The sequence below is a fragment of the Hydrogenophaga sp. YM1 genome (assembly GCF_016903055.1).
GTDB classification, from domain to species: domain Bacteria; phylum Pseudomonadota; class Gammaproteobacteria; order Burkholderiales; family Burkholderiaceae_C; genus Hydrogenophaga; species Hydrogenophaga borbori.
The window spans coordinates 4,624,223-4,728,845 of sequence record NZ_CP070223.1; the positions used below are offsets into that span (position 1 = coordinate 4,624,223).

The window sequence follows — 104,623 nt, forward strand, 5'->3', positions numbered from 1 at the left end:
GCGCTGGACCGGGCCACCGACACCTACCACCAGTGCGGCGGCGCCCGCATGGGCCACCACCCGCGCGACGGCGTGGTCGACCGCGAACTGCGCGTGTTCGGCACCCACAACCTGTACGTGGCGGGCGCCGCGGTGTTCCGCACCTCCAGCTACGCCAACCCCACGTTCACCGCCATGGCGCTCACGGCCCGCCTGGCCGACCAGCTGGGCCGCGAGGCGGCCACGGCATGAGCATGGACAGCCACGCCGCCCTCATCGCCCAGCGCCTGGGCTTTGGCTGCGGCCGCCTCAAGGGCGGCCATGAAAAGGCCAACGCCCTGCGGCTGGTGCACGCCGCGCTGGACATGGGGCTGCGCCACTTCGACACCGCGCCACCCTATGGGCTGGGCATGTCGGAAGCGGTGCTGGGCGAGGCCCTCAAGGGCCGGCAGGAGCCCGTCACCGTGTTCACCAAGGCCGGGCTGGCGCGCCCCGCCTCGCCCGGCCTGCTGCACACGGCGCGCGCCATCGTCCGGCCCCTGGCCCAGCGCGTGCCGGGGCTGCGCAGCGCGGTGCTCAAAGGCATGGCCCAGCGCGCCGCGCCCGCGCAGTTCCACCCCGACTTCATCGCCCGCTCCTTCGACACCAGCCTGCGCCTGCTGCAAACCGAGCGGGTGGAGGGCCTGCTGCTGCACGAGGCGCAGGCGCACGACGCGCTGGCGCCCTTGGAGCCGCTGCTCGAGCGCCGCGTGGCCCAGGGCCAGCTGGGCGCCTATGGCAGTTCCACCGGCGAATCCGCCGCCCGGCTGGTGCGCTTTGGGGCGGTGCGGCAGTACCGCTGCCCCCTGCCCGGCACCGAAGGGCCGCCGGCGGGGCCCACGGACATCCAGCACGGCGCGTTCCGGTGCATCGCCCCGGCCATCGCGCAGCGGATGGAACAGGACCCGCGGCTCAAGGACCAGCTGGCCAGCCTCCTGCCCCCCGGCACGGACCCGATGACCGCGACCGGGGCGCTGGCGCTGGCCTATGCGCTGGCGCGCGGCCAGCACCGCCTGCTGTTCTCGACCGACCAGCCACGCCGCCTGGTCGGCACGCTGTCGCTCCTGTGGCACATCACGGGCTCGGCCCACTTGCGGCCCGCGATGCAGGCGCTGCACGCGGCCTTCGTCCCGAGAGGTACCCCATGCGCGGGCTGAGCACGCAGCTGTCGCGCTGGCTGCTGGGCGGCGCCATCTACCTCACGGGCTGGTACTACGAAGGGCCGGCGCTTCAGGCCGCCCAGATGGGCGCCATCAGCCTGCTGCTGATGGCCGGCTTCTTTTCCCTGCTGTCGGGCGACACGCTGCGCATCCGGCCCAGCCTCGTCGAATGGCTGTTCAGCGCCGCCTTCCTGTTCGCCATGCTGGTGGCCTGGGCCAGGGGCAACGCGCTGTCGACGATGTACGGCGCCATGCTGCTGCTGGTGCTGGCGGCCATCGCCCTGATGGTCCGGCACGGCCGGGCGGACGGCTTGGTCGCCGTGTTCCGGTGGGCCTATGTCGCGCTGCTCGGCACGCTGCTGCTGGTGGAGCCCCAGGCCCTGTTCGCCTCGCTCGCCGGCCACGTGGAGTACGGCCAGGGGCTGGTGCGCTACCAACCGCTGGGCATGCACCCCAACCTGAGCGGGCTGGTCTACGGCGGGGGGGCGCTGCTGTTCTTCCAGCACAGCCTGGCCGTGCGGCAACGGCCCCGACAGCTGTTCGCGCTGGCCATGGCGGGGCTGTGCCTGTGCGTGCTGCTGGCCGCGTCCGCGCGCGCCGGGATGCTGGCGCTGGCCATCACCGGCGCGACGGGCGTCACCCTGATCGCCTGGCGCGGCTCGCGCCGAGCGCGCATGGGCCTGGCGCTGGCGGTGCTCGCCGGCCTGGCGCTCGTGCTTCTGAAGTGGGCCGACATCAAGGACTACCTCTCCCTCATCCTCGATGTCGACTCGCCCACGCGGGGCGTGGAGTCCGGCGCCACCGGGCGCACCGATCTCTGGCGTGCCGGCGTCGAACTGGTGTTCTCCGACGGCGCGCTGCTGTTCACGGGGCGGGGCATCCGCTCGGCCCTGCCCGAGATCATCGGCTTCCCGGTCGAGAGCTCGTACATCAACCTGGCGCTGGAGCACGGGCTGTTCTTCGGCTCGCTCATCGTGCTGGCCTTCGCGGTCACCGGCTGCCGTGCGCTCAAGCACGGGCTGCAGGCCCAGCCGCCGCACTACCCGCTGTTCATGGCCGGGCTGATGGTGGTCTTCATCCTGGCCCAGTCGGTCTTCAACCGGTACCTGATCGGCGTGGGCAACCCCTATTCGCTCTGGATCCTCGTGCTGATCCTGCAACTGAACCTGCGGGCCATGCCCTCGGACCTGCGGGCCCGGCGCGCGCGAGCGGCGGCGCGCGCATGGCCCATGGACCGCGAAGCCTTCACCCCCCCTGGGAGCCTGACATGACACACAGAGACACGGACACCACGCTGATGCTGTGCCTGGCGACGGTGCTGATCACCCTGTCGCACCTGGACGCCTTCGTGCCGGACCCGCGCATCGCCACGGGCGGCGCCATCGGCAACTCGCTCTTCTTCTTCCTCTCGGGCTTTGGCCTGGCCAAGAGCCTGAACGCCGAGGCGGCGGGGGGCGCGCCGCCTTCGCTGTCGACCTACCTGCGCAAACGGGTGGTTCGCCTCTACCCCGCCGTCCTCATCGTGGCCTGCGCCATGCTCGCGGCCGGCATGGTCCACGTCGGCGGCATCGCCGAACTGGCGGCGGTCTTCGTCTGGCCCACGCCGTTCTGGTTCATCTCCGCGGTCATGGTGTTCTACGTGCCGGTGTTCTACCTGGCGCGCCTGCGCCCCGCCGGCATCGCCACGGCCATGGCGCTGTTGCTGGTGCCCTACGCCTTGTTCTACAGCCAGCTGGACCTGTCCACCTTCGTCGTGGAAGGGCGGGGCAACGATTTCACCTGGGCCAACCACTTCAAGTGGATCAACTACTTCGGCCTCACGCTGATGGGCTGCCTGGTCGCGCGCCTGGGCCTGACGCCCCGGCTCGGCCCCGCCGCCATCGCCTGGCTGCTGAGCGGCCTGCTGCTGTTCCTCGTCGCCAAGCTCACGCTGTTGCGCCTCGGCCTGGGCCATCTGCAGTTCGTGTTCCAGGCCCTGCTGTACCCGATCGTCTATGGCTGCTTCCACGTCTTCGCCTCGGAGGCGCTGCTCAAGCCCCTGCGGTCCACGCCGCTGTTTCCCGTGGTCGCGCTGCTGGGCGGCCTGACCCTGGAGATCTACCTGACGCAGACCGCCTGGATCCGTTGGCTGGAAGCCCAGAGCTACCCCTACGGCCCGCTCGCGCTGCTGCTCCTGGCCCTGGTGCCGCTGCTGGTGTTCTCGGTGCTGACGCGCTGGGTGTCGCAGCGCATGGGCTCGGGCGTCTCGCGCCTGTTCCAGCCCGCCACCGCTTGACCCCATTTGACAGGCCGATCCGACATGCACTTCGTCTTCTGGCATTCCTACCTGATGTTCCACCAGGCCGCGTACATCCGCGAGCTGGCGAACACGCCCGGCAACACCGTGCACTGGTGCGTGACGCAGGCCCTGCCCGCGCACTACCGCGACCGCGGCTACCCGCAGCCCGACACCGGCCGCATCCAGGTCCACGTCGCGCCCACGCCGGCGCAGGTCGCCGAGCTGGCCACGCTGCCCGGCTCGGTGCAGGTGTTCTTCGGCCTGCGCGGCTTCGCGCTGCCGCTGGCGGCCTTCCAGGCCAGCCGGGGCGCGCCGGTGCACCGCTTCCTGATGACGGAGAACCGCTACGAGCCGGGCGCGCGTCTGCTGCCGCGCTGGCTGGTCTACACCTGGGACGCGCTGCGCCACCGCCGGCACTTGAGCGGCGTGTTCTGCATCGGCCACGCGGGCCGCTATGGCGGCGCCCGGTTCTTCGCGGCCTGCGGCTACCCCCGCTCGCGCACCGTGCCCTTCGTGCACGTGGTGGACCCCACGCCGGTGCCGCGCACGCCGGTGTCGCACGGCCATCTGCAGGTGCTGTACGTGGGCCAGCTGATTCCGCGCAAGCGCGTCGACCTGCTGCTGCGGGCCTTCAGCCAGCTCGACGTGCCCACGGCGCGCCTGCGCCTCCTCGGCCAGGGCCCGGAAGAACCGGCGCTGCGGCGGCTGGCCGCGCGGCTGGGCATCGCCGAACGGGTGAGCTTTTCGCCCGGCCTGCCCAACGCCGAGACCGTGGCCGCCATGGCGGGCGCCGACGTGCTGGTGCTGCCCAGCCGGTTCGACGGCTGGGGCGCGGTGGTCAACGAAGCCCTGATGGTCGGCACGCCGGTGATCTGCAGCAACCGCTGCGGGGCCAGCGACCTGATCGAAAACGGGCGCAACGGCTACGTGTTCGAGGCCGGCAGCGCCAGCGCGCTGCGGGAGCGCCTGCGCCAGTACTGCGAGGACTTCCACTGGAACCGCACCGAACTGGCGAACACGGAAACCGCCCGCCTCGGCGGGCCGGCCGTGGCCGCGCGCTTCCAGCACAGGCTCGCGCAACTGCTGGCCCCGCAGCAGACGCCCCCGCAGCCCGCGGTGCCCGGCACCGCCACCCCGATGGTGAAGCGATGAACGTCGGCATCCTGACCTTCCACTTCAGCGACAACTACGGCGCCGCGCTGCAGGCCTACGCCCTGCGCCGCTGGCTGACGGAGCAAGGCCACCGCGCCAGCTTCATCGACTACCGGCCCGTGCACATCGAGCGCGGGGGCCGGCTCAGCCTGCCGACCTCGCCCGCCCGGCTCAAGGCCAATGTGAAGGTGGCCTACCTGGCGCTGTCGTCCTTCGTCCACCAGCACTTCGGCCACCCCGGCCAGCGCGACAAGTTCCTGCGGTTTCGGGAGCAGCACCTCGGCGTCGGGCGCGCCGCCGCGCCCAGCGACAACCGCGCCTCGCTGGCCGCCGCCCGAGCCTTCGACCTGATCGTGGCGGGCAGCGACCAGATCTGGAGCCCGTCCCAGCATTTCGGTTTCGACCCGAACTACTTCCTGGCCTTCGCCGAGTCCTTCGGCGCCCGCAAGATCGCCTACGCCGCCAGCTTCGGCCGGGACCAGGTGTCGCCCACCGAGGCCGCGCAGCTGCCCTACCTGCTGCAGCACTTCGACGCCATCTCCGTGCGCGAGGCCTCCGGCGTCGCCCTGGTCGAACGGGCCACGGGCCAGCCGCCGGCCAACGTGCCGGACCCGACCCTGCTGCACAGCGACTACTCGGCGCTGACCGAGCGCGCGCCGGCCCCGCACCACGGGCCCTACGTCTTCTGCTACGGACTGCGCTCGCCCGACAACATCCGCTCCAGCGCCGAGTGCGTGTCGCGCGAGCTCGGCTGCCCGGTGCTGTCGCCACACAACCCGCACCGGCGCTGGCCGGAGATCGGGCACACGGTGTACCCCGATCCCGGCGAGTGGGTCTCGCTGGTCCAGCACGCGCAGTTCGTCGTCACCAACTCCTTCCACGGCACAGTGTTCGCCCTGCTGTTCCGCAAGCCCTTCATCGTGGCCGGGCTCACCGGCGAGAAGGCCAGCGCCAACGCCCGCGCGCTGAACCTGCTGCGCGCCGTCGGCCTGGAGCGGCGCTTCGCCGCCGGGTTCTCGGCGCCGAACGTGCGCTCGCTGGTGGCCAGCGACATCGACTGGGCCGACGTGGAGCAGCGCCTGGCGGCGATGCGGCACACCGGCCGGGCGTTCCTGCGCGCGCAGCTGGAGGCGGTGGTGCCGGGCGAGGCCCGGCCGCTCCCGCCGCGCCCAGCGCCGCCACGCGTTGCACGGGAGGTCCTGCAGTGAGCGATTCCCTCAGCGATTTCCGCTCGCTGCGCTACCGCAGCGGTTTCGGCGGCGCCGCGCTGCTGCGCCGGCTCGCGTGGGAGCTGGTCTGGCTGCTGGCCTTTCGGCCGACCCCGCGCTGGGCCCTGCACGGCTGGCGGCGCTGCCTGCTGCGCGCCTTCGGCGCGCGCATCGGCGCGGGCTGTCGCATCGCGCCCTCGTGCCGCGTCTGGGCGCCCTGGAACCTGACCATGGGCGAGTTCTCCGCGCTGGGCGACGGCGTGGACTGCTACAGCATGGGCCGCATCACCATCGGCTCCAAGGTCGCCGTCAGCCAGCGCAGCTTCCTGTGCGCCGGCTCGCACGACATCCGCAGCCTGTCGCGGCCCCTGGTGACCGGACCCATCGCGATCGAGGACCACGTGTGGATCGCGGCGGAGTGCTTCGTGCACCCGAATGTGTCGATCCGCGAGGGCACCGTGGTCGGCGCGCGCTCGGTGGTGACGCAGGACCTGCCGGCCTGGTCGGTCTGCGTCGGGCACCCGTGCCGAAAGATCAAGGACCGCGTGCTGGGAGAGGCCCATGTTTGACAAGGTGGCCAAGTTGGCGGGCATCTTCAGCGAGGCCTTGCGCGACGCGGCGCTGTTCCTGCGCTTCAACTCGTACTCGCCGTTCGTGGACAAGTCCCGGCGCGCCTTCTACAAGATCATCATCGAGGCCCACACGATCGAGAAGGGCCTGTCGCTGCCGAGCCCGAAGCCGCTGTTCGGCAAGGACAAGGTCCGCTTCGTGATGAGCGCGCTCTCGCGCTACGACATCGGGCACTCGCCGGTGCCGGCCCACATGTCGCTGGGCGCGCTGGAGGCCTACCTGGCCTTCCACGCCCAGGCCGGCGCCAGCGACCCCCTGCTCGACGAGATCAGCGGCTACCTGAAGCAGTGGGAAACCCGGCTGCCCAGGCCGTGGCGGGGCGGCACGCGGGACTACCGTTTCGACGGCCAGCCCGCCGGCGACCTGCAGCACCTGATCGCCGGCCGCTCGAGCGTGCGCACGCTGTCGCCCGCGCCGCTCGACCCCGCGCGCATCCTCGAGGCGATCGCGCTCGCGCAGCAGGCGCCCTCGCAATGCAACCGCCAGGCCACCCGGGTGCACACCTACCAGGACCCGGCCCGCATCCAGGCACTGCTGGCGCTGCAGGGCGGCTCGCGCGGCTTCGCCGACACGGTCGGCAACCTGTTCGTGGTGAGTTCCGACATCTGCGCCTGGGGCGGCCCCGGCCAGCGCAACCAGGCCTATGTGGATGGCGCGCTGTTTGCCATGTGCCTGCTGCTGGCCTGCCGGGCCCTGGGTTGGGGCGCCTGCCCGCTCAACCTGGCGATCGACCACAAGACCGAATCGGCGATCCGCCGCGCGGGCGGCATTCCCGCCGGCGAGCGGCTGATCCTGATGATCGCCTTCGGTGAACCGGCCGCCCCGCAGACCCGCGTGGCCTTCTCGCCGAGAAGGCCTGCCGCGGAAATCGCCACCCTTCACGCCTGAGGAGAGCTTGATGCGCATCACGGCGATCATCCTGACCCACAACGAATCCCTCCACATCGAGCGCGCGATCCGCTCCATCCAGGCCTTCGCGGACCAGATCTTCGTGGTGGACTCCGGCTCCACGGACGGCACCACCGACATCGCCCGGCGCCTGGGCGCGCAGGTCTGCACCCACGCCTTCGTCAACCAGGCCCGGCAGTTCCAATGGGCGCTGGACACGCTCGACATCCGCGGCGACTGGGTGTTGCGCCTGGACGCCGACGAAATCATCGAGCCCGACCTCGCCCGCGAGATCGCCGAGAAGCTGCCCCGGCTGCCGACCGACGTGGTCGGCGTCAACCTCAAGCGCAAGCACATCTTCATGGACCGCTGGGTGCGCCACGGCGGCCGCTACCCGCTGCGGATGCTGCGCCTGTGGCGCCAGGGGCACGGCCGCATCGAGAACCGCTGGATGGACGAGCACATGGTGGTCTGGGGCGGGCGCACGGTCACCTTCGATGGCGGCTTCGCCGACCACAACCTCAAGGACCTGGCCTACTTCATCGACAAACACAACCGGTACGCCACGCGCGAAGCCATCGAGGTGCTCAACCAGCGCCTGGGCCTGTTCGCCCAGGACGGCGCGCTCAACGCCCGCGGCGCCTCGCACCAGGCGGCCTTCAAGCGCTGGGCCAAGGAGCGGATCTACAACCGCATCCCCTTCACCCTCAGCGCCACGCTGTACTTCGTGTGGCGCTATGTCTTCCAGCGCGGCTTCCTGGACGGCCGCAGCGGGCTGGTCTACCACTTCCTGCAGGGCTACTGGTACCGCTTCCTGGTGGGGGCCCGGGTCATGGAGCTGCAACAGGCCGTGGCCCACCTGCACGACAAGGCCGCCATCTGCGCCGAGCTGAGCCGGCTGACCGGGCACAAGCTGGTGGCGCAGAGCGACACCACCCCGGACGTGGACGTCGGCGACCAGCGGCTGGCGCCGCGGCATTGACCGGAGGGCATGGCATGCACCTGTTCTCCCTCTCCCCCTGGCGCCTAGGCCTGCTGGCCACCCTGGGCCTGGCGGGGCCCGTCCTGGCCCAGGCCCAGACTCAGGCCGGCGGCGCCCTCATCTGCGAGGACGCCACGCCGCCGCCGGGCGCCCTGCAGGTGGGCGCGGTGCAGGCGCTGTTCCGCGATTGCCCGCGCCTCGGCGACGTGGACTTCACCGGCAAGGCCGACGGGCACAAGTACTACAGCGGCGTCTCCTTCGCGCCGCTCAAGGGCCCCAGCCTCTACGGGCCCGCCGACGACGGCGTGGTCCTCAAGCGCGGCGGCCTGCTGGCCACCGCGAAGGCCACCGCGCACCCCGGCCAGTTCCCCCTGCTTCGGGGCGACCGGCCGTTCTACATCGAGGCCCAGGTGGCGATCTCGTCGAACGACCGCGACAACTTTCCCGCCGTCTGGCTCATGCCCATCGAACACAACCCGCGCATGGAAGACGTCTACGAAGGCGATCCCAAGGGCTTCGAGCGCTGGTTCGAGCTGGACATCGACGAAGGCGGCTTCGGCCCCGGCGGGCACCACACGGCCATTTCGTGGTCCGGCATCTACCCCCACTACAAAAAAATCCAGAACCCCAACCCGACCTCCAAAGAACCGCTGGACCGCACCCAGCCGAACGTCTTCGGCGTGTCCTACTCGCCCGACACCCTCAGCGTGCGCTGGTGGCTCAATGGCCGGCCGGTGCTCGAGGCCTCGCACCCCTATGTGCCCGAGATCGCGCGGCGACAGAATTTCTACCTGATCGTCTCGGCGCAAAGCCACAAGAACATCAGCGACTACACCCTGACGTTCATGGGCGTGCGCGCGTTCGCGGGCGAGGCGGCCCGGCCCGCCAGGCCCCCCCAGCCAAGGGGCGCGCCATGAAGCTGCTCGTCTACGGCATCAACTTCGCGCCCGAGCTCACCGGCATCGGCAAGTACACCGGCGAGATGGCGCAGTGGCTGGCCCAGGCCGGGCACGAGGTGCGCGCCATCACCGCCCCGCCGTACTACCCGGCCTGGCGGGTGCAGGAGGGCCACAGCGCCCGCCGCTACCGCCGCGAGCACTGGCAGGGCGTCCGGGTCATCCGCGCCCCGCTGTGGGTGCCGCGCCAGCCAGGCGGCCTGCAGCGCCTGCTGCACCTGGCCAGCTTCGCGCTGAGCAGCCTGCCCGCGCTGTGCGCCCAGTGGCGCTGGAAGCCCGATGTGGTGTGGGTGGTGGAGCCGCCGCTGATGTGCGCGCCCGCCGCGGCGCTGTTCGCCACCCTGCGCGGGGCCAGCGCCTGGCTGCACATCCAGGACCACGAAGTCGACGCCGCTTTCGACCTGGGGCTGGTCAAAGGCCGCGCGCTGCGCGGCGCGGTCCAGCGCGCCGAGCGCTGGCTGATGCGGCGCTTCGACCGTGTCTCCACCCTCTCCGGCCGCATGGTGGAGCGCACCCTCGACAAGGGCGTGGCGCCCGAGCGCGTGGTGCACTTCCCCAACTGGGTGGACATCGACGGTATCGCGCCGCTGGCCGCGCCCAGCCCCTACCGGGCCGAGCTGGGCCTGGCGCCGGACGCCGTCGTCGCCCTGTACTCCGGCAACATGGGCAACAAGCAGGGGCTGGAGGTCATCGCCGACGTGGCGCGCCTGCTGCGGGACGAACCCCGCATCCGCTTCGTGCTGGGCGGCAGCGGCTCGGGGCGGGCCGCCCTGCAGGCGCGCTGCGCGGGACTGCCCAACGTGCGCTTCCTGGACCTGCAGCCGCTGGAGCGGCTGAACGACTGGCTCGGCCTGGCCGACGTGCATCTGCTGCCGCAGCGGGCCGACGCGGCCGACCTGGTGATGCCATCCAAGCTCACCGGCATGCTGGCCAGCGGCCGCGCCGTGCTGGCCACCGCGATGGCCGGCACCGAGCTGTGCCGCGTGGTGACCCACGACGCCGCCTGCGGCCAGGTGGTCCCACCCGAGAACCCGGCCGCCATGGCCGAGGCGCTGCGCGCGCTGGCGGCCGACCCGACCGGCCGCGCCGCGATGGGCGCCAGCGGCCGCCGCTACGCCGAGGCCGAACTGAGCCGGGACGCCGTCCTGCGCCGGTTCGAGGCGCAGCTGCTGGCCCTGGCGCAGGCGAGCCCGAGCGACACCCGCCGGGCCGCCGTCTGAAGCAGGCCCCACCCGGGCCGGAAAGGAGTTGATCATGCACAACCACCCCTTCGCGAACGCCCGGCCCTGGGCCCTGGCGGGCGCGGCGCTGCTGGCCGTGGCGGCCGCCGTGCCGCTGTGGGCCCAGACGCCGCCCGAGGCCGGCCCTGGGGCCGCGCACGCCGTGCCGGCCAGCGCGCCGCTCGAGGCGCCGGGCACCGCCGCTGGCGCCACCGCCGCGCTCAGCGCGGCCCCGGCCGACGGCGTGGACCCGAACTACCGAATCTCGCCCAACGACCTGATGGAGTTCGACGTGTTCGGCGTGCCCGACATGAAACGCGACCTGCGCGTGAACGCCACGGGCGAGGTCTCGCTGCCGCTCATCGGCCAGGTGCCGGTGGCCGGGCTGACCACGCAGGCGGCGGCGCGGCTGATCGCCGACCGCTACCAGGAGAAGTACCTGCAGGACCCCCAGGTGTCGCTCTTCATCAAGGAGTTCACCACGCGCCGCGTGGCCATCGAAGGCGCGGTGCTGCGTCCCGGCGTCTACCCGATCGCGGGCCAGCTCACGCTGCTGCGCGCCCTGGCCTTGTCGGGCGGCTTCGCGCCCTATGCCGACATCAACAAGATCGTCGTCTACCGCAACCAGGCGGGCGGCGCGCGCGAACAGTTCACCTACGACCTCGACAAGGTGCGCGCGGGCCAGGAAAAGGACCCCGACATCCGCTCGGACGACGTCATCGTGGTCCAGCGCAACGCCCGGCGAACGGCCCTGCGGGACTCGCTCTTCAGCGACATCCTGAACACGCTCAACCCATTCAACTGACGGGGAGGGATCCATGGCCATTGAACGACACCCGCTGCCCGCGATGCCCGATCCGAGGGACGCGCTGGCGGTGCAGCGCGAAGCCGCCCTGTCCGAGCTGTTGCTCGCGCGCAGCGAATCCAGCGCCCCGGCGGAAGACCGCATCGACCTCAAGACCCTCTGGCGCGCCCTGGCGCGGCACCGGCGGCTCATCCTGGGCGTGACCGCCCTGTTCACCCTGGCGGCCGGCCTGTACACGCTGCGCATCACGCCACAGTACGAGAGCACGGTCATGCTGCAGATCGACCGCGCGGCGCAGAAGGTGGTGGGCTTCAACACCGAGTTCGAGGTCGAGGAGGGCCCGCTGTCCGAGCAGCTGCAGCTGCGCACGCAGGTCGAGCTGCTCAAGAGCCGCAGCCTGGCCGAGCGCGTCATCGACGAGATGGGCCTGTACAAGCCCGGCGCGTCGGCGCCCCCGGCCGCCGCGCCGGGCGAAGGCGATGCCGTGGCCGCGGCGCCCGCCGGGCCGCTCGAACAGGCCACGGCCCTGCTGGGCGGCTGGCTGGCCCGGCTGCATGGCCTGGTGGCCGCCGCGCCACCCGAGCAGAACACGCTCAACCGCGCCAGCGCGCTGGCGCAGTTCCAGCAGTCGCTCGCCGTGGAGCCCATCCGCAACTCGCGCCTGGTGCAGATCAGCGTGCGCAACGCCGACCCGCAACTGGCCGCCGGCATCGCCAACACCACCGCCCGGGCCTTCCTCGCCACGCACATCGAGCGCAAGCTGGAGTCCTCGCTCTACGCGCGCCAGTTCCTGGAGGAGCAGATCCGCCAGACCAAGGCCAAGCTGGAAGAGAGCGAGCGGGTCATCAACACCTACGCCAAGAAGAACCAGATCCTGAACCTGGGCGACAAGGGCAGCGCCGCCACCCAGACCTTCGTGGATTTTTCCGCCGCGCTGGCCAAGGCGGAGCAGGACCGCATCAAGGCCGAGACGCTCTACAACCAGGTCAGGCTCGACCCCGAGAGCGCGCCCCAGGCGGTGGTCAACGAAGCCATCCGCGCCTACAAGGAGCAGCGCGCGCGCCTGGAAGCCGACTACGCCAAGAACCGCTCCGTCTTCAAGCCCGACTACCCGAGCATGGTGCAGGCGCGCGCCCAGATCGCCGAGCTGGACGGGCGCATCAAGACGGAGGTGAACAACATCCTGTCGAGCATCCAGGGGCAGTACCTGGCGGCCAAGAAGGCCGAGGACCAGCTGCGCGCCAAGGTGGCCAGCACCCGCGCGGAGGTGCTGAGCGTGCAGGACCGCAGCGTGGACATGAACCTGCTGAGCCGCGAGCTGGACACGAACCGGCAGGTGTACGACAGCCTGCTGCAGCGCCTGCGGGAGGTGAGCGTGACAGCGGGGCTCACGACCAACAACGTGAGCATCGTCGACCGGGCGGCGGTGCCGCTGTTTCCGGCCTCGCCCAACGTCAAGCTCAACGTCGGCCTGGGCCTGATGGCCGGCCTGTTCCTGGGCCTGCTGCTGGCCCTGCTGCGCGAGCAGATGGACGACTCCGTGAAGAACGCCAACGACATCGAAACGCGCTACCGCCTGCCGCTGCTGGGCCTGATCCCCTTCACGCGCCCGCCGAAAGGCCGCAAGGAGGCGGTGGCGCTGCTGGCCCACCACGAGCCGCGCGGCACCTTCGCCGAGTCCTACCGATCCATGCGCACCGCGCTGCAGTTCAGCACGGCCGATGGCGCCCCCGAGCGCTTCATGGTGACGAGCTGCGGCAAGAACGAGGGCAAGAGCACGACGGCGCTCGCGCTGGCCATCAACTTCGCGCAGATGGGCCAGAAGGTGCTGCTGATCGACGCCGACATGCGCAAGGGCGGCATGCACACCCTGCTCAAGCTGCCGAACGACAGCGGCCTGTCGAGCTTCCTGAGCGAAGACCTCGACAGCGCGATGCTGATCCGCGAGACGCCGGTGCCCCACATGGGCCTGATCACGGCCGGGCCGGTGCCCCCCGATCCGGTGGAGCTGCTGATGGGCCCGCGCCTGGGCCTGCTGCTGGACCAGGCGCGGGCGTTGGGCTACGAACAGATCGTGATCGACGGGCCGCCGCTGCTGGGCATTTCGGACGCGATCGCGCTGGGCAACCAGGTGCACAACATCGTGCTGGCCGTGCGGGCCGGTGTGACGCGCAAGGAGAGCCTGAAGGACGCGCTGCGCCGCCTGCGCACCGCCGGGCTGCGCCCGATGGGCGTGGTGCTCACGCACGCGCGCAGCGAGCACATCATCGACCGCGCCTACGCGGACTACTACGGCCACGGCCACGCCCCGGGTGAGCGGCGCGCGCCGCGCACCGCCCGGCCGGCCCCCAGCCCGGTGCCGCTGACGGCCCAGCCCCGCATCGAACCCACCATGGGCCCGCATTCGGCATGAGGGCCGTGCAGTGACCGCGCCCGGCCGCCCCGCGCCCGACTGGAACCGCCTGCTGCCCACCTTGCTCGATTTCGAGCGCTCGCCCGGGCGCTACCCGGTGCGGCTGCGTGAGCCGCGCCCCCTGTTCGACGGCGTCGGCAGCGTGATGCTGCTGGCCAGCGGGCGGGCGGTCCAGGGCCTGCCCGCGACCCCCTGGAACGAGGCCGAGCTGCGCCGCGCAGCGCGCTACTTCGTGCGCACCGTGATGCTGCGCCCGGGCGCAGACCCCTTCACCCTGCTGGGCCTGACACCGGACTTCGAGCCGGCGCAGCTGCGTGAGCACTACCGCCTGATGATCCGCCTGACGCACCCGGACTTCATCGCCGCGGGCGGCCACTGGCCCGCCGACGCCGCGACACGGGTCAACCGGGCCAAGGAGTTGCTCTCATCGCCGCAGCAGCGGGCCCACTTTGCCGCCACGCTGCGCCTGCCGGCCAGCCGGGGGGCGGCGGTGCGCACCAGCGCCTTCCTGCTGGAGGTGCTGGGGGGGCGCTAGCGGGGCCACAGGACCCACAGGCGCAGCGGCTGCTTGAGCGTGGCCGCCTGCCGGTAGGCCTCGTCGTTCCAGCCGCCCCAGCCGGTGAACAGGTCCGCGCGCACCGCGCCCAGGATGGCGCCGCCCGTGTCCTGCGCCAGCACCAGGCGGTTGGCCACCAGGGCGGGGCCCTGCGTGGCCAACCACACCGGCGTGCCGTAGGGAATGCTCTGCGGGTCCACCGCGATCGAGCGCCCCGGCGTCAGCGGCACGCCCTGAGCGCCGCGCGGGCCGAAGCGCGCGTCCAGCGGGCTCAGCGGGTCTTCCTTGAAGAACACCGTGCGCGGGTTGCTCCACAGCATCTCGTTCAGCCGCTCGGGGTTCTGCCGTGCCCAGGCCTTGATGGACTCCCACGAAGCCTCGCGGATCGCGCCCTGGTCGAGCAGCCAGCGCCCCACGCTCTGGTAGGTGTGGCCGTTGTGCGCCGCGAAGGCCAGGCGCACCTGGCGCACGCGGCCATCGGGCTCGGTCAGGTTGACGCGGCCCGTGCCCTGGATCTGCAGGATCAGCGCGTCGATCGGGTCGGCCAGCCAGGCGATGGCGCGCCCGCGCAGCGCCGCCTGCGCCTCGGGCAGGGTGTCGATCTGCTGGCGCGTGTACCAGCGCTGGCCGCTGGCGGTGGCGGGCAGACCGGCGGGCACGCCATACAGCGGCACACGGTGGGTCGCCGTGGGCTCGCGCGTGGCGTCCATGATGGGCTCGTAGTAGCCGGTGAGCAGGCCGTCCGGCTCGCGGCCGTCGGCCTCGAGCACGCGGTAGGGCTGCAGGCGCTCCTGCATCCAGGCCTGCTGGCGCGCGGCGTCGGCGAAGGCCAGCGGCCGCGCCTCGGCGCACACCGCCTCGAAGCCCGGCGCCGGCCGGTCGCAGCCCTGGAGCAGGGCGTTCCAGGCCTCGTGCAGGCCGTCCTGGCCCCAGCCGGGCAGGGCAGTCCAGTCCACCGGCACCCAGCGGCTCTTGCTGTGCTGCTTGGCCGCCGGGCCCATCGCCGCTTGCGGCGCGGGAACTTCCGGCCGCGGTTCGGGCACCACCCGTGGGCCCACGGCGCAGGCCGCGAGGCTGCCTACAATGCCCGCCGCCACGGCCCACCGCGCCAGCCTGTTCATTCCTTCGATTCCGTCCGCCATGACCTTGTTGTTGCTCGAAGCGCTGGGCGCGCTGCTCCTGTTGGTGTTCATCGTGTGGTGGACCATGTTCTCCGGTCGCCGCAAGGGCGAACTGCCCGAGGACGCCGAACGCGACAAGCCGGCCGCCCGGGAACAGGACCCGCCCGGGCGCTGATCGTTCCCGCGTTCGGGCGCCTGTTCATGCATCGCGCAGGCGGTTGGCCAGTTCCACCGCCGACTTCACGCCCATCTTGTCGAACACGCGCGAGCGGTGCACCTCCACCGTTCGCACGCTGATCTGCAGCTGATCGGCCACCAGCTTGTTCGGCAGGCCGGCCACCACCAGGTTCATGACGTCGCGCTCGCGCTCAGTCAGGCTGTCCAGGCGCTGCTGCAGCTCGTGCCGCACGGCGCGCTCGGCCAGCTGCGCGGCCGACTGGCGCAGCGCCTGCTCGACCCGGTCGACCAGGGCGTTGTCGGAGAACGGCTTCTCGCAGAAATCGAAGGCGCCCCGCTTGACCGCCGCCACCGCGGTGGCGACGTCGGCGTGGCCCGACAGGAAGATGATGGGCATGGCCGCCTGCCAGGGCAGCAGGCGCAGCTTCTCGAACAGGGCCAGGCCGCTCATGCCGGGCATGCGCACGTCCAGCAGCACGCAGCAGGGCACGTCGGGCGCCTGGCGCGCGACGGCGGCGCCGGCCAGGAAGTCCTCGGCGCTGTCGAAGCCGTCGCTGATCAGGCGGCGCGTGCGCAGCAGCCAGGCCAGCGCCTCGCGCACGCCGGCGTCGTCGTCCACCAGGTAGATCTTCGCGTCGGGGAATTCGGTCATGGGCGGATGATAGGAGCGCGGCCCGCCCGGCCCTTCAGGCGGCGTGGGCCTCCAGCGGCTGCGCCGCGTGCGCCTCGGCCACGGGCAGCGTGAAGGAAAAGCGCGTGCCGCGCGGCAAGGCCGGCTCGAAGTGCAGGGCGCCGCCGTGCTGCTCCACCACGGTGCGGCACAGGCTCAGGCCCAGGCCCATGCCCTCGGCCTTGGTGGTGAAGAAGGGCGTGAACAGGCGCTGGGCCACCTCGGGCGGCAGGCCCTGGCCGTGGTCGATCACGTCCACGCGCACCCAGCGCGCGCAGCGCCCCGTGCCCGGCTCGTGGGCCTCGCCCATCACCGGCGCGATGGCGATGCGCAGCACGCGCAGGCCGCTGGCCGTGCCCGGGTCGCCCAGCGGCATGGCCTGCATGCCGTTGCGCGCAAGGTTGAGCAGCACCTGTTCGACCATGGTGCGGTCGCACCACACGCGCGGCGTGCCGGGCGCGATCTCCACCTGCAGCCGGATGCCGCGCTTCTTGGCCTGCAGCGTCAGCAGCGTGGAGATGCCCTCGATCAGCAGATGCGGCTCCACCGCCTCGCGCACCTGGTCGCGGCGGCGCACGAAGTCGGCCACGCCGCGGATCACGCGGCCCGCGCGCTCGGCCTGCTCGGCGATGCGCCGGATGGCGCGCTCGATGTCGTCGCCCACCGGGTCCTCGCCCCGGTCCGGCTCCTGCTGCAGCAGGTTGAGCGTGCCGCTGGCGTAGCTGGCGATGGCGGCCAGCGGCTGGTTGAGTTCGTGGCTGATGAGCGAGGCCATCTCGCCCACCGTGGCCAGGCGCGCCGTGGCTTGCAGCTTGTCCTGCGAAGCGCGGTTGAGCTCCTCGATGCGGCGCTGCTCGGTGAGGTCGATGATGGCGCTCATGTAGCCGGTCTGCACGCCCTGCGCGTCGATCAGCGGGGCCTCGATGATGAGCACCGGAAAACGCGTGCCGTCGCTGCGCCGGAACACCGATTCGTAGCCTTCGCGCGGCAGCGTCTGCCCGGCCAGGCGCACGGCCTGGCGCTGCTGGTACTCGTCCACCAGCTCGGGCGGCCACCAGGGCGCGGGCAGGCCGCTGCCCACGAGCTGCTCGGCGCTCAGGCCCACCATCTGGCAGAAGGCCGGGTTCACGTAGGTGATGCGCCCGCTCATGTCGCGCGCCCGCAGGCCGGTGACCAGTGAGTCCTCCATGGCCTTGCGAAAGGCCAGGGCGTCGGCCGCGCGCTGCTCGGCGCGCTGGCGCCGGCGCATGTCGCGCGCCAGCAGGGCCAACACGGCCAGCAGCGCCAGCGACAGCGCGCCCACCACGCCGGTGAGTACGTTGGGGAACAGGCCGAGCGCGCGGCGCGGGCTCTCCAGCTGCAGCAGCAGGGTGTGGCCGGGCAAGTCGAGCAGGGCGTGCGCGCTGAGGGTGCGCCGCTGCAACGGCACCACGCTGTGCACGGCCAGCCGCGCGCCGTCGCTCTCCACGAAGCTCAGGCCGCGCCCGCGCAGCGTGGCCGCGTCGGTCAGCTCGGCCAGCATGGCGGGCAGCGAATAGGTGGCGATGAGAAAGCCGCGCGACTCGCCGGCCTCGCTCAGGGGCAGGCACAGCTCCATCACCTCCAGGCCGCGGCCGTCGCGCTTGGGCCAGAAGTAGCTGGCGGAATAGGCAGGCCCCGACAGGCGCAGGGCGGCGTCGCAGGCCTGGCGCACCTCGGGCAGGGCCTGGCTGCGCGGCAGCAGGTCGAACACGTCGGGCCGGTAGGGCGACAGGCGCTGCGCCAGCACCTGCATGGCCGGATCGCGCCACTCCAGCCGCACGAGCTCGCGCCGCTGCGCCAGCAGCTCGGCGGCGGGCGGGTCCCAGCCCGTGGGCGTGGGCGAGAAGGCGTTGAGCGACTGCAGGGTCTGCACGTTGCGCAGCAGCGCGCTGCGGATCTCGCCGACCACGGTGGTGGCGTCCTGGTCGAGCGCGGCCTGGTCGCGGCCCACCTCGTACTCCGCCGCCAGGAACACCAGCACCGCGAGCAGCGCGGCCACCAGCAGCAGCAAGGCGCCCCACAGCGGCCAGCGATGGGATTTCACGAAGCCACCCCCCTGGTGTTTGCGCGATACCACCGACAGTCCGTCGCGGTGGCTGGCGGTGTCGGGGCTGTGTCCCAGGCCCTGGGCACGCCCACCCAGCCACGAGCGCAATGTCTCAACACCACACGAGCCCCACGGCCAACGAGAACACTCAGCAGAGCACGCGGTGTTCCAGGCAGGGCAGCTGCTCGCGCACCTGGCGGATGCGCGCCATGTCGATGTCGGCCAGCGCCAGCCCCGGGCCCTCGGCGTGCAGGGCCATCACCTGGCCCCAGGGGTCGATCACCATGCTGTGGCCCCAGGTGCGGCGGCCGTTCTCGTGCACGCCGCCTTGCGCGCTGGCGATCACGAAGGCCTGGTTCTCGATCGCGCGGGCGCGCAGCAGCACCTCCCAGTGGGCCGAGCCGGTGGTGTAGGTGAAGGCGGCCGGCACCAGCAGCACCTCGGCCGCCAGCAGGCGGTACAGCTCGGCGAAGCGCAGGTCGTAGCACACGCTCTGGCCGATGCGCCAGTTCTCGCCGTCGCGCGCGCGCAGCTCGAAGTGGGTGGGCGTGTCGCCGGCCTGCAGCACCGCCGCCTCGTCGTAGCGCTCGCGGCCGTTGTCGTAGCGGAAGAGATGGATCTTGTCGTAGCGGCTCAGGCGGTGGCCCTTGGCGTCGAAGCTGAGCGAGGCGTTGGCGGCGTGCGACGGGTCGCTGGTGGCCATGGGCAGGGTGCCGCCGACGATGCACATCCCGAGGTCGCGCGCGGCGTCGGCCAGGAAGTCCTGCACGCGGCCCAGGCCCTCGTTCTCGGCGATGAGCAGCTTGTCCTCGTCCTTGGCGCCCATGAAGCAGAAGTACTCGGGCAGCACCGCGAGCTCGGCCCCGCAGGCGGCGGCCTGGCGCAGCAGGCGCAGGGCTTCGCTGAGGTTGGCGTCCAGGCTGATGCCCGAGACCATCTGGATGGCGGCGACTTTCATGCGGTCAATCCTCCGGCGGAAGGGGGCGTGCCAGCGCCCTGGTGGGGGGGAGCCGGCGAGCTTACTGCAGCGGGGGACTGGGCGTGGGCGCTGGGGTCGGGCGCGCCAGCTTCTCCACTTGCGGGTCGGCCCAGCCACCGCTGACGCGAAATTCCTGCGTGGCCGCGCTCTGCAGCGGCTGGCGCAGCAGGAACTGCGCGAGGAAGCTGCCCAGGCCCACCGCCGGGTTGATGGCGGTGGCGATGAGCGAGGCCGTGCCGGCATTGAGCTCGGGCACCACCACCACCTTCAGGTCCTGCGTCTCGCGCGCGAGGTCGGCCGAGCCTTCCATCAGCACCGCCGCGTTCACGCCCTTCATCTGCAGGTTGTTGGTGTGGATGACGCCCTGGTCGATGCGCGCATCGCCGCGCACGAAGTCGAAGGCAAAGCCCTCGGAGAAGACGTCGCGGAAGTCCAGCACCAGGCGGCGCGGCAAGGCCTGCAGGCTGAGCACGCCGAGCAGGCGGCCCGCGCCCGGGTCGGCCTTGAGGAACTGGCCGCGCTCCACGTCCAGGCGCAGCGTGCCCGCCAGCGTGCCGAGGTCGAGGTCGAAGGGCGTGCCGATCCAGCCGACGCGCCCCTCCAGCCGGCCCTTGCCGCCGCGCACCAGGCCGTCCTTGCCGAAACGGCGCAGCAGCGCGCCGCTGTCGTCCACGTCGAGGCGGAACTGCAGCGCGGTGCGGCGCGCGCCGCCCTCGCCGCCGCCCAGCGGCGCCCAGTTGCCGGAGGCGCTCAGGCGCGCTTCGGGCAGGGTGGCGCGCAGCGCGTTGAGCCGCCATTCGCCCACGCGCGTGGGCCCGCCGCGGTTGACGGCCTCGATCTCCACCCGGCCGAGCGAGCGCCCGCCCCACTGCAGGTCGTCCACCGCCACGTCCAGCGCGGGCACGCTGCTGGGCTGCTGCAGCAGGGCGTCGGCCTCGCTCGGTGCGGCGGGCGAGAGCGTGAGGCGCGCCAGGCGCGCGTAGAGGCTGCCGGCGCCGGCCGGGCCCGCGGGGCGGAATTCCACGTAGCCGTTGAGCTCGTTCGCGTCGACGTTGGCGCGCCAGACCGCGCCCTCGCGCGAGGCGCCGACCACCACGCGGTGGAAGCGCCGCCCGCCGGTGAGCACCGCGTCGGCGCGCAGCGAGACGGCCTGCGGCACGGCCTCGCCCGCGCTGGCCAGGGCGTCGGTGCCGCTGCTGCGCAGCAGGGCCTGCCAGGCGTCCAGGTCGAGTTCGCCCACGCGCACCTGCGCGTGCAGGCCCTGCGGCGGCAGGGCCAGGCGCTCGCCGGCCGGCAGGCCCACGGCCAGGGTGCCGCGCAACAGCCGCGCGCCGTCGCCGCGCAGCTCGCGCTCGGCGAGCAGGTCCACCAGCGGCTGCGCGGCCGGGCCGAGCTGCAGGCTGAGGCGGTCGCTGCTGGCCTGGTCGTTGTGCTGGGCCAGCACGCTGGTCTCCACGCGCAGCGGCCAGACCGCCTCGGCGGGTTTGGCCAGCGGCGCCGGCAGGTTCAGCGCCAGGCCCTGCAGGTTGCTGTCGAGGCGCAGTTCGGGCGCGCCGCCGCGAAAGGCCAGCGTGGCGGTGTAGCGCGCGCTGCCGCTGGCGTGCGCGGCCAGGGCCGACAGCGGGCCCAGCCCGCTCTCGCGCAGGCCGGCCGCGCTGGCGCTGCCGCTGCCGCGGAACTGCGCCACGGCGCGGCCCTGGGCGTCGGGGCGCAGGCTGCCGTCGAAGCTGAGTTCGCCGCCCAGGACCTGGCTGCGCGCGCCGCTGAAGGCGAACCCCTGGTGCGTGAAGCTGAGCGTGCCGCGCGTGCGAGCCAGCAGCGGTGCGCCGGGCGCCAGGCGCAGGTCGGTGCCGTCGAGCTTGACGCTGCCGCTGACCGTGCTGTCCTTCAGGTGCCTGAGCGGCAGCTCGATCTGCACCGTGGCCTCGCCCGGTCCGCTGGCGCTGGCGGTGGCCAGCGCCCCCTGGGTGAGCGCGTTCACCGGCGAGCGCTGCGCGAAGCCCAGCAGCTCGGCGGCCGGGCCCTGGCCATGGGCGCGCACGCGCACCCGCGTGTCGTGCGCCATGTCCTCGATGTCCACGCCGCCCTGGTCCAGCGCGACGCCCGGCGCGCCGTCCAGGCGGCCGCGGATGTCGCTGATGTGGATGTTGCCGCGGTCCAGCACGAAGCGCGCACTGGCCTGGCGCACGCCGGGCCAGCGCGCCTCGCCCGGTGGCTGCAGGGCGGCCGGCAGGTAGTCGAAGTCCACGCCCTCCAGCGCCGCCTCGATGCGGAAGGTGCCAGGGCTGTGCCGCGCCTCGTCGAAGGGGATGTCGTCCACCAGGCCCTGGATGCGGAAGCCCACCTGGCGCGCGCCGCCGGCCCGCGCGGCCTCGCGCACATAGTGGCGCGCGTCCTCGGGCACGGACAGCGGCAGATAGCGGTGCACGGCGGTGCCATCGGCGCGCGTGAGCTGGGCGCTCAGGTCGAGCACGCCGGGCAGGCGCGGCTGCGCGGGCTGGGCCGCCGGGTCGCCGGTGTGCCAGCGCGCGCGCACCGTGCCCTCGGCGTGCGCATTGGCCAGCGAGGCCTGGTCGAGCTCGACGTTGAGGCTGTCGCCCTTGATCTGCCAGCGCACGCGGCCGTCGAAGCGGTCGAGCGCGACCCGCGGGTCCTCGAACACGTCGGGCAGCAGGAAGGCCCCCTGGCGCACGGCCACCGTGGCCTGGCCGCCGTTCTGGTCGAGGTCGAAGTCGATGTCGGCGCCCTCCACGCCGGGCCGCCCGGGCAGGGGGAAACGGCCGCTGCGCGAGCGGCGGCCGCTGGGCTCGCCGGCCAGGGCCAGCGCGCTCACGCGGCCCTTGGCGCGCGCCACCACGTGGTCGGCCATGGGGCCGCTGCCGCGCGCCTGCCAGACCAGGTCCAGGGTGTCCACCCGCCCGCGCGGCTGCAGGCGCGCAAGCCAGCCGCGCGCGTGCGCCGGCAGTGGCAGCCGCTCGGCGATGGCCGCCACGGTCTGCAGGTCCACGGCCTGCGCTTGCACGGCGGTGCGCGCCCCCTGGCGTTCGCGCGCCAGGGTGTGCTCCAGGCGCACGCGGGCGCCGCTCCAGACCAGGCCTTCGCGCGTGATGAAAGCCAGGTCGTCGAAACCCAGGGCCATGCCGCGCTCGGACCACTGCGCCTCCAGGCGGCCGCGCGCCTGCGACAGCGCCAGGTCGGGCAGATCGGGCGCGAGCTGCAGGTCCAGGCCGTCGAGCGCCAGGTCCAGCGTCAGGCCCTGCACCTGGCCCTGTTGCACCCGCGCCCAGGCGCGCAGCGCGCCCTCGCCGCTGCGCACGCTCACGCCCCAATCGCTCAGGTCGGCGTGGGCGCGCAGGCGCGAGATGTCGGCGCGCGCGAACTCGGCGTAGAGCTCGCCGCTCCAGTCGTCCCAGGGCGCCTGGCCGGCCGGCCGCTCCAGCGGCAGGCGCAGCAGGGGTTCGCGCAGGCGCGCGCGCAGGCTGAAGCGCTCGCCCCATTCGGGCTCGGGCGTGGCGTCCAGGCGCAGCTCGTGGGCGCGCGTGCCGTTGCGCGCCACGAAGTCGAGGTCGCGCAACAACACCGGCGGCTGCTGGCGTTGCTCATCGATCCAGCGCACGGTGCCGCCACGCACCACGAATTCGGTCTGCTCGAAGAACCAGTCGGCGGCGGCGTGGTCGCCGTCGCCCTGGCCCGAGACGTCGATGCCCGCGATCTCGAAGCGGCCATCGGCGCGCCGGCGCACGTCCAGGCTGGGCTGGGCGATCAACAGTTGTTCAAAGCCGCCGTTCCAGAGCGAGCGCACCGACACCGCCCCGCGCACCAGCGGCAGCTCCAGGGCGCTGCGGCCGCTGGCGTCGTGCAGGCGCACGTCGAGCAGTTCGAAGGAGGGCACCAGCGGCGGCAGCACCCCGGCCAGCTTCGGGGCCTCGACGGCGCGGATGGCGCCGATGCTCACGGGTATCCCGACCGCCTGTGTGGCCCAGCGTTCCAGGTCGGGGCGCCAGGTTTCGATCCTTGGCACAATCCACGCCTGCAAAACGAGCCAGGACAGGATGAACACGCCCCACAGGCCCGCCAGCAGCCACAGCAGCACGCGCATCGCGCGCGCCCACAGCCGCAGCCCCCGGCCGGCCGGGGCGTCGCCTTTGGCGCGCGAAGCGCTGGCGTCAAGAGATCGGTTCATGTCCACCGCAAATTATGAGGGTGCGCCTCTGGGCAGGTTCCAGTTGCGTTGAACACCGCTTGTCAACGATTGTGAACACCGTCGACGCCCAGACCCCGGCCACCCGCCAGGCCGACCACTCCCGATTCGTCCAGCGCGTGCGCCGCCGCTACGCCGCCGAGCTGGCCTGCCTGCCGCCCGGCGCGCCCGACAAGGCCGCCATGCGCGCCTGCCTGGACGCCCTCATGGCCCGCGGCCTGGCCCTGCCCGCCGCCCTGCGCGTGCTGCGCCAGCTGGTGCTGGAGCGCCTGGTGGTGATGGACTGCGAGGCCGGCGCTTCGCTGGAGGCGGTCACCGGCCCGGTCACCTGGCTGGCCGAGTTCGCGCTCGACCAGGCCTGCGCCCTGGCCTTCCAGGAACTCGACGCCCTGCACGGCGCGCCACTGTGCGCCAACGGCGCGCGCGCCCAGCTCTGGGTCATCGGCATGGGCAAGCTCGGCGCGCGCGAGCTCAACGTGTCCAGCGACATCGACCTGATCTACGTCTACGACCAGGACGGCGAGACCGCGGGCAACGCCGACGGGCGCAACCGCATCAGCCACCACGAGTACTTCGCCAAGGCGGTGAAGCACCTCTACAGCACCGTGGGCGAGACCACCGAGCACGGCAACGTGTTCCGCGTCGATCTGGCGCTGCGGCCGAACGGCAACTCCGGCCCCAGCGCCGTTTCGCTGGGCGCGCTGGAGGAGTACTTCCTGGTGCAAGGCCGCGAATGGGAGCGCTTCGCCTGGCTCAAGAGCCGGGTGATCGCGCCGGCCACGGCCCTGGCCGATGCCGCCGGCATGGCCGCGCTGCGCGGCACCGTGCTGCCCTTCGTGTTCCGCCGCTACCTCGACTACGGCGTGTTCGAGTCGCTGCGCGTGCTGCACCGCCAGATCCGCGAGCACGCGGCGCGCCGCGCCGCCGGCAACCCCGGCCGCGCCAACGACGTCAAGCTCTCGCGCGGCGGCATCCGTGAGATCGAGTTCACCGTGCAGCTGCTGCAGGTGGTGCGCGGCGGCCAGTTCCCCGAGCTGCGCACGCGCCCCACGCTGGGCGCGCTGCAGCGCGTGGCCAAGGCCGGCCTGATGCCGCCCGAGAAGGCCCAGGCGCTGGCCGAGGCCTACGTCTTCCTGCGCCGGGTGGAGCACCGCATCCAGTACCTGGACGACCAGCAGACCCATGTGCTGCCCGAGCGCGACGACGACCTGGCCTGGATCGCCGCCACCCTGGGCTTTGCCAACACCTGCGCCTTCCTGCACGCGCTGGACGCGCACCGCGAGCTGGTGGCCGAGGAATTCGACACCCTGCTCGGCGGCAGCGGCCAGGGCACCTGCAAAGGCAAGGGCTGCAACGGCGGCGCTCCGCGCCCCGCCGACGACGACCTGTCCGCCACCCTGCCGCAGCTGCCCGCCGCGCTGGCCGAGCGCGTGCAGCGCTGGGCCGAGCACCCGCGCGTGCTGGCCCTGCGCGAGGACACCCGCGCGCGGCTGGTGCGCCTGGTGCAGCGCACCGGCTCCTGGATCGAGGAAGGCCGTGTGGGCGAAACCGCCGCGCTGCGCATGATCGATTGGATCGAATCGCTGCTGCGCCGCGAAAGCTACCTCGCGCTGCTGCAGGAGCGGCCCTCGGTGCACGAGCGCCTGCTGCGCCTGCTGGGCGCGGCCAAGTGGCCGGCGCGCTACCTCATCCAGCACCCGGGCGTGATCGACGAACTGGCGAGCCGGCAGTTGCTGGCCGAGCGCTTCGACGCCGAGGCCTTCGAGGCCGAATGCGAGGCGCGCCTGGCCTCGCTGCGCGTGACCGGCGAAGACGACGAGGAAACCCTGCTCAACCTGCTGCGCCGCGCCCACCACGCCGAGACCTTCCGCACCCTGGCGCGCGACGTGGAAGGCGTGCTGACCGTGGAGCAGGTGGCCGACGACCTCTCGGCCCTGGCCGACGCCGTGCTGCGCCTGACGGCGCGCTGGTGCTGGGCGCGGCTGAAGACCCGCCACCGCGAGGTGCCGGCCTTCGCCATCATTGGCTATGGCAAGCTGGGCGGCAAGGAGCTGGGCTACGGCAGCGACCTCGACATCGTCTTCGTCTACGAGGACGAGCACGAGAACGCGGCCGAGATCTACGCCGCCTTCGTGCGCAAGATGATCAACTGGCTGCAGGTGAAGACCGGCGAGGGCGACCTGTTCGAGATCGACACCGCGCTGCGGCCCAACGGCAACTCGGGCCTGCTGGTCACCCGCTTCGAAGCCTACGAGAACTACCAGACCCGGCGCGGCAGCAACACCGCCTGGACCTGGGAGCACCAGGCCATGACGCGCGCGCGCTTCGTGCTCGGCAGCGCCGGCCTGGCGGGCCGTTTCGACGCCGTGCGCGAGGCCGTCATCACCGCGCCGCGCGACGAGGCCGCGCTGCGCACCGAGATCGTGGCCATGCGCGACAAGCTGCGCGCCGCGCACGCGGTGCGCGCGGGCCGCTTCGACGTCAAGCACAGCGCCGGCGGCATGGTCGACGTGGAGTTCGTGGTGCAGTACCTGGTGCTGCTGCACTCGAACGCGCACCCCGAGCTGCGCGCCAACACCGGCAACATCAACCTGCTGCAACGCGCCGAGGCGGCGGGCCTGCTGCCCGCGGGCATGGGCCAGGCCGCCGCGCTGGCCTACCGCCGGCTGCGCCAGGTGCAACACCGCGCGCGGCTGGACGAAACCTCCACCCAGGTCGACCCGGCCGAGCTGGCGACCGAGGCCGAGGCCGTGCGCGCGCTGTGGCGGCAGGTGCTGGGCCCCGCCGCCTGAACCGCCCATGAGGGGCTCGCGCAGCTGGCTCGCGCTGTGCATCCTGCACGGCGTGGCCAGCCTGGTGCTATGGGCCTCGCCAGCGGCGCTGGCGCAGGCCCTGGTGTGGCGCTCGGCCGACTGGGCGCAGCGGCCCTGGACGCCGTGGACCAGCGCCTGGGTGCACCTGAACGCGCCCCACCTGGTGGGCAACCTGCTCGCGCTGGGCGTGCTGGCCGCCATCGGCTGGCGGCTGCGGCCCTCGCGCGCGGCCACGCTGGCCTGGGCGCTGAGCTGGCCGCTGCTGCAGCTGAGCCTGCTGCTGTGGCCGCTGATCGGCTATGCGGTGGGGCTGTCGGGCGTGCTGCACGCCGGCGTGGCGGTGCTGGCCGTGTGCCTGCTGCTGGACGGCCCGAAGGCCTTGCGCCCCTGGGGCCTGCTGCTGGCCAGCGGCCTGCTGCTCAAGCTCTGGCTGGAGCGGGGCTGGTCCGGTCCGGTGGTGTGGGACCCGGGTGGCCAGATGTCGGTGGTGCGCGCCGCCCACCTGGGCGGCGCCGCCTGGGGCGCGCTGCTCGGCGCGCTGGGCGTGGGCTGGGACCGCTGGCGCGCGCGCCGCGCCAGCGGCTGAACCGCGCTCAGGCCGCGGCCGGCGCGGTGCCCAGCGACTTGCGGAAGCGGTTGAGTTCCTGCACGGACTTGAAGCTGCCGTCCATGAGCAGGCTCAGGTTGTGCAGGATGCGGTCGACCACCTTGCTTTCCCACACGGCGTCGAAGTTGATCTGCTGGTCCAGCCAGTGTTCCAGCCACTCAGGGTTGGGCAGGCGGCTCTGGATGGTGTCGTTCGGGAACAGCGCCTTGTTCACGTGCAGGTTGGTGGGGTGCAGGGCCTGCGCGGTGCGCCGCGCGCTGGCCATCAGCACGCCCACCTTGGCGAAGGCGGCCCGGGCCTCGTTGCCGAACTTGCCGATGGCGCGCTTCATGTAGCGCAGGTAGGCGCCGCCGTGGCGCGCCTCGTCCTGGCTCAGCGTGGTGTAGATGTGCTTGATGACCGGCTCGCTGTGCCACTCGGCCGCGCGGCGGTACCAGTGGTTCAGCCGGATCTCGCCGCAGAAGTGCAGCATGAGCGTCTCCAGCGCGGGCGCGGGATCGAACTCGAAGCGGATGTCGTGCAGTTCCTGCTCGGTGGGCACCAGGTCGGGGCGGAAGCGGCGCAGGTACTCCATCAGCACCAGCGAGTGCTTCTGTTCCTCGAAGAACCAGATCGACATGAAGGCCGAGAAGTCGGAGTCGTCGCGGTTGTCGCGCAGGAACATCTCGGTGGCCGGCAGCGCCGCCCACTCGGTGATGGCGTTCATCTTGATCGTCTGGGCCTGCTCGTCGCTGAGCCGGCTGGCGTCGAACTGCGCCCAGGGAATGTCCTTGTCCATGTCCCAGCGGACGGATTCCAGTTGTTTGAACAGTTCGGGATACAGCATGGTCATCTCTCTGGGTCTGGGCAAAAAACGCGCGACATTGTAGGCGGGGGGTATAACGGGCACCCGGATTGCCCTATGCCTCGCACAGAAACGGTTTCCTTTTCCCCGCGGAACTTCCCCCGCCGCCGCCCGCTCCAACCCGCCGTGTCGGGGAGGGAGACATCCACCGACCACCGTTTTCCGCTGCGAAGCCTTCCAGCCCCACCGGGGCCGGATGCAATCCCGGGGCGCTTCTCCTCCTCCTCCCTCCCTCCCTCGTTCGCGCCGGGGCGCTTCGCAGCTTCTTGTCCACCCCATCGCCGGCCGCGGCCGGCGGTGCCGGCCCGGGCCCCTCGCCTGACTGGAGCCCGCGCGCCATGAGCCCTCACCACCGACCCCAGATCCGCGTGGCCGTCGTCGGCGGCGGCGTGGCCGGGCTGGCCGCCGCCCACACGCTGCAAGGGCTGGCCGAGGTCAGCCTATTCGAAGCCGCCGGGCGCTTCGGCGGCGACGCCCACACCCTGGACGTCGCGCTGCCCGGGGCCAGCGGCGCGCCCGTGGCCTTCACCGTGGACACCGGCGTGCTGGTGTTCAACGAACGCACCAGCCCCAACCTGCTGGCGCTGCTGGCCCGGCAGGACCTGGCACCGACCGAGGCGGACGCCTCCTTCTTCGTGCGGGGTGGCGCGCTGGCCTGGGGCGGCCCCGACCTGGGCCGCGCGCTCTCGCCACGCCGCCAGCTCATGAGCCCGCGTTTCTGGCGCCTGCTGGCCGACCTCCCGCGCTGGCAGCGCCTGTGCGCGGCCCTGGCCCCCGCCCTGGACAGCCCCGACGACGCCCTGCTGGTCCCGCTGGACGGCTTCCTGCGCGCGCGGCACTTCTCGACCGAATTCCGCGACGCCTACCTGCTGCCGCTGTGCAGCGGCTTCAGCGGCCGCCCCGCGCACGCGCTGCTGCAGGCGCCCGCCGCCGCCGCGCTGCGGCTCTGGCACCACCACGGCCTGCCCACGCTGGGCGGGGCCTCGCCCTGGCGCGGCGTGGCGGGCGGCACGCGCCGGGTCGTGCAGGCCCTGCTGGCCGAACTGGCCGATGCGCGCCTGTCCACGCCGGTGCGCCAGCTCGCGCGCGACGGGCAAGGCCTGCGCCTGGTCACCGACACCCAGGTCGAGCGTTTCGACGCCGTGGTGCTGGCCTGCCACGCCGATCAGGCGCTGCGCTTGCTGGGCGCCGCGGCCAGCGAACAGGAGCGCGCCGTGCTGGGGGCCTTCCGTTTCGAGCCTGAGCGCGTGGTGCTGCACACCGACCCCAGCGCGCTGCCCGCGGCGCGCGGCGACTGGGCGGCGTGGAACGTCGCACCCGCCGCCGGCCCGGCGCCGGCCAGCCTGCACGTCTGGCTCAACCGCGTGCAGCCGCTGCCGGTGGAGCAGCCGGTGCTGCTCTCGCGCAACCCCGGCGAGCCGATCGCCGGCGACCGCGTGCTGGGCCAATGGGCGCTCGAACGGCCGGTGTTCGACCTCGCGGCGCTGCGCGCCCAGGCCCGGCTGCCGGCCCTGCAGGGCCAGGGGCACACCTGGTACGCGGGCGCCTGGTGCGGCAACGGCCTGTTCGAGGACGGCCTGAAAGCGGGTCTGCACGCGGCGCGCGCGCTGATCGACCGCTTCGCGCTGGTGCCGCGCCTGAGCGAACGCGGCGCGCTGCGCCAGGCCCTGCCGGGCGTGCTGGCCTGAGGGCCGCCGCCGCTCAGACGGGCTGGGAGTCGATGAAGCTCTGGCGCTGCACGAGCTTGTCGTTCAGCTTGGCCAGATTGGGAAAGTCGCCGCGCCAGTCGATGGCGGGGAAGCGGAAATCGAGGTAGCCCAGGGCGCAGCCCACGGCCACGTCGGACAGGCTGAAATGGATGCCCGAGCAGAACGGCTTGTCGCCCAGGCCCTGGCTCATGGACTTGAGCGCGGCGTGGATCTTCACCATCTGGCGCTCGATCCAGGCCGGGCTGCGCTGCTCGGCCGTGCGGTGCGGCCAGGTGGATTCAAGCCGCGCGAGCACGGCCGCGTCGAGCACGCCATCGGCCAGCGCCTCCCAGGTCTTGACCTCGGCGCGCTCGCGGCCCGAGGGCGGGATGAGCTTGCCGACCGGCGACAGGCCGTCGAGGTACTCGACGATCACGCGCGAATCGAACACCGCCTCGCCGCCTTCCATGACCAGGCAGGGCACTTTGTGGAGGGGGTTGGACGCGCCGATGGTGGTGGCGTCCGACCACACATCTTCCAGCACGAACTGGTAGTCCAGTTTCTTCTCGGCCATGACGATGCGCACTTTGCGCACGTAGGGGCTGGTGATGGCTCCGATGAGTTTCATGGTCTGTGGGGTTCTGGAACGGTCGGCGATTTTAGCCAGCACCCTGGGCCTTTCGCCTGACACGCCCGGCGCCGGGGCGGCCCGCGGCGGGCGCACTCCTACAATTCCGGGATGCGCCAGACACCTGCCTCCGCCGCGCCCACGGGCGCCGAACTCTCCCCCATCACCGCCCTGTCGCCGCTGGACGGCCGCTACGCGGGACGCCTCGCGCCGCTGCGCCCCTTCATGAGCGAACTGGGCTACATGCACCGGCGCGTGCAGGTCGAGATCGCCTGGTTCATTGCCCTGTCCGACGCCGGCTTTGCCGAATTCAAGCCCCTGTCGCCGGGTGCGCGCACTTACTTGCTGGGCCTGGTGAAGAACTTCGGCGAGGCCGATGGCGAAGCCATCAAGGCGATCGAGAAGACCACCAACCACGACGTCAAGGCCGTCGAGTACTGGATCAAGTCCAAGTTCGAGGCCCGGCCCGAACTGGAGCGCGCGGCCGAGTTCGTGCACTTCGCCTGCACCAGCGAGGACATCAACAACACCAGCCACGCGCTGCAGCTCAAGGGGGCGCGCGAACTGGTGCTGCTGCCCGCGCTGGACGCGGTCATCGACAAGCTGCGCGAGATGGCGCATGCCTTCGCCGCCGTGCCCATGCTCAGCCGCACCCATGGCCAGACCGCCAGCCCCACCACCGTGGGCAAGGAACTCGCCAACGTGGTGGTGCGCCTGGCGGGCGCGCGCGAGCGCATCGCCTCGGTCAAGCTGCTGGGCAAGATGAACGGCGCGGTGGGCAACTACAACGCCCACCTCTCGGCCTGGCCCGATTTCGACTGGGAGGCCTTCAGCCGCAAGGTGGTGGAGACGCCAGAGCCCCTGGGCCTGGGCCTCACCTTCCAGCCCTACAGCATCCAGATCGAGCCGCACGACTACATGGCCGAGCTGTTCGACGCGGTGGCGCGCGCCAACACCATCCTGATCGACCTCGCGCGCGACATCTGGGGCTACGTCAGCGTGGGCTACTTCAAGCAGAAGCTCAAGGCCGGCGAGATCGGGTCCTCGACCATGCCGCACAAGGTCAACCCGATCGACTTCGAGAACGCCGAGGGCAACCTGGGCCTGGCCAACGCGCTGCTGCGCCACCTGAGCGAGAAACTGCCCATCAGCCGCTGGCAGCGCGACCTGACCGACTCCACCGTGCTGCGCAACATGGGGGTGGCCCTGGGCTACGCCGTGCTGGCCTACCACGCGCTGGGCGTGGGCCTGAACAAGCTCGAGCTGAACGAGGAGGCGCTGGCCGCCGACCTCGACGCCTCCTGGGAGGTGCTGGCCGAGCCCATCCAGACGGTGATGCGCCGCTTCGGCGTACCCGGCGCCTACGAGAAGCTCAAGGAAGTGACACGCGGCAAAACCGTCACCGCCGAGGCCCTGCACGCGCTGATCCGCAGCCTGGAGATTCCCGACGCCGAGAAGGAACGGCTGCTGGCCATGACGCCGGCCAGCTACACCGGCAAGGCGGCCGAACTGGCCCGCCGGTCCTGACCGCCTTGCGGACACCCGCCGCCGGGCGGGCCGGCCTCAGGTGGCCGCGTCCAGCGCCCGCTCGCGGTAGCGGTTGAAGCGCCAGGCATCGCCCTCGATGGTGATGCGCCGCCAGGTGGCGCGCTTCTGGCCGGGCGTCATTTCGGTCCAGCGCTGCACTTCCTCGAACAGGCGGCCGCAGCCCTTGCAGACCTCGTCGCCCTGACTGGTGGAGCAAATGGCGATGCAGGGCGTGTCCGGCGTGGTGGCGTACCAGGCCAGCCAGGCCTCGCGTGCCTCGGGCGGCAGGGTGTGCTCGTCGGCCTCGGTCTCGCGGAAGAAGACCATCAGGGCGTAGACCTCGGCCAGCGCGCGCGTGGGCGCGGGCAGCGAGACGTTGTCGGGCGAGGGCGAGCGTTCGCGCCACCAGTTGATGGCCGCCTCGATGTCGGTGATGTGGATGCCGGCCATGGGGAGGGCGATCATACGGCGCCCCCGCCGGGCGGCGCCCCCACGCACCGCCGGGGCGATCAGGTCGCCTTGTTGTTGCGGTTCTGCAGGTACTTGCCCGTGACCACCACCAGCAGCGCGCCCAGGGCGGCCGCGGCGTAGAAGCCCAGGGAGTTGTGCGGCACCCAGGGCTCGATCACCTTGTCGGAGACCAGGGTCTCGGCGCCCACCCAGCCGATCAGCGCCGCGCCCAGGGTCACGATGACGGGGAAGCGCCCCATGATCTTGAGCATCAGCGTGCTGCCGAAAATCACGATGGGGATGGCGATGGCCAGGCCGGCGATCAGCAGCGGCACGTTGCCATTGGCCGCAGCGGCGACGCCGATCACGTTGTCCAGGCTCATCACCAGGTCGGCCACCAGGATGGTGCGGATGGCGGCGAGCAGGCCGCCATCGGTCTTGCCCTCGGATTGTTCGTCGTCGCCGCCGTTGAGCAGCTGCACGCCGATCCACAGCAGCAGCAGGCCGCCCACCACCTGCAGCCAGGGCAGCTGCATGAGCTTGACCGCCACGACGGTCAGCACCACGCGCAGCACCACGGCGGCGGCGGTGCCCCAGAAAATGGCCTGCTTCTGCTGGCGCGGCCCGAGCCCGCGCGCCGCCAGCGCGATCACCACCGCGTTGTCGCCCGAAAGAATGATGTTGATCCAGATGATCTGGCCCAGGCCCAGCCAGAACTGGGGGCTCGACAGCAATTCCATGGTGTGGCTTTCGACGGCCGGCAGCGGCCAAAAAGACGGCGCCCGGGGCGCCACCCCCCCAGTGTAGGCATGCTCACCGCCACGCCCCGTGAGGGTTACCGCGTACGCATTTCCACCGGGGGGATGGCTGGCGGACCCGCGGCCGTGCCGCATACAATCCGGGGTTTCGCGGAAGGGGAGTAGCTCCCGGGCGCGTGGCGGCTCCTTCTGGCGCCAAGCCGCGCCGGTCAACGCGTCGTCAGTACGGTGTCCGCTGCGCGGCACCCGGCGCGTTGGGCCCACGGACACGTGGCGCCGGGCAAGACCTTCAGAACCCGTCCCCTCTGGAGCCCCTTTTCACCATGGAATTCATGTCCGCTGCCTGGTGGTCCGCCCTGCTGGCCATCATCCTCATCGACCTCGTGCTCGCCGGCGACAACGCGATCGTGATCGCGCTGGCCGCCCGCAACCTGCCCAAGCAGCACCAGCGCAAGGCCATCATCTGGGGCACGGTGGGGGCCATCGTCGTGCGCTCAGCCATGACGCTGGTGGTGGTGTGGCTGCTGCGCATCCCGGGCCTGATGGCCATCGGTGGCATCGCGCTGATGTGGATCGCCTACAAGCTGATCGCCGAGGACGAGGGCGACGGCGACGAACACGGCCCGGGCGCCACCACCTTCTGGGGCGCCATGAAGACCATCATCATCGCGGACGCGGTGATGGGCATCGACAACGTGCTGGGTGTGGCCGGCGCGGCGCAGGGCGCCTTCGACCTGGTGGTCCTCGGCCTGCTCATCAGCATCCCCATCGTGGTGTTCGGCAGCACGCTGATCCTCAAGCTGGTTGAGAAGTACCCGGCCATCATGTACATCGGCGCGGGCGTGCTGGCCTTCACCGCCGGCAAGATGGTGGTCAACGAGAAGCTGCTGGCGCCCTGGTTCAAGGGCGGCGAGCCCACGCACCTGGCGGCCTACTGGGGCTTCGTGGCGCTCACCATCGTGGTGGTGCTCACGCTGGGCTACCTGCACAACCGCCGCGTCGCGCAGCGCGCCGCGGCCGCCGACCAGGCCTGAGGCGGGCATGCGGCTGATCCTGCGCTGGATGCTGGCGGCCTGCGCGCTGCTGCTGGTGGCCTGGCTGTACGACGGCGTGGAGGTGCGCAGCTTCCCGTCGGCGCTCATCGCCGCCGCGGTGATCGGCCTGTTCTACCTGCTGCTGCGCCCGGTGCTGGTCATCCTGACGCTGCCGGTGACGCTGGTGACCTTCGGGCTGTTCCTGTTCGTCATCAACGCCCTGCTCTTCTGGGCGGCGGCCAGCGTGCTCGACGGCTTCTATGTCGCCGGCTTCTGGGCGGCCCTGCTGGGCTCGCTCATCTACTCGGTGATCATGCTGGTGGTGGACGCCGCCCTGCGCAGCCTGCGCCTGGGTTGAACCACACCGTGGCCTGAGCGCGGCGCGCGCTCAGCGCTTGTCTTCCTCGCGCATCGCTTCGCGCAAACGCTCTTCCACGTCGCGGCGGCGGCTGTCCACGATGGCCAGCTCGATCGGATCCGCGTTGCGCTGCGCGGGCGGCAGGGCCTGGGCGGCCCGCAGACGCTCCAGCGCGCCGTCCCAGTCGAACTGCGCGGCCCGCGCCTCGGCCTCGGCGCGCACCGCCCGCAGGGTGTGGCCCTGGGCCTGGTGCGCGCGCGCGAGGATCTGCCAGGCCTGCGCATCGCGCGGGTGGTCCACCACCCACACCTGCAGGCGCGACGCGGCGCGCCCGGCCTCGCCGCTGGCGATGGCCGCCTGCGCGCCCAGCAGCAAGGGCCCGCGCGAGCCGGACGCCAGCGCGCCGTCGCGCAGTTCGGCCAGCAGCGTCGGGTTGGCGGGCATGCCCGGCGACATCAGCAGCTCCAACATCAGGGCGTCGGCCATGCCGCGCGCGTCGCTGCCGGCCACGGCGGTGCGCAGGCGCTGGGCCAGTTCGGTTGCACGCTCGCGCTGGCCCAGCCGCTGCGCGGCCAGGGCGCCGGCGTACAGCTCGCCGGGCCGGGCCGTGGGCGCGAGCGCCGTCTGCACCCAGGCCGACCAGCGCGCGCTGTTGCGCTCGGCCAGCACGCGCGCGCGCGCCGAGGCCAGCGCATGCATCGCGGCCGACGGCAGCCCCATGGAACGCACGGGCGCGTCCGCGCGCGGCCCGACGCCAGCGGCGGCCGACGGCAGGCGCGACTGCATGTCGGCGATGCGCTCGCCCGTGAGCGGGTGGCTGCGCAGGTAGGGAAAGGCGCCGTCGTCGTTCAGGCGCGAGGCCTGCGCCAGCTTGTCGAACATGCTCACGAAGCCCTGGCCGTCGAAGCCCGCGCCGGTGAGCACGCCGAAGCCCACGCGGTCGGCCTCGCGCTCCATGTCGCGCGAGAACTTGAGCGACTGCTGCGCGGCCACGGCCGTGCCGCCGGCGACGGCGGCGCCCGCGGCCTGGGGGTTGGAGCCGGCCGCCAGCGCGCCCAGGACCATGGCGGCGATCATCCAGGGCGCCATGCGCTGCTCGTTGGACATCATCCGCGCGATGTGGCGCTGCGAGACGTGGCTGAGTTCGTGCGCCAGCACCGAGGCCAATTCCTCCGGCCGTTCCGTCACCGCGAGCAGGCCCAGGTTGACACCCAGGTAGCCGCCCGGCAGCGCGAAGGCGTTGACGCTGCGGTCGCGCGAGATCATGAGCTCCCAGGCCAGGCGCTCGGCCAGCTCGGGCGCCACCTCGCCGCGCTGCTTGGCGGCGGCCAGCAGGGGCTGCCACAACAGCTGCAGGTAGTCGACCAGCATGGGGTCGTCGAGGTAATCCGGGTCCCGGTAGATGCTGCGCGCGATGCGGTCGCCCAATCGGCGCTCGGCGGACACGGTGAGGCCTTCACCATCACCCAGGCTGGGCAGGGCGAGATGGGCGTTCGGGCTGGGGTTCTGGGCCGGGGCGCGCGCGGCGCCGCTGGTCTGCGCCTGAACGCCCGTCGCAGGCCAGGCCAGGGCCAGCGCGAGGAGGGACAGCGCCAGTCGCGGAGGCCGCCGGGGGCCCGCAGGGGTCGAAAACATGGCCGTATGATGCCGCCAACCCCCTCCGGTTCACCGCGCCCCCGCGCAAAGCCGCCATGAAGCGGCGTTACCAAGCGTCACGAACGTGCCCCAGCCTCCCACCCCATCCGCCCCCACCGACAGCCCGCTGACCCATTTCGACGCCCAGGGCCAGGCCCACATGGTGGATGTCGGCGCGAAAGCGAGCACCCACCGCGTGGCGGTCGCCGAAGGGCGGATCACCATGCAGCCAGAGACGCTGGCCCTGATCGAATCGGGCACGGCGAAGAAAGGCGACGTACTGGGGGTGGCGCGCCTGGCCGGCATCATGGCCGCCAAGAAGACCAGCGACCTCATCCCCCTGTGCCACCCGATCGCGCTGACGCGGGTGGCGGTGGACTTTTCGGTGGACTCGGCCAGTCACAGCGTGCTGTGCACCGCCACCGCCGAATGCACGGGGCAGACGGGGGTGGAAATGGAGGCCCTCACCGCCGCGTCGGTGGCCTTGCTCACGATCTACGACATGTGCAAGGCGGCGGATCGGGGGATGGCGATGGGGGGGATCCGGTTGAGGGAGAAGAGGGGGGGGAAGAGCGGAGGATTTGTGGCGGAAGGCCCGATGACCCGCTGATCACACATTGGTCAATGAACCGCAAACCCGTCACCCGGAACAAAACCAAGCAATTGGCCTTGGCCATCGAGGATGGCAATCCAATCCTGCCGGTGAACAACCGGCAGATACATGGCGTCCACTACGGGCACTTTGGCACGAACAAGCACGGCCTCCACCTCGCCAGCGGCATCAGGGAATCGATCTACAAACACTTTCAGCGGACGCGCCCGCCGGGTCACGGCAAGGGCGTAAGCGTCATCATAGGGAACGTAGTACTCAGGCCGCTGGGCAAAGTCACGGCCGCCACGCAGTGCCTCCACAAGGATCGCTTGACGCGCCGCCGGATCCTGAGGCGGATGCGCCCCGACTAGCACCGGCCCTGAAAAGAGGCGGGGGTGCAGAGCTTCGGGTAACCCATTGATCTGGGACGTGACATCGACCCCAAGATAGTCCGGTTTCGCCACGACACGAAAACGCTCCACGTCATGGACGAGAAACAGCGGTCGCGCCTCGTACACGGTACTCAGGCCATACAGCAACGCCGCGCACTGCAGCAAGCCGATGATGCTCAAGTCCTTTATCAGCTCCGCTCTGGGTTTGGAGCGATCGAACACAATCAGGGTAAGCGCCGGCCCACAGATGACATCGACGACGACGACCAGTATGAACAACTGCCGCCCCCCTGACAGTTGGTCGAACGGATGCGGATACCAGATACCCCATACAAGCAAGGCGGCTCCAGCAGCCAGCAGCATCGACAAACCGAAATGAATGGCGGCGGCCTTGACCGCCGCTCGCAGACGCGGAACTAGCATCGAGGTCATTGCTGCAACTGCTGCTTTTCGAGCGGAACGCCTAGAGCCGGCAGACCACGCTTCGCCAGTTCCTGCTCGAGCTGAGCCGCAAGGGGACGATAGACTTTGAACCCCTGCTGCGCCAAGAGCACCCGCAACTGACGCCGCGCCTCGTCGGAGTCCCCATTGAGGGCGAGCGCCGTCGCATACCGATACTGACTACCCGACCAAGGATAGTGCAATGCGGCCTCGCGCAAAAGAGTCATCTGCTCAACGCCCAGCGCACGTTGCAGAGGCACGCGAGTGGAGGCAACCAAGTCGCTTAGTTGATTCAGCGCCAGAACCCTTGGCGGTGGCTCACTCGGAGGTGGGCCAATACGCAGCATCTGAAATCGCGCCATTCGGAAGTCTTCCTCAACACGCACGTAATCAACGACGGACCAGGCGCCCAACACGCCGAGAGCGAGAATCGCTACCGCGGCCACCCAGCGGTGGACACGAACCGCCGCAGCGCCAGGGTTGGTGACCGCAGCCAAGTAGCCCACACCCAACATCGCGGGCATCAGAAGATACGCGTAGGCGAATGGGAACTCGAACAGGCTATGCACCCCAAACGGGATCAGCAATGCCATACCGAACCATGTCAGTGGTGCACTGTCCACTACGCGAAGACGCCCCCACCACCACATGATGATCGCGAGGACCATCGCGATCGCCAACGGCCAACCGATCCAGACGGCTAAGTCGAGAACGATGTTATGGCTGTAGGTTACGGCAAGCGCGCTGCTGGCCTCATGGACAACGGCGTTGTGCGCTTCCGCCGTATCTCGAATGCCCCAACCGAACCAAGGTTGAAGCAATGACGCCTCAAACATCTGGCGCCACAGCAGCCAACGTGGATCCTCGCCGCTGGCCACCAAACGCTCCATTCCAGCCTCGCCATCGTAGCCGCCGGCCCACCACCGATAGAACGTGGGCCAGAGAGCGAACATGGTCGTCGTTGCTACCACATGCCATAACGACCATGTTCGCGCTATCGCGGCGCCCTCTGACGGCCGCTTCCACGCCCACAGACCGCACAGCATCCAGGTAGCCAGCAAGCCGCTCCTTGACTCCGTCACGGCGACGCCCATGGAAAAAAGAAACGCCAGCATCGCCAGCACACCCGCGCCGATCCGGCGCTGCATGTTCAAAAACAGAGCAGCACCCATACCCATAACGAGCAAAGTGGCAAGGTGGTTTGGCTGGGCAAGGTTGGCACCCGGACGGCGAATGCCTGGCTGTCGAACGATAAAGGAGGCATCGCCCCACACCTGAAGAACCTGCGCCAGCGAAATTCCAATGGACAATATGCACCCGACTATCACGCTCCACGCCAACCACTCCCCGGCACGGTGCGCCTTAGGCAACACTGGGTCATTCGGGCTGGACTTGGCCTCGCGCCAACCCCATGTCATGGCGACCGCCATCAGTCCCAGGTACAACGACACCGTCAACACCTGCCCTCGCCAAGCGACAGCCCCGACAACCCCCTGGATACACAACACCGCGACCAAAAGCGCGATAGGCCAAATGGGCGCGGGCATCTCGATCCAGCTTTCCCCTTTGTGTAGCGCGAATGCGGCTGCCAGCCACATGAGGAGGAAGAACGGAAGTTCTGAATGCCAGCTCACCCAAGGAAGAAAGTGATTGGAATTGAGCCAACCAGTCAACATGAGCAGTGCGGCAAAGACATGGTTCATGTGTGATAGGTGACCTAAAAAAAGAAGCGCCCACGGGGGGCGCTGTATTCTTTCTTGCGTGTCGACCTCAACCGGCCGACATCATCTCAAGCTTAATTACTGCGATGCCCAGCCAGCGCCAAGGTTGGCAACCGTGGTGTCGCGGCAGGAGCCCGGCAGAAACTTGGGCAGCATGGCGCCACCAGGGCCACAGAGCCACCCGCCCACCTCCGAACCGTTCAGCTGCGGCCAGAGAATCACAAACCCACCATCAACACCGGCGCCGATGTTGCGAGCGGTCACACGAATGCCGCCTTCGTTGCTGGTTTCGACAAGTGCCACGTACTGCGTGGAAGGCGTGGATTGCTCGCAACCCCAGTTGCCACCCGCCGGGATTGAAGCGGGGTTACTGATCGTCTGGCGAACTTCAGTCACGCTGGTGCGGCACTGGGATGCGGCCAACACGATTTCCGACACCTTCGCGCGCTTTGTGTAGTCCTGATACGCCGGCAGCGCCACGGCCGCCAGAATGCCGATGATGGCCACCACGATCATCAGTTCGATCAGGGTGAAACCTTTTTGAATCGTACGCTTCATTGAGAACTCCTCCAGAAGGGGGGTTGGGTTGAGACCCCTGCTCTTCTGCAGATGGCGTGCCAGCTTCGTGGACCGGATGAGCGTACCGGCTGCGAGGATGACCGGCCAATGGGCGGTCAGACTCATCCTTTTGGCCTAATTTTCGTCGGACAAATTTCGTCACCTCGCCGGGTGATCGACAGAATTTGTCAAACCTCGAAAACCTGCCCCGCGCTGAGCCAACGGATGTCTTGCGGCACGCCGGCGCCCAAGCGACGGATGTCGTCCGCGATCAATTCGGTTTCCGCCGGCTTGGTGTGGGTGATGTGGATCGGGTAGCGCCGGCCGGGCGCGATCTGGCCCAGCTCTTCGGCCAGCAACACGGGCGCCAGGTGCTGGCTGCGGCGCGCCAGTTCCGCTTCGCGGTCGCTGAAAGCCGTTTCGATGACCAGTTGCGCCACGTCGAGCTGATTGACCCGGCGCCAGAACGCCGGGTTGCGTCCGGTATCGCCGCTGAACACCCAGTGCGGGCCGCCACTGTCCCGCGCCACGGCGAAGCCCACCGCCGGCACCGTGTGCACCGCCGGCAGGGCTTCGAAGCACTTGCCATTGACCTTCACCACATCGCCCACGTCGAAGGAGGTGAAACGCATCAGCGGCGCCCCCTCCGATGGAATGCGCGAGAAATCCGGCCAGATGAGGTCATTGAAGATGTGCGCCCTCAGCGCCGCGATGGTGCCGGGCAGCGCGTGCACCTGCAGCGCCGGCCGGCCGCTGGCCAGACGGCGCGACGCCACTGCGTCCAGCATGAGCGGCAGCGAGGCCACGTGATCGAGGTGCGCGTGCGTGAGCAGCACATGGTCGATGCGCAGCATCTCGTCGATGCGCAGGTCGCCGACGCCCGTGCCCGCGTCGATGAGCGTGTCGTCGTCGATCAGAAAGGCGGTGGTCCGGCATCCCTGGGCGATGGCACCGGAACACCCGAGTACGCGAACCCTCATCGGCATCGGGTGGAGAACATGGAGGGCCCCGAGGGTACCCCCCACCGCCCGCACGGGATGTGACTTATTCCTCGGCACGCGCCCGCGCGTGGCGTTTCGGCGGTCGCGCCGGGATGGGCGCGAAGCGCCCCCTTGGGCTCAAGGCTGGACGAACTGCATCTGCGTGCCGGCCAGCTCCAGCAGGTCGCCGTTGTGCAGGTCGATCCCGTCGGTGCCCAGCGGTTTGCCATTGACCGTGGGCTTGACTGTGCCTTCCACCATGGCCACCACGTAGCCATGCGGGCGGCGGGTGATGGCGGCCACCGCCACGCCGGGCTTGCCGATGGTGGTGACGACCTTGGTCAGCGCCACCTCGCGACCAGCGGCCGAGCCGCTGACCACCTTGATGGCCGCCGGGCCCAGGGCCGCGCCGGCAGGTTCCGCGCCAGACACCACCGTGCCGGCATTGATCACCGTGGTCTTCTCCTGGGACTCGGCGCCGTCGTTGACGAACTTGATCTTGTACTTGCCGATCTCGACCGTGTCGCCGCCCTGCAACTGCTGCTTCTTGATCGCCTTGCCGTTGACGTAGGTGCCGTTGGTGCTGTTGAGGTCCTCCAGGAAGACGTCGGCGCCCGACATTTGCAGCACGGCGTGCTCGCCGCTGACGGCCAGGTTGTCGATGACGATGTCGTTGTAAGGACGGCGACCCAGGGTGGTCCGGTCCTTGGTGAGCTGGACCTCCTTGATGACGACGCCGTCAATGGAAACGATCATTTTCGGCATGGCCGACTCCTCTGGGATTCCTGTAGGACTTGGTGTGGGATCAGAGCGGATTATTGACCCAGCATGCGCGACAGCAGGCCGCGGCGGGTGGGTCGGGCGCGAGCAAACGCCAGTATCACAGAAATATTGTCGCGCCCGCCCGCGCCATTGGCGGCCTCCACCAGGGCCGTTGCCTTTTCCTCCAATGTGCCGGCGGTGACCAGCAGCGCGGCAATGCGTTCGTCGCTGAGCATGTCGTTCAGGCCGTCGGAGCAGAAGAGGTAGAGGTCGCCGTCCTCAACGCGGTATTCGTTGACTTCGAGCAGCACGGTGTCTTCCACACCAAGCGCACGCGTGACCAGGTTGCGGTGCGTGGCGAACTGCGCCTGCTCCATCGAGATCAGGCCGGCGTCGATCTGCTCCTGCAGCAGGGAATGGTCGCGCGTCATCTGCACGAACTCGCCGCGGCGCAGGCGGTAGCAGCGGGAGTCGCCGACGTGGCCGATCATCACGCGGCCGTCGAGGAACACGCCCATCACCAGGGTGGTGCCCATGCCGGCGTACTGCGCGTTGGCGTTGGCGGCGTTGAAGATGGAGCGGTTGGCGTTGTCGATGCAGATTTCCATCGCCCGCTTGAGCTCGCGCGCGCTGGACTCGAAGCCGCCGTCGGCGATCCACCGGCCGAGTTCAGTCTTGATGAAGGTGGTGGCCATCGCGCTGGCCACCTCGCCCGCGTTGTAGCCGCCCATGCCATCGGCGAGGATGGCCAGGCGGTTGTCGGGGTCGAGCGCCACCGAGTCCTCGTTGTTGTCCCTGACGAGTCCTGGATCGGTCAGGGCGTGAAACTCGAAATTCATGAAGGTGGCGTTATACCGATAGGGGAATCGAGGCGCGCTCGTCGGCGGACGACCGCTGGGGCTGGGGGCGCCGAAGGCAGGGCCGGCCGACGCGGCCCGAAAGGTGTTGCATTTTGTTGCAGCCACCCTCGCGGCGACAAGCTGTATCGGTGACAAGCGTCACGTTGCGCGCAACAGGCAAAAAAAAAGGCAACGCGCGCGTTGCCTTTTGCACACCCATACCCGGCGATCAGATCAGGGCCTTGAGCAGCTTGGCCATCTCGGACGGGTTGCGCGTGACCTTGAAGCCGCACTCTTCCATGATGGCCAGCTTGGCATCGGCCGTGTCGGCGCCGCCGCTGATCAGCGCGCCCGCGTGGCCCATGCGCTTGCCGGGGGGCGCGGTGACACCGGCGATGAAGCCGACCACGGGCTTCTTCATGTTCGCCTTGCACCACAGCGCGGCTTCGGCCTCATCGGGACCACCGATCTCGCCGATCATGATCACGGCGTCGGTGTCCGGGTCGTCGTTGAAGGCCTTCATCACGTCGATGTGCTTCAGGCCGTTGATGGGGTCGCCACCGATGCCCACGGCACTGGACTGGCCCAGGCCGATTTCGGTGAGCTGCGCCACGGCTTCATAGGTCAGCGTGCCCGAGCGGGACACGACGCCGATGCGGCCCTTGCGGTGGATGTGGCCGGGCATGATGCCGATCTTGATCTCGTCGGGCGTGATCAGGCCCGGGCAGTTGGGGCCCAGCAGCAGGGTCTTCTTGCCGCCGGCAGCCTCCTTGGCCTTCATCTTGTTGCGCACTTCCAGCATGTCGCGCACGGGGATGCCTTCGGTGATGCAGATCGCCAGGTCCAGGTCGGCCTCGACGGCTTCCCAGATGGCGGCCGCCGCGCCCGCGGGTGGCACGTAGATCACCGAGACGGTGGCGCCGGTCTGCTTCGCGGCTTCCTTCACCGAGGCGTAGATCGGGATGTTGAAGATCGACTCGCCGGCCTTCTTGGGGTTCACGCCCGCGACGAAGCAGTTCTTGCCGTTCGCGTATTCCTGGCACTTCTCGGTGTGGAACTGACCCGTCTTGCCCGTGATGCCTTGGGTGATGACCTTGGTGTCTTTGTTGATGTAGATCGACATGGTTGTTCCTCGGCTCAGGCTTTGACGGCGGCGACGACCTTCTGGGCCGCTTCGGCCATGGAGTCGGCGCTGATGATGGGCAGGCCCGATTCGGCCAGCATCTTCTTGCCCAGTTCTTCGTTGGTGCCCTTCATGCGCACCACCAGCGGCACCTTCAGGTCCACCGCCTTGCTCGCGGTGATGACACCGGTGGCGATGGTGTCGCACTTCATGATGCCGCCGAAGATGTTGACCAGGATGGCCTTGACCTTGGGGTTCTTGAGCATGATCTTGAAGGCCTCGGTCACCTTCTCGGGTGTGGCGCCGCCGCCCACGTCGAGGAAGTTGGCCGGCTCGGCGCCGAACAGCTTGATGGTGTCCATGGTGGCCATGGCCAGGCCGGCGCCGTTGACCAGGCAGCCGATGTTGCCGTCCAGGCTGATGTAGGCCAGGTCGAACTTGGAGGCCTCGATCTCGGCCGGGTCTTCCTCGTCCAGGTCGCGCAGCGCCACGATTTCGGGGTGGCGGAACAGGGCGTTCGAGTCAAAGTTGAACTTGGCGTCCAGGGCGATGATGTTGCCCTTGCCGTCGCGGTTGAGCGGGTTGATCTCGACCAGCGAGGCGTCCGTCTCCATGTAGCACTTGTAGAGCTTCTTGCAGACGTCGGTGAACTGCGCCTCGGAGTCGGCCGGCAGGTTGATGCCCTTGGCGAGCTCCTTGGCCTGCGCGTCGGTCAGGCCGATCAGCGGGTCGACGAAGACCTTGATGATCTTCTCGGGCGTGGCGTGCGCCACTTCCTCGATGTCCATGCCGCCCTCGCTGGAGGCGATGAAGGCCACCTTCTGCGTGCCACGGTCGGTGACGACGGAGAGGTAGTACTCCTTCTGGATGTCGGCACCGTCTTCGATGTACAGGCGGCGCACCTTCTGGCCCTCGGGGCCGGTCTGGTGGGTCTTGAGCTGCATGCCCAGGATCTGGCCGGCCAGCTCTTTCACCTGGTCGATGGTCTTGGCGACCTTCACGCCACCGCCCTTGCCGCGTCCCCCCGCGTGGATCTGCGCCTTGACGACCCACACGGGCCCGCCGAGCTTCTGCGCGGCTTCCACCGCCTCTTGCACCGTGAACGCGGGAATGCCGCGCGGCACGGGCACACCAAATTGGCGCAGGATTTCCTTGCCTTGGTATTCGTGAATCTTCATGAGGTCTCTCTCAGGGATGGATCGTGTGTCCGGCGCGGCAGCAGCGGCCGGTAGACGGGCTCTCGGACGGAGCAACCAGGGAATGTATCATGGTGCATCGCACCAATCCGGGTCGCGGCGGTGCCCGCCCAGGGCATTCGTCGGCCCGTCCCGCCACAGGAACCGCGCATGGCCCACCAGATTTTCATCGACGGCGAAGCCGGCACCACCGGCCTGCAGATCCGCGAGCGGCTCGTGCAGGAGCCGGGCGTGCAGCTGCTCAGCATCGCGCCCGAACGCCGCAAGGACCCCGAAGCCAAGCGCGAACTCATGGCGCAAGCCGACCTGGTGGTGCTGTGCCTGCACGACGACGCGGCGCGCGAATCGGTCGCGATGGTCGACGCCTTGCCCGGCCACAAACCGCGCATCATCGACGCCTCCACTGCGCACCGCACCGCGGCGGGCTGGGTCTACGGCTTTCCCGAACTCACCGCCACGCAGGCGCAGGCCGTGCAGCGGGCCGACCGCGTGGCCAACCCCGGCTGCTATGCCACCGGCGCCATCGCGCTGATCCGCCCCCTGGTCGATGCCGGCCTGATTCCCCCGGATTTCCCGCTGTCGCTGCCCTCGGTCAGCGGCTATTCGGGCGGCGGCCGCTCCATGATCGAGGCCTACGAGGCCGGCACCGCGCCGCTGTTCGAGGCCTATGCGCTGGGCCTGTCGCACAAGCACCTGCCCGAGATCATGGCGCTCACGGGCCTGCGCCGCCGCCCCATCTTCATCCCGGCCGTGGGCAACTTCCGCCAGGGCATGCTGGTGCAACTGCCGCTGCACCTGGACGCGCTGCCGGGCCAGCCCAAGGCCGCCGACCTGCACGAGGCACTGCGCAAGCACTACGCCGCGAGCGCGGCCGCCGGCGGCTTCGTGAAGGTGTTGCCGCCCACGGACGACGGCAAACTCGACGCCACCGCGCTCAACGACACCAACCTGATCGAGCTGCGCGTGTTCGCCAACGAAGCGCACCGCCACGCGGTACTGATCGCGCGCCTGGACAACCTGGGCAAGGGCGCCAGCGGCGCGGCGGTGCAGAACCTCAAGCTGATGCTCGGGCTGTGAGCGAAAGCCGGCTCAGAACCGGCTGAAGGCCGCCTCCGGGCTCAGCGCCAGCACGCCCGCGAAGCAGCGCTGCCAGGCCTGGTCGCGCTCCTGCGTGCCGCGCACGATGTTCTCCGCATAGGCCGCCAGCTTGCTTCGCTCGAGCGCGGCGACGAGCGGCACCGGGGTGTCCTCGCAGGCCCACCGCGGCTCCCCTTCCTTGGTTTGGCACACGCGGCGATTGCCCTGCGTTTCGCACACCTCCGTGGTGGCCGTCGCCACCCGGCGGCACTGCCGGTGTACGAGGTAACCGCGATCGAGCGCGGCCTGCGTCTGCGCGTGCAGCCGGTGCCATTCGGCCAGGCGCATGTCCTGCGCGCGGATGGCCGTGTCGCGTTCGCAGACGAGCTGCGCGCGCTGCTCGGGCGAATAGCGCCGGAAGTCGTCAATGGTGGTGCAGGCCAGCAGGCCGCACAGTCCCGGCAGGACAAGGCCGCGGCGCAGGGCGCGAAGGGGAGGCGGTTTCATGGGACAGGGCGGTGAACAAACCGCCTGTGTGGCAGGACGCCCGGCCATCTATCCCAGCCGAATGACCACTACCCTCAGGGCATGTCGTCGCACCCCGCGTCGCCGATGATGCGCCGCGCCACCCCGGCGTCGAAGCCGCGCGCCACCAGAAAGCGCGCCTGGCGCGCCCAGTCGGCCGCGTCGGCCGGGGCGCGGCCGAATTTCTTGCGCCAGACCTCGCGCGCGCGCTCCAGCTCGCTGCCGCGCAGGCCGTCCACGGCCTGGGCCACCGCCTCGGCCGGCAGGCCCTTAGCCTGCAGTTCCTGCCGCACGCGCGAGGCCCCCAAGCGGGCGGCGCGGCGGTGGATCACCGACTCGATGACCCGCTGCTCGTCGATGAATCCCCTGGCCTGCAGCTCGTCGAGCGCCTGCGCCAGTTCACCGGGCGTTTCCTCGTGCGAGGCCAGCTTGCGCTGCAGCTCCGCGCGCGAGTGCTCGCGCTGCGCCAGCAGGCGCAGCGCGCGGCCCTTGAGGGAGGGCTTGTCGAAGCCCACGGCGCTCAGGCGTCGGCCGCCTCGGCGTCGGCGGCGTCGGCCTTGGCCTTGGATTTGCGGGCCTTGGCGGGCGCGACCTCTTCCTCGCCCGAAGCGCCATCCAGCGGCAGCAGCGGCACACCCAGGGCTTCGCGCACCTTGTTCTCGATCTCGACGCGCAACTCGACGTTTTCCTTGAGGAACTCGCGCGCGTTGTCGCGGCCCTGGCCGATCTTCTCGCCGTTGTAGGCGTACCAGGCACCGGACTTCTCGACCACGCGGTGCACCACGCCCAGGTCGAGGATCTCGCCCTCGCGGCTGATGCCCTCGCCGAACAGGATGTCGAACTCGGCGGTCTTGAATGGCGGCGAGACCTTGTTCTTCACCACTTTGACCTTGGTCTCGTTGCCGATGGCCTCGTCGCCCTTTTTGATGGTGCCGGTGCGGCGGATGTCCAGGCGCACCGAGGCGTAGAACTTGAGCGCGTTGCCGCCGGTGGTGGTCTCGGGGCTGCCGAACATCACGCCGATCTTCATGCGGATCTGGTTGATGAAGATGACCGTGCAGTTGGTCTTCTTGATGGTCGCCGTGAGCTTGCGCAGGGCCTGGCTCATGAGCCGCGCCTGCAGGCCGGGCAGCTGGTCGCCCATCTCGCCCTCGATCTCGGCCTTGGGCGTGAGCGCGGCCACCGAGTCGATGACGACCAGGTCCACCGCACCGGAACGCACCAGCGAGTCGACGATCTCCAGCGCCTGTTCGCCGGTGTCGGGCTGGCTGATCAGCAGCTCGGGCAGGTTCACGCCGAGTTTTTGCGCGTACTGCACGTCCAGGGCGTGCTCGGCGTCGACGAAGGCGCAGGTGCCGTTCAGGCGCTGCATCTCGGCGATGACCTGCAGCGTGAGCGTGGTCTTGCCGGACGATTCCGGGCCGTAGATTTCGATCACGCGGCCGCGCGGCAGGCCGCCGACGCCCAGGGCGATGTCCAGGCCCAGCGAGCCGGTGGAGACCACCTGGATGTCCTCGATCTGCTCACCCTCGCCAAGCTTCATGATCGTGCCCTTGCCGAACTGCTTTTCGATCTGGGCCAGCGCGGCCTGCAGGGCCTTGGCCTTTTCGCTGTTGAGGGCGGCGTTTTTCACGGGTGCATCCATCGGTGGCTCCTGAGCGGTGAGTGGGTGTTGACTTAGGCTGACTGTGATCGCATCCAGTACTGGATGCATGGCCAGCAGTTTAGCCGCGTATTTCTCGCCGACAAGCCAATCTTTGGTCAGTTTGCCTGACAATCAGCGCCATGGTTTCCTTGCCCGACGACCGCTGGCGCGGCGGCCACCTGGGCCGCCTGCTGGGCGAGGCCCTGCGCCGCTTCGACGCCCGCGTGCTGCACCTGATGGCGCACGACGCCGAGGTGCCGCTGGCCCTGTCCAACCTGGCGGCGCGCCAGCAGGTCGGCGCGGCGCACGTGCACATCACGCGGCACCTGTCGCTGCGCGGCTCGCGGCTCACCGAGCTGGCGCAGGCGGCCGGCATGAGCAAGCAGGCCATGGGCGACCTGGTCGCGCAGTGCGAGGCCTGGGGCCTGGTGCGGCGCGAAAGCGATCCGAGGGACGCGCGCGCGCGCCGCATCGTCTTCACGCCCGACGGCCTGCTCTGGCTGGACGCCTTTCGCCGCGCCGTCGCCCAGGCCGAGGCCGAGTTCGCCGCCCAGGTGGGCCAGGAGGTGGCCACGGTGGTGGCGATCGGCCTGGAAGCCTATGCGCAGGCCTGAAGCGCCGCTCGGGGCGCGGCGCCGTCCCTACAATGCCCGACGACCTGAGGAGACAAGCCATGCGCATCCTGATCGCGGAGGATGACCACGTCCTGGCCGACGGCCTGCTGCGCAGCCTGCGCGCGGCCGGCGCGGCGGTCGATCACGTGGCCAGCGGCACCGAGGCCGATGCGGCCCTGATGACCAATAACGAGTTCGACCTGCTCATCCTCGACCTGGGCCTGCCGCGGCTGCACGGCCTCGAAGTGCTCAAGCGGCTGCGCTCGCGCGGCTCGGCCATGCCGGTGTTGATCCTCACCGCGGCCGACAGCGTGGAAGAGCGCGTCAAGGGCCTGGATTTCGGCGCCGACGACTACATGGCCAAGCCCTTCTCGCTGCAGGAGCTGGAGGCGCGCGTGCGCGCCCTCACCCGCCGCGGCATGGGCGGCAGCACCAACTTCATCCGCCACGGCCCGCTGGAGTACGACCAGGCCGGCCGCGTGGCCACCATCGACGGCAAGCCGATCGAGCTGTCGGCGCGCGAGCTGGGCCTGCTGGAGGTGCTGCTGCAGCGCGCGGGCCGCCTGGTCAGCAAAGACCAACTGGTCGAGCGCCTGTGCGAATGGGGCGAAGAAGTCAGCACCAACGCGATCGAGGTCTACATCCACCGCCTGCGCAAGAAGATCGAGAAGGGCCCGATCCGCATCGCCACCGTGCGTGGCCTCGGCTACTGCCTGGAGAAGGTGTGAGCCAGCCCGCGCCGGACGACGGCACGGCGCGCCAGACCACCCCCATCTCCTTCGGCCTGTTCCAGCGCGAGCAGCGCAGCCTGTTCGGCGAGATCCTGGACTGGATGCTCACGCCGCTGCTGCTGCTGTGGCCGCTGTCGCTCGCGCTCACCTGGGTGGTGGCGCAGGGCATCGCCAACAAGCCCTTCGACCGCGCGCTCGAATACAACCTGCAGGCGCTGGCGCAGCTGGTGGTGGTGGAGAACGGCGCGCTGCGCTTCGCGCTCGACCCGCAAACGCGCGACCTGCTGCGCGCCGATGACTCCGACCTGGTGTACTTCCAGCTCGTCGACGGGCATGGCCAGTTCGTCAGCGGCGAGGTCGAGCTGCCCGCACCGCCCCCCGACGAGGCGCCCGAGGCCGGGCGCGTGCGCCAGCGCGACGACGTGCTGCGCGGCGATGCGGTGCGCGTGGCCTATACCTGGCTCGCGCGGCCCGACCCGCGGCAGCCGGTGCTGCTGCAGGTCGCCGAAACCACGGGCCGGCGCTCCACGCTGGCCAACGAGATCATCAAGGGCGTGATGGTCCCGCAGTTCGTCATCCTGCCGCTGGCGGTGCTGCTGGTCTGGCTGGCGCTGGTGCGCGGCATCCGCCCGCTGTCGGACCTGGAGCAGCGCATCCGCGCGCGCCGCCCGGACGACCTGAGCCCGATCGAGGAGGCCGACATCCCGCAGGAGGTGGCCCCCCTGGTGTCCTCGATCAACGACCTGCTGGCGCGACTGAAGGCCTCGCTGACCACGCAGCGCCGCTTCCTGGCCGACGCCGCGCACCAGCTCAAGACGCCGCTGGCTGGCCTGCGCATGCAGGCCGAGTTGGCGCAGCGCGAGTCCGACCCGGCCGGCCTGCGCGGCTCGCTGCAGCAGATCGCGCGCGCCAGCGCCCGCGCCACGCACACCGTGAACCAGCTGCTGGCGCTGGCACGCGCCGAGACCACCGGCCGCACCCTGCCGAGCGCGCGCGTCGATCTGGCGCGGCTGGTCGCCACCGTGGTGCGCGACACCGTGCCGCGCGCTCTGGAGCTGGGTGTGGACCTGGGTGTGGAAGGCGACCACGAGGTGCCCGAGGAGTTGCAGCTCACCGGCAACCCCACCCTGCTGCAGGAAATGGTGCGCAACCTCGTGGACAACGCCATGGCCTACAGCGGGCCCAAGGGCGTGGTGACGGCGCGCGTGCTGGTGGACCGCTTCAGCGGCGTGCAGCTGGTGCAGGTGGAGGACAACGGCCCGGGCATCCCGGTGAGCGAACGGGCGCTGGTGATGCAGCCCTTCTACCGCGCGCTGGGCACCGACGTGGACGGCTCGGGCCTGGGCCTGGCCATCGTGCAGGAGATCGCCCAACAGCACGGCGCCACCGTGCACATGGAAGACGCGCACCCGGAGCGGGGCCGCCCGGGGCTGCGTGTGTCGGTGCGCTTCGTGGCGAAGCAGGCGAGCGAGTGAAGCCCGCCGCCCGCCGCCGCTTCAGCCTTTGTAGACGTTGAGCTCCAGGCGCTCGCGCTCCATGGCGCGCGCCACCGCCGGCAGCGCCGCGAAGCGCTGCACCAGCGCCCAGGTGGCGGGCAGGCTGTTGGGGTCGATGCCGGCGAAGCCGCCCCAGCGCAGCAGGGTGAGCGCGTAGGCGTCGAGCGCGCCGGGCTTGTCGCCGCCGAGCCAGGGGCTGGCCTTCTGGGCCAGCGCCTCGAGCTCGCCGAGCAGGCCGCGGTAGACCTCGACCGCGTGCGCCTTCACGGCCTTCTGCGCGGCCTCGTCGGCGGTGAACTTCTGCGGCATGAACACGTGCGTGAAGGTGGGGTGCACGGTGTTGTTCATCCAGGCCAGGGTCTGCAGCGCGCGCGTGCGCGCCACGCCCGAGGCGGGCAGCAGGCCGGCCTCGGGGAACCGGGCGTCCAGGTAGAGCACGATCGCCGGGATCTGGGTGATGACCTCGTCGCCGTCCACCAGCACCGGCACCTGGCCGCGCGGGTTGATGGCCAGGTACTCGGGCGCGCGCTGCTCGCCCTTGTGCAGCTTGACCGGCGACGGCTCGAAGCTGGCGCCAGCGAGCTCGAGCGAGCTGTGCGGAACGAAGGAACACGCGCCGGACGCGTAATAGAGCTTGAGGCCCATGGGATCGGTCTCCTGGAAGTGTTGAAGAAATTCAGCTCAGGTGATCGCCGACCAGGCCGGCGATCTCGAACATGGTGACGGCGTCCTTGCCGAAGACCGGGCGCAGCTTGGCGTCGGCCTTGATGCGGCGCTTGTCCGCCGGGTCCTGCAGGCCATTGGCCTTGATGTAGTCCCACAGCTTCTTGACCACCTCGGGCCGCGACACCGGCCCTTCGCCGATGACGGCGGCCAGCGCCGCGCTGGGCTGCTTGCCGGTGGCGGCGGTGGCCTTGCGCGGGGCCTTCTTCTCGGCCGGCGCCTTCTTGGCGGCGGGCGCCTTCTTCGCGGCGGCCTTCTTCGCCGGCGCGGTGGCCTTGGCGGCCGGGCGCGCGCCCGCCTTGCGCGGCGGGTACTTGCTGTCGCGCGGCTCGAATTCGAAGTTCACCTTGCCGGCCTCGGCGTCCCAGGCCAGGAAGGCCTTGAACGAGCGGCGCGTGCGCATGGAGACGAACTTGTCGAGCAGGTCGGTCTTGCCGGTGGCCAGCAGCTTGCTCATCTGCTCGCGCGCCACCGGCTGCTGCAGGATGACCTTGCCGCTCTTGAAATCGCAGCTCGGCGTGGGCTGCTGCGCCGTGGGCACGGCGCGCTCGCACACGTAGTTGGCGCCGTGCTCGTGCACCGCGCCGCCGCACTTGGGGCAGGCGCCCAGCGATTCGCTGCCGGAGAAGTCGACCAGTTCACCGGTCTCCTCGTCCTTGCGGTCGTCGCCGAAGTCGAATTCGAGCTTCCAGTTGCGGTCTTCCTCGCTGTGCTTGAGCACGAGCTCGGCCACGAACGGCCAGCCCGCCTTGGAGCGAAAGCCCTCGAGCGGGCCGATGCGCTTGTCGCGCAGGAAGGCGTCGGCCTCGGTGGTTTCGAAGGTGCGCCCGGCGGGCGACTTGGTGAACGAGAAGCCGCAGCCCTCGCCGGTGCCGTCGGCGCCGGTGCAGGCGAAGCGGCGGTAGTTCTCCTTCACCACGCCGCCGCAGTTGGGGCAGGGCGTGGACAGCGTGGCGTAGTCGCCCGGCACGGTGTCGCGGTCGTACTCCTTGGCCTTCTTCACCAGGCGCTCGGTCATGGACGCGATCTCGGCCATGAAGGCGTCGCGCGACAGCTTGCCGTGCTCCATCTGCGCGAGCTTGTATTCCCATTCGCCGGTGAGCTCGGGCTTGGACAGCTCCTCCACCTCCAGGCCGCGCAGCAGCGTCATGAGCTGGAAGGCCTTGGCGGTGGGGATGAGTTCGCGGCCCTCGCGCAGCATGTACTTCTCGGCCAGCAGGCCTTCGATGATGGCCGCGCGCGTGGCCGGCGTGCCCAGGCCCTTTTCGTGCATGGCCTCGCGCAACTCCTCGTCGTCGATGAGCTTGCCGGCGCCTTCCATGGCGGCCAGCAGCGTGGCTTCGCTGTAGCGCGCGGGCGGACGGGTCTGCAGGCCCTTGTGCTCCACCGACTCGGTGCGCACGGTCTCGCCTTCGCGCACCGGCACCAGGTTCTGGCCCTTCTCACCGGGCTTGGCGCCTTCCACCTCGTCGGCGGCTTCCTTGCCGTAGACCGCCATCCAGCCCGGGTTGACCAGCACCTTGCCTTCGGTCTTGAAGTGGTGGTTGAGCACGCTGCTGATGCGCGTGGTCACGGTGAACTCCGCGCTGGGGAAGAACACCGCGATGAAGCGGCGCACCACCAGGTCGTAGAGCTTCTGCTCGGCCTCGGACAGGCCACTGGGTGCCTGCAGCGTGGGGATGATGGCAAAGTGGTCCGAGACCTTGCTGTTGTCGAAGATGCGCTTGCTCGGGCGGATGTAGCCCTTGCTCAGCGCCGTCTTGGCGTGCGGTGCCAGGTGGCCCATGCCGCTGCCGGCCAGCATCTCGAAGGTGTCCTTGACCGTGCCCAGGTAGTCCTCGGGCAGGGCGCGCGAATCGGTTCGCGGGTAGGTCAGGGCCTTGTGGCGTTCGTACAGGCTTTGCGCGAGCTGCAGCGTGGTCTTGGCCGAGAAGCCGAAGCGGCCGTTGGCCTCGCGCTGCAGGCTGGTCAGGTCGTAGAGCTGGCCGCAGGCCTGGGTGGTGGGCTTGCTCTCTTCCTTCACGCTGGCGGCCTTGCCGCGCACCGCGTCCACGATGGCCTGCGCCTCCTGCAGGCTCCAGACGCGGTCGGCGCGCAGATCGGCGTCGGCGTCCTCGCCCGTGGGCTTCTTGAAGTCGGGGTTGAACCACTTGCCGGGGTACTCGCCGGCCTCGGCCAGGAAGCTGGCGTGGACCTCCCAGTAGTCGCGCGGGCGGTGCGCGCGGATCTTTTCCTCGCGCTCCACGACGATGGACAAGGTAGGCGTCTGCACCCGGCCCACCGTGGTGAGGAAGAAGCCGCCATCGCGCGAGTTGAAGGCGGTCATGGCGCGCGTGCCGTTGATGCCCACCAGCCAGTCGGCCTCGGAGCGGCTGCGCGCCGCGTCGGCCAGGCCGCGCATCTGCGCGTCGCTGCGCAGCTTGTCGAAGCCCTCGCGGATCGCGGCCGGTGTCATGGACTGCAGCCACAGCCGGCGCACCGGCTTGCCCAGGCCCTGGTACTGGCCACCCTTCTGGCCGCCAGCGTACTGCTCGATCAGGCGGAAGATCAGCTCGCCCTCGCGGCCCGCGTCGCAGGCGTTGATGAGATCGCCGACGTCCTTGCGCCGCGCCAGCTTGACCACCGCGTTGAGTCGCGACTTCGCCTTGTCGATCGGCTTGAGCTCGAAGTACGGCGGCAGCACCGGCAGGTGGGCGAAGCTCCACTTGCCGCGCTTGACGTCGAACTGCTCGGGCGCGGCGATCTCCACCAGGTGGCCCACGGCGGAGGTCACGACATAGCGCTCGTTTTCGAAGTGCTCGTCGTGCTTGTCGAACTTGCCCGCCACCGGCGTGAGCGCGCGCACGATGTCCTGCGCCACGGACGGCTTCTCGGCAATGACCAGTGTTTTGGCAGAACCTTCGGTTTTCATCTCTACAATCCGCTCCCACGCGCGCTCGCGCATGCACACACGTGCGCGCGCTTGTCGTGCGCGCACCCACGCGCGCACTCGCATGAAACAACCTTACCAAAGAAATCCGACGTGACGAAAACCCCGCGCTCGCCCTCGGCACGCACCCCATCCCCGGCCAAGTCCAGCGACGCGCGCCGCATCCAGACGCGCCGCTCCGGGGTGCACGGCAAGGGCGTCTTCGCGCTGGTGGACATCGCGCCGGGCGAAACGCTGATCGAGTACACGGGCGAAGTCATCACCTGGGCGGAAGCGCTGGACCGCCACCCGCACGACCCGAGCGACCCCAACCACACCTTCTACTTCCACATCGACGAAGAACACGTGATCGATGCGAAGTACGGCGGCAACTCGGCGCGCTGGATCAACCACAGCTGCAAGCCCAACTGCGAGGCCGACATCGAGGATGGCCGCGTGTTCATCCGCAGCCTGCGCGCCATCGAGGCCGGCGAGGAGCTGTTCTACGACTACGGCCTCGTCATCGACGAGCCGCTCACGCCCAAGCTCAAGGCCCAGTACCCCTGCTGGTGCGGCGCCAAGAAGTGCCGCGGCACGCTGCTGGCGCCCAAGCGCGGCGGGCGCGCCACCAAGCTGGGGTAAGGCCATGAGCGCCTCGCTCGCGGGCGGTGCCGAGGCCATCTGGCAGGCGGTGGTGCCCGACCTGCCCGGCTTCACGGTCGAGGTGCTGGAAGAGGTCGATTCCACCAACACCGAGCTCATGCGCCGCGCGCGCACCGCACCGCTGGACCCGGTGCTGCTGGTGGCCGAGCGCCAGACCGCCGGGCGCGGTCGGCTGGGACGCGGCTGGCACAGCCGACCCGGCCAGTCGCTCACGTTTTCGCTCGGCCTGTCGCTGGCGCCGCGCAGCTGGTCGGGTCTGTCGCTCGCGGTGGGCCTGGTGCTGGCCGAGCAACTGCACCCGGACGTGCGCATCAAGTGGCCGAACGACCTCTGGCTCATGGGCCGCAAGCTCGGCGGCATCCTGGTCGAAACGGCGGGCCACGCCGATGACCGCGAAGGGCCACGCTCGGTGGTGATCGGCGCGGGCATCAACGTCGCGCGGCCGGCCGAATCGGCGCTCGCTGGCGCACCCGCCAGCCCCATGGGGGGCGTGCCGCCGGCCGGGCTGGCCGAGGTGGAAGTGGGCGTGACCCCCGCCGAGCTGCTGCCCCGGCTGGTGCCACCGCTGGTGCGCGAGGTGCTGAGCTTCGCCAGCGAAGGTTTTGCACCGTTCGCCGCGCGCTACGCGGCGCGCGACGCGCTGAAAGACCGCGAGCTGCGCCTGAGCGATGGCAGCATCGGCAGCGCCTGCGGCGTGGCCGAGGACGGCGCGCTGCTGGTGCGCGTGAACGGCCAGTTGCGCCGCGTGGACAGTGCGGAAGTGAGCGTGCGCCCATGTTGAGGTGGACGATCGCCGTGCTGCTGGCGGCCAACGGCCTGTATTTCGCCTGGACGCAGGGTCACCTCGCGGCCATCGGCTTCCCACCGACCAGCGAGCCGCGCGAACCGCAGCGCCTGACGCAGCAGATCGCGCCCGAGCACGTGCGCCTGCTCAATGGGCCGCGCGGCGCCGAGCCGCCCACCACGCCGGCCCCGGCGCCCGCGCCCGAATCCGCCATCCCGGCCCACCCTGCCGTGGCCGCGGCGCCAGCGTCCGTGGAGGCGCCGCCCCTCACGGCCCCGGCGGCGCCCACGGCCACGCCGACCGCTGCCGCGCCGGCCGCGGCCAATGAGCCGCGCGCCTGCTGGCAAGCCAGCGGATTCAGCCCCGAGCAGGCCGAGCTGCTGCGCGCCGAGCTGCGCCTGCTCGGCCTGGGCGGCAGCGACTGGCAACTCACCGAAACACGCAGCCCCGGGCGCTGGATCGTCTACATGGGGCGCTACGACAGCGCCGAACAGGCCAGCCGCAAGAAGGCCGAGCTGCGCGCCATGGGTGTGGAATTCCGCGACGTCAACACCAGCGGTCTGGCGCCCGGCATCGCGCTGGGCACGTTTTCCAGCGAGGAAGCGGCGCGAGAAGGCCTGCAGCTGGCCGAGCGGCGCAATGTGCGCACGGCCCGCGTGGTGCAGGAGCGCGCCGAGGGCCTGAGTTATTCGCTGCGCCTGCCGGCCATCGGCGAGACCACGCGCGCGCGCATCGAGGCCCTGGGCCCGGCCATGGCGGGCCGCAGCCTGCAGCGCTGCAACTGACGCGTCCGATCCGGCGCGCGAAACCGGGTGGCGCTCAGCGGCGGCGGCGCGAAGCCCGCGCCACGCCCAGGCCCCACAACGCCAGCCCCAGGCCCCACCAGGCCCCGAAGGCGCCGCCGCCGCCCCCCGTGGCTGGCGGCGTGGGCGGGGCCACCGCGCGCACGACGACGGCGTCGCTGCCGGTGCCGCCGTTGCTGTCGGTGACCTTGAGCCGGAACACCCAGCGGCCCTCCACGGCGGGCAGTTGCACGCCGGTCACGGACTGGGTGTTGTTGGGGATGGCGACGGCGGTGGTGCCGCTGTCCTGGGTCCATTGGTAGCCCGTGAGGGTCGCTGGCGCGAGCGCCACGCTGGCCTGGCCATCGAGCGTGACAAAAGCGCCCGGCACCACGACGTTCACCGCCTGGATCACGGCGGCAGGGCCCGTGGCCAGCTGCAAGGACCGGTCCGCGTCCAGCAGGCCGGCGCCGCAGGTGGTGGGGGTGCACTGGCACACCCCACCGTTGGCCGGTCCGCAGGCCAGCCCGCCCGCCACGGTGTGCGACCGCACCCCGGCCTGCATGCGCTCCATCAGCGCCTGCGGGGTGAGGTGGGGGTTGAGGGCGAGCATGAGGCTGGCCACGCCGGCGGCCTGGGGCGCGGCGAAGCTGGTACCTTTCTTGTAGCCATAGGTGTCGCCGCCCGGCCCGGTGAAGCCGGCGTTCGTGGTCGAGTAGAGGTTGTCGGGGTCCAGGGGCGTGGTGCCCGACCCGCCCGGCGCGGCCAGGGCCACGTTGGCCCCGAAGTTGGAATAGTCCGCCTTGGCGCCGTCGCGCTGCACCGAGGCCACGGCCATCACCCCCTGGCAATCGGCCGGGCGCGTGAGCGGGCCCGACTCGTTGCCTGCGGCCACCACCAGCAAGGCGCCCGCCGCCCGCACGTCGTCCACGGTGGTCTGGTACGCCGGGCTGCAGGCCGAGCTGCCACTGAAACTCAGGTTGATCACGCGCGCCGGCGTGGGATTGGCCGGCACCCCGGCCACCGGCAGGCCGGCGGCCCAGCGCACGCCGTCGAGCAGGTCGGACACCAGGGCGCCGCACTTGCCCGACACCCGCACGGGCAGGATGCGCGCCTCCCAGTTGAGGCCCGCCACCCCGATGCCGTTGTCGGTCGCCGCGGCGATCTGGCCGGCGATGAAGGTGCCGTGCCAGGAACTGAAGGCCAGGTCGCAGCCGGAGAACAAGGGGTTGCCGAGATCGGTCGGAGAGATCCAGTCGCCGGGGTCGGTCGCATCGGCGTCCCGGCCGTTGCCGTCGTTGGCCACCTGCAACTCGCTCACGAAGTCGTACCCCGCGAGCAGCTTGCCGGCCAGGTCGGGGTGGCTGAAGCGCACGCCGCTGTCCACCACGGCCACGACCGTGGACTGGAGTCCGGTGCCGAGATCCCACGCGGGCGGCAGGTTGAGCCCCGCCGGTTCGCCGTCGCCCGGGCCGCGCAGGTGCCACTGCAAGCCGTAGTTCGCGTCGTTGGGCACCAACTGCGGGCGCACGAGGACGTTGGGCTCGACCCAGGCCACGTCCGGGTGCAGGCGCACGCGGCGCAGGGCGTCGGCCAGCGCGCGGCCCTGCATCGGGCGGTCGAAGCGCAGCAGGGCCGCGCGGCCCGCCTCGCCGACGGAGACGGCGCGCACACCGGTGTCGCGCGCCAGCCGCTCGGTTTGTTCGCGCGAGCGCTGGGTCGCCCGTTGCCAGGCGCCGGCCAGGCGGGCCTCGCGGTCGGCCCAGGGGCCGCGGTCGGTTTCCTCGCGGCTCAGCGGATTGGCGCCGTCGCGGTAGCCAACGATGAGGCCGAAGGCCGGTGCATCGCCACTGGCCACCGGCTGCGCGGCCAACACGTTCCCCAAGACCAGAGCGGCCAGGGCCAGCACACATCCGCGCAACAGCTTTGAAACCATGGGCGGGTTGTAGCACGCGGGCACACCAAATTTTCGGCGCCTCCGACCGGGCCCATGCGGAGTTACCCCAGAAGGAATTTGCAATTCCTTTTCATCACATGGCCGACGCCATTCTTTGGCCGTCGAACCAGGCCAGGGCCTCGTTCCAGAGGGGCTGGGCGCGCGGGCGGAAGTAGCCCATGTGCCCGATGGGACCCAGACCGTCGCGGCGCGAGTCCAGGGTCACGGCCTTCACGGGCGCGTTGCGGTAGCCGGCCATGAAGGCGTCGCGCGAGGCCGGCGGCGCCCAGGCGTCGTCGAGCGCATTGACCGCCACGATCGGAAAGCGCACGGCGTCGAAGCGCGCGGTCACCTCGCGCATCTGCGGGTCGTCGAAGAAGTAGCGCGGGAAGCGGCACCAGTGGCGCCACTGGCGGTAGACGTCGATCGGCAGGTCCTCGCCCATGCCGAGCTTGCTCCAGGGCAGGTAGCCGGCCAGGCGCGTGGCCAAGGGGCCGATGAGGTTCCACATGATCTGCACGCGCAGGCGCTCGAGCGGCGGCATCCAGCCGTGCCAGCCGGCGCCGGTGGCGAAGGTGTAGGCCGCGTCCACGTGCTCCGGGTGCGGCAGCAGGCCCAGGGCGTGCCCGCCGTAGGAATGGCCCACCAGCCACAGCGGCACGCCGGGCGCGCGCATGGCGGCCACGGCCGCGGCCAGGTCGAGCCGGCCCCAGTCGAGGTAGTCCATGCGAAAGCCCTTGAGGCTGTTCGGCGCCGAGCGGCCGATGCCGCGGTAGTCGAGCGTGAGCACGTCGACGCCTTGCGCGGCCACGTGCTGCGCGAAGCGCTTGTAGAAACCCTGGGGCACCGCCGTGGCGCCGCCCACCACGAGGTGCGCGCGCGGCGGCGCCGGGCCGCGGTAGCGGTGGGCCGCCAGCGGGTAGCCGTCGGCGGCGTGCAGGGTCAGGGACTCGATGCGCACGGCGTCGGCCGCGCGGTCCTGGGTGAGGGGGTTCATGGCGAGGGCTCCTGAAAAGGGGCGCAGGACGGGTCGGCCGACAGCAGGGCCAGCAGGGTGTCGGTGGCGCGCTGCATGGGCTCGGCGCTGTGCGCGACGCGCGACTGCAGCAGGCCACCTTCGTAGGCAGCGACGATGAGCGCGGCCAGGCCCTGGGCGCGCTCGGCGGGCAGGCCGGCGCCGGCCAGGGCCTGGGCGATGCGTTCGCGCACGCGCCCGAAGGCGCGCGCCAGGGCCTCGCGCAGGGCGCGGTCCTCGGGCCCGGATTCCAGCGCCACCGTGGCCAGCGGGCAGCCGGCCTCGAAGCCGGTCTCCTGCAGTCGGGCGGTGGCGCCGGCGATCCAGCGGCGCAGGGCCAGCAGCGGGTCGGGCGTGCCGGCGAGCAGCTTGTCCAGGCCGGCGGTCATGCGCTCCACCACCTGGTCGATGGCGGCCACGGCCAGCTCGGTCTTGCCGCCCGGGAAGTGGTGGTAGAGCACGCCCTTGGGCGCCTGGGCCGCCCGCAGCAGCTCGGTCAGGCCAATGCCGTGCAGGCCGCGCCGGCGCAGGGCGTCGGTCATGGCGGCGATGAGGCGCTCGCGGGCGGGCTCGACAGGCGGTGGGGCGGGCATGCGAGTCATTCTCTAGACCGATCGGTCTAGCGTCAATGACCCCCGGCGGTCAAGCTGTCGTCTGGGCGACGCGGCGACCGGTGCCGAGGCGAAGCGCCGGTCGCCGCTGTCTTGGCTGCTCCGGGCCTTTCCGCCCACAAAAAAAGCGCCCGAAGGCGCCTTTTCTGCGGACGCGAGCGACGGCTTACTTGGCCACCACGCGCGCCATTTCCAGGCACTTGTTGGAGTAGCCCCACTCGTTGTCGTACCAGCTCACCACCTTGATGAAGGTGCCGTCGAGCGCGATGCCGGCGTCGGCGTCGAAGATCGAGGTGCGGGCGTCGCCGCGGAAGTCGGTGGCGACCACCTTGTCCTCGGTGTAGCCCAGCACGCCCTTGAGCTTGCCCTCGCTCTGCGCCTTCATCTCGGCGCAGATCTCGGCGTAGGTGGCGGCGCTGTTGAGTTCCACCGTCAGGTCGACCACGGACACGTCGCTGGTCGGCACGCGGAAGCTCATGCCGGTGAGCTTCTTGTTGAGCTCGGGGATCACGACGCCCACCGCCTTGGCCGCGCCAGTGCTGCTGGGGATGATGTTCTCCAGGATGCCGCGGCCGCCGCGCCAGTCCTTGTTGCTGGGGCCGTCCACGGTTTTCTGCGTGGCGGTGGCGGCGTGCACGGTGGTCATGAGGCCGCGCTTGATGCCCCACTTGTCGTTGAGCACCTTGGCCACCGGGGCCAGGCAGTTGGTGGTGCAGCTGGCGTTGCTGATGATGGCCTGGCCGGCGTAGGTCTCGTGGTTCACGCCGTAGACGAACATGGGCGTGTCGTCCTTGCTGGGCGCGGACATGATGACCTTCTTGGCGCCCGCGGCCAGGTGCTTCTCGGCGCCGGCCTTGTCCAGGAAGATGCCGGTGGACTCGATCACCACGTCGGCGCCGACCTCGCCCCACTTGAGCTCGGCCGGGTCTTTCACCGCGGTCAGGCGGATCTTCTTGCCGTTGACGATGAGGCTGGAGCCCTCGACCTTCACGTCACCGTCGAAGCGGCCGTGCACGCTGTCGTACTTGAGCATGTAGGCCAGGTAGTCGGGCTCGAGCAGGTCGTTGATGGCGACCACTTCGATGTCCTTGAAGTTGGCGACCGCCGCGCGGAACACCATGCGCCCGATGCGCCCGAAACCGTTGATACCGACCTTGATCGTCATGCTGTCATCTCCAGGGGTTGATTCGGAAAAACCGGAAAAGGGTCACTGCCCGGCGAGCACGGCGCGCACCGTGTCCGCCACGTTCTGCTCGGTGAAGCCGAAGTGCTTGAACAGCACCGGCGCGGGCGCCGACTCGCCATAGGTGTCGATGCCGACCACGGCCGAGACGCCGTACTTCCACCAAAAATCGGTGACGCCCATCTCGACCGCGATGCGCGGCAGGCCGGCGGGCAGCACGGCCTTCTTGTAGGCGGCGGCCTGGCGGTCGAAGCGGGTGGTGCTGGGCATGGACACCACGCGCACCGCGATGCCGTGCTCCTGGGCCAGCAGCGCCTGCGCCTTGAGCGCGAGTTGCACCTCGGAGCCGGTGGCGATGATCACCGCCTGGGCTTTCTGCTTGCCGGCGGGTTCGGCCAGCACGTAGGCGCCCTTGGCGATGTCGCCCAGGCCGCTCTTGGGCAGGTAGGGCAGGTTCTGGCGCGACAGCAGCAGCGCCGTGGGCCGGTCGCGGTTCTCCAGCGCCACGGTCCAGGCCACGGCGGTTTCCGCGGTGTCGGCGGGGCGCCAGACGTCCAGGCCCGGGATCAGGCGCAGGCTGGCGGCGTGCTCGATCGACTGGTGCGTGGGGCCGTCCTCGCCCAGGCCGATGGAGTCGTGCGTGAAGACGTGGACCACGCGCTGCTTCATCAGCGCGGCCATGCGAATGGCGTTGCGCGAGTAGTCGCTGAAGGTGAGGAAGGTGCCGCCGTAGGGGATGTAGCCACCGTGCAGGGCCACGCCGTTCATGATGGCGGCCATGCCGAACTCGCGCACGCCGTAGTTGATGTGGCGGCCCAGGCGGCCGGCCTCGTCGCGCACCACGTTGCCGGCGATGTCCAGGCGCAGCGGCGGCGTGGATTTGGTATTGGTGAGGTTGGAGCCGGTGAGGTCGGCGCTGCCACCCAGCAGTTCGGGCAGCGCGGCGGTGAGGTGCTCCAGCGCGAGCTGGCTGGCCTTGCGGCTGGCCACGGTCTCGGCCTTGGCGTGGGCCTGGCGGGCCGCGTCGGCGGCCAGCGCGGCGAAGTCCTTCGGCAGCTCGCCCTTCATGCGGCGCTCGAACTCGGCGGCCAGCTCGGGGTGGGCGGCGCGGTAGGCGCGAAAGCGCGCGGTCCAGTCGGCCTCGGCCTCGGCGCCGGCGGCTTTCGCGTCCCAGGCGGCGTAGACCTCGTCGGGCACCACGAAGGGCGCGTGCGGCCAACCCAGGGCCTCGCGCGTGAGCTGGATTTCCTCGGCGCCCAGCGGCTCGCCGTGCGCCTTCGCGGTGTTGGCGCGGTTCGGGCTGCCCTTGCCGATGTGCGTCTTGCAGACGATCAGCGTGGGCTGCTCGGGGTGGCGGCGCGCCTGGGCGATGGCCTGGTCCACCGCGTCCGCGTCGTGGCCGTCGATGGGGCCGATGACGTTCCAGCCGCAGGCCACGAAGCGCAGGGCGGTGTTGTCGATGAACCAGGGCGTGACCTTGCCGTCGATGGAAATGCCGTTGTCGTCGTACAGCGCGATGAGCTTGTTGAGTTTCCAGGCGCCGGCCAGGGCCACGGCCTCGTGGCTGATGCCCTCCATGAGGCAGCCGTCGCCCAGGAACACGTAGGTGTGGTGGTCGACGACGGTGTGGCCGGGGCGGTTGAATTCGGCGGCCAGCAGCTTCTCGGCCAGGGCCATGCCCACGGCGTTGGTGATGCCCTGGCCCAGCGGGCCGGTGGTGGTTTCCACGCCGGGCGTGATGCCCACCTCGGGGTGGCCGGCGGTCTTGCTGTGCAGCTGGCGGAAATGCTTCAGCTCCTGCAGGGGCAGCGCGTAGCCCGTGAGGTGCAGCAGCGAGTAGATGAGCATGGAGCCGTGCCCGTTGGACAGCACGAAGCGGTCGCGGTCGGCCCAGTGCGGGTTCACCGGGTTGTGCTTGAGGTGGCAGCCCCAGAGCGCGACGGCCATGTCGGCCATGCCCATGGGTGCACCGGGGTGGCCGGAGTTGGCGGCCTGCACGGCGTCCATCGCCAGAGCGCGGATGGCGTTGGCCATGACCAGGGGAGAGACGGTGACGCCGGCGGAGTCGCTCATGAAGACCTCGGGTGGGGTGGGGGCGCGGCGTGGGCGCGTCGCGCGCCGCCCAGCCTGGGGAAAACCCCGGATTTTAGCGACTGGGCCCGCGCCGGCCGCTCGCGCGGGGGGTATCGGCCCTGGCGGCCGGGCGCGCGGCCCACCGTACGATGGCCGCCACCGCCCACCCGAGCCCATGACCGATCTGCCTTCTCCCGCGCTGCTGGCGATCTTCGCCGGCGCGGCGCTGGTCGTGTGGTGGGCCGGCGTGCGGCTCACCCAGGCCACCGACCGACTGGACCAGGCCTTCGGCTGGGGCGACGAGATGGGCGGGCTGGTGTTGCTGGCGCTGGTGACCAACCTGCCCGAGATCGCCATCACCGCCAGCGCCGCGGCGGGCGGGCGCGTCGAGGTGGCCGTGGCCAACCTGCTGGGCGGCGTGGCTATCCAGACCCTGCTGCTGGCGCTGTTCGACGCCGTGGGCCACCGCGGCGCGGTTCCGCTGTCCACCCGCGTGGCCTCGCCCCAGGCGCTGGCCGAGGCGCTGATGGTGGTGGCGCTGCTGGCCCTGGTGCTGCTGGGCCACTGGCTGCCGGCCGACGCCCTCCGTTTCGGCGTCACGCCGGACGGCGCGCTGACCGTCTTCGCCTGGCTGGGTGGCCTGCTGCTGGTGCGCCGGCTCAGCCAACGCCCCTCGGCCGCGCCCCGCCGCCCTACCCGCCGTCTGTCGGACGGCCTGCGCGGCGCCAGTCTGCTGTTCGCCGCCTGCGCCTTGCTCACACTCATCGGCGGCGTGCTGCTCGAGCGCAGCGGCGACGCCCTGGCCCGGCGCTGGGGCATCGACGGCGTGCTTTTCGGCGCCACCGTGCTCGCCGCGTCCACCGCCCTGCCCGAGGTCGCCACCGGCCTGGCGGCCATGCGGCGCGACGAGCCCGCGCTGGCGGTGAGCGACATCCTGGGCGGCAACGCCCTGCTGCCCGTGCTGCTGGTGCTGGCCACGGCGCTGGCCGGCCAGGCCGTGATGCCTGGCGCCAGCGCGGAGACGCTGTACATCACCGCCCTGGGCCTGCTGATGACCGGCGTCGTCGCGGCCGGCCTGCTGTGGCGCCCGCGCCGCAAGCGCCTGGGCATGGGGCCGGACAGCTGGGCGCTGCTGCTGGTCTATGGGGCCGGCATGGCGGGCCTGTTCGCGCTGGCCGGTCGCTGAGCCGCCGCGGGGCGGCTACAGTCGAGGCCTCGCCCCTTCACCATGGCCCACCCTGCCCACGCCATCCTCCTGGCCGCCGGCCGCGGCAACCGCATGCGGCCGCTGACCGACCAGTTGCCCAAGCCCCTGCTGGTCGTGCATGGCAAGCCGCTGCTGCAATGGCACGTGGACGCCCTGGCCGAGGCCGGCTGCGCCGACCTGGTGATCAACACCGCCTGGCTCGGCGAGCAGATCCCCGCGCATTTCGGCCCATACCCACGCAGCAGCGAAGGCCTGGCGCTGGACATCGCCTACTCGGCCGAGGGCGAGGACTTCGGCTACGCGCTGGAGACCGCTGGCGGCATCGCGCGCGCGCTGCCGCTGCTGGACGAGGTGTTCTGGGTCGTCGCGGGCGACGTCTTCGCGCCCGGCTTCCCCTTCGCGCCCGAGGCGCTGGAGCGCTTCGCGCGGGGCGAGCGCCTGGCCCACCTGTGGCTGGTGCCCAACCCCGAGCACAACCCCCGCGGCGACTTCGGCCTCAGCCCCGAAGGCCTGGCGCTCAACCTCGTTGCAGGCGCCGAGGCCCCGCGCCACACCTACAGCACCATCGGCCTGTACCGGCGCGCGCTGTTTGAGGCGCCGTGGTTCGACATTCCGCCCGGCAACCCGCAGGGCCGCGCCGAGCCGCTGGCGCCGCTGCTGCGCCGGGCCATGGACGCCGGCCGCGTGAGCGCCGAGTTGTACCCGGGGCCCTGGACGGATGTGGGAACACCCCAGCGCCTGGCCGAGTTGAACCGGCAGGAGCCCCCACGCTCCACGGCGGCGCGGGCCGCGCCCCCCCAAGGGCGCTGATCCGGCGGCGGGCGGGCGACGCCGGATCGCCTCTGGACCCCGCGCCCCGGCGCTTGCCGCCACAATGGCGCGATGGACGCTTCGACCCACTTCCGCCTCTACGCCGAGCGCCGCGCGCGCCTGGCCTCGCAACTCGGCCCCGGCGGCATCGCCATCGTGCCCACCGCGCTGGAACGTCCGCGCAACCGAGACACCGACTTCATCTACCGACACGACAGCTACTTCTATTACCTGAGTGGCTTCGCCGAGCCGCAGGCCTGGCTCTTGATCACCGCCGAGGGCCGCACCACGCTGTTTTGCCAGCCCAAGGACCTGGAGCGCGAGATCTGGGACGGCATCCGCCTGGGCCCCGAGGCCGCGCCGGCCGCGCTGGGCGTGGACGAGGCCTTCTCCGTCGCCGAACTCGACCAGCGCCTGCCCCGGCTGCTGGAGAACCGCGCGGTGGTCTGGTACCCCTTCGCCATCCACGCGGGGCTGGAAGGCCGCATCGATGGCTGGCTGCAGAAGGTGCGCGCGCGCGTGCGCTACGGCGCCCTGTGCCCCGAAAGCCAGCGCGACCTGTGCACCCCGCTCGACGAGATGCGCCTGGTGAAGGACGCGCACGAACTGGACATCATGCGCCGCGCCTCGCGCATCAGCGCGCGCGGTCACATCCGCGCCATGCAGCGCAGCGCCGCCATGCTGCGCGCCGGGCAGGACGTGCGCGAGTACCACCTCGACGCCGAGCTGCTGCACGAGTTCCGCCAGGGCGGCTCGCAGTACCCGGCCTACGGCAGCATCGTGGCGGCCGGCGCCAACGCCTGCATCCTGCACTACCGCGCCGACGCCGCGCCCATCCGCGACGGCGAGCTGGTGCTGATCGACGCCGGCTGCGAGCTCGACGGCTACGCCAGCGACATCACGCGCACCTTCCCCGCCAACGGCCGCTTCACCGGTCCGCAGCGCGCGGTCTATGAGCTGGTGCTGGCCAGCCAGGAGGCGGCCGTGGCCGCCACCAAAGCCGGCGCGCGTTTCATCGATCCGCACGAGGCCACCGTCAAGGTGCTCGCCCAGGGCCTGCTCGACCTGGGCCTGCTCGACAAGAACAAGGTGGGCGCGGTGGACGACGTGATCGCCCAGCGCGCGTACTTTCCGTTCTACATGCACCGCACCGGCCACTGGCTGGGCATGGACGTGCACGATTGCGGCAGCTACGTCGAGCCGTCCGAGGTCGGCCAGGTCAGCGAGCGCCAGGACCCGCTGTCCGGCGAGACCATCAAGGACCGCCCGAGCCGCATCCTGCGCCCAGGCATGGTGCTCACCATCGAGCCGGGGCTGTACATCCGCCCCGCCGAAGGCGTGCCCGAGCGCTTCTGGAACATCGGCATCCGCATCGAGGACGACGCCGTGGTCACCGAAACCGGCTGCGAACTGATCACCCGCGACGTGCCGGTGGCGCCCGACGCCATCGAGGCCCTGATGCGGGGCTGAGCCGACTACTGCAGCGTGCGGTGCTCCGGCAGGAGGGGCATCAGCCCGGCGGCGGGCGCCGCGGCGCTGCCCAGCTCCAGCAGCCAACGCGAACTCAGCCGGCCCAGCAACACCCGCATGGGCCGCGACAGCGCCGGGTGCTGCGCCAGCTCGGTGAGATTGCTCACCACCTTGCCGACCATCAGTTCGCGCTGGCACACCGGACCGCTGTGCTGGGCGCAACCGGTCATGAGCGCGAGCGTGCCGGCCAGCAGCGCCTCGACGGGCGGCAGGCTGTATTCCTCGTCGGCGTGGGTCGGAAAGGACGGCTTCATGGGGTGCTCCGGCGGTGACAGGCTGGCCATCATATGAGAACAATTCTCATTTGCAAAGGCCGCACCCCTTTTCCCCAGCGGCGATGGGCTCACAATCCCCCGGCCGCAACAACGACAAGGAGAGTCACATGCAAGGCGACAAGAAAGTGATTGCCCACCTTCAGGCGCAACTGAAGAACGAGCTGACGGCGATCAACCAGTACTTCGTGCACTACCGCATGCTCAAACACTGGGGCCTGGACAAGCTCGCGAGCAAGGAATACGAGGAATCGATCGGCGAGATGAAGCACGCCGACAAGCTGATGGACCGCATCTTCATGCTCGACGGCCTGCCCAACCTGCAGGATCTGGGCAAGCTCGGCATCGGCGAGGACGTGCCCGAGATCCTGCGCTGCGACCTCACGCTCGAGCAAGGCGCGCAGGCCACCATCAAGGAAGGCATCGCGCACTGCGAGGCCGTGCGCGACTACGTCTCGCGCGACCTGCTCCAGACCATTCTGGACGACACCGAGGAACACATCGACTTCCTGGAGACGCAGATCGAGCTGGTCGAGAAGGTCGGCCTGCAGAACTACCTGCAAAGCCAGATGGGTTCGGTGAGCTGAGGCGACTCAGGGGAGAAGCCGCCCGTCGGGCGGTTTTCAAGAAGGCTTGCGCAATGAATGCGATCCATTATCATTTGCAGAAGTTTCTTGGTACCCAACCCCATGATCGTCTGCGTTTGCCACCGCGTCAGTGACAAGACCATCGCCCAGTGCGCCCGGTCCGGCATGGCGTTTGACGACATCCAGCTCGAACTCGGCGTGGCCACGCAGTGCGGCCAATGCGAAGGCTGCGCGCGCTCGGTCTTCGCCGAATGCGCCCCGGGCCAGGTCGTGGCCCACCTGCAGCGACAGACCGCCGAACAGGCCCGCCAGGTCGAACGCGCCTGAGCCCGCTCGCCCGCCCAGGGCGAGCCCATTCCCCCCTTCCCAGTCACAAGCCCTTCACCCGGGACGCCCTGTGTGCTCTCCCGGGTTTCGGTGTGCCCGACTTAGAATGCGAATTCGCCTTTCGCATGGCAAAAATCAAGGCCGGAGACGTGCATGACCGCATCGAACACCCCTGAGGACAAACGCGCCGAACTGCGCCGCGCCGCGCTGCAGTACCACGAGCAGCCCCTGCCCGGCAAAGTGGCCATTGCCGCCACCAAGCCCTTGTCGAACCAGCGCGACCTGGCCCTGGCCTATTCGCCCGGCGTGGCCGCCCCCTGCGAAGAAATCGTGGCCGACCCGGTCAACGCCTTCAAGTACACCGCCCGCGGCAACCTGGTGGCGGTCATCACCAACGGCACGGCCGTGCTGGGCCTGGGCGACATCGGCCCGCTCGCCGCCAAGCCGGTGATGGAAGGCAAAGGCGTGCTGTTCAAGAAGTTCTCGGGCATCGACGTCTTCGACATCGAGATCAACGAAAAGGACCCGGACAAGCTGGTCGAGGTCATCGCCGCGCTGGAGCCCACCTTCGGCGGCATCAACCTCGAGGACATCAAGGCACCCGATTGCTTCTACGTCGAGCGCAAGCTGCGCGAGCGCATGAAGATCCCGGTCTTCCACGACGACCAGCATGGCACCGCCATCGTCGTCGGCGCGGCCATCCTCAACGGCCTGAAGGTGGTGGGCAAGGACCTCAAGGCGGTCAAGCTGGTGACCTCGGGCGCCGGCGCCGCCGCCCTCGCCTGCCTGGGCCTGCTGGTCAAGCTGGGCCTGCCGCGCGAGAACATCTGGGTGACCGACCTGGCCGGTGTGGTCTACGAGGGCCGCACCGAGCTGATGGACGAGGACAAGGTGCAGTTCGCGCAGAAGACCAGCGCACGCACCTTGGCCGAGGTCGTCGCGGGCGCCGACATCTTCCTGGGCCTGTCGGCCGGCGGTGTGCTCAAGCCCGAGATGGTCAAGTCCATGGCGGCAAAACCAATCATCCTGGCATTGGCCAATCCGAACCCCGAAATCCTGCCGGAAGACGTGAAGGCCGTGCGCGACGACGCCATCATGGCCACCGGCCGCACGGATTACCCGAACCAGGTCAACAACGTCCTGTGCTTCCCCTACATCTTCCGTGGCGCGCTCGACTCGGGCGCCACCACCATCACGGACGAGATGGAGATCGCCTCCGTGCACGCCATCGCCGAGCTGGCGCAGGCCGAGCAGAGCGAAGTCGTGGCCGCCGCGTACGCGGGCGAGAAGCTGGCTTTCGGCCCCGAATACCTGATCCCCAAGCCCTTCGACCCGCGGCTGATGATCAAGATCGCGCCCGCGGTGGCGCAGGCCGCGGCCGACAGCGGCGTGGCCTTGCGCCCCATCACGGACATGGCCGCCTACCGCGAGAAGCTGCAGGGTTTCGTGTTCGCCTCCGGCACCGTCATGCGGCCCATCTTCTCGGCCGCCAAGCTGGCGCAGCGCAAGCGCGTGGCCTACGCCGAGGGCGAAGAGGAGCGCGTGCTGCGCGCTTGCCAGATCGTGGTGGACGAGGGCCTGGCGCGGCCCACGCTGATCGGCCGCCCGGCCATCATTGCCCAGCGCATCGAGAAGTTCGGCCTGCGCCTGAAGGAGGGACTGGACTATGACGTGGTCAACGTCGAGCAGGACCACCGCTACCGCGACTTCTGGCAGACCTACCACCGCATGACCGAACGCAAGGGCGTCACCCAGCAGCTCGCCAAGATCGAGATGCGCCGCCGCCTCACGCTCATCGGCACCATGCTGCTGCACAAGGGCGAGGTCGACGGCCTCATCTGCGGCACCTGGGGCACCACCCAAGGCCACCTGCACTACATCGACCAGGTCATCGGCAAACGCGCGGGCGGCAGCCCCAGCACCGCGCAGGACGTGCGCGTTTATGCCTGCATGAACGGACTGATGCTGCCGGGTCGCCAGGTCTTCCTGGTCGACACCCACGTCAACCACGACCCCACGCCCGAGGAGCTCTGCGAGATCACGGTCATGGCGGCCGAAGAGATGCTGCGCTTCGGCATCCAGCCCAAAGCGGCCCTGCTGTCGCACTCCAGTTTCGGCTCCTCCAACGAGCCCTCCGCCGTCAAGATGCGCCGCACGCTCGACCTGCTGCGCGACCAGGCGCCCTGGCTGGAGGTGGACGGCGAGATGCACGGCGACGTGGCGCTGGACCCGGTCGCGCGCGCCGCGCTCATGCCCAATTCCACCCTCAAGGGCGTGGCCAACCTGCTGGTGCTGCCGAACATCGATGCGGCCAACATCGCCTACAACCTGCTGAAGACGGCGGCCGGCGGCAACATCGCCATCGGCCCGGTGCTGCTCGGTGCCGCTCAGCCGGTGCACATCCTGACGCCCAGCGCCACCGTGCGCCGCATCGTCAACATGACGGCCCTGACAGTGGCGGACGCCAACGTGGCACGCTAGGGCATTCAAGCAAAGCGGGCGCTAACTTTTTTTGACGGTTTTCGCCCTGCCGACTGCCTGTTTTTTAGGCATTCGCTTGCGTTTTGGCGCCGGTTAGGGCACACTCTCGCGCTTGAATTCAGGGTTAACCCCAGGACATTGGCCCAGGGTTGACCCGCATCAGGAGCAAGCCAACCTCATGGATTTGCGGCGGGTACGCCAGCACTGGGGCAGGGGAAAAGCCGGCTTATTTGCGGCTGTCGCGGCCACCGTGGTCGCCAGCGCAAGCACCTTTTTGGTGCAGGCCCGCGGCCCCGAGTCCCCCGTCCTCGCCCCTGCCGCGTCCATGTCGGTATCGGCCCTGCCAACGCAGGGTCAGCAGGTTCTGGGCCAGATCCGCCAGGGTGGGCCCTTTCGCTACGAAAAGGACGGCACTGTCTTCTTCAATCGCGAGGGTCTGCTGCCCAGGGAACAGCGGGGGTACTACCGGGAATACACCGTACCCACTCCGGGTTTGAACCACCGGGGCGCGCGGCGTATTGTGTGTGGCGGCGCGCGGCCCGCCGTGCCTGATGCCTGTTATTACACCGAGGACCACTACTCGAGCTTCAAGCGCATCGTGCAGTGAGCCTCCGGCGATCGATCGGTATTTCAACCTTTGACTGTGAAAGAGACGCGGAGATGGACACGCCACTTCGTAATGTACGACCCAACATCGTTCAGTCGATTCGCGCCTATGGCGTGAAAGACCTGCAAGCGGCGGCCGAGTACCTCGGCCACCACTTCCTCTACGCCAACCTGGCCAAGGCGCAGAGCAAGCAGGACGTGCTGGAGTTGATCGCCGCCCAGTACACCTTGCCCGCGCACTTCGGCAAGAACTTCGATGCGCTGTACGACTGCATGACCGACATGGTCCACAAGTCCGGCCCGCAGACCGGCTTCATCGTGGTGCTTGAGCACATCCCCGCGCACAGCAAGTTCGACAAGGAAGCGCGTGAGCAGTTGCTCGACATCTTCCGCGACGCCGCCGACTACTGGAGCGACCGCAAGATCCCGTTCCGCTGCTTCTATTCCTTCTCGGTGGCGCGCAGCCCCAAGGGGGAGGAGCCGATCGAAGTGCAGAACGAGGAACCCATGCCGACGGACAAAATCCTCGACGTGAGCCCGCAGGCGCTGCGCATGAGCAGCCCATTCAACGCCGGGTACTGGCTCGCCGCGGCGTGAACAACGCCCCCCGCGCCGCGCCAGCGGCGCGTCACTCCCCACGGGGGGGCGGCACCTGAGGACCGGCGAAGCCGGATCCTCGGTGCCACTGGATGAGCCCCGACACTTGTCGGGGCTTTTTCATGCCTGCGTGGTTTGCGCCAGTGCGACGTATTCGCCCACGGACACTTCCTCGGCCCGGCGCTGCAGATCGAAACTTCCGGCCGCGTTGCGCTGCTCCAGCCACTTGCCCAGCGTGTGACGCAGCAGCTTGCGGCGCTGGCTGAAGGCGACTTGCACGAGTTCGGCCAAGTGCTTCGGATCAAGAACCGGTGGCTCGGCCAAGGGCAACATGCGCACCACGGCGCTGTCGACGCGCGGCGGTGGATCGAAGGCCTCAGGCGGCACGAACAGCACGTTCTCCATGGCGTAGCGCCACTGCAGCATCACCGACAGGCGCCCGTAGTCGGCCGTGGCGGGCGCGGCGACCATGCGGTCGATGACCTCCTTCTGCAGCATGAAGTGCTGGTCCTGCACGGCAGCGACGTGCTCGAGCAGGTGAAAGAGGATAGGCGTGGAGATGTTGTAAGGCAGGTTGCCGACCACCCGCAAGGGGCCGGACGCGGCCGCGCGCAAGGCGCTGAAATCCACCTGCAGCACGTCGGACTCGACCACGTCCAGCTGACCGTGGTCGCGCAGCCGCGCCGCAAGGTCGCGGTCGAGTTCGATCACCGTCAAGCGGCCGAGCCGCTCGACCAGCGGCTGCGTGAGCGCCGCCAGGCCCGGGCCGATCTCGACCATGGGCTGGCCGGGACGGGGATCGATTGCTCGCACGATGGCGTCGATGACGCCGGTGTCGGTGAGGAAGTGCTGCCCGAAGCGCTTGCGCGCGATGTGCTTCACGGCTGCGGGTCTTCGCGCATCTCGACGTAGGCGCGCGAGCGCACGTCGCGCGCCCACAGCGCCAGCGCCTCGCCCATCTTCTGCTCGCGCACGACCATGCGCAGGCGCTCGCGCTGCTGCTTCTCGTCGAGTTGCACGTTGCGGCGCTCGTCGACGCGAATGAGGTGCACGCCGAAGCGCGAGACGATGGGTTCGGAAACCTCGCCCGGGCGCAGGCGGTTCATGGCCTCTTCGAACTCGGGCACGAACTGGCCGGGCAGGGCCCAGCCCAGGCTGCCGCCGTTGGCGGCCGAGCCGTCCTGGCTGTTCTCGCGCGCCAGCGTTTCGAAGTTGGCCGTGCCTGCCGCGATGCGCTGGCGGAAATCGCTCAGGCGCGCGATGGCGGCCTCGGGCGTGAGCTGCGCGCTCGGCCGCAGCAGGATGTGGCTGGCGCGCGTCTGCGTCACGCTCATGGAGGGCATGCCGGCCTGGCGCTTGTCGTTCACCTTGAGCACGTGAAAACCGGCCGGGCTGCGCAGCGGGCCGGCGATGGCGCCCGGCGCCAGGTCGCGCGTGCTGCTCACGAAAAGATCGGGCAGCCGGCTGGCCGAGCGCCAGCCAAACTCGCCGCCATTGACGCGCTCGGCGGCGTCGGAGAACTCACGCGCGAGCGCGGCGAAGTCCTCGCCGGCGCGGGCGCGCTCGGCCACGCGCTGCGCGCGCGCCTGGCGCTCGGCCACCAAGGCCTCGCTGGCGTTCTCGGGCACCAGCACCAGCACGTGACTGAGGTTGAGTTCGAGGTTTTCGATGCCGCTGCTGCCCTTCTGTTCGCGCAGGTACTCGTCGATGTCGGCGTCGGTCACCCGCACGCGCGAATCGACTTCGCGGTCGCGCAGGCGCTGCAGCAGCTGCTGCTGGCGCAGCTCCTCGCGGAAGCGGTTGATGTCGTAGCCATCGGCGCGCAGCCGCCGGCGGAACTCTTCGTGGCTCAGGCTGTTCTGGGCGGCGATGTTCTGCTCGGCCTGATCGATCTCGGCGTCGCTCACACGCAGGCCGCTTTCGCGGGCCAGGTGCAGCTGCGCTCGCTCGTTGATGAGCTGCTCGACCACCTGGCGCAGCAGCACCTCGCGCGGCGGGGCGTTGGTGATGTTGCGCTGGGCGATGGTCTGCTCGACCTGGCGCAGGCGCTGGCGCACCTCGTGGTTGGTGACGGGCTCGGAATTGACCAGGGCGACGATGTAGTCGGCCGTGCGGCTGCCCGCGGCGGGCGCGGTGGCCGAGGGCAGGGTGAGGCCGCCCGGGGTGCGCAGGGTCTGCGCCGGCACGGTGGCGGGCCACAGCAGGGCCAGGCCCAGGGCAAGAGCGGTCAGGAAGGGGCGGTCAGTCATAACGTTGGAACCGGCTCGGCGGGTTGATTTCTTCGCGCAGGTATTGGTAGCGCGGCACGTTGTCCCTGAGGGTCTGCAGCGGGTTGGAGCCGAGGCGCGTGAAGCCCGTGAATTCGAGCTGGAACAGGATGCGTTGGTTCGCCGAGGCCGCGCTGCGCTGGAGCCTTTCGAGCACCACGCGCCCGATCCAGCAGCCGGCATCGTACTCAAAGCCAGCCACCAGATCGACGATCTTGCGGTCGGGCACGCTGTAGTTGACGCGACCCACGCCATACCACTGGCCGGGGCCGAGGGCCTGGCCGGGCACGGCCTCGGGGCTGCGGCCGAAGATGCCGCTCAGCGGCCACTGCCAGCCAATGTCGAACTGCTCGGAGGCGCCTCGCTGCAGGCGCCAGGCGGCGCTGAGCACGCGGTAGGGCCCGGGCGTGTAGCGCGCGCTCACGGTGGTGCGCACGGACTCGTTGCTGCTGGGGTTGTACTGGAAGGTGGTGTCGAGCAGCCAGCGCGGCGTCCACTGCACGCGCGCGGCCAGCAGCACGTCGCTGAAGCGCTCCTGCACGGGGGTGCCGCCGGGCAGCGTGACGTCCTGGTCGGCCAGCAGGTAGCGCTGCGCGATGCCCAGGCGCACGATCTCGGCACCGGTGCCGGGGTCGAGCAGACGCGAGCTCACGCCCAGGGTGACACCGCGCGTGTCGGAGATGCGGTCGTTGCCGGTGAAGACGTTGTCGGAGTAGATGGTCGCGAGGTTGAAGTCGGTCGCGGCCGAGTCGTAGTTGGGCAGGAAGCTCTGGTCGCGGTAGGGCGTCCAGGTGAAGTAGGCGCGCGGCTCCAGGGTCTGCAGGAAGGCGCGGCCGAAGTAGCTGGCGTCGCGCTCGAAGACCAGGCCGCTGTCCAGGCTGACGGTGGGCACGGCGCGCGAGGCGCTGCGCTGGCCGTTGGCCAGGGGCTGGTCGAAGTTGTACTGCGTGCTGTGCAGCCGCGCGCGCGGCTCGATGAACCAGCCCGGCGTCTGGAAGCGGTGGCTGATGGTCGCGACGGCCATTGCGCGCTCGCCGTTGGGCTGGCCGGTGAGCAGGGGATCGGACTCGAAGCGGGTGTACTCGCCGTAAACCGACACCGCGCCGCGGCCCGACAGGCCGCCCCAGTTCAGGTCGCTCAGGCCGTAGTTCAGGCCCAGCGAGGGCAGGCGGTCGTAGGGCGGCGTGATCGGCGTATCGATGTCCTGCAGCGTCTGCCAGGTGTAGACACCGGCCGAGGCCGACCAGGGGCCCTTGCCCCAGCTGACCACGGCGTCGCTGGGCAGCAAGCGCTGCGTCAGCGTGGCCGAGGCGCGCGGGAAGTCGCGCCAGTAGTTGTCGTCGCTCACCCGGTTGAGGTTGAGCGACAGGCCGGAACTGCCACTGCCGCCCAGGCGGTTGAGGGCGTTGCTCAGGGCCTGCGTGTGCTGCAGCGTGTAGCTCCAGCGGTCCTCGCCGCGCAGGCGGTCCGAGGGCATGAACGAGCCGCGCAGGCGGCCGGTGTAGTCGGGCTGCAGGTAGCGGAACTCGGCGCCGATGTCGATCCCGCGCTTGGTCATCAGCGTGGGGAACAGCGTCAGGTCGTAGTTCGGCGCCAGGTTGAGGTAGTAGGGCAGCGTGAGCTCGAGGCCGCTCAGGTTGTCCAGGTTGATGGCCGGCGGCAGCAGGCCCGACTTGCGCTGGTCGCTCAGCGGGAAGGTGAAGTAGGGCGCCCCCAGGATGGGCACGCCCTTGAATTCGAGCGCGCCGCCATAGGCTGTGCCGACCTGCTCCACGTTGTCGAACTCGATGCGGTTGGCGCGCACCAGCCAGGCCGGCATCCAGTCGGCGCCCGGCACGCGCGGGCAGGTGCTGTAGCGGGCCTGGTGCGCGGTGGAATGGTCCTGGTCCTGGAAGTCCATGCGCGCGGCGTCGCCGCGGCCATTGTTGTTGAGCAGCTCGAACTGCGGCTGGTCGAAGTAGCCCTTGAAGGTGTCCACGTTGAGCCGCAGCTCGGGGCCCATGAACCGGTCGCCACTGCGGTTGACGAGCACGTTGCCTTCGGCATGGGCCTCGCGCGTGCCCTCGTCGAAGCTCAGGCGGTCGGCGCGGATCACGGTGTCGTGGCGGCGCAGCTCGGCCTCGCCCTCGACGGTGGTGGACTCGCCGGTGTGGCCTTCGATGCGCTGGCCGGAGACGAACGTGGGCGTCTGGCTGCGCACGTCGGCCGGCAACTGCTCCTGCAAGCGCAGGCTGGGGCGCAGCGTGAGGCCCTTGTCCTGCGCCTGCGCGGCGCTGGCCAGGCAGGCGCCGACCACCGCCGCGGCCACCGGCGCGAGCGCGTACCGGACAGGAGAACGAGACGGAAGGGTGCGGCGTTTCAAGATCGGGCCCGGCGGCGTTCGGGCCGCGCACGCTGGCGTTGGAGGCGTTTGTAGAATCCGCCGGATTATTCCACGGGGCCCGTCGCGGGCCTGGCGCCCAGCCCCCCACCTCCCCCAGCCATGACCCCGCCGCCGACGACCGTCGCGTGGGCCGACCCGCAGCGCGAGGCGGCCTTCCATTCCTGGCTCGCGCCGCTGGCGCGCCAACATCGCCTGGTCCCCGCCAGCCTGCGCCCGGCCTCGGCCGACGCGAGCTTTCGCCGCTACCTGCGGCTGGACGACGAGGCCGGTGGCAGCGCGATCGTGATGGACGCGCCGCCCGACAAGGAAAACAGCGAGCCCTTCGTGCGCATCGCCGAGCTGATGCGCGCGGCCGGCCTGCGCGTGCCGCAGGTGCTTGACTGGGACCGGGCCCACGGCTTCCTGCTGCTCGACGACCTGGGCACGCAGACCATGCTGGACGTCATCGACGCCGCGCAACCCCAGGCCAACGCGGACCTCTACCGCGACGCCCTGGCCGCCTTGCTGCCCTGGCAGCAGGCCAGCCGCCCCGGCGTGCTGCCACCCTACGACGAGGCCGTGCTGCGCCGCGAACTGCAGCTCTTCCCCGACTGGTACCTCGGGCAACACAAGGGCCTCGTGCTGGACGACAGCCAGCAGCAGGTCCTGCGAAAAACCTTCGACCTGATCGTGGCCCGCGTGCTGGCCATGCCCACGGTCTACGTGCACCGCGACTTCATGCCGCGCAACCTGATGGTGCTGCGCGAGCGCGGCGATACGCCGGCCACGCAGCTCGGCGTGCTCGACTTCCAGGACGCGCTGCACGGCCCGATCGCCTACGACATCGCCAGCCTCATGCGCGACGCCTTCCTCAGCTGGGAGGAGGACTTCGTCATCGATGTCACCGTGCGTTACTGGGAACAGGCGCGCAAGCTTGGCCTCATGGACTTCGAGGACTGGCACGCCGACTTCGGCGCCTTCTACCGCGCGGTGGAGTGGATGGGCCTGCAACGCCACCTCAAGGTCGCGGGCATCTTCGCGCGCCTCACGCTGCGCGACGGCAAGCCCAAGTACCTGGCCGATGCGCCGCGCTTCATCGCCTACATCCGCGCCACCGCCCACCGCTACCGCGAGCTGGCGCCGCTGCTGCGCCTGATCGACGGGGTGGAGGGCCTGCAGGCGGCCAGCGGCTGGTCCTTCGGCAGGACATGAGGCCACACCCCCGCGGCGCCGCTGGGTGAGTCCGCTTCTCGCACCGCGAAGGGTTCACATGCCACGCTTTTTCTGCGACGCCGCGCTCGCCCCTGGGGCCGAGCTCGCGCTGCCCCCGGGCGCCGCGCGCCACGTGCAGGTACTGCGCCTGCAGCCGGGCGAGGCCATCACCCTGTTCAATGGGCAGGGCGGCCAGTGGTCGGCGCGCATCGCGCGCATGGGCCGCAGCGAGGTCGCGGTGCGGGTGGAGGCGCACGAGGCCATCGAGCGCGAGGCGGCGCGCGAGCTCACGCTGGCCATTGGCATGCCCGCCAACGAGCGCATGGACTGGCTGGTGGAAAAGGCCACCGAGCTGGGCGTGGCGCGGCTCGCGCCGCTGCACACGCAACACGGCGTGCTGCGCCTGTCGGGCGAGCGGGCGCTGAAGAAGCAGGCGCACTGGCGGGCCATCGCGCAGGCCGCCTGCGAGCAGTGCGGTCGCAACCGCGTACCCACCATCGAACCGGTGCGCGACTTCGCGGCCTTCCTGCGCGAGACCGCTGGCGCGCGCGTGGTGCTCTCGCTGGCCGAGGGCGGCGCGCCCGCGCCCCAGGCGCTGGGCGGCAAGGCGCCGCTCACGGTGCTGGTCGGCCCCGAAGGCGGCCTGAGCGCCGCCGAGGACGCGCAGGCCCGCGCGGCGGGCTTCGCCCCCACGCACCTGGGCGCGCGCGTGCTGCGCGCCGAGACCGCGGCCCTGGCGGCGCTGACGCTGGCGCTCGCCTGAGCCCGCGACCCGGCTCAGGTCAGCCGGAACACCGCCACCGCCTCGCTGAGGCGCTCGGCCTGCTCCTTCAGGCTCTGAGCGGCGGCCGCGCTCTGCTCCACCAGCGCCGCGTTCTGCTGCGTCATCTGGTCCAGCTGGTTCACCGCCACGTTCACCTGACCGATCCCCTCGCTCTGCTCCCCCGCCGCCGCCGTGATCTCACCAATGATGTCGCTCACCCGCTGCACCGAGCCCACGATCTCGCTCATCGTCTGCCCCGCATCGGCCACCAGCCGCGAGCCCGCGTCCACTCGCTCCACGCTCGCCCCGATCAAACCCTTGATCTCCTTGGCCGCCTCCGCGCTGCGCTGCGCCAGGTTCCTCACCTCGCCCGCCACCACCGCAAAGCCCCGCCCCTGCTCGCCCGCCCTGGCCGCCTCCACCGCCGCGTTGAGCGCCAGGATGTTCGTCTGGAACGCGATCCCGTCGATCACGCCAATGATGTCGTTGATCTTGCGCGAGCTGTGGTTGATCTCGTCCATCGTCGTGACCACCTGCGAGACCACCGAGCCCCCCCGCGCGGCCACCTCCGCCGCCGTCGCCGCCAGCTGGTTCGCCTGGCGCGCCGAGTCCGCGCTCTGGCGCACCGTGCCCGTCAGCTGCTCCATGCTCGCCGCCGTCTCCTGCAGGTTGCTCGCCGTCTGCTCCGTGCGCGCGCTCAGGTCCTGGTTGCCTCGCGCGATCTCGCTGCTCGCCACCCCCAGGCCGCCCACGCCCTGGCGGATCTCGCCCACGATGCGCGCCAGGCCCTCCTGCATGCGCGCGATGCCCGCGAGCACGCGCGCCGTCTCGTCGCGGCCCAGGGCCTGCACCCGAGCGGTGAGATCGCCCGCCGCCACGCGCTCGATGGCGCGCGCCGCTTCGTCCAGCGGCCGCGTGATGCGCCCGCTGATCACGTAGCCCAGTCCCAGGGCCAGCCCCAGCACCACCAGCGCGGCCAGCACGGTCGCGCGCATGGCCTGGCGCTGCAGGCGGGCCAGGGCGTCCACCATGCCGTCCACCCGGCCGCTCACGGCCGCGCTGATCTCATTGAAGGCCTCGTCGGCCGCACGCACGTCGTTCTTCGCCGGCTCCAGGGCCTGGTTGGCGCGCCAGGGGTCGTTGATCTCGCCGCGGTTGATGCCGGTGTGGATGGCGTTCACCGCGTCGCGGTACTGCCCCAGGCCCGCGGCCATGCGGTCCAGCGCCGCCTGCTCCGCCGGCAGCAGCATGGGCCGCAGCTGCGCCAGGCGCGCCAGCCCCGAGGCCACCTGGGCCGTCCAGGCCTGGTGGTAGCGCTCCAGCGCCGCCTCGTCGGCCAGGTTGAGGAACAGGTCCTTCTCGAAGCGGCGCATGTTGCCCACGTCGGCGCGCACCTCGCCCAGCGCGCGCAGGGCGCTCACCTCGGTTTGCACCAGCCGCTGGCTGGCCGCGACGGCGCGGTCCAGGCTGACGAAGGCCGACGCGGCCACGGCGAAGATGCCCAGCGCGCACAGCGCGAGCAGCAGCGCCAGCTTGGCGCGAACGGAAATGTGGGACAGCCAGTTCATGGGAAACACCGATCAGGGACAACGCGGCACGCGCGGGTGCCGACCCCCGCTTCTTCGGAGGCGGCCCCCGCATCTTGAGGACCGCCCGTCGCAGCGACGCCTGCCCGGCCTCCGTCATTGGTTTGACACATATGCCATGGCTGCTTTCATTTCCATAGCAATCGGGTCACCCAGGTGTCGTCCGCACGTCAGGCCATTGGCCCCGCCGCCACCGGGGCCGGGGGCCGCGACTGTATAAACGCTCGCTTATGAACCGCAACCTCTGGCTCCTGGCCGCCGCCCAAGGCCTGTTCCTCACCAACAACGTGGTGTTCATCACCATCAACGGGCTGGTGGGCCTGGCGCTGGCGCCGCTGGGCTGGATGGCCACGCTGCCGGTGATGGGCTACGTGGTGGGGGGTGCCCTGAGCACGCCGCTGGTGGCGCGAGCGCAGCGCCGCTTCGGGCGCCAGGCCTCGTTCCAACTCGGCCTGCTGGTGGCCCTGCTGTCGGCGCTGCTGTGCGCCTGGGCCATCTCCCGGGGCTCGTTCGGGCTGCTCATCCTGGGCACGGTGGTGGCGGGCTACTACAGCGCCAACGGCCAGCTCTACCGCTTCGCGGCCGCCGAACTGGCGGCGCCGGCCTTTCGCGAAAAGGCGGTCTCGCTGGTGCTGGCGGGCGGCCTGATCGGCGCCGTGCTGGGCCCCAACCTGGCGGCGCGCACGCGCGGCCTGACCGAGGCGCCCTTCGCCGGCGCCTACCTGGCGCTGACCGTGGTGGCCCTGCTGTCCATGGCGGTGATGGCCTTCGTGCGCTTTCCCCCCGTCCCCGCGCGCGCGGCCGATGCGCCGCAGGGCCGGCCGCTGGGCGAGATCGTGCGCCAGCCGGTGTTCATCGTCGCCGCGCTGGGCGCCGCCTTGGGCTACGGCGTGATGAACCTGCTGATGGCGGCCACGCCGCTGGCCATGCAGGTCTGCGGCCTGCCCTTCGAGGACGTGGCCCTGGTGCTGGAGTGGCACGTGATCGGCATGTTCGCGCCCGGCTTCTTCACCGGCCACCTGATCCGCCGCTTCGGCGTGCTGCCCATCATGGGCGTGGGCGTGGCGCTCAACCTGGCCTGCGTCGCCGTCGCGCTCTCGGGCGTGGACCTGCACCAGTTCCTCATCGCCCTGTTCCTGCTCGGCGTGGGCTGGAACTTCCTCTTCACCGGCAGCACCACGCTGGCGCTGCAGGCCTGGCGGCCGGAGGAAAAGGACCGCGCCCAGGCCGCCATCAACTTCGGCGTGTTCGCCACCATGGCGCTGACCTCCTTCGCCTCGGGCGCGCTGGTCACCACGCAGGGCTGGACCTGGCTCAACCTGGGCTCGCTGCTGCCGGTGGCGCTGCTGGGCCTCTCCCTGCTCTGGCTTGCCCGCCGGCGGGGGGCCGCCCACAATGCCGCCTGACGCGCGGAGCGGTTCCGCGCCCTGGAGCACTACATGGGACTTCTGGATGCAATGCTGGGCGGATCAGGCAACGGCTCGAACGCCGCCGGTGGCTTCGACGCGCAGCAGGTGATGGCGCTGGTGGCGCAGCTGCTGCAGCAATCGGGCGGCATCGAAGGCCTGCTGGCCAAGCTGCAGGCCGGCGGCCTGGGCGAGGCCGCGCAGTCCTGGGTGGGCACGGGCGCCAACCAGCCGGTGTCGGGCGAGCAGCTCGGCGGCGCACTGGGCCCCGACCTCATGGGCGCGCTGGGCGGCCTGCTCGGCGGCAACGGCCAGCAGGCCTCGTCGGTGCTGGCGCAGGTGCTGCCCGGGCTGATCGACCAGCTCACGCCGCAGGGCCGCGTGCCGGCGGCGGGTGAGGCCGGCAGCAACCCCCTGGACGCGCTCGGCGGCCTGCTGGGCGGCGGCGCCGCAGGGGGCGGTGGCCTGGGCGATCTGGGCGGCCTGCTCGGCGGCCTGATGCGGCGCTGAGGCGGCGCCGCCCGGGGCCGGCCAGAACCGAACCGGCCCCAGCGGGGCGCTCAGCCCCGCGCGGGCGCCAGGCGGTCCAGCCATTGCCGCAGGGTGTCGAACACCGCGGCGTTGTCGCGCTCGTTGAAGATCTCGTGGTACAGGCCGTCGAAGCGGCGCGCCACCACCATGGGGGCCGGCGCGGCGTTCGCGAAGGCCACGCTGCCGGCCGGGTCCACCAGGTGGTCGTCGCCCGCGAACATCAGCAGCGTGGGCACCGGCCAGCGCGGCGCCGCGGCGCGCACCAGGGGACCGTTGTCGTCGATGAACCGCGCCAGCCGCGCGCTGATGCGGTCGTGCACGCGCCGGTCGCGCTGGTAGGCCTTCACCACGGCCGGGTCGTGCGAGATCTTCTCCGCGTCCAGCCCATTGCCCAGGGTGGTGTCGGGCGACAGCCGCATCATCAGCCCGATCAACCAGCGCTTGAAGCCCGAGAGCCCGGCGTCCAGCGCGGGCGAGGAGAGCACCAGCGCGTCCACCCGGGCCATGCCGCGCTGCACGAAGGTGGCGCTGACCAGGCCGCCCATGCTGTGGCCGAGCAGGATCAGCGGGCAGGACCAGGGCTCGGCGATGTGGCGCCGCGTGTCGTCCACCATTTCGTGCAGGTCGTCGAGCAGGGCGTCGTCGTCGGGCAATACGCCGGGGGCGCCGCCCGAGTCGCCGTGGCCGCGCTGGTCGTAGGCGCGCACGAAGAAGCCCCATTCGTTGAGACGGTGCGCCAGGTCGTTGTAGCGCCAGGCGTGCTCGCCCAGGCCGTGCACGATGAGCACCACGCCGCGCGGGCGCACGCGCGAAGGCAGGGGCCAGTCGTAGAGCGCGAGGTTGAGTCCGTCGCGGGCGGTGAACGGGGCTTGCGTGGTGTCGCTCATCTCTTCATCGTCCGTCGGCGTTCGCCAAACACGCCGCGCACGGCGTGCGCAACCGAGGAATGCCACGGAACCGGCTGTGCCGAGCCGCAGGCATGGCCCCCTGGAGGGGGTCGCGCGAAGCGCGGCGGGGGTGTTCCATTTCAGGGCATGCGAGCGATGACCTGGGCCACGCTGGCGGTGAGCCGGCGCGCGTAGTCCAGGTGCAGGAACTCGTTGGGCCCGTGCGCGTTGCTCTTGGGGCCGAGCACGCCGCAGACCATCATCTGCGCCGTGGGGAAGCCCCGGCTGAGCAGGTTCATGAGCGGGATGGTGCCGCCCTGGCCGATGGTGCCGCAGGCGGCGCCGAAGTGCGCCTGCGAGGCGTCCTGCAGGGCGCGCTCGAACCAGTCGGTGGTGGGCGGCGCGTTCCAGCCACTGGCCGCGCCCTCGCCGGCGAAGGTGACCTTGGCCTGGTAGGGCGCGTTGTCTTCCAGCAGGGCCTTGAGCTCCTGCACGGCGGCGGCGGCGTCCACCAGCGGCGGCAGGCGCAGGCTCAGCTTGAAGGCGGTGTAGGGGCGCAGCACGTTGCCCGCGTCCTTGAGCGCGGGAAAGCCCTCGGCGCCGGTGACGCTCAGCGTGGGGCGCCAGGTGCGGTTGATCAGGGCCTCCACCGGGTCGGTGGTGGTGGGCAGGGCGAACAGGGTGCTGCCGCCGCAGTCGTGGTGGGCCCAGGGGAAGCGCTTGTAGATCTCGTCGCCCAGGATGGCGGCGGTGGCGCGCGCCTGCTCCAGCCGCTCGGCCGGCACCTCGCAGTGGAAGCTGGCGGGCAGCAGGCGGCCGGTGGCGCTGTCCTCCAGCCGGTCCAGCACCTGGCGCAGGATGCGAAAGCTCGAGGGCACCAGGCCCGAGGCGTCGCCCGAGTGGATGCCCTCGGTGAGGACCTCGACCTTGAGCACACCGGCGGCCATGCCGCGCAGGCTGGTGGTGAGCCAGAGCTGGTCGTAGTTACCGGCGCCGCTGTCCAGGCAGATCACCAGGCCCACGTCGCCCAGGCGCGGCCGCAGGGCGTCCACGTAGGGCAGCAGGTCGCCGGAGCCGCTTTCCTCGCAGGTCTCGATGATCCCCACGATGCGCGGATGCGCCGCGCCCTGCGCCTGAATGGCCTGGATCGCTGCCACGCTGGCGTAGACCGCGTAGCCGTCGTCGGCGCCACCGCGGCCATAGAGCTTGCCGTCGTCGATCTTGGGCGTCCAGGGGCCCAGGTCGCTGCGCCAGCCGGTGAACTCGGGCTGCTTGTCCAGGTGGCCATACATCAGCACGGTCTGGCCCGAGGCCGGGGCGGGGGTGCCGTCCTGGCCCGCGCTGGCCGGCAGCTCGAAGAACAGCACCGGCGTGCGCGGGCGGCCGTGCGCGTCGTTCAGGCGCACGATCTCCAGCGTGAGGCCGGGCACGCGCTGCGCGGCCACCCAGTCGGCGGCCGATTGCAGCACGCGCTCGAGCAGGCCGTGGGCGGCCCAGTCGGCGTCGAATGCGGGGGATTTGGCCGGGACGGCCACGTAGTCGAGCAGCGCGGGCACGATGCGATCGCGCCAGCTGGCATCGACATGGGATTGCAGGGCCGCCGCGTCGAGCGGCAGCGGCTGGGGCAGGCGGGCGTTCATGGCGATCTCCATCGGGATCGCCCCGGTGTGGGCACGCTGCCCCTCCCAGGTGAACCCTGGGGGGAGTATAGGCAGGAGCGGCGCCGCGCGACGTCGCCGCGCGGCCGTTTCCTCAAGCTGTGGTACGGAAGCGGCCGACCACCAGGGCGAGCTGCTCGGCCTGCTCCTTCAGGCTCTGAGCGGCGGCCGCGCTCTGCTCCACCAGCGCCGCGTTCTGCTGCGTCATCTGGTCGAGCTGGTTCACCGCCACGTTCACCTGGCCGATCCCCTCGCTCTGCTCCCCCGCCGCCGCCGTGATCTCCCCAATGATGTCGCTCACCCGCTGCACCGAGCCCACGATCTCGCTCATCGTCTGCCCCGCATCGGCCACCAGCCGCGAGCCCGCGTCCACTCGCTCCACGCTCGCCCCGATCAAGCCCTTGATCTCCTTGGCCGCCTCCGCGCTGCGCTGCGCCAGGTTCCTCACCTCGCCCGCCACCACCGCAAAGCCCCGCCCCTGCTCGCCCGCCCTGGCCGCCTCCACCGCCGCGTTGAGCGCCAGGATGTTCGTCTGGAACGCGATCCCGTCGATCACGCCAATGATGTCGTTGATCTTGCGCGAGCTGTGGTTGATCTCGTCCATCGTCGTGACCACCTGCGAGACCACCGAGCCCCCCCGCGCGGCCACCTCCGCCGCCGTCGCCGCCAGCTGGTTCGCCTGGCGCGCCGAGTCCGCGCTCTGGCGCACCGTGCCCGTCAGCTGCTCCATGCTCGCCGCCGTCTCCTGCAGGTTGCTCGCCGTCTGCTCCGTGCGCGCGCTCAGGTCCTGGTTGCCTCGCGCGATCTCGCTGCTCGCCACCTCGATGCCCTGGCTGGACTGGTGCACCTGACCCACCAGCGCGCGCATGGCGTTCTGCATGGTCGCCAGGGCGCCCACCAGGCTGTGCGGGTAGGCGCTCTCGGGCATGGTGCCGGTGAGGTCGCCGTCGGCGATGCGGTGCACGGCCTGGCGCGCGGCGGCCGGGTCACCGCCCAGCTCCTGGCGCAGGGTGCGCACCACCATGAAACCCAGGCCCACGGCCACCGCCACCGCCAGCAGGGCCAGCGACAGCGCGACCACGCGCGCGCGATCGGCGCTGGCGTTCACGGCCGAGTGCGTCTGTGCCGACAGCTCGCGCGAGGCCTTCACCTGCTCCAGCAGCGCGCCGCGCAGCTTGCGCCAGGCGGGCGTCTCTTCGGCATTGAGCGCCGCCACCGCCTCGGCGGCGCTGGTCTTGACCAGCGTCAGCACCTTGTCCTGCGCCTTCGCCTGCTCGGCGCGCAGCCCGGCCAGCGGCGCCAGCGCGGCCTGGGCCGGCGTGCCGCGCGCGGCCTCCAGCGTGCCCTTGTGCGCGGCGTCGAACGCCTCGCGCGCGGCCTCCAGGTTCTTGAAGGCCTGCGGGTTGTTCGGGTCGAGCACGATGTTGCGCAGCGCCTGGCCCATCTGCAGGCCCTGGGCGTACATCTCCTGCACACCGCTGGCCACGGCCTGTTCGGTGTTGATGTACCGGTCGAACTGCGACTGGGTCTGCGTGAGCGACCAGATGCTGCCGCCCAGGCCGGCCACGAACAGCACGGCCGGCGCCACGAAGGCCAGCACGAGGCGTTGGTTGAAGTTCATGGCGGGCCCCTTACGCCGCGACGCGGAACACCTGAACCGCGGCGGCCAGACGGCCGGCCTGCTCGCGCAGGCTTTCGGCCGCGGCCGCGCTCTGCTCCACCAGGGCCGCGTTCTGCTGCGTCATCTGGTCCAGCTGGCCCACGGCGGTGTTCACCTGACCGATGCCGTCGCTCTGCTCTTGCGCGGCCGTGGTGATGTCGGTGACGAAGGCCGAGATCTTCTGCGCGTTGTCCACGATCTCGCCAATGGTGCTGCCGGCCTGCGCCACGAGCTGCGTGCCGGTCTGCACCTTGTCCACGCTGTCGCCGATCAGGGACTTGATCTCTTTCGCCGCCTCGGCGCTGCGCTGCGCCAGGCTGCGCACCTCGGCCGCCACCACCGCGAAGCCGCGGCCCTGTTCGCCCGCGCGCGCCGCTTCCACGGCGGCGTTGAGCGCCAGGATGTTGGTCTGGAAGGCAATGCCGTCGATGACGCCGATGATGTCGCCGATCTTCTGGCTGCTGGATTGGATCTCCTGCATGGTGGTGACCACCTGGCCCACCACCTCGCCGCCGCGCGCGGCCACTTCGGCGTTGGCCGCCGCCATGGCGCTGGCCTGGCGCGCGGCGTCGGCGCTCTGGCGCACGGTGCCGCTGAGCTGCTCCATGCTGGCCGCCGTCTGCTGCAGGTTGCTGGCGGTCTGTTCGGTGCGCGAGCTCAGGTCTTGGTTGCCGGTGGCGATTTCCTGCGAGGCGGTGCCGATGCTGTCGCTGCTGAGGCGCACGTCACCGACGATGCGCGACAGCGAGGTCTGCATGCGGCCCAGCGAGCGCAGCAGCTCGGCGAGTTCGTCGCGGCCCGCGGCCTGCACCGGGCGCGTCAGATCGCCCTCGGCGATGGCGTCGGCCAGGTGGCGCGCCTGGTCCACGGGCGCGCAGATGCTGTGCATGTTGGCCAGGGTGGTGGGCACCACCACCAGCGCGGCCAGCGCCAGCGCGACGCCGAAGATCCACAGGGTCTGCTGGCTCGCCGCCTTGCCCCGCGCGCTCAGACCGGCCACGTCCTCGCCCATCACCTGCTCCACCTGGGTGAGCAGTTCCGACAGGGCCTTGTGCTGCTCGTGCGCGCGCCCGAGCATGCGGTTGGCGATGGTGGCCGTTTCATAGCCGCCGCTCTCCAGCTGATGCGACACCGGTTCGATCGCGGCCATGTAGGCCTTCAGGCGCTCCTGCGCCTGGGTCACCAGCGCGTCGCGCGAGGCGTCGCGGCCGGAGAGCAGGCTGTCCATGGTCACGGCCGTCTTGTCGGCTTCGGTCTTCCAGCGCGCCTTGGCCGCGACCACCAGGTCGGGCTTCTCGTAGGCAATGATCATGTCCTTCTCATGGCGCGTCATCGCGCCCATGGAGGCCTTGAGCTGCGAGAGCACGAGCGTTTCCTGATACGCGCGCTCGGTGAACTCGGTGGCCACATGCGAGAGGCGCCACATGCCCCAGAGGCCGGCGCCGCCGACGGCGCCCAGAAGGGCCAGCACCACGGCGATGGCGCCGATCATGCGCTGGCGCACGGTGAATTGCCGCATGAATGCTTGCATGTCTGTCTCTCCTTGGTCTTCTGGTTGTCTGGTCGGCCGCTTCAGTGCGCGAGGCGGAACACCTGCACCACTTCCGTCAGCCGGCCGGCCTGATCGCGCAGGCTCTGGGCGGCGGCCGCGCTCTGCTCCACCAGCGCCGCGTTCTGCTGCGTCATCTGGTCCAGCTGGTTCACCGCCACGTTCACCTGGCCGATCCCCTCGCTCTGCTCCCCCGCCGCCGCCGTGATCTCACCAATGATGTCGCTCACCCGCTGCACCGAGCCCACGATCTCGCTCATCGTCTGCCCCGCATCGGCCACCAGCCGCGAGCCCGCGTCCACTCGCTCCACGCTCGCCCCGATCAAACCCTTGATCTCCTTGGCCGCCTCCGCGCTGCGCTGCGCCAGGTTCCTCACCTCGCCCGCCACCACCGCAAAGCCCCGCCCCTGCTCGCCCGCCCTGGCCGCCTCCACCGCCGCGTTGAGCGCCAGGATGTTCGTCTGGAACGCGATCCCGTCGATCACGCCAATGATGTCGTTGATCTTGCGCGAGCTGTGGTTGATCTCGTCCATCGTCGTGACCACCTGCGAGACCACCGAGCCCCCCCGCGCGGCCACCTCCGCCGCCGTCGCCGCCAGCTGGTTCGCCTGGCGCGCCGAGTCCGCGCTCTGGCGCACCGTGCCCGTCAGCTGCTCCATGCTCGCCGCCGTCTCCTGCAGGTTGCTCGCCGTCTGCTCCGTGCGCGCGCTCAGGTCCTGGTTGCCCGTGGCGATTTCCTGCGAGGCGGTGTCGATGCTGTCGGTGGCGCTGCGCACCAGGCTCACGGTGCGCGTGAGCGAGGTCTTCATGTCGCCGAGCGCGCGCAGCAGATCGCCCAATTCGTCGGTGCGCTCGGTGCGCACGTCGCGCCGCAGGTCGCCCGCGGCCACCTCGCGCGTCACGTCCACGGCCTGGGCCAGGGGCTGCGTCACCGAGCGCGTGATGCGCCAGGCCAGCACCATGGCCAGCCCGCCGGCGGCCAGGGCCAGCAGCATCAGCAGGCCGATCTGGCGATTGACCGTGGCCTCGGACGCCGCCACGGCCTCGGCCACGGCGCGGTGCTGCAGCTCGAGCAGCTCGCGCTGCTTGGCGCCATAGGCGTCGGCCGCGGGCATGAGGCCACCGGTCAGCAGCTGCTGCGCGCCGGCGGCATCGCCGTTTTTGAGCGTGTCGAAATAGGTCTTGCGCACCGCCATGTAGGCCGCGCGGCGCTCGGCGATTTCCTTGAGCAGGGCCTTGCCCTGCTCGCTCTGGATCTCGGCCTCCAGCGTCTTCTGCACCACGCTGATGCGCTCGCTGACCTGGGACATCAGCGGCTTGAAGTAGCCGTCCACCGCCGGGTCGTTGCGCGAGGTGGCTACGGCCATCACGCGGTTGATGTTGATCTGCGTGCTCATGAGCCATTCCTGCGTGAGGGCGGCCCGCTTGTCCATCTCGATCACGCGCGCGGTGGCGGCCTGCGAGGTCTTCAAGCCGTACCAGGCCACGGCGGTCAGGCCCGCCAACAGCATCAGCACCAGGGCAAAGCCCAGGTACAGGCGGGGGCCGATCCGGAAACGGTTCACGATGTCCATCTTTCACTCACTCTCTGGGCGCGGAAACAGGGGGTCGCACGGCCCGGAGACCGTGCGGAGACCATCAGAAGCTCTCCCACTCGCCCTCGGCCGACGCGGCCGCGGGCGCCACCACTCGTGGCGCGGGACGGGGTTCGGCGGCCGGTTTGCTGCCGACGACGGGTTTGCTTTCGGTCGCGGGTTTGCTTTCGATCGCGGGCTTGCTTTCGGTCGCCGGTTGGCTCTCGGCCGTGGCGCGCGTGGGCACGGGGGCGGTGGGCTTGGCCACCGCCGGCGCCCGGACAGCCACCAGCGGCGCGGGGGCCGGCGCGGGCTGGGGCGCGGCGTCGTGCCCGATGCGGAACACCTGCACCACCTGGGCCAGGCGGTCGGCCTGCTCCTTCAGGCTCTGAGCGGCGGCCGCGCTCTGCTCCACCAGCGCCGCGTTCTGCTGCGTCATCTGGTCGAGCTGGTTCACCGCCACGTTCACCTGGCCGATCCCCTCGCTCTGCTCCCCCGCCGCCGCCGTGATCTCACCAATGATGTCGCTCACCCGCTGCACCGAGCCCACGATCTCGCTCATCGTCTGCCCCGCATCGGCCACCAGCCGCGAGCCCGCGTCCACTCGCTCCACGCTCGCCCCGATCAAGCCCTTGATCTCCTTGGCCGCCTCCGCGCTGCGCTGCGCCAGGTTCCTCACCTCGCCCGCCACCACCGCAAAGCCTCGGCCCTGCTCGCCCGCCCTGGCCGCCTCCACCGCCGCGTTGAGCGCCAGAATGTTCGTCTGGAACGCGATCCCGTCGATCACACCAATGATGTCGTTGATCTTGCGCGAGCTGTGGTTGATCTCGTCCATCGTCGTGACCACCTGCGAGACCACCGAGCCCCCCCGCGCGGCCACCTCCGCCGCCGTCGCCGCCAGCTGGTTCGCCTGGCGCGCCGAGTCCGCGCTCTGGCGCACCGTGCCCGTCAGCTGCTCCATGCTCGCCGCCGTCTCCTGCAGGTTGCTCGCCGTCTGCTCCGTGCGCGCACTCAGGTCCTGGTTGCCCGTGGCGATTTCCCGCGAAGCGGTGTTGATGCTGTCCGCCGCCGTGCGCAGCTGGCGCATCATGTCCAGGAAGCGCTGGCGCATGGCCTCGACCTCGGTCACCAGCGTGCCGAGCTCGTCGCGCCGCGTGGTGTGGAAGGCCTGCGTGAGGTCGCCCTGGGACACGGTGGTCACGGCGTTGGTGAGCTCGCGCAGCGGCGCGCTCACGCTGCGGCGGATCAGCACGAACAGTCCGCCGCCGAGCAGCAGGGTCGTGAGCAGCAACAGGCCCCAGAACAGGTACATCATGCGCCAGTGCGAGGCCATGGCCTCGTCGTCGGACACCTCGGCGATGACCCACCAGCCGCTGGCGCTGGTGTCTCGCTTGACCGCCCAGGGCCGGGCGATCTGCGGGTTCAGCAGGGCGCTGGCGTGGCGCACGAACACGTCCTGACCCGCGCGCATTTCGTCCAGCATGGGGCCGGCCTCGGGGTTCACCTCCAGCACCTTCTTGCCCGCCAGCGCGGGCGGCGAGACGAACAAGGCCTCGGCATTGGCCGCGCGCGGATCGATGATCAGCGTGCCCCCCGACTGGAAGTAGGTGGCGTCGGTCACGAGCTTGTCCAGCGAGGCCTGGAAGTCGCGGATGTCGAAACCGATGAACAGGATGCCGACCACCTGGCCGGCGGCGTCCTTCACGGGCTCGTAGTGCGCCATGTAGGCGGTGCCGAAAAGCACGTCGCGGCCTGTGAAGGGCTTGCCCTGCAGCATCAGCGGGTACGCCGGGTGGTTGCGCGCCAGCGTGGTGCCGACGGCACGTTCACCGTTCTCCTTCTTCTGCGAGGTGCTGATCCGCTCGAAGTCGTCGCCCTTGCGCATGAAGATGGTGGCCACGCCGCCGTTGGCCAGGTGGAAGGAGTCGGCCTCGCTGTGGTCGCCGTTGAGCAGCATGCCCCAGCTCTTGAGCATGCCGTTGGCGACGTCGAGCTCGAAATGCTCGGCGAATTTCTTGCGATAGGGCTGGTAGGCCCGCTCGGTCATCATGCGCGCCGTCGCGTCGAAGGCGTCGACCGAGTCGGCCAGGGCCGCGGCTTTGTCGCCGGCGGCGTCGGCCAGGCGCGTGCGCGAATTGCCTTCGACCACGAAGGCCAAACTGATGCTGATGATGGCCAGCGTACCAGCCAGCAGCGCCACGGCCTGCAGGGACAGGCGGCGTGCCACCGAGGCGCCGCTCTTGCTCTCTTGGGTGTTCTTGGCGGGGAACATGGTCTGGTGTCTCCTTCCACGGGATGGCCTCGAGGGCCGGAGTCGGGCTTACTGCAGCGACTGGGCGCCTTCGATCAGGCCCATGTCGGCGCTGGACATGAGGGCCTCGATGTCCATGAGGATCAGCATGCGTTCGCCCACGCTGGCGATGCCGGTGATGAAGCTGGTGTCGACCGAGGCGCTCATCTCGGGCGCCGGCTTGATCAGGTCGCCAGCGAGCTCCAGCACGTCGGACACCGAATCGACCACGGCGCCGACCACGCGGCCGCGCACGTTGAGCACGATGACCACGGTGAAGCCGTTGTATTCGACCTTCTCGCAGCCCAGCTTGATGCGCAGGTCCACCACCGGCACGATCACGCCGCGCAGGTTGACCACGCCCTTGATGAAGCTCGGCGCGTTGGCGATGCGCGTGGGCTCCTCGTAGGAACGGATTTCCTGTACGCGCAGGATGTCGATGCCGTACTCCTCCGCGCCCAGGCGGAAGGTCAGGAACTCCGCGCTGGCGGCGGCCTGGGCGGCGGAGCGCGCGCCGTCTTCGCGGGCGATGTGGGTGGCTTCGTTGCGCATGTCCATGGCTGGCTGTCCTCTTGCAAGAAAGGAATGGGAATAGGGGTGAAGGGACTATCGGCCGAGGCGGCGTGGTCTGAAGTCGGAAAAAGGACGACAAACCCGGGCCTATCGGGCAGCGGTGCGGCGACCTGGCGTCTATCTGAGTACCAAAGCATTCGGCGGATCGCCCTGGCGGCCACCGGGGCGCGCGGCCTCTGCTAACTTCCGGCCATGCCCACCCACCTCGACCCCACCCCCGCCATCGACAGCGACCACCCGGCGATCCGTGCGTTTGCGCACGAACACGCGCGCGGCGACTCGGTGCGCGAACGTTCGGTGGCGCTGTACCTGGCCGTGCGCGACCGGGTCCGCTACGACCCCTACCGCATCGACCTCTCGCCCGCCGGCATGCGCGCCAGCACCACGCTGGGCCTGGGGTATGGCTGGTGCGTACCCAAGGCGGTGCTGATGGCGGCCGTGGCGCGCGCCGCCGGCATCCCGGCCCGGCTGGGCTTCGCCGACGTCAAGAACCACATGAGCACCGAGAAACTGCGCCGCACCATGGGCAGCGACGTCTTCGTGTGGCACGGCTACACCGAACTCTGGATCGACGGCGCCTGGCGCAAGGCCACGCCGGCCTTCAACCTGTCCCTGTGCGAGAAGTTCGGCCTGCTGCCGCTGGAATTCGACGGCGTGCACGACTCTCTGTACCACCCCTATGACCGGGCCGGCCAACGCCACATGGAGTATGTGAACGAGCGCGGCAGCTTCGACGACCTGCCGCTGGAGCGCATCACCGCCGACTTCGCGGTGATCTACCCGGGCTTCGGCCAGGCCGCGCCCGAAGGCGACTTCGCCGAGGACGCGGCGCGCGAGAACGCCGCGCCCTGAGGCCGCCCTTTACTTGGAGAAGCGGAACACCGCGGTGCTGGCCATCAGGTTGGGCAACACGCGTACCTCGCGGCCTTCGTGCAGGCCGAAGCCATCCTCCACCGTGAGGCCGTTGCGCCGCGCCAGCACCTCGAAGTCGGCGTAGGTGCCGACGCGGATGTTGGGCGTGTCGTACCACTGGTAAGGCAGGCGCTTGGTCACCGGCATGCGGCCCTGCAGCACGGCCAGGCGGTTGGGCCAGTGCGCGAAGTTGGGAAAGGCCACCACGCCGATGCGGCCCACGCGCGCGGTCTCGCGCAGCATGGTCTCGGCGTTGCGCAGGTGCTGCAGGGTGTCGATCTGCAGGACCACGTCGAAAGCGTTGTCGCCGAACATGGTCAGGCCCTCTTCGAGGTTGAGCTGCAGCACGTTGACGCCGCGCTGCAGGCAGGCCTGCACCTCGGCGTCGTCGATCTCCACGCCGTAGCCCGTGCAGCCGCGCGTGGCCTGCAGGTGGGCCAGCATGGCGCCGTCGCCGCAACCCAGGTCGAGCACGCGCGAGCCCGGGGGCACCAAGCGTGCGATGGAGTGAAGCACATGGCGTTCGGTCATGGCGAAACCTCCGCGCCGGGCGCCGCGGCGTGAGCGCCGTCGGGTGGCCGGGCGGCGCCCACCGCGCCCCCACCAACGGTGTGCTGGAAAAAGCTGCGAACGGCCGCGTGGTAGCGCGGGTCGTCGAGCAGGAAGGCGTCGTGGCCGTGCGGCGCGTCGATCTCGCAGTAGCTGACCTCGCGGCGGTTGTCGAGCAGGGCCTTGACGATCTCGCGGCTGCGCGCGGGGGAGAAGCGCCAGTCGGTGCTGAAACTCACGAGCAGGAACTTGGCCTGCGCGCGCGCCAGCGCGGCCGCCAGCCGGCCACCGTGTTCGCGCGCGGGGTCGAAGTAGTCGAGCGCGCGCGTGATGAGCAGGTAGGTGTTGGCGTCGAAGTACTCGCTGAACTTGTCACCCTGGTAGCGCAGGTAGCTCTCGATCTGGAACTCCACGTCCTGGGTCGTGTAGCGGTAGGCCAACTCGGCCACGCCTGCCGGGTCCTCGCCGTCGGCGGCGCGCAGCGCACGGCCGAACTTCTCGTTCATCACGTCGTCGCTGAGGTAGGTGATGTGGCCGATCATGCGGGCGATGCGCAGGCCGCGGCGCGGCAGGGTGCCGTGGCGCTGGTAGTGGCCGCCATGGAAATCCGGGTCGGTCACGATGGCGCGGCGCGCCACCTCGTTGAACGCGATGTTCTCGGCCGTGAGGTTGGGCGCGCTGGCCACCACCACGGCGTGGCGCACGCGCTGCGGGTGCTGCAGCGTCCAGGCCAGGGCCTGCATGCCACCCAGGCTGCCCCCCATCACGGCGGCCAGGGTGTCGATGCCCATGGCGTCGAGCAGGCGGGCCTGCGCCTCCACCCAGTCCTCCACCGTGACGACGGGAAAGTCCGCGCCCCAGGCCTGGCCGGTGGCCGGGTTGGTGTGCGTGGGCCCGGTGGAGCCGAAACACGAGCCCAGGTTGTTGACGCCGATGACGAAAAAGCGGTCGGTATCTACGGGTTTACCCGGACCAATCATGTTGTTCCACCAGCCCTCGCTGCGCGCGAGCGGCTGGCCGCTGGCGTCGGCGTGCCAGCCGGCGACGTGGTGCGAGGCGTTCAGCGCGTGGCAGACCAGCACGGCATTGGACTTGTCGGCGTTGAGGCTGCCGTAGGTCTCGACCACCAGCTCGTAGGCCGGCAGCACGGCCCCGCTGCGCAGGGCAAGCGGCTGGTCGAAGCGGTAGGTGACGGGGGTGACGATCAAGCTCGTTCCCTGCTCGCGCAGGGCCTGGAAACAGAAAACCCGGTGAGCCAAAAGGCAGACCGGGCATCTCCGAGCTCCCTTTAGCGGCATTTGTTGAGCGCCCGCAATCCGGATCAAATCGGCGCTGGGCGGCAGTATACGCGCCCGGCATGTTGTAACCACGCATCGGCAGGGGGTTTGACTTGCATCCTCCGGAAATTTGTCACCGACTTTCCGACGATCGGCGCATAATGCCTTGGCGTGCCGCCAGATCGGCCGCATGTCAAGTGATCGGTTGGTTTCGTGCGCTGCATTCCTGTGCCGGACGACGGGGCTCCATCGCTTCTTACCTTGTGTTTTAGGAGTCCCTCGAATGGGCAACAAACTTTATGTCGGCAACCTGCCGTACACGGTGCGCGACGAAGACCTGCAACAGGCCTTCTCGGCTTACGGTGCTGTCAACAGCGCCAAAGTCATGATGGAGCGCGAGACCGGCCGCTCCAAGGGCTTCGGCTTTGTCGAGATGGGCAGCGACGCTGAGGCGCAGTCGGCCATCCAGGGCATGAACGGCCAGTCGCTCGGTGGCCGCAGCCTGGTGGTCAACGAAGCGCGCCCGATGGAGCCGCGTCCCCCGCGCAGCGGTGGCGGCGGCTTCGGCGGCGGCCGTCGCGAAGGCGGCTTCGGTGGTGGCGGCCAAGACGGCGGCTTCCGCAGCCCCTACGGCGGTGGTGGTCGTCGCGACGGCGGCGGTGGCCGCGGCGGCTACTGATCCCCGAGCGAGCGAACCCCGCTCACCGGCAAACCCCGCGACGACCTCGCGGGGTTTTTGTTTTTCAGCGCCCTTCGCCCGCGCGGTGCTTGCGCGGGCGACCCTGCAAGGCGCGGTCGAACCAGGCGTTGGGCAGCAGGCGCAGCAGCTTGGCGAGCACGCCCATCTGCCAGGGAATGACGCGGTAGCTGACGCCCTCGGCGATGGCCCGAAAAGCGCGCTCGGCGAAGGCCTCGGGCGTCATGAGAAAGGGCATGGGGTAGCGGTTCTCGCGCGTGAGCGGCGTGTCCACGTAGCCGGGCAGCAGGGTCACCACCGCCACCCCGCTGCCGCGCAGCTCGCCGCGCAGGCTCTCGCAGTAGCTCACGACGGCGGCTTTGCTGCCGCAGTAGGCGCCGTGCCCCGGCAGGCCGCGGATGGCGGCCACGCTGGCGATGCCCACGAGCGCCCCGCTGCCGCGCGCGCGCATGGCCCGCACGAAGGGGTGGAAGGTGGCGGCCATGCCCACGTTGTTGGTGGCGAAGGTGCGGCTCAGCACGTCCAGGTCGTCGCGCTCGCCGGTGTCCATGCCCACGCTGATACCGGCGTTGGCGATCACCACGTCCGGCAGGCCCTGTGCCGCCAGACAGGCCTGGCCGGCGGCCACGATGCTGTCGGTCTGCGCGACGTCGGCGCCGTAGACGCGGCAACGCTCGGCCCCGTATCCCTGGGCGTCGGCCCAGGCCTGCAATTCGGCGGTGCGGCGCGCCACCAGGGCGAGGCGGTAGCCGGCCCGGGCGAAGCGCGCGGCCAGCGCCTGGCCGATGCCGCTCGAGGCGCCGGTGATGAAGACCAGGGGAGCGGCGTTGGCGGGCGTCATGGCGGGGTCCGGGGCAGGAGCTGGACGCGCACGCGCCCGCGGAAGTCGGCGATCTGCTGATCGCCGCGGTAGTCCAGGGTCTGCGCGGTGATGCGGTCGCCGTTGCGCAGCAGCTCGACCGGGTGGTCCGAGGTCACGCGCTCGACCGGCTCGAGCTCCACGCGCAGGAAGTCGCCGCGAAACTCCAGTCGCGGCAGGGGATCGCCGGCCTGGGACTTGCCCCCTTCGCGCACCACCACCGCGTCGCCCTCCAGCACGAAGACGGTGTTGTCGGCGTTCGTGGTCACGCGGTGCGCGGTGGCGCGCATCACGGCGCCCGACTCGGCCAGGTTGCGGATGCGCGCGTTGTCGATCTCCACCCGGTCGTCGTCGGGATGGTGGCGGGCTTCATCGCCCACCACCTCGGCCCGCAGCTGGCCGGCCAGGTCGAAGGACTTCACCGAGAAGCGGCGCATGAAGTAGTCGGGCTCGCCGCTCACCGGCCGCTCGGGCTGCGGCTCGGGCGCGGGGGGCGTGGCGCGCAGCAACCAGTACGAGGCCAGCGCCAGCAGGCCCATGAGCATGATGGGCAGGTAGATGGACAGCCGGTCCCACCACGGTGCGGGGCGCCGGCGCGGCGCGGGCGGCGCGCTGCGGTCCAGGCCCGGGATGAGGTCAAAATCGTCGTCGGCGCTCACCGGGCGGCGGCCTCGAGCTCGGCCGCGTAGGCGCCACGCGCCATGAGCAGCAGGTCGCAGAACTCGCGCGCGGCGCCTTCACCGGCGGCGCGGCGCGTGACGTGATGGGCGATCGCGCGCACCTCGTCGTGCGCGGCCGGTGGCGCGGCGGCCAGGGCGGCGCGCCGCAGCAGGGGCAGATCGGGCCAGTCGTCGCCCATGGCAGCGGCGGCCTCCCAGCCCAGGCCCAGCTCGGCCAGGATGGATTCGGCGGCGGGCGCCTTGTCTTCGGTGCCCAAGCGCAAGTGGGTGACGCCGAGCGCGGACAGGCGCTGGCGCAGGGGTTTGCCGTCGCGCCCGCTGACCACGGCGGGCGTGATGCCGTGGCGTTGCAGCAGCTTCAGGCCGTGGCCGTCGAGCGTGTGGAAGCGCTTGAGCGTTTCGCCCGATTCGCCGAAGTACAGGCCACCATCGGTGAGCACGCCGTCGACGTCGAAGAAGGCCACGCGCACGGGCTGGGCGCGCAACAGCAGCTCGGGGGAAAACAGCAACACCGGCGCCATCAGATCACCTTCGCGCGCATGAGGTCGTTGCTGTTGAGCGCGCCGACGAGGCAGCCGGCCTCGTCCACCACCAGCAGGCTGGTGATGCTGTGCGCCTCCATGAGTTCGGCGGCCTCCACCGCCAGGGCGTCCTCGCGCACGGTGCGCGGTCCGGCGTGCATGACCTCGCGCGCGCTGAGCGCGCGCAGGTCGGCACCGCTGCCCGCGCGCTCGATCAGGCGGCGCAGGTCGCCGTCGGTGAAGACGCCGACGGCGCGCTCGCCGTCGACGATGGCGCTCATGCCCAGGCCCTTGGCGCTGATCTCGCGCATGAGGTCCATCAGCGGCGCCTCAGGCACCACGCGCGGCACGGCTTCGCCTCGGCGCATCACGTCGCCCACGTGCGTGAGCAGCTTGCGGCCCAGCGCGCCGCCCGGGTGCGAGCGCGCGAAGTCGTCGGCGCGAAAGCCGCGCGCGTCGAGCAGCGAGACCGCCAGCGCATCGCCCAGCGCGAGCTGGGCCGTGGTACTGGCCGTGGGCGCGAGGTTGTGCGGGCAGGCTTCCTTGTCGACCGAGGTGTCGAGCACCACGTCGGCGTGGCGCCCCAGCGTGGACGCCGCGCGGCCGGTGAGCGCCACCAGCGGCACGCCCATGCGCTTGATCAGCGGCAGGATGGCGGTGAGCTCCTCGCTCTCGCCGCTGTTGCTGATCGCCAGCACCAGGTCGTGGGCGGTGATCATGCCCAGGTCGCCATGGCTGGCCTCGGCGGGGTGCACGAACATGGCGGGCGTGCCGGTGGAGGCCAGGGTGGCGGCGATCTTGCGACCGATGTGGCCGCTTTTGCCCATGCCCATCACGACCACGCGGCCGGTGCAGGCGAACATGCGCCGCACGGCATCGGCGAAGCGGTCGTCGACGCGCCCGGCCAGGGCCGCGACGGCGGAGGCCTCGATGGCCAGGGTGTCGCGCGCGAGGCGCTGGGCGCGTTCGGGGTCGACGGCGGGGGCGGCGGGCATCGAGGGATTATCGCGTCGTCCTCGATAATCCCCGGCATGGACACCGCCGCCTACCTGCGTTCGCACATCCGCACCGTGCCCGACTGGCCCGCCCCGGGCGTGATGTTTCGCGACATCACCCCGCTGCTGCAAGACCCCAAGGTGTTTCGCGTGCTCATCGACACCTTCGTGCACCGCTACATGGACCCGGCCCTGCGCCCGACCGTGGTGGCGGGCCTGGACGCGCGCGGCTTCATCATCGGCTCGGTGCTGGCCTACGAGCTGGGCGTGGGCTTCGTGCCCATCCGCAAGAAGGGCAAGCTGCCCTTCAACACGGTGGAAGAGACCTACGAGCTGGAATACGGCAGCGCCACGGTGGAGCTGCACACCGACGCCGTGAAAGCCGGCGACCGCGTGCTGCTGATCGACGACCTGATCGCCACCGGCGGCACCATGATGGCCGGCCGCCGCCTGCTGGAGAAGCTGGGCGCCGAGGTGACCGAGGGCGCGGCCATCGTCGACCTGCCGGAACTGGGCGGCTCGGCCAAGCTGCGCGACAGCGGCCTGGCGCTGTTCACGCTGATCGACTTCGCCGGGCACTGAGCGGCGACCCGGGCCGCTCGGTGCGGCTCAGAGCTTGCCGTGCTGCGTGTCGCTGAGCGCGGCGAAGTCGCTCACCGCCTCGGGCGTGGGCATGGGCAGCTGGGGCTCCTTGGGGTGCCGCATGGTCGCGGCGGGCAGGGACGTGATGGCCTCGCGGAAGGCGCGCACCTCGTCCTCGCTCACGGCCTGCGCGGGCGCGCGGCTGGCGGACACGCTGGGGCGCGGGATGGAGGTGTCCGGCGCCTCGCGGCGCGTCTGCGCCGGCACCGCCGCGCGCAGCGCCTGCCCCACCTGCTCGGGCGTGGCCTTGCGGCGCCAGTACACGCCGCGCACGTCCATCACGTGCCGGCTCTTGGCGCTTTGCTGGATCCAGCGCTCGATTTCGAGCAGAAATTCGTCGGGCATGGCCTGGGCCGGCAGCGCCAGGTCCACCAGTGCGATGAAGGTGTCGCCGTTGGCGTCGAGGTTGAGCACCTTGAACGAGTAGCTGGTGGACAGCACGCCGCCCCGGATGAGCGATTCGCGCACCACCCCGAACAGCTGCTCGCGCCGCAGCAGGCGCCGGCCCCGCCGCGGCGAAATCAGTGGCATGGTGGTTTCGCGAAAGGCGTGGCGCGCGCGCGCGAAAGCGCCTTTGCCCGAAAACGGTTTGCGGGCCGACAACCAGTTCAGAAACGACATGTTGAGGGTGGAGATCACGTGGCGACGGGTTCGAGGAAGGTACGGGGCCGGAACACCAGGGAGCGGTCAGCAGCCATCGAGTGCCTCAGGTCACGGCCACGCGCTTGGGTTTGTTGTACATGCGCCGCGCCAGCACGGCCGACATGGCCACGGTCAGTTCCAGGGCGATCTGCGGGTGCCGCACGCTCAGCTCGCGAAAGCGCAGCGGCGTGAGGCACCAGAGCCGGCAGTCGCTGCCCGCGTTGACGGTGGCGCTGCGCGGCAGGTGACTGAAGAAGGCGCCTTCGCCCAGCAGCGAGCCCGCGCCCACCACGGCGATGCGCACGCGCTCTTTCGCGTCCTCGTAGTGCACGGTGAGGGTGCCGCTCTCGACGAAGTAGACGGTGCGGTCCTTCACGCCCTGTTCGATGAGCACCTGGCCCTGCTGCAAGGCCACCGGCTGCATGTAGTTGGCCAGCGTCACCCAGTGCGCGTCGCTCAGGTTCAAGGGCACCGCGTCCAGGGCACTGCTGTGGCGCATGGCCTGCGCCAGGTGCTGGATGTCGAAGCGCGCGGGGGCGGCGGTGGGGGCACTCATGCGCGAAGTGAACCGCAGCGCGGCGCCCGGCGCAACACCGGCGTAACCCATCCTTACAGATCGGTTCCCAGCGGCGCGGCACAACCCGTGAACGGTGGCACGGAAAGCTATTTGCCGATGCAAAAACGCGAAAAGATGACGCCCAGCAGATCGTCGGCCGTGAACTCGCCGGTGATTTCGCCCAGCGCCTGTTGCGCGAGGCGCAGCTCCTCGGCGAGCAGATCGAGCTGCGCGGCGGCCTCGCGCAGGCGCGCATCGGCCTGCTCCAGGTGCCCGTCGACGCGCGCGAGCGCCTGCAGGTGCCGCTCGCGCGCCATGAAGAGGCCGTCGCCGCCGGGCTGCCAGCCCGCGAGCCGCAGCAGGCGCTGGCGCAGCGCGTCCAGTCCCGTGCCGCGCTTGGCGGACAGGGCGATGTCATCGGGGCCCTGCGGCGCGCCGCCGGCCTGGTCGAGCTTGTTCCACACGTGCAGCACGGGCACGCCGGCGGGCAGGCCGCGCGCGATGTTGGCGTCGGCGTAGCGGTAGCGCGGCTCGCCCCAGCGCGTGAGGTCGTGCAGGAACAGCACCGCATCGGCGCCCCGGATGCGCTGCCAGGCGCGCTCGATGCCGATGCGCTCGACCTCGTCCACCTCGGGGCTGTCGCGCAGGCCGGCGGTGTCGGTCACGTGCAGGGGCACGCCCTCGATCTGGATGGTCTGCTGCACCACGTCGCGCGTGGTGCCCGCGATCGGCGTGACGATGGCCAGCTCGGCCCCCGCCAGCGCGTTGAGCAGCGAGCTCTTGCCCGCATTGGGCTGGCCAGCGATCACCACCTGCAGGCCGTCGCGCAGCAGGGCGCCCTGGCGCGCCTCGGCGCGCAGCACGGCCAGCGCCTCGCGCAGGCGATCGAGCTGGCCCTGGGCGTCGGCCTTCTGCAGGAAGTCGATGTCTTCCTCGGGAAAGTCCAGCGTCGCCTCGACCAGCATGCGCAGATTCGTGAGCGCCTCCTGCAGGGTGTGCACACGCCGCGAGAACGCGCCGTCCAGCGAACGCGCGGCGCTGCGCGCGGCGGCCTCGGTGCTGGCGTCGATCAGATCGGCCACGGCCTCGGCCTGCGCGAGATCGAGCTTGTCGTTGAGGAAGGCGCGCTCGGTGAACTCACCCGCGCGCGCCAGCCGCAGGCCGGGCAGGGCGGTGGCTGCCACTTCCAGACAACGTGCCAGCAGCAACTGCAGCACCACGGGGCCACCATGGCCCTGCAGTTCGAGCACGTCTTCGCCGGTGTACGAGTGGGGCGCGGGGAACCACAAGGAGAGCCCGTGGTCGATGGGCTGGCCGTCGGCCCCGCGCCAGGGCCCGTAGGTGGCCTCGCGCGGCTTCAGGTCGCGCCCGAGCAGCGCGCGCACGAAGGGCGCCAGCCCCTTGCCCGAGACCCGCACGATGCCCACGCCGCCCCGGCCGGGGGCCGTGGCGATGGCGGCGATGGGATCGGCGTGGTGCGGGAGCATGAAAAAGCGGTGGTGCGCCACCCCCTCACCGAGGGACACCGCGGAACCGGCTTCGCCGGGCCGCAAGTGTCGTCCCCCTGCATGGGGGAAGCCGCGCAGCGGCGCAGGGGCTTACTTGAACTTCGGCAGGTTGAACTTCAGCGGCACACCCATGCGGCGGTTGATGTGCGCCTGCTGCGCGATCGTCAGTACGTTGTTCGTGATCCAGTAGAGCACCAGGCCCGACGGGAAGAAGAAGAACATCACCGAGAACACCAGCGGCATCATCCACATCAGCTTGGCCTGCAGCGGGTCGGGCGGCAGCGGATTCAGCGCCGTCTGCACCATGGTGGTGATGGCCATCACCAGCGGCAAGATGTAGAACGGGTCGGGCGAGGACAGGTCGTGGATCCAGCCGATGAAGGGGGCGTTGCGCATCTCCACGCTGGACAGCAGCACCCAGTAGAGCGCGATGAACACGGGGATCTGGATCAGGATGGGGAAGCAGCCGCCCAGGGGATTGACCTTCTCCTCGCGGTAGATCTTCATCATCTCCTGCTGCATCTGCTGCGGGTTGCTCTTGAGGCGCTCGCGCATTTCCATGATGCGCGGGTTGATCGCCTTCATCTTGGCCATGCTGCGGTAGGCGCTGGCGTTGAGCCAGTAGAACGCCGCCTTGATCAGCACCACCAGCAGCACGATGGCCCAGCCCCAGTTGCCCACGAACCCGTGGATCTTCTCGAGCAGCCAGTACAGCGGCTTGGCCAGGATGGTGAGCCAGCCGTAGTCCTTGACCAGTTCCAGGCCGGGGGCCAGGGTCTCGAGCTTCTTCTCGTCCTGCGGGCCCACGAACAGACGCGCCTGCACGGTCTGCGACTGGCCCGGCGCGATGGCCGGCAGCGAGGCCAGGCTGCCCACGGAGTAGAGGTTGTCGGCCACCTGGCGCACGAAGTTCTCGCGCGCCACGCCGGCGTCGAGCAGCCAGGCGGTGGCGAAGTAGTGCTGCACCATGGCCACGTAGCCGTCGGTGGCGTTCTTCACGTAGGTGGCCTTGTCGCCCGCCACGTTCTTGAACTCGATCTTCTGGAACTTGTGCTCCGTCGTGTACACGGCGGGGCCGGTGAAGGTCGAGTAGAAGGGCGTCTGGCTTTCCACGGTGCTGCCGTCGCGCACCAGCTGGCGGTAGAGCTGCGGGCTGACCGGCGCACCGCCGACGTTGCGCACCTCATGCTGCACGCCGATGTCGTAGTGGCCGCGCTTGAGCGTGTAGGTGGTGATCAGTTGCACGCCGCCCACCTCGGCCGATTCGTAGCGCACCTGCAGCGAATCCTGGCCGTCAGCCAGGGCCGTGGGCGCGCCACCCACCAGCGCCATCGGCGTCTTGTGGGTGGGGAAGTTGCCACCCACCAGGCCGCTCTGCGCCACGTAGGTGCGTTGGGCGGTCTGCGACAGCAGGGTGAAGGGCGTCTTGATGTCGCGGTCGGCCCCACCGGAGGCCTGCGCGTGCTTGAGCAGCTGCGCACCCACCAGGGCGCCGCCTTCGCTGCTGAAGCTCAGACGCAGGACGTCGGTGGTGACCTCGTGGCGCGTGGCCGCGGCCGGCGCGCTGGCTTCGGCGCCCGGCACCGCGCTGGCGCCGGCCGAGGCCGGATTGCTCGAGGCGCTGGGCAGCGACGCGTCGGCCTTCGGCGCGGGCGCGCCCTGGGCGGGCGCGGTCACGGCCGGCGGCGTGCTGCTGGGAAAGAACGTGGCGGGCTTGCCGTTGTGGATCTGCCATTTGTCCCAGATGAGGACCATGGCGAAACCGAACACCACCCACAGGATGGAGCGACGAATGTCATTCATGACGCGTTCTTGTTTTCGGGGTTTCGGGGAAGCAGGCGCGTGAACAGGCCGTCGGGCCGCTCGGCGGGCACCGGGTCGTGGCCGCCCTCGCACCAGGGGTGGCAGCGCGCCAGCCGGCCCAGCGTGAGCCGGCTGCCCGTGAGCGCACCGTGGCGCCGCAGCGCGTCCAGCGCGTAGGCGGAGCAGGTGGGTTCAAAGCGGCAGCCGCTGCCCAGCCAGGGACTGAGCAGCAGCCGGTAGCCCTGCACGAGGGCGATCAGCGCGCGGCGGGGCAGGTCACGCCACATGGCCGCGGGGCGGGTTGGGCGCGGACGCGCGCGACCACAGGCTGATCAGCTCGGCGCGCACGGCGCTGCGCAGCGCGTCGGATCGGGCGCTGATGAAGCGTTTCGGATCGAAGGCTCCGCGCAGGCGCACCACATGCGCGGCCACGGGCAAACCCGCCGCCGCTGGCGCGGTGGCGTAGATCTGGCGGCGGATGGTGTTGCGGGTGACCGCCCGGCGGGCCCAGCGCTTGGGAATCAGCACGCCGAGCCAGGGGTCGGCGACAGGAAACAGCGCGGCCTGAACCTCGGCCTCGTCGAGAACGAGGCGGTGGAGGGCGAAATGGGGGGTCTTGGCCACCGGGGCGCTGGCCAGCACAGCCTGGAACTGGGGCCGGGTCCGCAGCCGCTGGATCACCGGCGGGCGAGGCTGAACCGACTCAGACCGACAGGCGCTTGCGGCCCTTGGCGCGGCGGGCGTTGATGACCGCTCGGCCGCCGCGCGTCTTCATGCGCACGAGGAAGCCGTGGGTGCGGGCGCGGCGGATCTTGGAGGGTTGATAGGTGCGTTTCATGATGAGGGCTCTGAAATCGGGGAAACCCGCAATTATCGCCAGAAACCCCCCTTCGCGGCAAGCCAATGCGGATAGCCCTGTATCCGGCCGGCGCGGCGTCGGGCGCCCTGAGATCGCCCGGTGGCGCTTGTGGATAACTGCCGCGCGTGCCTACAATGCGCGCCCTGGGGCCACGCCCCTTGTCCACAACTACAAACCGTCTCCCGTCTTCCCGA

The 104,623-nt window shown here is 70.6% G+C and carries 95 protein-coding genes and 1 pseudogene (1 of these 96 only partly in view); 43 read left to right on the forward strand and 53 right to left on the reverse strand.

The features are described 5' to 3' along the window. The 14 genes in view from JNX00_RS21820 to JNX00_RS21885 are tightly spaced (at most 34 nt apart) and all read left to right on the forward strand, a layout consistent with a single transcriptional unit that may run on beyond the window. Positions 1–231, forward strand: the final stretch of a protein-coding gene (locus JNX00_RS21820; RefSeq protein WP_204743682.1) for a GMC family oxidoreductase. 1,350 nt of this gene lie to the left of the window's left edge; only the last 231 of its 1,581 coding nucleotides appear in the window; the start codon falls outside the window, past its left edge; its stop codon occupies positions 229–231. Next, positions 228–1,175 (forward strand): aldo/keto reductase, encoded by a 948-nt coding sequence (locus tag JNX00_RS21825; protein ID WP_204743683.1) that lies wholly within the window; start codon positions 228–230, stop codon positions 1,173–1,175. Before JNX00_RS21820 ends, JNX00_RS21825 begins: the two co-directional genes overlap by 4 nt. Next, on the forward strand, positions 1,163–2,449 hold the full coding sequence (locus JNX00_RS21830) for a hypothetical protein (protein ID WP_070399769.1): 1,287 nt from the start codon (positions 1,163–1,165) through the stop codon (positions 2,447–2,449). The genes JNX00_RS21825 and JNX00_RS21830 overlap by 13 nt, the downstream gene beginning before the upstream one ends. After that, positions 2,446–3,453: an acyltransferase family protein gene (locus JNX00_RS21835; RefSeq protein ID WP_204743684.1), complete on the forward strand. Its 1,008-nt coding sequence runs from the start codon at positions 2,446–2,448 to the stop codon at positions 3,451–3,453. The genes JNX00_RS21830 and JNX00_RS21835 overlap by 4 nt, the downstream gene beginning before the upstream one ends. A gap of 24 nt (positions 3,454–3,477) precedes the next feature. Beyond that, entirely contained in the window at positions 3,478–4,608 is a 1,131-nt protein-coding gene (locus JNX00_RS21840) for a glycosyltransferase (protein WP_070399767.1), read from the forward strand. After that, complete coding sequence (locus JNX00_RS21845; protein ID WP_070399766.1) at positions 4,605–5,816, forward strand: polysaccharide pyruvyl transferase family protein; 1,212 nt, start codon at positions 4,605–4,607, stop codon at positions 5,814–5,816. The genes JNX00_RS21840 and JNX00_RS21845 overlap by 4 nt, the downstream gene beginning before the upstream one ends. Beyond that, positions 5,813–6,385, forward strand: coding sequence for a putative colanic acid biosynthesis acetyltransferase (locus tag JNX00_RS21850; RefSeq protein ID WP_204743685.1), 573 nt, complete (start codon positions 5,813–5,815; stop codon positions 6,383–6,385). The genes JNX00_RS21845 and JNX00_RS21850 overlap by 4 nt, the downstream gene beginning before the upstream one ends. Beyond that, the gene (locus tag JNX00_RS21855) at positions 6,378–7,334 is read left to right on the forward strand and encodes a nitroreductase family protein (protein ID WP_070399765.1); all 957 of its coding nucleotides are present in this window, start codon (positions 6,378–6,380) and stop codon (positions 7,332–7,334) included. Before JNX00_RS21850 ends, JNX00_RS21855 begins: the two co-directional genes overlap by 8 nt. A gap of 10 nt (positions 7,335–7,344) precedes the next feature. Next, a complete protein-coding gene (locus JNX00_RS21860) occupies positions 7,345–8,316 on the forward strand; it encodes a glycosyltransferase family 2 protein (protein WP_204743686.1) in 972 nt (323 codons plus the stop codon). Positions 8,317–8,330: 14 nt separating this feature from the next. Then, positions 8,331–9,233 carry a hypothetical protein gene (locus JNX00_RS21865; RefSeq protein ID WP_204743687.1) on the forward strand — a complete coding sequence of 301 codons (903 nt, stop codon included), beginning with the start codon at positions 8,331–8,333 and terminating at the stop codon, positions 9,231–9,233. Further along, complete coding sequence (locus tag JNX00_RS21870; RefSeq protein WP_204743688.1) at positions 9,230–10,492, forward strand: glycosyltransferase WbuB; 1,263 nt, start codon at positions 9,230–9,232, stop codon at positions 10,490–10,492. The genes JNX00_RS21865 and JNX00_RS21870 overlap by 4 nt, the downstream gene beginning before the upstream one ends. 34 nt (positions 10,493–10,526) lie before the next feature. After that, positions 10,527–11,297: a polysaccharide biosynthesis/export family protein gene (locus tag JNX00_RS21875; RefSeq protein WP_204743689.1), complete on the forward strand. Its 771-nt coding sequence runs from the start codon at positions 10,527–10,529 to the stop codon at positions 11,295–11,297. Between the two features lie 13 nt (positions 11,298–11,310). Further along, on the forward strand, positions 11,311–13,710 hold the full coding sequence (locus tag JNX00_RS21880) for a polysaccharide biosynthesis tyrosine autokinase (RefSeq protein ID WP_204743690.1): 2,400 nt from the start codon (positions 11,311–11,313) through the stop codon (positions 13,708–13,710). A 10-nt stretch (positions 13,711–13,720) separates the two neighbouring features. Next, positions 13,721–14,245: a DnaJ domain-containing protein gene (locus JNX00_RS21885; RefSeq protein ID WP_070399759.1), complete on the forward strand. Its 525-nt coding sequence runs from the start codon at positions 13,721–13,723 to the stop codon at positions 14,243–14,245. Here JNX00_RS21885 and JNX00_RS21890 read toward each other — a convergent pair. The 5 genes from JNX00_RS21890 to JNX00_RS21910 all read right to left on the reverse strand — a co-directional run bounded on the left by JNX00_RS21890 (position 14,242) and on the right by JNX00_RS21910 (position 23,464). After that, positions 14,242–15,474, reverse strand: coding sequence for an MltA domain-containing protein (locus tag JNX00_RS21890; protein WP_175442856.1), 1,233 nt, complete (start codon positions 15,472–15,474; stop codon positions 14,242–14,244). The genes JNX00_RS21885 and JNX00_RS21890 overlap by 4 nt on opposite strands. 112 nt (positions 15,475–15,586) lie before the next feature. Further along, positions 15,587–16,216 (reverse strand): response regulator, encoded by a 630-nt coding sequence (locus JNX00_RS21895; RefSeq protein ID WP_070399758.1) that lies wholly within the window; start codon positions 16,214–16,216, stop codon positions 15,587–15,589. Positions 16,217–16,250: 34 nt separating this feature from the next. Continuing rightward, complete coding sequence (locus tag JNX00_RS21900; protein WP_070399873.1) at positions 16,251–18,299, reverse strand: ATP-binding protein; 2,049 nt, start codon at positions 18,297–18,299, stop codon at positions 16,251–16,253. A gap of 151 nt (positions 18,300–18,450) precedes the next feature. Beyond that, positions 18,451–19,260, reverse strand: coding sequence for a carbon-nitrogen hydrolase family protein (locus JNX00_RS21905; protein ID WP_116960090.1), 810 nt, complete (start codon positions 19,258–19,260; stop codon positions 18,451–18,453). A gap of 61 nt (positions 19,261–19,321) precedes the next feature. Beyond that, the gene (locus JNX00_RS21910) at positions 19,322–23,464 is read right to left on the reverse strand and encodes a YhdP family protein (RefSeq protein ID WP_204743691.1); all 4,143 of its coding nucleotides are present in this window, start codon (positions 23,462–23,464) and stop codon (positions 19,322–19,324) included. 14 nt (positions 23,465–23,478) lie between these two features. Between JNX00_RS21910 and glnE the strand changes: the two genes are divergently transcribed. Beyond that, entirely contained in the window at positions 23,479–26,274 is a 2,796-nt protein-coding gene (gene glnE, locus JNX00_RS21915; protein WP_239478208.1) for a bifunctional [glutamate--ammonia ligase]-adenylyl-L-tyrosine phosphorylase/[glutamate--ammonia-ligase] adenylyltransferase, read from the forward strand. Positions 26,275–26,281: 7 nt separating this feature from the next. Beyond that, positions 26,282–26,881: a rhomboid family intramembrane serine protease gene (locus JNX00_RS21920; protein ID WP_204743693.1), complete on the forward strand. Its 600-nt coding sequence runs from the start codon at positions 26,282–26,284 to the stop codon at positions 26,879–26,881. 7 nt (positions 26,882–26,888) lie between these two features. Here the strand turns inward: JNX00_RS21920 and JNX00_RS21925 are convergent, their stop codons facing one another. After that, complete coding sequence (locus tag JNX00_RS21925; protein ID WP_070399871.1) at positions 26,889–27,728, reverse strand: ferritin; 840 nt, start codon at positions 27,726–27,728, stop codon at positions 26,889–26,891. A gap of 356 nt (positions 27,729–28,084) precedes the next feature. Here JNX00_RS21925 and JNX00_RS21930 point away from each other — a divergent pair, with 356 nt between their 5' ends. Continuing rightward, positions 28,085–29,434, forward strand: coding sequence for an FAD-dependent oxidoreductase (locus tag JNX00_RS21930; RefSeq protein ID WP_239478209.1), 1,350 nt, complete (start codon positions 28,085–28,087; stop codon positions 29,432–29,434). A 13-nt stretch (positions 29,435–29,447) separates the two neighbouring features. Here the strand turns inward: JNX00_RS21930 and JNX00_RS21935 are convergent, their stop codons facing one another. Continuing rightward, a complete protein-coding gene (locus JNX00_RS21935; protein WP_070399754.1) occupies positions 29,448–30,062 on the reverse strand; it encodes a glutathione S-transferase N-terminal domain-containing protein in 615 nt (204 codons plus the stop codon). Between the two features lie 111 nt (positions 30,063–30,173). Between JNX00_RS21935 and purB the strand changes: the two genes are divergently transcribed. Beyond that, positions 30,174–31,589 carry an adenylosuccinate lyase gene (purB, locus tag JNX00_RS21940; RefSeq protein WP_204743694.1) on the forward strand — a complete coding sequence of 472 codons (1,416 nt, stop codon included), beginning with the start codon at positions 30,174–30,176 and terminating at the stop codon, positions 31,587–31,589. Between the two features lie 36 nt (positions 31,590–31,625). On the opposite strand, the gene JNX00_RS21945 is transcribed toward purB, so the two are convergent. Beyond that, the gene (locus tag JNX00_RS21945) at positions 31,626–32,039 is read right to left on the reverse strand and encodes a DUF3717 domain-containing protein (protein ID WP_204745114.1); all 414 of its coding nucleotides are present in this window, start codon (positions 32,037–32,039) and stop codon (positions 31,626–31,628) included. A 59-nt stretch (positions 32,040–32,098) separates the two neighbouring features. Continuing rightward, positions 32,099–32,779 (reverse strand): TerC family protein, encoded by a 681-nt coding sequence (locus JNX00_RS21950; RefSeq protein ID WP_204743695.1) that lies wholly within the window; start codon positions 32,777–32,779, stop codon positions 32,099–32,101. Between the two features lie 341 nt (positions 32,780–33,120). On the opposite strand from JNX00_RS21950, the gene JNX00_RS21955 reads away from it, so the two are divergent. Both JNX00_RS21955 and JNX00_RS21960 read left to right on the forward strand, forming a co-directional pair. Continuing rightward, positions 33,121–33,831 (forward strand): TerC family protein, encoded by a 711-nt coding sequence (locus JNX00_RS21955; protein WP_204743696.1) that lies wholly within the window; start codon positions 33,121–33,123, stop codon positions 33,829–33,831. Between the two features lie 7 nt (positions 33,832–33,838). Continuing rightward, complete coding sequence (locus tag JNX00_RS21960; RefSeq protein WP_070399749.1) at positions 33,839–34,189, forward strand: phage holin family protein; 351 nt, start codon at positions 33,839–33,841, stop codon at positions 34,187–34,189. Positions 34,190–34,219: 30 nt separating this feature from the next. Here the strand turns inward: JNX00_RS21960 and JNX00_RS21965 are convergent, their stop codons facing one another. Then, positions 34,220–35,824, reverse strand: coding sequence for a M48 family metalloprotease (locus tag JNX00_RS21965; RefSeq protein ID WP_083293231.1), 1,605 nt, complete (start codon positions 35,822–35,824; stop codon positions 34,220–34,222). An 85-nt stretch (positions 35,825–35,909) separates the two neighbouring features. Here JNX00_RS21965 and moaC point away from each other — a divergent pair, with 85 nt between their 5' ends. After that, complete coding sequence (moaC, locus tag JNX00_RS21970) at positions 35,910–36,434, forward strand: cyclic pyranopterin monophosphate synthase MoaC (RefSeq protein WP_275564517.1); 525 nt, start codon at positions 35,910–35,912, stop codon at positions 36,432–36,434. An 11-nt stretch (positions 36,435–36,445) separates the two neighbouring features. Here the strand turns inward: moaC and JNX00_RS21975 are convergent, their stop codons facing one another. From JNX00_RS21975 to sucC, 8 genes are all read right to left on the reverse strand, one after another. Continuing rightward, complete coding sequence (locus JNX00_RS21975) at positions 36,446–37,240, reverse strand: pilus assembly protein (RefSeq protein WP_204743697.1); 795 nt, start codon at positions 37,238–37,240, stop codon at positions 36,446–36,448. Continuing rightward, the gene (locus JNX00_RS21980) at positions 37,237–38,952 is read right to left on the reverse strand and encodes an O-antigen ligase family protein (RefSeq protein WP_204743698.1); all 1,716 of its coding nucleotides are present in this window, start codon (positions 38,950–38,952) and stop codon (positions 37,237–37,239) included. Before JNX00_RS21980 ends, JNX00_RS21975 begins: the two co-directional genes overlap by 4 nt. 96 nt (positions 38,953–39,048) lie before the next feature. Beyond that, complete coding sequence (locus JNX00_RS21985; protein ID WP_204743699.1) at positions 39,049–39,528, reverse strand: pilin; 480 nt, start codon at positions 39,526–39,528, stop codon at positions 39,049–39,051. Between the two features lie 188 nt (positions 39,529–39,716). After that, the gene (locus tag JNX00_RS21990) at positions 39,717–40,508 is read right to left on the reverse strand and encodes a 3',5'-cyclic-nucleotide phosphodiesterase (protein ID WP_204743700.1); all 792 of its coding nucleotides are present in this window, start codon (positions 40,506–40,508) and stop codon (positions 39,717–39,719) included. Positions 40,509–40,646: 138 nt separating this feature from the next. Continuing rightward, complete coding sequence (locus tag JNX00_RS21995; RefSeq protein ID WP_070399747.1) at positions 40,647–41,273, reverse strand: FHA domain-containing protein; 627 nt, start codon at positions 41,271–41,273, stop codon at positions 40,647–40,649. A 50-nt stretch (positions 41,274–41,323) separates the two neighbouring features. Next, entirely contained in the window at positions 41,324–42,109 is a 786-nt protein-coding gene (locus tag JNX00_RS22000) for a Stp1/IreP family PP2C-type Ser/Thr phosphatase (RefSeq protein WP_070399746.1), read from the reverse strand. 229 nt (positions 42,110–42,338) lie between these two features. Beyond that, a complete protein-coding gene (sucD, locus tag JNX00_RS22005) occupies positions 42,339–43,232 on the reverse strand; it encodes a succinate--CoA ligase subunit alpha (protein WP_070399745.1) in 894 nt (297 codons plus the stop codon). Positions 43,233–43,246: 14 nt separating this feature from the next. Next, the gene (gene sucC / locus JNX00_RS22010) at positions 43,247–44,410 is read right to left on the reverse strand and encodes an ADP-forming succinate--CoA ligase subunit beta (RefSeq protein ID WP_070399744.1); all 1,164 of its coding nucleotides are present in this window, start codon (positions 44,408–44,410) and stop codon (positions 43,247–43,249) included. A gap of 168 nt (positions 44,411–44,578) precedes the next feature. Between sucC and argC the strand changes: the two genes are divergently transcribed. Next, entirely contained in the window at positions 44,579–45,505 is a 927-nt protein-coding gene (argC, locus tag JNX00_RS22015) for an N-acetyl-gamma-glutamyl-phosphate reductase (RefSeq protein ID WP_204743701.1), read from the forward strand. A gap of 12 nt (positions 45,506–45,517) precedes the next feature. Here the strand turns inward: argC and JNX00_RS22020 are convergent, their stop codons facing one another. The 3 genes from JNX00_RS22020 to recA form a co-directional block, all read right to left on the reverse strand. After that, positions 45,518–46,012, reverse strand: coding sequence for a hypothetical protein (locus JNX00_RS22020; protein ID WP_204743702.1), 495 nt, complete (start codon positions 46,010–46,012; stop codon positions 45,518–45,520). 74 nt (positions 46,013–46,086) lie between these two features. After that, positions 46,087–46,545 (reverse strand): recombination regulator RecX, encoded by a 459-nt coding sequence (gene recX, locus JNX00_RS22025; RefSeq protein ID WP_204743703.1) that lies wholly within the window; start codon positions 46,543–46,545, stop codon positions 46,087–46,089. Between the two features lie 5 nt (positions 46,546–46,550). Further along, positions 46,551–47,675: a recombinase RecA gene (gene recA, locus JNX00_RS22030; protein WP_070399740.1), complete on the reverse strand. Its 1,125-nt coding sequence runs from the start codon at positions 47,673–47,675 to the stop codon at positions 46,551–46,553. A 140-nt stretch (positions 47,676–47,815) separates the two neighbouring features. On the opposite strand from recA, the gene JNX00_RS22035 reads away from it, so the two are divergent. From JNX00_RS22035 to JNX00_RS22045, 3 genes are read left to right on the forward strand one after another with little or no spacing between them, the layout of a single operon-like run. Then, on the forward strand, positions 47,816–48,289 hold the full coding sequence (locus JNX00_RS22035) for a MarR family transcriptional regulator (RefSeq protein ID WP_083293229.1): 474 nt from the start codon (positions 47,816–47,818) through the stop codon (positions 48,287–48,289). A 59-nt stretch (positions 48,290–48,348) separates the two neighbouring features. Then, on the forward strand, positions 48,349–49,017 hold the full coding sequence (locus JNX00_RS22040) for a response regulator transcription factor (protein ID WP_070399738.1): 669 nt from the start codon (positions 48,349–48,351) through the stop codon (positions 49,015–49,017). Beyond that, positions 49,014–50,495: a sensor histidine kinase gene (locus tag JNX00_RS22045; RefSeq protein WP_083293228.1), complete on the forward strand. Its 1,482-nt coding sequence runs from the start codon at positions 49,014–49,016 to the stop codon at positions 50,493–50,495. Before JNX00_RS22040 ends, JNX00_RS22045 begins: the two co-directional genes overlap by 4 nt. Positions 50,496–50,516: 21 nt before the next feature. Here JNX00_RS22045 and JNX00_RS22050 read toward each other — a convergent pair whose 3' ends face one another. Both JNX00_RS22050 and JNX00_RS22055 read right to left on the reverse strand, forming a co-directional pair. After that, positions 50,517–51,161, reverse strand: coding sequence for a glutathione S-transferase family protein (locus JNX00_RS22050; protein WP_070399737.1), 645 nt, complete (start codon positions 51,159–51,161; stop codon positions 50,517–50,519). Positions 51,162–51,192: 31 nt separating this feature from the next. Next, positions 51,193–54,150: a DNA topoisomerase III gene (locus JNX00_RS22055; protein WP_204743704.1), complete on the reverse strand. Its 2,958-nt coding sequence runs from the start codon at positions 54,148–54,150 to the stop codon at positions 51,193–51,195. 180 nt (positions 54,151–54,330) lie between these two features. Between JNX00_RS22055 and JNX00_RS22060 the strand changes: the two genes are divergently transcribed. Genes JNX00_RS22060 through JNX00_RS22070 form a run of 3 tightly spaced genes read left to right on the forward strand, consistent with a single transcriptional unit; the run spans position 54,331 to position 56,379 of the window. After that, entirely contained in the window at positions 54,331–54,789 is a 459-nt protein-coding gene (locus tag JNX00_RS22060; RefSeq protein ID WP_139147075.1) for an SET domain-containing protein-lysine N-methyltransferase, read from the forward strand. 4 nt (positions 54,790–54,793) lie between these two features. Further along, the gene (locus tag JNX00_RS22065) at positions 54,794–55,591 is read left to right on the forward strand and encodes a biotin--[acetyl-CoA-carboxylase] ligase (protein ID WP_204743705.1); all 798 of its coding nucleotides are present in this window, start codon (positions 54,794–54,796) and stop codon (positions 55,589–55,591) included. Beyond that, a complete protein-coding gene (locus JNX00_RS22070) occupies positions 55,585–56,379 on the forward strand; it encodes an SPOR domain-containing protein (protein ID WP_204743706.1) in 795 nt (264 codons plus the stop codon). The genes JNX00_RS22065 and JNX00_RS22070 overlap by 7 nt, the downstream gene beginning before the upstream one ends. A 34-nt stretch (positions 56,380–56,413) precedes the next feature. Here JNX00_RS22070 and JNX00_RS22075 read toward each other — a convergent pair whose 3' ends face one another. The 5 genes from JNX00_RS22075 to tkt form a co-directional block, all read right to left on the reverse strand. Then, a complete protein-coding gene (locus JNX00_RS22075; RefSeq protein WP_204743707.1) occupies positions 56,414–58,312 on the reverse strand; it encodes a S8 family peptidase in 1,899 nt (632 codons plus the stop codon). A 94-nt stretch (positions 58,313–58,406) separates the two neighbouring features. After that, a complete protein-coding gene (locus JNX00_RS22080; RefSeq protein ID WP_204743708.1) occupies positions 58,407–59,309 on the reverse strand; it encodes an alpha/beta fold hydrolase in 903 nt (300 codons plus the stop codon). Beyond that, positions 59,306–59,920, reverse strand: a complete 615-nt coding sequence (locus JNX00_RS22085) for a TetR/AcrR family transcriptional regulator (protein ID WP_239478210.1) — start codon at positions 59,918–59,920, stop codon at positions 59,306–59,308. The genes JNX00_RS22080 and JNX00_RS22085 overlap by 4 nt, the downstream gene beginning before the upstream one ends. Positions 59,921–60,104: 184 nt before the next feature. Continuing rightward, complete coding sequence (gene gap / locus JNX00_RS22090; RefSeq protein WP_070399729.1) at positions 60,105–61,103, reverse strand: type I glyceraldehyde-3-phosphate dehydrogenase; 999 nt, start codon at positions 61,101–61,103, stop codon at positions 60,105–60,107. 42 nt (positions 61,104–61,145) lie between these two features. Then, positions 61,146–63,194 carry a transketolase gene (tkt, locus tag JNX00_RS22095; RefSeq protein ID WP_204743710.1) on the reverse strand — a complete coding sequence of 683 codons (2,049 nt, stop codon included), beginning with the start codon at positions 63,192–63,194 and terminating at the stop codon, positions 61,146–61,148. A 175-nt stretch (positions 63,195–63,369) separates the two neighbouring features. Between tkt and JNX00_RS22100 the strand changes: the two genes are divergently transcribed. The 3 genes from JNX00_RS22100 to JNX00_RS22110 all read left to right on the forward strand — a co-directional run bounded on the left by JNX00_RS22100 (position 63,370) and on the right by JNX00_RS22110 (position 66,681). Next, positions 63,370–64,380, forward strand: a complete 1,011-nt coding sequence (locus JNX00_RS22100) for a hypothetical protein (protein ID WP_204743711.1) — start codon at positions 63,370–63,372, stop codon at positions 64,378–64,380. A gap of 42 nt (positions 64,381–64,422) precedes the next feature. Continuing rightward, the gene (locus tag JNX00_RS22105) at positions 64,423–65,211 is read left to right on the forward strand and encodes a nucleotidyltransferase family protein (protein WP_204743712.1); all 789 of its coding nucleotides are present in this window, start codon (positions 64,423–64,425) and stop codon (positions 65,209–65,211) included. A 72-nt stretch (positions 65,212–65,283) separates the two neighbouring features. Further along, complete coding sequence (locus JNX00_RS22110) at positions 65,284–66,681, forward strand: aminopeptidase P N-terminal domain-containing protein (protein ID WP_204743713.1); 1,398 nt, start codon at positions 65,284–65,286, stop codon at positions 66,679–66,681. A 5-nt stretch (positions 66,682–66,686) separates the two neighbouring features. On the opposite strand, the gene JNX00_RS22115 is transcribed toward JNX00_RS22110, so the two are convergent. Next, on the reverse strand, positions 66,687–66,995 hold the full coding sequence (locus JNX00_RS22115; protein WP_204743714.1) for a hypothetical protein: 309 nt from the start codon (positions 66,993–66,995) through the stop codon (positions 66,687–66,689). A 128-nt stretch (positions 66,996–67,123) separates the two neighbouring features. On the opposite strand from JNX00_RS22115, the gene bfr reads away from it, so the two are divergent. From bfr to JNX00_RS22140, 5 genes and pseudogenes are all read left to right on the forward strand, one after another. Next, the gene (bfr, locus tag JNX00_RS22120; RefSeq protein ID WP_070399723.1) at positions 67,124–67,600 is read left to right on the forward strand and encodes a bacterioferritin; all 477 of its coding nucleotides are present in this window, start codon (positions 67,124–67,126) and stop codon (positions 67,598–67,600) included. 102 nt (positions 67,601–67,702) lie between these two features. Then, the gene (locus JNX00_RS22125) at positions 67,703–67,927 is read left to right on the forward strand and encodes a (2Fe-2S)-binding protein (RefSeq protein WP_070399722.1); all 225 of its coding nucleotides are present in this window, start codon (positions 67,703–67,705) and stop codon (positions 67,925–67,927) included. Positions 67,928–68,080: 153 nt separating this feature from the next. Beyond that, positions 68,081–70,408 (forward strand): NADP-dependent malic enzyme, encoded by a 2,328-nt coding sequence (locus JNX00_RS22130; protein WP_204743715.1) that lies wholly within the window; start codon positions 68,081–68,083, stop codon positions 70,406–70,408. Positions 70,409–70,586: 178 nt separating this feature from the next. Further along, entirely contained in the window at positions 70,587–71,015 is a 429-nt protein-coding gene (locus tag JNX00_RS22135) for a ribonuclease domain-containing protein (RefSeq protein WP_204743716.1), read from the forward strand. Between the two features lie 53 nt (positions 71,016–71,068). After that, positions 71,069–71,464: pseudogene (locus tag JNX00_RS22140) on the forward strand (barstar family protein); the annotation flags it as partial. A 267-nt stretch (positions 71,465–71,731) separates the two neighbouring features. On the opposite strand, the gene rsmA reads toward JNX00_RS22140, so the two are convergent. Genes rsmA through lptD form a run of 3 tightly spaced genes read right to left on the reverse strand, consistent with a single transcriptional unit; the run spans position 71,732 to position 76,240 of the window. Then, the gene (rsmA, locus tag JNX00_RS22145; RefSeq protein WP_070399719.1) at positions 71,732–72,493 is read right to left on the reverse strand and encodes a 16S rRNA (adenine(1518)-N(6)/adenine(1519)-N(6))-dimethyltransferase RsmA; all 762 of its coding nucleotides are present in this window, start codon (positions 72,491–72,493) and stop codon (positions 71,732–71,734) included. Further along, positions 72,490–73,860: a peptidylprolyl isomerase gene (locus tag JNX00_RS22150; RefSeq protein ID WP_204743717.1), complete on the reverse strand. Its 1,371-nt coding sequence runs from the start codon at positions 73,858–73,860 to the stop codon at positions 72,490–72,492. Before JNX00_RS22150 ends, rsmA begins: the two co-directional genes overlap by 4 nt. Beyond that, on the reverse strand, positions 73,853–76,240 hold the full coding sequence (gene lptD / locus JNX00_RS22155; RefSeq protein ID WP_204743718.1) for an LPS assembly protein LptD: 2,388 nt from the start codon (positions 76,238–76,240) through the stop codon (positions 73,853–73,855). Before lptD ends, JNX00_RS22150 begins: the two co-directional genes overlap by 8 nt. Positions 76,241–76,360: 120 nt before the next feature. Between lptD and JNX00_RS22160 the strand changes: the two genes are divergently transcribed. Next, complete coding sequence (locus tag JNX00_RS22160) at positions 76,361–77,452, forward strand: phosphotransferase (protein WP_204743719.1); 1,092 nt, start codon at positions 76,361–76,363, stop codon at positions 77,450–77,452. A gap of 58 nt (positions 77,453–77,510) precedes the next feature. Beyond that, positions 77,511–78,215 (forward strand): 16S rRNA (uracil(1498)-N(3))-methyltransferase, encoded by a 705-nt coding sequence (locus JNX00_RS22165; RefSeq protein ID WP_204743720.1) that lies wholly within the window; start codon positions 77,511–77,513, stop codon positions 78,213–78,215. Positions 78,216–78,229: 14 nt separating this feature from the next. On the opposite strand, the gene JNX00_RS22550 is transcribed toward JNX00_RS22165, so the two are convergent. After that, positions 78,230–79,783, reverse strand: a complete 1,554-nt coding sequence (locus JNX00_RS22550; RefSeq protein WP_204743721.1) for a methyl-accepting chemotaxis protein — start codon at positions 79,781–79,783, stop codon at positions 78,230–78,232. A 248-nt stretch (positions 79,784–80,031) separates the two neighbouring features. Here JNX00_RS22550 and JNX00_RS22175 point away from each other — a divergent pair, with 248 nt between their 5' ends. Both JNX00_RS22175 and JNX00_RS22180 read left to right on the forward strand, forming a co-directional pair. Further along, complete coding sequence (locus JNX00_RS22175; protein ID WP_070399713.1) at positions 80,032–81,207, forward strand: MFS transporter; 1,176 nt, start codon at positions 80,032–80,034, stop codon at positions 81,205–81,207. Positions 81,208–81,240: 33 nt separating this feature from the next. After that, positions 81,241–81,717 carry a YidB family protein gene (locus JNX00_RS22180; protein WP_070399712.1) on the forward strand — a complete coding sequence of 159 codons (477 nt, stop codon included), beginning with the start codon at positions 81,241–81,243 and terminating at the stop codon, positions 81,715–81,717. A 50-nt stretch (positions 81,718–81,767) separates the two neighbouring features. Here JNX00_RS22180 and JNX00_RS22185 read toward each other — a convergent pair whose 3' ends face one another. The 7 genes from JNX00_RS22185 to JNX00_RS22215 all read right to left on the reverse strand — a co-directional run bounded on the left by JNX00_RS22185 (position 81,768) and on the right by JNX00_RS22215 (position 91,914). Continuing rightward, on the reverse strand, positions 81,768–82,625 hold the full coding sequence (locus tag JNX00_RS22185; protein WP_204743722.1) for an alpha/beta hydrolase: 858 nt from the start codon (positions 82,623–82,625) through the stop codon (positions 81,768–81,770). Positions 82,626–82,765: 140 nt separating this feature from the next. After that, positions 82,766–84,265, reverse strand: coding sequence for a M20 family metallopeptidase (locus JNX00_RS22190; protein WP_204743723.1), 1,500 nt, complete (start codon positions 84,263–84,265; stop codon positions 82,766–82,768). A gap of 112 nt (positions 84,266–84,377) precedes the next feature. Further along, positions 84,378–85,904 carry a methyl-accepting chemotaxis protein gene (locus JNX00_RS22195; RefSeq protein ID WP_070399709.1) on the reverse strand — a complete coding sequence of 509 codons (1,527 nt, stop codon included), beginning with the start codon at positions 85,902–85,904 and terminating at the stop codon, positions 84,378–84,380. 10 nt (positions 85,905–85,914) lie between these two features. Next, positions 85,915–87,474, reverse strand: a complete 1,560-nt coding sequence (locus tag JNX00_RS22200) for a methyl-accepting chemotaxis protein (RefSeq protein WP_070399708.1) — start codon at positions 87,472–87,474, stop codon at positions 85,915–85,917. Positions 87,475–87,515: 41 nt separating this feature from the next. Continuing rightward, positions 87,516–89,066: a methyl-accepting chemotaxis protein gene (locus JNX00_RS22555; protein ID WP_204743724.1), complete on the reverse strand. Its 1,551-nt coding sequence runs from the start codon at positions 89,064–89,066 to the stop codon at positions 87,516–87,518. Between the two features lie 64 nt (positions 89,067–89,130). Next, entirely contained in the window at positions 89,131–91,338 is a 2,208-nt protein-coding gene (locus JNX00_RS22210; RefSeq protein WP_204743725.1) for a methyl-accepting chemotaxis protein, read from the reverse strand. Positions 91,339–91,386: 48 nt separating this feature from the next. Beyond that, positions 91,387–91,914: a chemotaxis protein CheW gene (locus JNX00_RS22215; RefSeq protein ID WP_070399706.1), complete on the reverse strand. Its 528-nt coding sequence runs from the start codon at positions 91,912–91,914 to the stop codon at positions 91,387–91,389. Positions 91,915–92,121: 207 nt separating this feature from the next. On the opposite strand from JNX00_RS22215, the gene JNX00_RS22220 reads away from it, so the two are divergent. Further along, positions 92,122–92,781 carry a transglutaminase family protein gene (locus tag JNX00_RS22220; protein ID WP_204743726.1) on the forward strand — a complete coding sequence of 220 codons (660 nt, stop codon included), beginning with the start codon at positions 92,122–92,124 and terminating at the stop codon, positions 92,779–92,781. Between the two features lie 9 nt (positions 92,782–92,790). On the opposite strand, the gene metW is transcribed toward JNX00_RS22220, so the two are convergent. Beyond that, complete coding sequence (gene metW / locus JNX00_RS22225) at positions 92,791–93,372, reverse strand: methionine biosynthesis protein MetW (protein WP_070399704.1); 582 nt, start codon at positions 93,370–93,372, stop codon at positions 92,791–92,793. Continuing rightward, on the reverse strand, positions 93,369–94,619 hold the full coding sequence (locus JNX00_RS22230) for a homoserine O-acetyltransferase (protein ID WP_239478356.1): 1,251 nt from the start codon (positions 94,617–94,619) through the stop codon (positions 93,369–93,371). Before JNX00_RS22230 ends, metW begins: the two co-directional genes overlap by 4 nt. 331 nt (positions 94,620–94,950) lie before the next feature. Here JNX00_RS22230 and JNX00_RS22235 point away from each other — a divergent pair, with 331 nt between their 5' ends. Continuing rightward, entirely contained in the window at positions 94,951–95,346 is a 396-nt protein-coding gene (locus JNX00_RS22235; protein ID WP_070399703.1) for an RNA-binding protein, read from the forward strand. 64 nt (positions 95,347–95,410) lie between these two features. Here JNX00_RS22235 and JNX00_RS22240 read toward each other — a convergent pair whose 3' ends face one another. The 4 genes from JNX00_RS22240 to JNX00_RS22255 are packed head-to-tail and all read right to left on the reverse strand — an operon-like array spanning position 95,411 to position 98,419. Then, the gene (locus JNX00_RS22240) at positions 95,411–96,205 is read right to left on the reverse strand and encodes an SDR family oxidoreductase (RefSeq protein ID WP_070399702.1); all 795 of its coding nucleotides are present in this window, start codon (positions 96,203–96,205) and stop codon (positions 95,411–95,413) included. After that, positions 96,202–96,882, reverse strand: a complete 681-nt coding sequence (lptC, locus tag JNX00_RS22245) for an LPS export ABC transporter periplasmic protein LptC (RefSeq protein WP_239478211.1) — start codon at positions 96,880–96,882, stop codon at positions 96,202–96,204. The genes JNX00_RS22240 and lptC overlap by 4 nt, the downstream gene beginning before the upstream one ends. Further along, positions 96,879–97,424, reverse strand: a complete 546-nt coding sequence (locus JNX00_RS22250; RefSeq protein WP_070399701.1) for an HAD hydrolase family protein — start codon at positions 97,422–97,424, stop codon at positions 96,879–96,881. Before JNX00_RS22250 ends, lptC begins: the two co-directional genes overlap by 4 nt. Continuing rightward, on the reverse strand, positions 97,424–98,419 hold the full coding sequence (locus tag JNX00_RS22255) for a KpsF/GutQ family sugar-phosphate isomerase (RefSeq protein WP_204743727.1): 996 nt from the start codon (positions 98,417–98,419) through the stop codon (positions 97,424–97,426). The genes JNX00_RS22250 and JNX00_RS22255 overlap by 1 nt, the downstream gene beginning before the upstream one ends. A gap of 36 nt (positions 98,420–98,455) precedes the next feature. Here JNX00_RS22255 and JNX00_RS22260 point away from each other — a divergent pair, with 36 nt between their 5' ends. Then, on the forward strand, positions 98,456–99,001 hold the full coding sequence (locus tag JNX00_RS22260; RefSeq protein ID WP_070399699.1) for an adenine phosphoribosyltransferase: 546 nt from the start codon (positions 98,456–98,458) through the stop codon (positions 98,999–99,001). A 27-nt stretch (positions 99,002–99,028) separates the two neighbouring features. Here the strand turns inward: JNX00_RS22260 and JNX00_RS22265 are convergent, their stop codons facing one another. The 7 genes from JNX00_RS22265 to rpmH form a co-directional block, all read right to left on the reverse strand. After that, entirely contained in the window at positions 99,029–99,592 is a 564-nt protein-coding gene (locus JNX00_RS22265) for a hypothetical protein (RefSeq protein ID WP_204743728.1), read from the reverse strand. Positions 99,593–99,767: 175 nt separating this feature from the next. Further along, positions 99,768–100,259 (reverse strand): cyclic nucleotide-binding domain-containing protein, encoded by a 492-nt coding sequence (locus JNX00_RS22270; protein ID WP_070399863.1) that lies wholly within the window; start codon positions 100,257–100,259, stop codon positions 99,768–99,770. A 107-nt stretch (positions 100,260–100,366) separates the two neighbouring features. Further along, positions 100,367–101,746, reverse strand: coding sequence for a tRNA uridine-5-carboxymethylaminomethyl(34) synthesis GTPase MnmE (gene mnmE, locus JNX00_RS22275; RefSeq protein ID WP_204743729.1), 1,380 nt, complete (start codon positions 101,744–101,746; stop codon positions 100,367–100,369). A gap of 111 nt (positions 101,747–101,857) precedes the next feature. Continuing rightward, the gene (yidC, locus tag JNX00_RS22280; RefSeq protein WP_070399697.1) at positions 101,858–103,570 is read right to left on the reverse strand and encodes a membrane protein insertase YidC; all 1,713 of its coding nucleotides are present in this window, start codon (positions 103,568–103,570) and stop codon (positions 101,858–101,860) included. Beyond that, positions 103,567–103,857 carry a membrane protein insertion efficiency factor YidD gene (gene yidD, locus JNX00_RS22285; RefSeq protein WP_239478212.1) on the reverse strand — a complete coding sequence of 97 codons (291 nt, stop codon included), beginning with the start codon at positions 103,855–103,857 and terminating at the stop codon, positions 103,567–103,569. Before yidD ends, yidC begins: the two co-directional genes overlap by 4 nt. Next, positions 103,847–104,248: a ribonuclease P protein component gene (locus tag JNX00_RS22290; RefSeq protein WP_070399861.1), complete on the reverse strand. Its 402-nt coding sequence runs from the start codon at positions 104,246–104,248 to the stop codon at positions 103,847–103,849. Before JNX00_RS22290 ends, yidD begins: the two co-directional genes overlap by 11 nt. A gap of 25 nt (positions 104,249–104,273) precedes the next feature. Further along, entirely contained in the window at positions 104,274–104,408 is a 135-nt protein-coding gene (rpmH, locus tag JNX00_RS22295; protein ID WP_070399696.1) for a 50S ribosomal protein L34, read from the reverse strand. Between the last annotated feature and the right edge of the window lie 215 nt (positions 104,409–104,623).

What these genes read in the sequence shown, in the direction of transcription:
- purB (WP_204743694.1), top strand. Translation starts at nt 30,174, where the DNA reads ATGCGCCAGACACCTGCCTCCGCCGCGCCCACGGGCGCCGAACTCTCC.
- JNX00_RS22050 (WP_070399737.1), bottom strand. Translation starts at nt 51,161, where the DNA reads ATGGGCCTCAAGCTCTATTACGCGTCCGGCGCGTGTTCCTTCGTTCCG.
- JNX00_RS22215 (WP_070399706.1), bottom strand. Translation starts at nt 91,914, where the DNA reads ATGGACATGCGCAACGAAGCCACCCACATCGCCCGCGAAGACGGCGCG.
- JNX00_RS21880 (WP_204743690.1), top strand. Translation starts at nt 11,311, where the DNA reads ATGGCCATTGAACGACACCCGCTGCCCGCGATGCCCGATCCGAGGGAC.
- rpmH (WP_070399696.1), bottom strand. Translation starts at nt 104,408, where the DNA reads ATGAAACGCACCTATCAACCCTCCAAGATCCGCCGCGCCCGCACCCAC.
- gap (WP_070399729.1), bottom strand. Translation starts at nt 61,103, where the DNA reads ATGACGATCAAGGTCGGTATCAACGGTTTCGGGCGCATCGGGCGCATG.
- yidD (WP_239478212.1), bottom strand. Translation starts at nt 103,857, where the DNA reads ATGTGGCGTGACCTGCCCCGCCGCGCGCTGATCGCCCTCGTGCAGGGC.
- JNX00_RS22080 (WP_204743708.1), bottom strand. Translation starts at nt 59,309, where the DNA reads ATGAACCCCCTCACCCAGGACCGCGCGGCCGACGCCGTGCGCATCGAG.
- JNX00_RS22180 (WP_070399712.1), top strand. Translation starts at nt 81,241, where the DNA reads ATGGGACTTCTGGATGCAATGCTGGGCGGATCAGGCAACGGCTCGAAC.
- JNX00_RS21980 (WP_204743698.1), bottom strand. Translation starts at nt 38,952, where the DNA reads ATGAACCATGTCTTTGCCGCACTGCTCATGTTGACTGGTTGGCTCAAT.
- JNX00_RS21985 (WP_204743699.1), bottom strand. Translation starts at nt 39,528, where the DNA reads ATGAAGCGTACGATTCAAAAAGGTTTCACCCTGATCGAACTGATGATC.
- JNX00_RS22165 (WP_204743720.1), top strand. Translation starts at nt 77,511, where the DNA reads ATGCCACGCTTTTTCTGCGACGCCGCGCTCGCCCCTGGGGCCGAGCTC.
- JNX00_RS21860 (WP_204743686.1), top strand. Translation starts at nt 7,345, where the DNA reads ATGCGCATCACGGCGATCATCCTGACCCACAACGAATCCCTCCACATC.
- JNX00_RS22240 (WP_070399702.1), bottom strand. Translation starts at nt 96,205, where the DNA reads ATGACGCCCGCCAACGCCGCTCCCCTGGTCTTCATCACCGGCGCCTCG.
- argC (WP_204743701.1), top strand. Translation starts at nt 44,579, where the DNA reads ATGGCCCACCAGATTTTCATCGACGGCGAAGCCGGCACCACCGGCCTG.
- JNX00_RS22200 (WP_070399708.1), bottom strand. Translation starts at nt 87,474, where the DNA reads ATGCAAGCATTCATGCGGCAATTCACCGTGCGCCAGCGCATGATCGGC.
- JNX00_RS22150 (WP_204743717.1), bottom strand. Translation starts at nt 73,860, where the DNA reads ATGACTGACCGCCCCTTCCTGACCGCTCTTGCCCTGGGCCTGGCCCTG.
- JNX00_RS22110 (WP_204743713.1), top strand. Translation starts at nt 65,284, where the DNA reads ATGGACGCTTCGACCCACTTCCGCCTCTACGCCGAGCGCCGCGCGCGC.
- JNX00_RS21945 (WP_204745114.1), bottom strand. Translation starts at nt 32,039, where the DNA reads ATGGCCGGCATCCACATCACCGACATCGAGGCGGCCATCAACTGGTGG.
- JNX00_RS22255 (WP_204743727.1), bottom strand. Translation starts at nt 98,419, where the DNA reads ATGCCCGCCGCCCCCGCCGTCGACCCCGAACGCGCCCAGCGCCTCGCG.
- JNX00_RS21840 (WP_070399767.1), top strand. Translation starts at nt 3,478, where the DNA reads ATGCACTTCGTCTTCTGGCATTCCTACCTGATGTTCCACCAGGCCGCG.
- JNX00_RS21910 (WP_204743691.1), bottom strand. Translation starts at nt 23,464, where the DNA reads ATGAACCGATCTCTTGACGCCAGCGCTTCGCGCGCCAAAGGCGACGCC.
- JNX00_RS22195 (WP_070399709.1), bottom strand. Translation starts at nt 85,904, where the DNA reads ATGAACTTCAACCAACGCCTCGTGCTGGCCTTCGTGGCGCCGGCCGTG.
- JNX00_RS22160 (WP_204743719.1), top strand. Translation starts at nt 76,361, where the DNA reads ATGACCCCGCCGCCGACGACCGTCGCGTGGGCCGACCCGCAGCGCGAG.
- JNX00_RS22100 (WP_204743711.1), top strand. Translation starts at nt 63,370, where the DNA reads ATGACCGATCTGCCTTCTCCCGCGCTGCTGGCGATCTTCGCCGGCGCG.
- JNX00_RS21870 (WP_204743688.1), top strand. Translation starts at nt 9,230, where the DNA reads ATGAAGCTGCTCGTCTACGGCATCAACTTCGCGCCCGAGCTCACCGGC.
- JNX00_RS21920 (WP_204743693.1), top strand. Translation starts at nt 26,282, where the DNA reads ATGAGGGGCTCGCGCAGCTGGCTCGCGCTGTGCATCCTGCACGGCGTG.
- JNX00_RS21835 (WP_204743684.1), top strand. Translation starts at nt 2,446, where the DNA reads ATGACACACAGAGACACGGACACCACGCTGATGCTGTGCCTGGCGACG.
- JNX00_RS22125 (WP_070399722.1), top strand. Translation starts at nt 67,703, where the DNA reads ATGATCGTCTGCGTTTGCCACCGCGTCAGTGACAAGACCATCGCCCAG.
- JNX00_RS22040 (WP_070399738.1), top strand. Translation starts at nt 48,349, where the DNA reads ATGCGCATCCTGATCGCGGAGGATGACCACGTCCTGGCCGACGGCCTG.
- JNX00_RS22070 (WP_204743706.1), top strand. Translation starts at nt 55,585, where the DNA reads ATGTTGAGGTGGACGATCGCCGTGCTGCTGGCGGCCAACGGCCTGTAT.
- bfr (WP_070399723.1), top strand. Translation starts at nt 67,124, where the DNA reads ATGCAAGGCGACAAGAAAGTGATTGCCCACCTTCAGGCGCAACTGAAG.
- JNX00_RS21825 (WP_204743683.1), top strand. Translation starts at nt 228, where the DNA reads ATGAGCATGGACAGCCACGCCGCCCTCATCGCCCAGCGCCTGGGCTTT.
- JNX00_RS21925 (WP_070399871.1), bottom strand. Translation starts at nt 27,728, where the DNA reads ATGCTGTATCCCGAACTGTTCAAACAACTGGAATCCGTCCGCTGGGAC.
- JNX00_RS21960 (WP_070399749.1), top strand. Translation starts at nt 33,839, where the DNA reads ATGCGGCTGATCCTGCGCTGGATGCTGGCGGCCTGCGCGCTGCTGCTG.
- JNX00_RS22550 (WP_204743721.1), bottom strand. Translation starts at nt 79,783, where the DNA reads ATGAACTGGCTGTCCCACATTTCCGTTCGCGCCAAGCTGGCGCTGCTG.
- sucC (WP_070399744.1), bottom strand. Translation starts at nt 44,410, where the DNA reads ATGAAGATTCACGAATACCAAGGCAAGGAAATCCTGCGCCAATTTGGT.
- JNX00_RS22555 (WP_204743724.1), bottom strand. Translation starts at nt 89,066, where the DNA reads ATGGACATCGTGAACCGTTTCCGGATCGGCCCCCGCCTGTACCTGGGC.
- JNX00_RS22220 (WP_204743726.1), top strand. Translation starts at nt 92,122, where the DNA reads ATGCCCACCCACCTCGACCCCACCCCCGCCATCGACAGCGACCACCCG.
- glnE (WP_239478208.1), top strand. Translation starts at nt 23,479, where the DNA reads ATGAGGGTGCGCCTCTGGGCAGGTTCCAGTTGCGTTGAACACCGCTTG.
- JNX00_RS22130 (WP_204743715.1), top strand. Translation starts at nt 68,081, where the DNA reads ATGACCGCATCGAACACCCCTGAGGACAAACGCGCCGAACTGCGCCGC.
- JNX00_RS21935 (WP_070399754.1), bottom strand. Translation starts at nt 30,062, where the DNA reads ATGAAACTCATCGGAGCCATCACCAGCCCCTACGTGCGCAAAGTGCGC.
- recA (WP_070399740.1), bottom strand. Translation starts at nt 47,675, where the DNA reads ATGGATGCACCCGTGAAAAACGCCGCCCTCAACAGCGAAAAGGCCAAG.
- JNX00_RS22270 (WP_070399863.1), bottom strand. Translation starts at nt 100,259, where the DNA reads ATGAGTGCCCCCACCGCCGCCCCCGCGCGCTTCGACATCCAGCACCTG.
- JNX00_RS22260 (WP_070399699.1), top strand. Translation starts at nt 98,456, where the DNA reads ATGGACACCGCCGCCTACCTGCGTTCGCACATCCGCACCGTGCCCGAC.
- JNX00_RS22135 (WP_204743716.1), top strand. Translation starts at nt 70,587, where the DNA reads ATGGATTTGCGGCGGGTACGCCAGCACTGGGGCAGGGGAAAAGCCGGC.
- JNX00_RS21855 (WP_070399765.1), top strand. Translation starts at nt 6,378, where the DNA reads ATGTTTGACAAGGTGGCCAAGTTGGCGGGCATCTTCAGCGAGGCCTTG.
- JNX00_RS22105 (WP_204743712.1), top strand. Translation starts at nt 64,423, where the DNA reads ATGGCCCACCCTGCCCACGCCATCCTCCTGGCCGCCGGCCGCGGCAAC.
- JNX00_RS21845 (WP_070399766.1), top strand. Translation starts at nt 4,605, where the DNA reads ATGAACGTCGGCATCCTGACCTTCCACTTCAGCGACAACTACGGCGCC.
- metW (WP_070399704.1), bottom strand. Translation starts at nt 93,372, where the DNA reads ATGACCGAACGCCATGTGCTTCACTCCATCGCACGCTTGGTGCCCCCG.
- JNX00_RS21955 (WP_204743696.1), top strand. Translation starts at nt 33,121, where the DNA reads ATGGAATTCATGTCCGCTGCCTGGTGGTCCGCCCTGCTGGCCATCATC.
- JNX00_RS22085 (WP_239478210.1), bottom strand. Translation starts at nt 59,920, where the DNA reads ATGCCCGCCCCACCGCCTGTCGAGCCCGCCCGCGAGCGCCTCATCGCC.
- JNX00_RS22185 (WP_204743722.1), bottom strand. Translation starts at nt 82,625, where the DNA reads ATGAGCGACACCACGCAAGCCCCGTTCACCGCCCGCGACGGACTCAAC.
- JNX00_RS22175 (WP_070399713.1), top strand. Translation starts at nt 80,032, where the DNA reads ATGAACCGCAACCTCTGGCTCCTGGCCGCCGCCCAAGGCCTGTTCCTC.
- JNX00_RS21895 (WP_070399758.1), bottom strand. Translation starts at nt 16,216, where the DNA reads ATGACCGAATTCCCCGACGCGAAGATCTACCTGGTGGACGACGACGCC.
- JNX00_RS22210 (WP_204743725.1), bottom strand. Translation starts at nt 91,338, where the DNA reads ATGTTCCCCGCCAAGAACACCCAAGAGAGCAAGAGCGGCGCCTCGGTG.
- JNX00_RS22250 (WP_070399701.1), bottom strand. Translation starts at nt 97,424, where the DNA reads ATGGCGCCGGTGTTGCTGTTTTCCCCCGAGCTGCTGTTGCGCGCCCAG.
- JNX00_RS22000 (WP_070399746.1), bottom strand. Translation starts at nt 42,109, where the DNA reads ATGAATTTCGAGTTTCACGCCCTGACCGATCCAGGACTCGTCAGGGAC.
- JNX00_RS21905 (WP_116960090.1), bottom strand. Translation starts at nt 19,260, where the DNA reads ATGAAAGTCGCCGCCATCCAGATGGTCTCGGGCATCAGCCTGGACGCC.
- yidC (WP_070399697.1), bottom strand. Translation starts at nt 103,570, where the DNA reads ATGAATGACATTCGTCGCTCCATCCTGTGGGTGGTGTTCGGTTTCGCC.
- JNX00_RS21890 (WP_175442856.1), bottom strand. Translation starts at nt 15,474, where the DNA reads ATGGTCCACCACACGATGAACACCAACAGGAGCAGCGCGCCCAGCGCT.
- JNX00_RS21965 (WP_083293231.1), bottom strand. Translation starts at nt 35,824, where the DNA reads ATGTTTTCGACCCCTGCGGGCCCCCGGCGGCCTCCGCGACTGGCGCTG.
- JNX00_RS21865 (WP_204743687.1), top strand. Translation starts at nt 8,331, where the DNA reads ATGCACCTGTTCTCCCTCTCCCCCTGGCGCCTAGGCCTGCTGGCCACC.
- JNX00_RS22065 (WP_204743705.1), top strand. Translation starts at nt 54,794, where the DNA reads ATGAGCGCCTCGCTCGCGGGCGGTGCCGAGGCCATCTGGCAGGCGGTG.
- JNX00_RS21990 (WP_204743700.1), bottom strand. Translation starts at nt 40,508, where the DNA reads ATGAGGGTTCGCGTACTCGGGTGTTCCGGTGCCATCGCCCAGGGATGC.
- JNX00_RS21950 (WP_204743695.1), bottom strand. Translation starts at nt 32,779, where the DNA reads ATGGAATTGCTGTCGAGCCCCCAGTTCTGGCTGGGCCTGGGCCAGATC.
- JNX00_RS22075 (WP_204743707.1), bottom strand. Translation starts at nt 58,312, where the DNA reads ATGGTTTCAAAGCTGTTGCGCGGATGTGTGCTGGCCCTGGCCGCTCTG.
- JNX00_RS22035 (WP_083293229.1), top strand. Translation starts at nt 47,816, where the DNA reads ATGGTTTCCTTGCCCGACGACCGCTGGCGCGGCGGCCACCTGGGCCGC.
- tkt (WP_204743710.1), bottom strand. Translation starts at nt 63,194, where the DNA reads ATGAGCGACTCCGCCGGCGTCACCGTCTCTCCCCTGGTCATGGCCAAC.
- JNX00_RS22265 (WP_204743728.1), bottom strand. Translation starts at nt 99,592, where the DNA reads ATGCCACTGATTTCGCCGCGGCGGGGCCGGCGCCTGCTGCGGCGCGAG.
- JNX00_RS21875 (WP_204743689.1), top strand. Translation starts at nt 10,527, where the DNA reads ATGCACAACCACCCCTTCGCGAACGCCCGGCCCTGGGCCCTGGCGGGC.
- JNX00_RS22115 (WP_204743714.1), bottom strand. Translation starts at nt 66,995, where the DNA reads ATGAAGCCGTCCTTTCCGACCCACGCCGACGAGGAATACAGCCTGCCG.
- JNX00_RS21830 (WP_070399769.1), top strand. Translation starts at nt 1,163, where the DNA reads ATGCGCGGGCTGAGCACGCAGCTGTCGCGCTGGCTGCTGGGCGGCGCC.
- sucD (WP_070399745.1), bottom strand. Translation starts at nt 43,232, where the DNA reads ATGTCGATCTACATCAACAAAGACACCAAGGTCATCACCCAAGGCATC.
- JNX00_RS22020 (WP_204743702.1), bottom strand. Translation starts at nt 46,012, where the DNA reads ATGAAACCGCCTCCCCTTCGCGCCCTGCGCCGCGGCCTTGTCCTGCCG.
- JNX00_RS22235 (WP_070399703.1), top strand. Translation starts at nt 94,951, where the DNA reads ATGGGCAACAAACTTTATGTCGGCAACCTGCCGTACACGGTGCGCGAC.
- mnmE (WP_204743729.1), bottom strand. Translation starts at nt 101,746, where the DNA reads ATGCTCCCGCACCACGCCGATCCCATCGCCGCCATCGCCACGGCCCCC.
- JNX00_RS21930 (WP_239478209.1), top strand. Translation starts at nt 28,085, where the DNA reads ATGAGCCCTCACCACCGACCCCAGATCCGCGTGGCCGTCGTCGGCGGC.
- JNX00_RS22055 (WP_204743704.1), bottom strand. Translation starts at nt 54,150, where the DNA reads ATGAAAACCGAAGGTTCTGCCAAAACACTGGTCATTGCCGAGAAGCCG.
- JNX00_RS21995 (WP_070399747.1), bottom strand. Translation starts at nt 41,273, where the DNA reads ATGCCGAAAATGATCGTTTCCATTGACGGCGTCGTCATCAAGGAGGTC.
- JNX00_RS21975 (WP_204743697.1), bottom strand. Translation starts at nt 37,240, where the DNA reads ATGACCTCGATGCTAGTTCCGCGTCTGCGAGCGGCGGTCAAGGCCGCC.
- JNX00_RS22190 (WP_204743723.1), bottom strand. Translation starts at nt 84,265, where the DNA reads ATGAACGCCCGCCTGCCCCAGCCGCTGCCGCTCGACGCGGCGGCCCTG.